Below are 113,493 nucleotides of genomic sequence, written 5' to 3'. Positions count from 1 at the left end.
TTCCTCGTCGGCAAACACCGATGGAGGCTTCGCCTAGTCCGGTCTATGGCGCCGCACTGCTAATGCGGTTTGGGTTCATCCCCATCCCGGGTTCAAATCCCGGAGCCTCCGCTCGACGAACAGCCCGTCTGGTCCCACCAGGCGGGCTGTTTCGCACCCACCGTCGTGACCTTTCCGTGATCGTGTGATGACCCCGGGTCACGACTCGGCCCACGATGTCCGATATAACGCTCATATCCGAAGACCTCGCGCGGCCTCGGGCACACCCGTCATTACAGCGAACACCGCCGCGACTTCCCCCCGACCGATCACACCCGCCATACCCCCCGTCCGCCGACATGCCCGAAAGGCCCAATTCAGCCGGCAGCGAACACAACCAAGCCACACCCGCGCGCCGCGCCACCCGTCCGCACGACCCAAGCCCCACCACTCGCCGACCCCCTCGCCCACCCTCACCCGCTCGGCTGCGGATCCCGCGCCAACCGAACCCCATTGCTCACGAAATGCCCTGTTCACACCACCACCGGACAATGGATTTCACCCCGAGCGGGGGACCATGTATTGTTGACCTCGGTCAAGCCGACCAAGCGCTCGTAGCTCAACGGATAGAGCATCTGACTACGGATCAGAAGGTTGCAGGTTCGAATCCTGCCGAGCGCACAGCAGATCAAAGGCCCTCTCCGGGAAATCGGAGAGGGCCTTTTTCGTGGCCGGTACAGCATCGAGACAACGGCCCCTGCCGGTGACGAACCGGACGACGGGGCTGTATCTGTCACCAGCAGGCGTAACCTGACGATGACTCACATCACAGGCAGGGTACCGCCCCCGCCGTACGTCACACCGCACCGCCCACGGGGGCGAACCCGCACGCACGGGCAGGGGACACAGTGGCTGACGACCACGCGCACGAGATCGGCCGGCGCATCCGCGACCGGAGAACCCGACAGGGCATGACCCGCGTTGCCGTTGCGGCGGCTTGCGGCAAAAGTGCCGAATGGCTCAAGTCGATCGAAATCGGGAAGCGCAGCACACCGTTGCCAATGCTGCTTCGTCTCGCCGAGGTACTGCACGTGGCGGATCTGACCGAGTTGGTCGGCCGACAGGTGCGCACCATGGATTACACCCGCCCCGGACACGAAACGCTCGACGAGGTGCGCCGCGCACTCATGGCGTACCCACTCGGCGCTGCCACCGAGGAGCCGCCGACGCTCGACCGGGTAAGAGCCCAACTCGACACGGCATGGCGGACTTGGCACACATCGACGCAGCAGCGGACCGAGATCGGCCGCGCCCTCCCGGGGCTCATGCACGAGGCCGAGCAAGCGGCCGAGACCTACGACGGAGACGAACGGCGGACCGCGCAGGCGCTGTTGTCCGAGGTCTACCACCTGGCGCAGGCGTACCTGGCATGGCAGGCCGAGCCGCGGTTGGTCTGGCTCGTCGCGGATCGATCGATGGCCGCGGCCCGCGCATCGGACGACCCACTCGCCCTTGCCGGTTCCGCCTTCTACCTCGCTCATCTCATCCGCGCGTGCGACCGGGGAGAGGATGCGCAGACCTTGGTGGTCCGTGCCCTCGAACTGTTGCGCCCACAACTCGACGATGCGGCGAATCGACTGTTGCCGATGTACGGGCACTTGTGGCTGTGTGCCGCACTGACCGCCGCACGAGAGCGCCAAGAGGGCGAAGCGCGCCGGTACTTCGACAAGGCCGCCGCGGTGGTGCCGCAGCTGCCGGACGGATACTCGCATCCATGGCACGGGTTCGGTCGCGCGATCGTAGACCTCTATGACGTCATGATCGACGTGGAACTCGGGCAGGCCGGTGAGGCGCAGCGCAAGGCCGACCGACTGGACCCGCTCTCGATCCCCAGCGTCGAACGGCGGGCCCGGCACTGGATCGAGCTGGCTCGGGGCGCCCATCACCGTGGCGACCAACTCGCGGCGGCAAGCCTGCTCGACCGGTCCTGGCGCACCAGTTCCGAGACACTCACCTACTCTCCCATCGGCCGGACGCTGGTCTCCGGCTTGGTCGACCACGGCGGGGCAACCGTGCGTGAGGACGCTCTTCGGCTGGCCACCCGAATCGGTCTGATCGCCGCGTAGCGAGGCGGGTACACGAAGCGACCGGGGGCAATCCGTCCCCGGTCGCCGCATTTCCGACGCGATGCTACACACACGGACATTGCTCGGGAAGGGGCTCGTTGTGAGCAAGCCATTCACGTCGTTCGGCCACATCGCGACATCGGCGCCCTCCGCGCCGGGGCCGGTGCTCATCACCGTGTCGCGGTCGCTTCCGGCCGTGGCGGAGGCGGCGGGGGCTGCGCGGCGGCTCGTGTGGGAGGTGGGGGACGGGATCGGGATCGAGGGTGAGCGGCGGGGCGATGTCGGGTTGATGGTCACCGAGTTGGTGAGCGAAGCGCTCTTCGCGGCCGAGGCGACGTCGTATGTTCTGGACGTCACGGGCGCCACGGCCGAGGGGCGGCCCGCGCTGGCCGTGGTGTTTCGTGAGGTCGGGGTCACCCACCTGCCCTGTCGGCGACTGGAGTCCGGGCGGGGCCTCGCCGTGGTCGCCTCGCTCGCCGACGGGTGGGCGCATCACGAGTGTGGGTGGTTCACGCCGCAGCGTGGGCCCACGTCGTGGTTCATCGTCGGCGACGTCTCCCCCGAGCGCGCCCGGCTGCTGGACGACCGTCGACTCCTCCACCTGCGCGGCCTGGAGAACACCCACCGCGTCACCCGCCACGACATCGGCGGCCCCCTGCGCCGCATCGACTGGGGCTGCGACTGGTGACGCGTCGGGCCCCACCCGCTGGGCCGACCGTCACGTGCCCGCTGCGACCTTTACCGTCAGGGACAGGATCGAGTCGAGGGACGGAGCGAAGGCCAAGGCGCGGATTTCGGCGACCAGAGCCCTGGCGTCGCGGTGCCGGCCGCCGAGGAGTTCACAGGTTTCCAGATCGAATTGGTAGTCCGTCACCTCGGCCGCCGGGTGCCGCTCGCAGACCCAACTGCCGCCGAGACCGCCCAGGCCGTCGAGTACCGCCTCCGGGCGCAGCCGTCGTGCCCGGCACAACTCGTCGATGCCGCCGGCCGGGCCGCTCGCGCCGGAGGCGGCCAGGCGGGCGGCGATCACCGCGTTGCCGGCCGCGACCCCTTCGGCCATCCCGACAGTGCCGCCCCGGCCGACCGGGCCCCCCGCGAACTCCCCCGCGATGCCCACCGCGTCCCGGATCCGGCGGCGGTCCAGCGTCATCAGCCGGGCCGCCGCCAACGCGGCGCCGAGCATCCCGATCGAGGGCGAGCCGTCCCGGTCGGCCAGCCGACACGCCATCTCGTGCCCGGCGACCACCGCCACCAACACCTCGTCGCCGCGCGCCTTGACCTCCTGGCCCACCGCGAGCGCCACCGGCAGCACCACGGCCATCGCACCGGCCGGGGTATCGGGCCCGGGTCCCGCCGCGCCGATCAGCATCCCGTTCGCGATCGCGGCGGCGGGCGCGGCGAGCCGGCCGGCGGCATGGCCGATCAGTTCCGCCTCGGGCGGGCCGCCGATGCCGACCGCGACGTGTACGGCCGGGTCGACGGCGCCCACCCGGGCCGCGCCGACCCCGCCCGCGATCGCCGTCAGGATCCGCCGACCCGTCGCCCGCCGTACCGTGACCGGTATATGACGCAACGTCAATTCTGTGGCCCAATCGGCGAATTCGCCCGATACCGCCATGGAATCCCTCCGCGTGCCTCGACTGCCCGACGACGTGGTGTGAAAGGACGGCGCAATGTCCCATTGTGACCGCCCCGGTGACGTCGCGTCAGCCCCCAATCACGTCGGGCACACGGCACTCCACAAACGCGCGGCACCCGGCACGCGGCGTAGGCGAACCCCGCCCGGGCCCCGACTCAGCGCACCACGCCCGCCGTCCGCGCCGCCGTCAGCCACTGCGGGAACTCGGAGAGGATGCGCTCGTACAACTCGACGTCGGAGATCCGGTCGATGTCGTCCACCTGGAAGAACCCGGCGTTGTCCACCAGCCGCCCCGGCATCGTGTCGATCCGTTCCAGAATCCCGTAGTCGGACCGGCCGAGACCGACGAACTGCCAGAAGATCGGCAGCCCGGCGGCGTCCGTCAACAACCGCTGGATCTGCTTGCTCCGGTTGACCCCGCCGTCCGAGAAGAACAGCACCAGCACCGGCGCGCCCGGCTCGCGCCGGTAGCGCGCGATGATGTCCTCGATCACCGCCGGCTCGTTGTTGCCGCCGTACACCCCGGCCAGCAGGTCCGGCGAACGTTGTGACCCGTCCGGCAGCGGCGGCGACTGCGGGCGGCGGCCACCGCCGTCGATGTAGACGTTGTCCGCGATCCAGCGCGGCAGTTCCGGGATCCGCACCGGGTCGAGCGGCGCGAACTCGTCGGCGAAGATCCACGCGTCCAACTCGCCGTCGTCGTCGAGCCGAGCCGCGATCGGTGCCATGCGCTCCACCAGGCGCCCCACCGCGCCCCCGGCGTACTGCGCGCGCATCGAGCCGGAGCGGTCGAGCACGATCGCCACCCGGGCCCGCACCCCGTGCAGGCCCTTCTTCTCCAGGCAGATCCGCACCGCCTCCTTGCGCAGCGAGATCCGCGCGCCCACCTCCGGCGGCAGCCCGACCAGTTGCGGGTCCTCCGACGGCGCCGGCAGCCGCATGGTCGGCTCGTCGCTGTACGGTGGCGGCGCCCATCCGGGCGTGACACCCAACGGCGGACCGCCCACGGGCACCACCGGCAGCGTCCCGACGGGCACCGCGGCCTCGACCGGTACCCCGGCGGCCTCCGCGGCCTCGTCCTCCTCGCCCACGTCCACGCCGTAGTCGCTCGCGAGCCCGGCCAGCCCGCTGTCGTACCCCTGCCCAATCGCGCGCAGCTTCCACGCGCCCTGCCGCCGGTACAACTCGCCAAGCACCATCACCGTCTCGGCCCCGCCCGCCCGCACCTCGAAGGTCGCCGCGACCGCGCCCGCGGCGTCCAGCGCCACCAGCGACATCCCGCCCACTCCGGCGAACGTGCCCTCATGCACCGAGGCGGCCAGCACCACCCGCTCCACATCGGCGGGCAGCGCGCCGGGATCGACCCGAACACTCTCGCCCTCGGCGTTCGAACCGATGTGGCGCACCGCGCCGTCCGCGCCGGTCGGCTGGTTGTAGAACACGAAGTCCGCGTCCGTACGCACCTTGCCGTGCGATCCGAGCAGCAGCGCCGAGGCGTCCACACTCGGCGCGTCCGCCGCACGGCGGATCACCAGGGTCAACGGACCCGCGGGAACCGGGATGTTCGCCCCGGCGATCAGAGTCGTCATGGTCGCCAGTGTGGCCCGAACGGGCGGCCTCCCGCAGAGGTGTGCGCATCGCCCGGACGGTGGACGTGATCGGCATCACGAGTGATCGACCGGCACATCGTGAATGATTTTCCCCATCGGGTGGGAACCAAGCGGTTATGGGCAACAACGGTCATCATCCGGGCGGCCATCGCGCGGACCCCGGCGAGTGGAGCGACGCCGAGCACGAGCGTGCCCGACTGCTGGTCGAGCGCGCGGCCTCGATCGCCCGCCGCCTGGAGTCGCTGTGCGCCGCCGAGGCGGCCGCGACGCAGCGCGGCCCGGGCCGCACCTGACGGTGCCGGCCGGGCCGACTGTCGGACCGCCGGGGCCCGTTCGAGGCGGGCCCGGGGCCTCGCGACGTTCCGTCCCCTCCACGGCACGCCGTAGTGCTGCCGGTGCCGTGGTGACCGAACCGGAAACACGTCCCTCTACGACGGCCGCGGGCGGCCGTCCTCCCACAACGACCGGAGGCGACCGCATCTCCCGGTGTACACACAGGAGATGCGGCCGCCCCCGACCGTCTTCGCGCTCTTCACTCGACCGCCGTGCACCGCGTCGCGACCGACACACGGCGTACGCCGAACCGCTCGGGACCCACGGCCCCGGGTGGTTCTAGCGCAGGACCAGCTTCTGGCCCGGGAGGATCAGGTCGGGGTTGGTGCCGACCACGCCCTGGTTCTTCGCGTACAGCGACTGCCAGCCACCGCTCACGTTGTTCGCCGCGGCGATCGCGCTGAGGGTGTCACCGCTCTTGACGACGTAGGTGCCCTCGGTCGCCGTGGTGTTGGTCTCGACCTTGGCGGTCGTCGGCTCCGACTTGGTGACCGGAGCGGACTTCTTCGGCGTCTCGCTCTGCGGCGCGACGGCCTTCTTCGGCGTGGTCTTCGAAGTCGTGCTCTTCGGAGTCGACGCCTTCGAGGAGCTGCCCGAGTCGGACGGGCTGCCGCCGCCGCGGGTCAGACCGGCCTTCTTCGAGCACACCGGCCAGGCGCCCGGGCCCTGGGACTTGAGCACGTTCTCGGCGACCCGGATCTGCTCGGCCTTCGAGGCGCCCTGCGGGCTGCCCGTACCGCCGTTGGCACGCCACGTGCTCTGCGTGAACTGCAGGCCGCCGTAGTAGCCGTTGCCGGTGTTGATGGACCAGTTGCCACCGCTCTCGCACTCGGCGACCTTGTCCCACGTGGACGTCGTGGCAGCGCCGGCCGAGGTCGCGGTCGCGAGCCCGACGAGCGGGGTGGCGGCGACGACGCCGACGATGGTCGCGGTGCGCAGGCGGCGCTGGGTACGGCCCATGCCGCGGTGCGTGTTGGTGCGACCGAAAGCGTTGCGGAGAGACATACATTCCTCTCGGAATTCCCCTGGGGCGGATGGACCGGCGCGATCCTTGCGGATCACCCCCGCCCGGAACCGAACGTTCACGCCGGAGACGTGATGTCCGATGCCGCAACCCCGCGGCCCTCCCAGACCGCGAGTTCCGCCATGCCGTGCCGGCGGGAACCCAGGAGGTGCGATTTGCACATCGCCAGGACCATAAACAGGTGATCCGGCCCTTATCAACCCGCTCTTGCATTTACGCAGGTCAGGATAGGTACCGGAAATGCCGAGAGCAGCGCTCGGGAGCCTGTTCCGGGCCGGATTCGCGTTTACCGCGCCGCAAACCTGGGAACCTTTTGCCCGTTTTGACCACCAGCTCTACACGCTGCGCGTTCACTTCGTGACACAGTGTCGCATTATCACCGGGTGCGATCGAACGATCACACGCCCGAGCGGCCTGGAACCGGCATTTCAACGGAGCCTTAAACACCTTTATGTCCGACTTACACGTGTGGAGTGAGCGGCATCACAAATCCGACCGTGGCAGTCGGTGGGCACAGCGGGTATAACCGGCCGCCAGTCGACCCGGACACCCTTTCCAACCTGGGCATATGTACGCTGCGAGAGCGTTCCGCCACCGGCCGGAAAAGTATGCCGAATGCGATCCAGGCCACATCGAAAGTTGTGACCCGCGCCACTTTCACCCGTACGAGGGGCTATTTGCGCCCCTTTCGAAGGACGCCGGCACGGAAGACATCCTTCCGGAAGCCGGCGCCACGGGAAAGGGCCGTTGTTATCACGATCCGGGCCGTCGGGAAAGCGGATTCCCTCGCGTCGAAAGTCGCGCCGGGCGCGCCCCTATATATAGAGGTGCGCCACTCGTGCTCCACCGTGCTCCGCCGTGCTCCACGGGGATCCGGCGCGCCCCGGCGCGGAAGGGTCACCACCGGCGCCGCGGCCGTCGCGATGCGGGCCGTCGGCGACGAAACCGGAGCCATGATCCCGAAGCCGATCGAGGGAGTCCCATGCGACCCCGGTGTCACGGCGCGATGAAATGATCGCCTGCCGAGGGCACTTCCGGGTTCCGGACCCGGACAGAGCGCCCCCGACCCGTCGCGGGCTCACCCACCCCCTCGAACCCCACCCCCGGCGCCCCGAGCGGCACCCCCACCGGCAGCCAACCGCCGAACGGCGCGCCCCTCCCCGAAACCGGCGGCGCCCCGAACACGTCCACCTTCAACGGCGCGGGCGGCTCCCCGGGAGGCGGAGCCGGAGGCGGCAGCGCCGGCACCGGCACCGGCACCAAGCCCACCACCCCCGCCGCGCCCCCGGCCCAATCCGCTCCCCAGGGCTGCGGCGGCGCGAACTGGGGCGCCATCACCAGCGTCGCCGACGGCCTGCAGATCGGCCTCGCCGCCGACGGCCCCACCGCCGGCAAGGAGGTGATCATGGGCGGCCACACCCGATACGGCTGGGTGCACTCGACCTCGATCTGGGACTCCTTCAACCCCTGCAGCCTGAGCGGCCCGGCCCTCGGCGAGCCGTACGGGAACGTCGACCGCGCCGAACTCGCCGTCGGCTTCGGCTACTCCACCAACTGGCGCCTGGTCCCCGCCCCCACCTCGGGCGCGGTCTACATCAAGGACTTCGGCGGCCGGACCTGCCTCACCAACAACGGCAACGGCAAGCCGCTGTCGGTGGTCACCTGCACCCCCGGCAGCCCTTCCCAACAGTGGCGAGTCCCCTGAGGTGTGTCTTCAAGGCGTCGTGCGCCGGGACGCGCACGCGAAACGCCGAACAGCGGCCACGACCAAGTGCGGGACGGGCGACGATCTCCCCCTCCCTTCCACTCTCTGCCAACCGTCCGGTGAAAACAAGGCTGCAATTTTTGCCATCAAACCCGGACACTCGTCACCGGGCGGAGCCCTGCTCCGCCTTCCGACGGGAGGACGCTCATGTCAGAAATTTGGGATCCGCATGGCAGCCTGCAGCGCACGCTGTGGATCGGCGGCGCACAGTGGTCCGGCAAGACCACGGTGGCACAAGCCATCGCCGAGGGGCATGGCCTGACGGTGTATCACTACGACTACCACGACGCCCGCGGCCACCAGGATCGCCGGATCGCGCGCCGAGTCGCCCTGGGCGAGCCCGTGGGAAATCCGACCCCCGACCACGTCTGGGTGGAACAGAGCCCGGAGAAGATGGCCTCCGAAACGCTGGCCGGCTTCCCGGTCCGCTTCGAGTGGGCGTTGGACGACCTACGCGCACTGTTCACCGGCCGACCGGCGATCGCCGAGGGATGGGGACTGCGACCGGAGCTCGTCGCGCCGCTGCTCGACTCACTCCGACGAATGGTCGTCCTCGTCCCCACCGAAGACTTCCGCCGCCACCAACTCCGCGCCCTTCCACGCGCGGGAACCCTCAGCGCCCCTGTCACCGACCAGGCCCGCGCCCAAGCCAACCGCGTAGCTCGCGACCGGCTGATCGCCGAGGACGCGGTACGGAACGCCCGCCGCCTCGGCATCCGCGTCATCGAAATCGATGGCACGCTCGACGCGACGGCGGTGGCGGCAGAGGTGGCCGACCACTTCGCCCCCTACCTCGGTGCGGCGACCGCGGCGCGCGCCCATGAGAAAACCGCCGGGCACACCTCGGGCACACCGTAGGTCCCGAGACACGCGCCGGCGGTCTCTCATCTCCGCATTACCGCGGTTCAGCGGAGGACGTGGGATTCGAACCCACGAACAGGGTCACCCCTGTTAGCAGTTTTCAAGACTGCCGCCATCGGCCACTAGGCGAGTCCTCCAGTGCCGCGACCCCGGTCGGGTGCGGGCGGCATCAGTCTCTCATGAGCGATGCGTGGGATCACTGGGGATTCCGGGCCGACACGTTCGCAGGGGCGGCGGGTCAGTTGTCGCCTACGCGTTGGCCCAGGGTGACCTCGGTGGTGGCCTCCTTGCCGTCGCGCTGGTAGGTGACCTTGACCTTGTCGCCCGGGCGGTGGCTCCAGATCTCGCTGAACAGGTCCTCGTAGGAGCCGATCGCGCGGTTGTTGAGCTTGGTGATCACGTCGCCGGCCTTCAGGCCCGCCTTGGCGGCGGGGCCGTTGGCGGTGACCGGGTCCTGGCCGTTGGGGCTCTGGGCGACGATCTGCGCGCCGGTGCCGGTGTAGCGCGAGTCGGGCAGGATGCCCATCTGCGCGTAGACCGGCTTGTTGCCCTGGATCAGGGTGTCGGCGACCCACCGGGCCTGGTTGACCGGGATGGCGAAGCCGAGGCCGATGCTGCCGGACTCCTGCTGCTGGCCGAACGGGGACTGGCCGCCGCCACCGGTGGAGCGGATCGCCGAGTTGATCCCGATCACCTCGCCGGCCGCGTTCAGCAGCGGGCCGCCGGAGTTGCCGGGGTTGATCGCCGCGTCGGTCTGGATCGCGTTCATGTAGGAGACCTTCTGCTGGTCCCCGGAGGCCACCGGGCGGTCCTTGGCGCTCACGATGCCCGTGGTCACCGTGTTGGACAGGGTGAACGGCGCGCCGATCGCGATCACCGGGTCGCCGACCGCGACCTTGTCGTTGTCGCCGAGCGGCAGCGGCTGCACGCTCGCCGGCATGTCGTCGACCTTGATCACGGCGAGGTCGTAGCCCTCGGCCCGGCCGACGATCTTGGCCGGCTTGGTGGTGCCGTCGGAGAAGGTCACCGACAGCTCGCCCCCGGCGGCGGCCAGCGACACCACGTGGTTGTTGGTGAGGATGTGGCCCTGCTTGTCGTAGACGAAGCCGGCCCCGGTGCCGGTCTCGGTGCCCTGCCCGGACACCTTGCCCTTGGTCTTGATCGTCACCGTGCTGGGGACCGCCTGCTTGGCGATGCCCGCCACGCTCGTGGGCGAGCGGTTCAGCGAAGCCGGGTCCACCGGCGACGAGGACGGGCTGACGCCGGCCGAGGACGGCTTGTCGTCGCGGTCCACGATCCACGCGCCCACGCCGCCGCCGACCCCGCCGGCGAGCAGCGCGGCCACCACGGCCGCGACCAGGATCCCCGAGGGACGGCGCTTCGGCTTGGGCGGCGCACCGAAGCCCGGGTAGCCCGGGTAGCCGGGATAGGCACCGCCCGTCCCGAACGGCGGAGCCCCCGCACCTCCCGCACCCGCCCCGGCCGCGAACGCCGCCGGCACCTCGGCGCCCGGCTCACCCGTCGGCGGCAACTGCGCGGTCGGCGGCCCCACCGGCGTCGGCGGCACCGCCTCACCCTGCGGCTGCCCCACGGTGGGCGCCTGCATCGGCTTGGCCGGCGCCTCGGCCCGGAACTCCGGCTCCGCCGACACGTCGGACCGCCCCTCCGGGTGAGCCGGCTGCGGTGTGGCGGGAGACGATCCGTGGGCCTCCCCCGGCACCGGTGAACCGACTTCGCCGGTCACGTCGCGATCGTCACTCACGGTCTTCCTCCCACACACTTCGGAATAGTTGTTGGTCACAGACTCCCCGACACGCTGTCTGAACACCGTAAGCGCCGGCGCCCCGGGCCGCCCACGCCCCTTATCCCGGGGTTATCCACGCAGGTCGGACCGCCCGTACCGGAACGGAAACGGCGCGGAAACCGGCGGAAATTCCATCGCCCGCGGCGCGGCGGAGAGCGATCCCGGGCCCCGGGGGAGCCGATCCGCGACCCGCGCCACCGCCCGACATCCCGGCGTCACCCCACGCTCACCTCGGGATGGCACGATTGTGGCGTGTCCACCACCGGAGCGCGCCCACTGCGCGCCAACGTGCAGGTCGTCGCCCACCGAGGCGCCTCCGACACCGTCCCCGAGCACACGCTCGCGGCCTATCTCCAGGCCATCGAGGACGGCGCCGACGCACTCGAATGCGACGTCCGACTGACCGCCGACGGCCACCTGGTCTGCGTCCACGACCGCAAGGTCGACCGCACCTCCAACGGCCGCGGCATCGTCTCGACGCTGGAGCTCGCGGAGTTGTCCGCGCTCGACTTCGGCTCCTGGAAGGAATCCGGCCGGGAATCGGGCGTCGACCGCGAGCACCCGGACGAGCCGGAGGCGCCCGACTGGGACCGCACCTCCGTCCTCACCCTGGAACGCCTGCTCGAACTCGTGGTCGACGCGCCGCGCACGGTGCGCCTGGCGATCGAGACCAAACACCCCACCCGGTACGCGGGCCTGGTCGAGCGCCGCCTGGTCGACCTGTTGGAGCGCTTCGGCCTGGCCGAGCCGGCCGACGAGGACCCGTCGCTGATCCGGGTGATGAGCTTTTCCCAGTTGTCCCTGCGCCGGATGCGGCTGATGGCGCCCTCGCTGCCCACCGTGTTCCTGATGGAGCACGTCCCGCTGCTCTTCCGCGACGGCACGCTGCCCCGCGAGGTGCGGATCGCCGGCCCCAGCATCGACATCGTCCGGGCCCACCCGCGCTACGTGGCCCGCCTGCACCGGGCCGGGCACCGGGTGCACGTGTGGACCGTGGACACCCCCGAGGACGTCGAGCTGTGCCTGCGACTCGGCGTGGATGCCATCATCACGAATCGGCCACGACAGGTCCTGGCCCAGGTGTCCGGTTAGACCCCATTGGGGGGCGCACGTCGGCAGCCTTTCGCGCCGTTATATCCGACTTGGCGGGATCGCATACCCCTATACGCCCCTGGGTGAGTCGGAGCGCGTGGCGCGCCGCCGTTTCCCGTCCGCCGGCATCGGGCATCTCAAGCCCGACGCGCGAGACATGTGCGCGAGGCAGGCGTGTGCACGAAGGAGGCCGGGGGTGGCAATGGTCGTGGCCCGTGGGGTGCCCGATTCCGCGGCGGTGTTGGTACCGCACGCTCCGGTCGGAGTGTCCGCGGCTCGGCACCGTCTCGCCACCGACCTCGACGACCGCGGCATCGCCCGGGGCGTCGTGGACGACGCGGTGCTGATCCTCTCCGAATTGTTGAGCAACGCGCTGCGGCACGCCCGCGCGCTGCCCTCCGGCAACGTCCGCGCCGCGTGGTGGGTGCGCCCCGACGGCCTCCTCGCCATCGAGGTCACCGACGGCGGCAGCTCGACCCGGCCGCGCCAGGCCAGTCCGTCCCTGAGCGCGCACGGCGGCCGAGGATTGTCGATCATCGGCACTCTCGCCGCCGACTGGGGCGTGCGCGGAGCCCCCGACGAGGTCACCGTGTGGGCGCTGGTCCCGATCGAGTCGAGCGCCGCCGACCGCCTGTGGGACGAATTCGACCTGGACGCGGTGGACCCCCTCGACTGACCCCCTCGACCGACCCGCCCGACCGACCCCCGCCCGACCGACTCGTCCGCCCCGGCCCCGCCCGTCCCGCCGGCCCCATGCCCCTCGGCCGCGCGTTCGAGCGTCACCCCATGCCCGCGGAACTCAGTACCCTCGGATCCGGTGAGTCGTCGACCACCATCCCCCCGACACCGAGGCGGAGAGACCGCAGCATGGGCAAGAAGGCCGCGCTGAAGGGCCACACCGGCAACAAGACCCAGACCGCAGCCGCCACGGGATCCGTCCCGGCCGTCGGCGGTCGCGAACCCTGCCCGTGCAATTCGGGCCGCCGGTACAAGGCGTGTCACGGGCGCGAGGCGGCCTCCGCCGCCGAGACGCTCGTCCTGCGTCCCTTCCAGGGACTGCCGAACGAGTGCGACTGGATCGCGCTGCGCGAGCTGGTCCCGGCCGCGACCGCACAGCTCAAGCTCACCGGCGAGCACGCCGAGCAGACCGTCACGCTCGCGACCGTGCTGCCGATGGCCTGGCCCGCGCTGCGTCGCGCCGACGGCACCATCCTGGTCGGGCTGCAGACGCACACCAGTTCGGGCGACGTCTCCCGGGACCTGGCGCACGCGCTGGAGCGCGCGCTCGCGCAGGAGGACGGTACGTCGGTGGCCCCCGGCCCGCTGCCCGAGTCGGGCGACCGCCTCCAGGACCTGCTCGACCTGTCCCACCCGCTGGAGATCACCGTCCACCAGGGCTTCGACTTCTGGGTGGACGACCCCACCGCGATGAACGCCGAGGTGAGCGCGTCGCTGGAGCGGGCGAACGCCGCGGCGATGCCGACCGTACGGCTGACCTCGGTCGACGCCGCGTACTGGTGCGGCACCACCGAGAAGAACCACCTGCGCTGGGTGATGCCGCACGCGGAGGAGGAACTGCTCGACGCGATCGCCCGGCTGCACGCGGCCGGCGAGTCGAGCCTGGGCGAGGGCACCCGCTTCGTCGGCTCGTTCCGCGCGCACGGGCTGCTCGTCCCGGTGTGGGACCTGCCGACCTCGATGTCCGCCGAGGACGTGGAGAAGCCGGCCCGCGAGTTCGGCGAGCGTCTGGCCGCGGCGATGGCCGACACCAGCCCGCTGACGCCGCGTCAGCGCAGCGCCCGCAACGGTCTGCTGAACCGCCAGATCACCCTGAACTGAACCGAGGCAAAATCCGTACGCGAGCACCCGGATCGACCCCGATCCGGGTGCTCGGGCACATCCGCGCCCGCCACGCCGAACACGGCGCGGTCCGCCCGGACGTCGGCCTAGCCGGATTCCGCGACTCGGGGCACCAGCGACGGCGTGCCCACGACCGTGCCCCTCCCCCCGGCCTCCTCGCCCTTCGCCCCGATGGCCTCCGCCTTCGTCCCGGACGACGACCCGCCGTCCTCCGACCGTGCCTCCACGGCCGCCGCCGGCAGCTCGACCACGACCGTCAGGCCCGCCCCCGGCGCGGTCTCGATCCGCACCTCGCCCCGGTTGGCGGCCACGCCCGCCCACACGATGGCCATGCCGAGACCACTGCCCGTGGCCGCCCCGGCGCCGCCCGCCGTACCGTTCGCGCCGTGCTCCCGCGCGGCCCGGAAGAAGCGGTCGAAGATGCGCTCGGCGTCCTGCGGCCGCATCCCCGGCCCCTCGTCGCGCACCCGCAACACGACCCGCCGCTCCCCGTCGTCGCCCTCGCCCTCGGACACCGACACGTGCACGGCCGCGGACACCGGCGTATGCGTCCGCACGTTGGCCAGCAGATTGCCGACGATCTGGCGCAGCGTCGTCTCGTCGGCCGACGCCACGCACGCCTCGGGTGTGTCCACGTGCACCGGCCGGTCCGGCTGCTGCGCGCTCAGGTCGGCGACCGCGTCGCGCACCACGCCCACCAGGTCGATCGGCCGCGACAACAACCGCGGACGCTGGTCCAGCCGGGCCAGCGCCAGCAGTTCGTCCACCAGCCGGGCCATGCGCTCGGCCTCGGCCGCCATCCGGCCCAGGGCCCGGGTGCGCTCCTCCTCCGACGCCAGCATGCCCTTCTCGTACAGCTGCAGGTAGCCGCGAATCGCCGCCAGCGGCGTACGCAGCTCGTGTGACGCGTCGGCCACGAACCGCTTGAGGTGCGACGCCGCGTGCTCGCGGATTTCGAACGCCGACTCGACCTGCTGCAACATCGCGTTCAACGCGGTCCGCAACTGCTCGACCTCGCTGAACGAACGTTTGCGCGTACCCACCCGCGCGGACAGGTCGGGCCGGTCCGGACCACCCTCGGCGATACCGGACGCGGTTTCGACCATGTCCTCCAGGGGTCGCAACCGCCACCGGGCACCGAAGTACATGAACGCGCCCAGCAGCACCAACAGGGCGCTTCCGGCCAACAGTTCGAAGTGGACCACCTTGTCCACCACACCGTCGACGTCCTCGGTCGTGCGGGCCAGCAAGATGTAGTGGCCGTCGCCGAGGCGGGCCGAGACGACCCGGTAGTGCTCACCCGCGAGCGAGATGGCACGCGGTTTGTCGTGCCACGCCGGGGCGCCCGGATCCCGGACCACCGCCGCCAGGGCCCGCTGCATGGCGTCGGGCATGCGGTCGCCGACCGGCAGGGCCACGCCCCGCTCGTCCACCAGCGCGAACGTCTTGCCGTCGAGACCGGCCGACATCAGCACCTCACGCAGACTCGCGGTCGAGGCGAGTACGGACAATTGCGCGGTGTTCAGGCCGGTGCGCTCGATGCCGGTCCGGCCCGCGGTCAGGTCCTCGTCGACCCGGGACTCCAGGTAGTGCCGAATGCCCATCATGCTGAACCAGATCAGCAGCGCCAGTCCGATCGCGAGCACCGCGATGCTGCTCAGCGCCAGGTGCGCCCGCATGGCGACGATGTGCGGACGCTGCCGGGCCCGGCGCAGGAACCCCCGCCCCCGCGAACCCGGCGGCACCATCTCGTTGCAGCTCTCCTTCCCGCGCCCGCCGCTCATGCCCCGCGGTCCGCCGTCCGGCGCAGCCCGTACCCCACGCCGCGCCGCGTGGTGATCAGCGGCGGCCCGTCCGGCACGAGCGGGTCGAGCTTGCGGCGCAGGTAGGAGATGTACGTCTCCACCACCGTCGACTCCACCACGTGCTCGTACCGCCACACCTCGCGCAGCAGTTGCTCCTTCGGCACGATCCGGTCGCCGTGCCGGATCAGGTGGCGGAGCAGCGCGAACTCGGTCGGGGTCAGCTCCACGCCGCGACCGCCCCGGCGCGCGGTGTACGTCGCCTCGTCCAACTCCAGGTCGCCGTGCCGCAGTACGGGCGGCGGCGGGGGCGGCGGCGTGCTCTCGTCCGGCGTCGGCCGGGTGCGCCGCAGCACCGCACGCGTGCGGGCGACCAGCTCGTCGACGTTGAACGGCTTGGTGATGTAGTCGTCGCCGCCGAGGGTGAGCCCCTTGACCACGTCGGCGGGCGAGTCCCGGGCGGTGAGGAACACGACCGCGATCTCCGGTCGTTCGGCGCGCAGCACGCGGCACACCTGGCGTCCGTCGCCGTCGGGGAGCGAGATGTCGAGGAGCACGACGTCGGGCCGCGCCGTCCGGGCCGCGGCCAGCGCCGCGTGTACACCGTCGGCCGTGACCACGTCGAACCCGTGGAACCGCAGGGTGATCGCCAGGACGTCGGCGATGCTCGGCTCGTCCTCGACGACCAGGACCGTGGCGCCCGCGCGCGGCTGACTGCTGCTCATGTGCCCAGTATCCGGGGGAAGTTTGCGGAACCCCATGGGACAGCTTGAGAGCTTCCTGTGAGTCGACCGTGCGCCCGCCGGGCGGCCCATCGCGCCGAACCAGTCTGGGCCCAGGACGCACGACCGGGCCGCGAGGCCCGCACGAGGAAGGAATCGACCATGGCCGCCTGGGCGCGATGGTGTCTCAAACATCGGTGGACGGTGCTGCTGCTGTGGACGGCCGCGCTGTTCGGCACGGTCGCGGCGAGCGCGGCCGCGGGCAGCGCGTACTCCAACGTGTTCAAGATCCCCGGGACCGAGTCCTCGACCGCGTACGAGCGCCTGCAAAAGGCCTTCCCCGACGCCTCCGGCGATGTGGACAACGTGGTGTGGCAGACCGAGCGGGGCAGCGTGCACGACGCCGCGGTCCGCGATCGCATGACCGCGCTGCTCGCCGACATCGCGCGGATGCCCGACGTCGGCCGGGTGGTCGGACCGTACGACGCGGAGGGCGCCGGCCAGGTCAGCAAGGACGGGCGGATCGCGTTCGCCCAGGTCACCTTCGTCAAGCAGCAGTTCGAGCTGGAGACCGGAAATCTCAAGGACCTGATCGACCGCGCCGAGGCGGCTCGGGCGCCCGGGCTGCGCGTCGAACTCGGCGGACCCGCGATCGAGGCCGCTCAGGAACCGCCGGCCGGACTCGCCGAGACGGTGGGCGTGGTCGCGGCGGGCGTCATCCTCTTTCTCGCCTTCGGATCCCTGTTCGCGATGCTGCTCCCGCTGATCAGCGGGGTGTTCGCGGTCGGTACCGGGATCGCGTCGGTGATCCTGCTCAGCCACGTCACCGACATCCCCGAGACCGCGACGCTGCTCGGCAGCCTGATCGGGCTCGGCGTGGGCATCGACTACGCCCTGTTCATCGTGACGCGGCACCGCAACGGCCTCAAGGCGGGGCTCACACCCGAGGAGGCGGCGGTGCGCGCGCTGGACACCTCCGGCCGGGCCGTGGTGTTCGCCGGCGGCACGGTGTGCGTCGCGCTGCTCGCGCTGTTCACCGTCGACATCACCCTGTTCGACGGCATCGCGATCAGCACCACGCTCGTCGTGGTGCTCACCGTGTTCGCCTCCTCCACCCTGCTGCCCGCGCTGCTCGGCCTGCTCGGCCCGCGTGTGCTCAGCCGCCGCGAACGCCGGCGGTTGGCCGACCTGTCCGCGGCCGGCGCCGCCCTGCCGAGTGAGGAGGTCGGGCGCACCACCGCGCGCTGGGCCCGGCTGGTGCAACGTCGCCCCCGCACCCTGGGTCTGGTCGCGCTGGTGGTCATGGGGCTGCTGGCGATCCCGGCCCTGTCGCTCCGGCTCGGTGCCAACGACCAGGGCAATCAGCCCACTTCCCAGACCGTGCGGCAGGCCTACGACATGCTCGCCGAGGGCTTCGGTCCGGGCTTCAACGGCCCGCTGCTGATGGTCGCCGAGCTGCACGGTCCGCAGGACCGGCAGGCGCTGGACACGCTGATCGCCGACGTCCGCCGCACCCCCGGCGTGGTGCGTGTGGTCGAGGCTCCGGTGCCCGCCGACGCCGGTGGCCTCGCCGCCGAGACCCGGGCCATCCAGGTCGTGCCGTCGACGTCGCCGCAGGCCGAGGCCACCGACAAGCTGATCGACACCCTGCGCGAGCGCACCGTGCCCACCGCCGCCGAGGGCAGCACGCTGAAGGTGCACATCGGCGGCGAGACGGCGTTGCAGAAGGACTTCGCCGCCGTGGTCGGCGACCGTATGCCGGGGTTCATCGCCCTGATCGTGGGGCTGGGCGCGCTGCTGATGCTGATCGCCTTCCGCAGCGTGCTGGTACCGCTGACCGGCGCGCTGATGAACCTGATCGCCGCGTGCGCGTCGTTCGGCCTGCTGGTCGCGATCTTCCAGTGGGGCTGGGGGATGGACCTGCTCGGGCTGGGCAAGGAGGGGCCGATCATCTCCTTCCTGCCGGTCATCATGCTGCCGCTGCTGTTCGGGTTGTCGATGGACTACCAGGTCTTCCTGGTCAGCCGTATGCACGAGGAGTGGCTGCACACCGGCGACAACGCCCGGGCGGTACGCGTGGGTCAGGCCGGCACCGGGCGGGTGATCAACTCGGCCGCGCTCATCATGATCTTCGTGTTCTCCTCGTTCGTGCTCAGCGGCGACCGCGGCGCGATGATGGCCGGGCTCGGCCTGGCGGGCGCGGTCGCGCTGGACGCGTTCATCCTGCGCATGCTGCTCGTCCCCGCCCTGATGCACCTCCTCGGCCGCGCCAACTGGTGGTTGCCCGGGTGGCTCGACCGGGTGTTGCCGCACGTGGCGGTGGACCCGCCCGAGCGGCCCGTCGGCGACCCGCCGGGCACCAAGGAGGACCCGCGCGAGGAGATGGTTCCGGCCGGTCGGTAGCGGACCGGATCCGGCCGGCGCGATCGCGGTCGGCACCGGTACGAAAATCGCCCGCACGCCCGGCAATCGGGCGTGCGGGCTCGGTCACGACCGGCCGACGAGGGCCCCGGATTGGAGATCCGCCGGCTTGTTGTTACCTTTGAAGCAGCTCGGTCGCTGATGCATCCCCCGTCTTCAGCGGCCGGGCCCTTCGATTTTCCGGGCCTTTTCCGCTTTCGCACGGCGCGCTTTCCGCATCGACCGACCGGAATTTCCTCCACCGTTCCACGGTGAATTCTCCGCATTCGTCGATCGCTGCCCCGGATGTATTCGGCGTGCCGCCGGACCGGCGTGTCGCGGTGCCGCGGGCTCAGCGCTGAGCGGTCGCCGACCCCGAACGAAGCAGCTTGTTCAGGCCGTCCTTGGAGGCCAACTCGGCCACCGCGGACCAGCCGTCGAGGCTCTTGGCGGTGCGCACGCGCGGGCTGTCGCAGCGGCCCTCGGTGTCCTTGGCCTCGACCGTGCAGGTCACCCGCAGCGTGGTGCCGCCGGGCTGGAGCACGCTCATCACCAGCAACAGCGGGTCGGGCGTGGGGTTTCGGTAGTAGACCCGGCCCCAGGCCTCCGAGCCGTCGCGCTCGACACAGGTCTGCGCGCGGACGCCCTTGGGACCGTCGATCGCCTTGCCGCACACGCTCTCCGTGCCGGCGGCCGGCGAAGTGGCCGCCGGGGTAGCGGACTTGGCACCGGGCTTGCCGCCGAGCAGTTCGAGCAGTCCGGCCGCGCCGGAACGGTCGCCCTCGGCGACACCGTTGCCGAAGTCGGCGGCCTTGTTCGCGCTCGGGCGGGTGCCCGGTCCCGAGTCGGCGGTGTGGCGGCCCTTGTCCGGGCCCACCGAGTCCGCGGAGGCGGCGGCGAGCGGGACGACGAGGCACAGGCCCACGACCGCGCCCAGGGCCACGGTGCGGACGTGACCGGTGCGTGGGCGCTGCATGGTGTCTCCTAGCGCGCGAAGCCCCCTTCCACATCCGGCCCGACGAGCGGGACTTCGGTGCGGAACGGGGCCGGAATGATCGGCGCGCCGAGCCTATCGCGCCGCCACGACGTGCAGCGATCACCACATGTTGCGGTTACGCCACAACGATCACTCCACCGCGTGACGGCGCGCCCTTTTCGCACCCGGGTTCGGGCTCCGCGGATCGGGCTGTACGGATCGGGCTGTACGGATCGGACCGGACGGATCAGGCTCTGGGCTCGGCGTGTTGGCAGGTGTCCACCAGCGTGCGGACCAGGTCCGCCACGGCGGGCAACCACGGCCCGCCCGCCGTCGGATCACCCGACGGCGCCGGTGGTCGGGCCCAGCGCAACTGGCCGCCCTGCACCCGCGACGGCGGCAACGCGAGATAGCCGCCGTCGCCGTGGAAGCGCAGGGTCGAGGGCACCATGCCGTACCGATCGAGCCCGTATCGGTCCAGCAGGTCGCCCAGTTCGCCCAACTCGTAGGGCTCGACCAGGAACGCGTAGCGGCCCGGCGCGGCGACGACCGGCCCGGTACGCACACCGAGCCGGGCGAGTTGGTCGAGCGAGCGGGCACCGGCTTCCGACGGCACACTCAACGCCGCCACCCGCCCACCCGTCGCCAGGATCACCGACGCGTCCGGTGACTGCTGCCACCACCAACGCGCCATACGTTCGTCACAGGTGGCCGCGAGCAGGGGAGGTTCACCCGGATGGGCGCCCGGCACGCGGCAATCGGTCGCACCACATCGACACACGCCCGACCAGCGGTCGTATCCGACGCCGGGAACCACGGGCCAGCGCCATCTCGCACACGTCAGTACGGCCGACATCAGTGCGGTGCGTTCCCTCCGTCGTCTTCCGAGGATCTCGCGCAGCATGCGCTCGTTCCTTTCCGTGAACGTGGAAGCACTATGCGTGATACTCAGGTACTCCGCAGCCGACCATGACGAGGCCGCGTGGCGGCACATGGCGCGAGGTGGCGCAGGGGTGGCGAATTACGGCGCCCGGTACGGGTGTTGCTCTCGCGAATCGGTCCCGAGGCGGGAGATGGGGGCTCCCGAGCGGACCGTTGTGCCATCCGTTGCTGCGGTTTGCGCTGCGGTTGGGTCGGTTGGTCTCAGCCTGCGCCGGCACCGCGTCCGAATCGACACCGCGCCTGTTCCAGCACTCCTCACCGAGGACGACGAACGGCCGGCCCTCGGAGGTTCCGCAGATGTCACGAGACCGCGATCACAGGATCTCCTGGAGCATACCCGCGATGTGGCTCCCTTCCGTTGTACCCCCATCCCCTCGGACCTTCACGCCGCCGCGCCGCGGCGTTGGGCAGTACGGGTGGAACCCGCGCCATCCGGATCAATGGCGAGCGACTCGTAGGATCACGCCATGGCGGAGCACACGACCGGCACACCGACCGGCGACACGGCCGTGGTGATCCCGGCATACGACGAGGCACGGCGAATCACGGCCACGGTCGACGCGGCACGCTCGATCACGGGCGTGGATCTCGTGGTGGTGGTGGACGACGGGTCCGCGGACGACACGGCCGGGCTCGCCCGGGCGGCCGGCGCGGTGATCGCCCGGCACGGCCGCAATCGCGGCAAGGCCGGAGCGATGGAGACCGGCGCCGCCGTGGTCGCCGCGATCGACCTGCGCGAGGGCCGGGAGCACCCGCGTCACCTGCTGTTCCTGGACGCGGACCTGGAGGGTACGGCCGCCGCCGCGGCGGCGCTGGTCGAGCCGGTGCGGGCCGGGCGGGCGGCGATGACCATCGCGGTGTTGCCGCCGCAGGCGCGGGCCGGCGGCGGGCACGGGTTCGTGGTGCGCGCCGCCCGCGACGGGATCGCCCGGGCCAGCGGGTTCGCCGCGACCCAGCCGCTGTCCGGGCAGCGCTGCCTGACCCGCGAGGCGTTCGAGGCGGCGCTGCCGCTCGCCGACGGGTTCGGCGTGGAGACGGGGCTGACCATCGACCTGGTCCGCAAGGGGTTCGCGGTCGAGGAGGTCGAGGTCGAGCTGCACCACCGGGTCACCGGCACCGACTTCGCCGCGCAGCGCCATCGCGCCCGGCAGTACGCGCACGTGGCCCGCGCACTGGCCGCGCGGGGCGCTGCCGGAGCGCTGCCCGGGGCGATCCGCGGGCGTGGCTGAACCGGTGACCGCACCGCGCACCCAGGCACGTCGGCCGTCGATGTTTCACGTGGAACACCCGTTTGGGTGTATCGCGCTCGGCCTGTGCGCGCTCGCGGTCGGCCTGCTCGTGCTGACCGGGCTGCTCGGACCCTCCGCCGCCCAGCCGCCGCTGCCGGGCGGGCCGTCGTGGTTGCCGCCGTACCGGTTCACCGCCCGTCCCGCCGCCGGTACGGTCACCGGGCTGCTGCTCGCGTCGGCCCTGCTCGGTGCGCTCGGTCTGGGCCTGGCGCTGCGCGAACTCCGGCGCGGCTGGGCGCCGGATCCGGGTCGGCTCACCCTCGGCGGAGCGGTGGCCGCGCTCGCGGTGGTGTGCGTGCCGCCGATGGGGTCGGCCGACCACCTGGTCTACGCCGCGTACGGCCGACTCGCGGCCACGGGCGGCGACCCGTATCGGGACACCGCCGCGACGCTGGTGCGCGACGGGGATCCGGTCGGCCGCGCGGTCGAGGCGCCGTGGACGCACGTGCCGTCGGTGTACGGGCCGGTGGCCACGGCCGAGCAGTGGATCGCCGCCCGGCTCGGCGGCTCCTCGGTGCACACGATCGTGCTGGTGCTGACCCTGCTCGGCGCGGCGGCGTTCGTACTGACCGGGCTGCTGCTCCAGCGGGCGGCCGGCCCCGATCGGGCGGCCCGGGCGCGGGTGGCGATCCTGTGGTCGGTCAATCCGCTGCTGTTGTTCGTCGCGGTCAACGCCGGCCATCTGGACGCGTTCGCGCTGGTGTTCGCGGTGGGCGCGCTGCTCGCGGTGCGCCGCTCGCCCGTGCTCGCGGGGGCCCTGGTCGGCCTCGCCTGCGCGGCGAAGGTGTCGCTCGGGTTGTACGTCCTCGCCCTCGCGTGGGGCCTGCGCGGGCGTCCGCGCGCGCTCGCCGCGCTGCTCGGCTCGGCACTCGCGGTGGGGGTGGCGACCTATCTGCCGGTCGGGCTCGGCGCGTTCGACCAGCTGCGGGAGAACACGAAGCTGGTCTCGCTCGCGGTCCCGCTGCGGCTGGTGCTGAAGCCGATGGAGTCCGCCTTCGGGCACGACCCGGCGCGCTCGCTGATCGGGCCGCTCGGCTGGGTGCTGGGCGCGCTGGTGGTGTGGCTGCTGGCCCGCACCGCCGCCCGGGCCCGGCCCGCGGCGATGGACGGCGTCCTGCGCGACAGCGCCGCCGCGGCCGCGTTGTTGTCCCTGGCCTGGCTGCTGACCACCCCGTACAGCCTGCCCTGGTACGACGTGGCCGCGTGGGCGCCGCTGGTGCTGCTGGCCCCGTCCGCGCTGGACGGCCTGCTCCTGGCCCGCACCACGCTCCTGGTGTGCGCCTACGTCCCGGGCCGGGTGGTCCCGCTGCCGGACGTGGTCGACACCCTCCAGCGCACCGTGCGCGGCACCGTCGGCCCGTGGGCGGGCGCGGCGATCCTGGTCGCGGTGGTGCTGGTCAGTCGACGCGCGGGCGGGCCTCCACTGCCGCGATCACCGCGATCGCCAGCGGTGCCGCGATCGTGAGCGCGACCGCCGGGATCTGGATGCCGGAGTCGTTCACCGCGTAGCCGACCACCGCGGTCACCCAGCACGCGATCAGCGTCGAGCGCAGCCACGGCACCGCCGCGAAGGCCCGCGCCAGGGCCGGTGCGCGCCACTTGAGCGGATCGCGCACGGCGAGCACGAGCAGGACGAACACCACCGGGATCAGCAGCGTGAACGGCGTGGTGAACGAGTGCAGGTTGCCCATCACCTTGCGGTGGAGCGTGTCGCCGGCGGCGCCGTCGAGGACCTCCTGGACGAAGCGGCCCAGGTGCGAGCGGCTCGCCGCCGGGCGCAGCCAGTCCAGCACCGCGATGACACCGATCACCACGACCGCGCCGACCGCGACCAGGCCGACCCTGCCCCAGGAGATCCGGGTACCGGTGAGCAGCAGGCCGAGCACCGCCAGACCGGGGATCAGCGCGAGCACACCGCCGAAGTCGCTGCCGAACGCGGGCCATCCGTCGGCCAGGACCGCCACCGCCCCGACCACCGAGAGCACCACGACCGCCGCCCGCCGCCGGCCGGCCGCGAGCAGGTGTGCCGTGGGCCACGCGACGGCCAGCACGACGGCCATCGCGAAGATCGTCCAGGCGACGTTGCCGAAGCCGTAGAAGCGGCCCGCGACCAGCGGGGACAGCCCGAACAGGGTGTTCATCTGGAGGGGTGAGCCGAGCATCACATCGCCCGCCAGGATCACCGCGGTGGCCGCGGCGACCGCGCCGGCCGGGCCGTACGGATGCCGGCGCCACGGACCGAGCAGCGCGCCGGCGGTCAGCGCGGCGGCGAACGCCACGGTGAGCCCGAGCAGCGCCCACGCCGGGTCGCCGCTCTTCTCCCACGGCACCAGCCCGACCAGGAAGGACCCGCCGGGGATGGCGCCGAAGAACACCCCGATCCCGGTCGCGGCGCGTATCACCGCGGCGCGCGCCCGGATGCGTCCCCGGCGGCCGAACCGCACGGCGAGCCACAGCGCCACGGCCGCGCAGACGAGCGGCAGCAGGGTGATCCAGGTGAAGAAGTACCAGACCTCGCGCACCGTGCGCGACGCCTGCGCGCCCACGTCGAACAGCCCCAGCTCGTCGATCGCGCGTTGCCCGGAGGGTCCGGAGACGTGCGTGTACACCGCGCCGACCAGCTCGCTCGGGGCGTCGATGCCCAGCGGCGCGAGCAGGCTCGGGGCCAGGTCGGTGAGCTGGACCATGCCGTCGTCGCGGGTCGAGGTCGCGGTCAGGTAGCCGGAGTCGAAGGCATGGCCCGCCGAGGTGCCGGGGCCCGACACGAGCAGTGCGCGCAGGTGCGGGGTGCCGGTGCCGTCGGCGAGGCCGGCCACCACGAGTTGGGTGCGCGGCGGCAGCAGGGCGGCGATCCGGCCCACCTGCGCGTCCACCGCGCGCAGCCGGTCGGCGCGCGCGATCCCGGGGCCGGTCAGGCCGCCGAGGTCGACCAGGGTCAGCGCGGAGCGCTCGATCAGGGCGGTGTCCACCGCGGCCGGGTCGGGCCGGTAGTCGGCACGGACCCGACCGGTCGGGTCCGCGCTCGCGTAGGCCGCGCCGGGGCCGACCGCGGTGACCGCCCCGCCGTGCTCGGCGACCGAGGCGGCCAGTTGCCCGAACCGGGGGTTGTAGCCGAACGAGTCGTTGCGCTTGACGATCGCGCGCATGTTCGGCACGGTCGCCGACCCGTCCGGGGCGAGCGTCGGCGGCAGCGGCTCGGCACACGGCTCGGCGCTCTTCGCACTGGTCCGGTTGTCCGTCGAGCGTGCCCCCGCGCCGGTGGTGAGCCACCCGTCGACGGGACACGCGCGCGGATGCACGGTCCGTACCGACATCGCGGCCGAGGTCGAACGACCGGCCAGCGCGGCCAGCGCCGGGGTGCCCCGGCCGTCGATGTCGGCCCAGCTCAGCCCCGGGATCCCGAGCAGGACGACATGGTCGGCGCCGGCCGCGCGGGCCGGCGCGGCACCGGCCCGCGCGGGCAGCGCCACGAGCGCGATCAGCGCCGTGAGCAGGGCCAGGCCCCGGACGAGGCCTGGCAGCAACCGGAGGGGACGAGCGATCACGGGTGCCTGCTCCTCGACGTACGCGGCCTACACGGGGACGAATGGTCGCCCCAGGCTATGCGTCGCCGTACGCCGCCACGCTCAGGGCAGCAGACCGGCCGTGTACGCCGCCGCGGTCGCCGCGCCCATCACCACCTTGACCGGGCGGCCGAGCGTGGCCGCCGCGGCGGCCACATCCTCGTATTCCGGCTGGGCGTTGACCACCCGGCCCTCGAACATCGCGGTCTTGACCCGCACCGGCAGGCCCTCCACCCGGACCGTGCCGAACTCGCGGTCCAGGGCCCGCTTCGCCACCGGCACGATCCGCGCGCCTATCGTCGAGGTCTCCACGAACACGGTGTGCAGCGCCGCGTCCACCCGATCCGCCGGGACCAGGACACACAGGGTGTGCGCGGGCCGGCCCTTCTTCATCAGGATCGGCACCAGCCACGCGTCGCCGGCGCCGATCGCGAGCAGTTTGCTCAGCACCGCCGGCCACAGGCGCGGGTCGAGATCGTCCACGTTCGTCTCGATCAGCACGTCCCCGCCGGCCGGCCGCTCCCGCTCGACCGCGTAGCGCTCGCCGAGCACGACCCGCAGGATGTTCGGCACCTCCTCGACCCGCCGACTGCCCGCGCCGGTCCCGTCGGCGGTGATCCGCAGCGCCGGCAGCGGCCCCCAGGACCGGCAGACCGAGGTGAGCAGGGCCGCCCCGGTGGGCGTGCACATCTCGTACGGCGCCGGGCCCGCGTAGACCGGGGCCGCGGCCATCCGCATCAACTCCAGGACCGCCGGCACCGGGACCGGGAGCACCCCGTGCGCCGCGCGCACGCTGCCACTGCCGAGCGCGACCGGCGAGCCGACCGCCTCCTCGATCCCGAGCGCGTGCAGCGCCGTGCACGTACCGACCACGTCGGCGATCGCGTCGAGCGCGCCGACCTCGTGGAAGTGCACCTCCTCCGGCAGGCACCGGTGCGCCCGGGCCTCGGCGCGCGCGAGCCGGTCGAACACGTCGTGCGCGCGCTCGTGCACGGGCTCCGGCAGATCGGCACGGTCGAGCAGCACCCGTACGTCGTGCCAGGTGCGGTGCACGTGGGTGTGCACGGTCTTGACCCGGGCGCGGGTGGCCGCGATCCCGTGTCGATCGGTGCGCTCGGCGGTGATCAGGATCGGTTCGACGCCTACCGCGTCGACGGCTTGCTGGACGGCCTCCAGCGGGGCGCCGGCGTCGATCAGGGCCCCGAGCAGCATGTCGCCGCTCGCACCGGCCTGGCACTGAAACCATGCGATGGCCAAGCGGATACCTCCCGTCGCGGCCACTTTCGCAGCCATCGGGGGGTCCTGCCGGAAAAACGGTGAAGCGACCGAAAGCGACCGGTTTCTTGTCTTTGACGGTGTATTTTGCCGCGCGGTTGGCGGTGCGCCCGGAATTCGCATTCCCTCGAATATTCGGATACCGACTACGGCGTCGCGCCGCCTCGTTTCGGGCCGGCGGCGCGCGCGACCCGGGCGGCGAACACGCCCGCGCCGAATCCGTTGTCGATATTGCACACCGCGACCCCGGGCGCACACGAGTTGAGCATCGCGAGCAGCGCGGCCAGTCCGCCGAAGGAGGCGCCGTAGCCCACGCTGGTGGGCACCGCGAGCACCGGTACCGAGACCAGACCCGCCACCACGCTCGGCAGCGCGCCCTCCATGCCCGCGACCACCACCAGGCAGTCCGCGGCGTCGAGTTCGGCGTGCACCGCGAGCAGCCGGTGGATGCCGGCCACGCCCACGTCCTCGATCCGCTCCACCTCGGCGCCGAACAGCCGCGCGGTGAACGCCGCCTCGCCGGCGACCGCCGCGTCGGAGGTGCCCGCCGAGACCACCCGGACCAGGCCGCGCGTGGCGGGCGGCTCGCCCACCGCGACACACGTGCCGCTGTCGTCGGTGTACGCCTCGCCGGGAAACGCCGCGTACACCGCGTCGACCACGGCGGCCGACGCGCGCGTCGCGAACGCCGGACGCCGACTTCCCGCACGCAGCCGGTGGAACAGCGCGACGGTCTGCTCCGGGGTCTTCCCGGCCGCGAAGACCACCTCGGGGTCTCCGGTGCGCAGTTCCCGGTGGGTGTCCACCCGGGCGAAGCCGAGATCCGCGAAACCCGCCGTCGGCGCCCGTACGAGGTCGTCGAGCGCCTCGTCCACGCCCGCCTCTCCGGCGGCCACGCGGTCGAGCAGTTCCCTCACCTCGGCCCGGTTCACTGCCCCGATCGTAGCCTTGGCCCCGAACAACCCTGCCACGCCCACCCGTTGCGGCCGCTCCGGCGGCCGGTCAGGACACCGGGACCAGCGCGTCCTTGCGCCAACGCAGCGTCTTCTCGAAGCGCAACACCGCACCGCGCCGGGGATGATTGCTCAGTTGCACGTGATCGGTCATCGCCCGGATCAGCATCAGGCCACGGCCGTTCTCCGCACCCGGACCCGCCATCGCCGGCAGGCCGCGCAGGCGCTCCACGGGGAACCCCGGGCCGCCGTCGATGATCTCGACCCGACAGCGGTCACCGGTGATACCGGCCCGGATCTGGTATTCCGCGTACGCCCCGCCCCGGGCGTGCTCCACGACATTCGCGCAGGCCTCGGACAGGGCGAGACCGATCTCCATCGCGATCTCGCGATCCACTCCCGCCGTCTCCATCGCGCCGACAAGAAGTCTGCGCGCCATCGGCACGCTCGCCGTATCCCGTGGCAGGTGGACAGTCCACCTCATGTCCATGAGCGGCCTTTCGACATCTCCGGAACTGCGGCCGAATCCGGCCCATCGCGTCGACGGGCAGGGCACACCTGGTTTTATTGCCGCCGGTCGGTCCCGGTATGCGCACCTCACGCGATCGGTCGTCAATACGCTGTAAAGACGATTCGTTCGGCGCATCGCGCGGACCTCGCGGGCCGTCGGGCCCGGGCTCGGCCGCCCGCCGGGGCGGACGGAAAGTTTTCGGCCCCGGGGTCGAAGGCGCGTCGCGCGATGAGACGATGGGGCGTCATGCAGGCCGTGTCCGTACCTTTCCGCGCCGTGCGCGCCGCCGTGTTCTCGGCGGTCTGCGCCGCGCTCGCGGCATGCGGTCACGCGTGGATGTCGACCACGCCGCTGCCGCTGTGGGCGCCGGTCGCCGGCTTCGGCGTGGTGTTCGTGTCGGCCTTCGCCGGCGCGGGCCGACAACGCTCGTTCGGCTCGATCACCGCGCTGCTCGCGGTCGGCCAACTCGCGCTGCACACCCTGTTCACCTATGCGGCCGCCGCCCGGGCCGCCGGGACCGCCGGCGCGGGCGGCTCGACGTCGAGCGATCTGCTCGACCGGCTCCTGTGCGGGCCCCGGGACTCGGCCGGGCACGTCCTGCTGCCGGCCGGCTGGACGCCCGAGGCGATCGTGCGCAGCACCCGGGTGGATCCGACACTGCTCACGAGCGAACCGGCCGGCGGACACCACCACATGTCCGGCTCCGGGCCGATGTTGCTCGATGGTGGCACCGGCATGTTGTGCGCGCACCTGGTCGCGGCGCTGCTCACCGGCTGGTGGTTGCGGCGCGGCGAGGCCGCGCTGTTCGCCCTGCTCACGCTGGCGTCGGCGCCGCTGCGGGTGGTGCTCGCGGTGCTGTTCGGCCCGGTCGTCCCGGTCGCCGCGACCCCGGGCCGGGCCCGGCGCGGCGGCGCGGCGGCGGACCCGGCCACGGATCAGGTTCTGCTCCGGCACGCGGTGACCCGGCGCGGGCCGCCGGTGGAGTACGCGCTCGCCTGCTGATCCCGCCCACCGGGTGCCGGATCGGCGGTGGCGCGCGTCCGCCTTCCCGTCGTCCCCACCGGTACCGCGGGGTGCCCTCGTGCGCCCGCGGCCGGATCATCCATGGAGCAGACATCCCATGACCATGTCCACCACGCGTCGCCGCCTGTCCGTGATCGCGGCCTCGGCCGGCGCCGGCGTACTGCTGTTCGCCGGCTCCGCCGCCGCGCACGTGAGCGTGCAGCCGGGCACCGCCGACCAGGGCTCGTACGCCAAGGTCGCCTTCCGGGTCCCCAACGAGCGCGACGACGCGGGGACCACCAAGCTCGAGGTCACCCTGCCCACCGACAAGCCACTCACCTCGGTGCAGACCCGGGCGATGCCGGGCTGGAAGGCCGAGGTCGAGAAGACGAAGCTGACCACCCCGATCGACAACCACGGCAAGCCGCTCACCGAGGTGGTCTCCAAGATCACCTGGACCGCGGACGCCGGCACCCGGGTCAACCCGGGCACGTTCGAGGACTTCGAGGTGTCCATGGGCAAGCTGCCCACCGACACCGACAAGCTGGTGTTCAAGGCGGTGCAGACCTACGACAGCGGTGAGGTCGTGCGCTGGATCGACCTGGCGGGCGCCGACGGCAAGGAGCCGCAGTACCCGGCGCCGGTGCTCAAGCTCGCCGCCAAGACCGGCGCCGCCGCGCCCGCCTCGGCCCCGGCGACCAAGCCCGCCGACGGCAAGGCGAGCGTCGCCGCGGTCGCCGAGGACGACGGTGACGACTCCACCGCGCGCACCCTGGGCGTGGTCGGCATCGTGGTCGGCGTGCTCGGCCTGGGCGCCGGTGTGTTCGCCGTCCTGCGCGCGTCGCGGCGCCCCGGCTCGGCCTGATCCTCGCGGTCCCGCCGCGGACCGCGGTCGCCACCGCGGTCCGCGGCGGAGAAATCCCGGCCCGGGTCGCCCGCACGGATGTGCTCCGTGCCCGCGACCCGGGCCACCGGGCCCGCGCCGACGCCGGACGCGTCCGGCACGAGCCCCCGGCAGCAACGACCTGGAGAACGATGAGCAACGCAAGCAAGTCCCTCGGCCGGGGTCGCCGCACCGGTCTTCGCCTCGCCGCCCTGGCCGCGACCGGGCTGCTGCTCGCCACGGGCTGCAACGACTCCGGCAAGAGCGACAGCGCCGCCCCGGTGAAGGTGCGCGAGAGCAAGTCCAAGTACAAGGGCATCGCGGTCGACCCGCCGTGGACCAAGCCCGAACTCACGCTGACCGACACCTCGGGACAGCCGTACGACTTCCGGGCCAAGACGGCCGGGCGCACCACCCTGCTCTACTTCGGATACACGCACTGCCCGGACGCGTGCCCCACCGTGATGGGCGACATCGTGCGCGCGCTCGGCAAGTTGCCCCCGCAGGACCGGGCCACGGTCGACGTGGTGTTCGTGACCACCGACCCGGAGCGGGACACCCAGGCGGCCCTGCGCGAATGGCTCGACTCGCTGGACAAGTCGTTCGTCGGGCTGACCGGCCCGTTCGACAAGATCCAGGCCGCGGCCCGCCAGGTCGGGGTCTCCATCGAACCGGCGACCACCGGCCCCGACGGCAAGGTCGTCAGCACCCACGGCACCCAGGTGATCGCGTTCGGCCCGGACAACCAGGGCCCGGTCATGTACAGCGCGAGCAGCGGGCTGACCCCGGACGGCACGCCGAACGGCAACTCGTCCGACGACTTCGCGCACGACCTGCCCCTGCTGATCCACCCCGAGGACACCAAGAAGTGAAGCTCTTCCCCCTCCCCCGCAAGGCCGTCCCGCTCGCGGTCGGCGGTGTGCTGGCGCTCGGGATCGGCGGCGTGCTGGTGGCCTGCGCCGACTCCGGCTCCTCCTCGTCGAGCAAGACGGACGACCGCAAGACCGCCGCGGGCGCCGCCCAGGGCGCGCCCCGGCTGCGCATCGTCGACCCGTACATCCCGCAACCCTCCTCGGCGGACGTCGCCGCGGGCTACCTGATCGTGCAGAACGACGGCGACACGGCCGATCGCCTGCTCTCGGTGGCCAGCCCGCTCTCCGGCGAGGTGATGCTGCACCAAACCAGCGGGAACTCGATGCGGCACGTGCCGGGCCTGGACGTGCCCGCGCACGGCAAGGGCGTCCTGGCCCGCGGCGGCAACCACATCATGTTCATGAATCCGAACACCTCCGTGAAGAAGGGCGACACCGTGCCGCTCACGCTCACGTTCCAACACACCGGACCGGTCACCGTTCAGGTGCCGGTGCTCGGGGTGACCGAACGGCCCGGCGACGCGCCGGCCCCGGGTGCGTCCGCGCCGGGCGCGTCCGAGGCCGGCCCGCCCGCTTCGGCGACGGGTACGCCCGCGGAAGACCACACGGGTCATGCGGGCCACTGACCCGGCCGGGCGGCCCGTCCCGGCGTCGGCCCCGCCCCCGGAGCGTGGCGGGGGCGGCCGGCGGGTGCTCGCGTGGGTGCTCGCGCTGCCCGTGCTGCTCGCCGCGCTCGTGCTCGGCGGCGCCGGGGCCGCGTCGGCGCACGCCGTCCTGGAGTCGTCCAACCCGGCGTCCGGGTCGACCCTGAGCGCCGCGCCCGCCTCGGTCACGCTGAGGTTCAGCGAGGGCGTGGAGATCGGGCTCGGCGGGGTCAAGGTGTTCGACCCGAGCGGCACCCGGGTGGACAACAACCAGACCAAGCACGGCCCCGACGGCGACACCACCGTGGTCGCCCCGCTCCGGGGCGGCCTGCCGACCGGCACCTTCACCGTCGCCTGGCGCGCGGTCTCGGCCGACTCGCACCCGATCTCCGGCGCGTTCACGTTCAATATCGGTCAGGCCTCGGGCGGGGTGAACGTCGGCGATCTGACCGACGACGGCTCCACCGCGACCGACGTGCTGGAGCGGGCCGCCACCGGGGTCGCGTACCTGTCCTTCGCGGTGCTCGGCGGCGCGGTGTTGTTCCTGCTGATCGCCCGGCCCGCCGCGATGGGTCGGTTCCGGGTCTGGCTGCTCGTGTCCGGCGCGTGGGGTGGGCTGCTGCTGTCCTCGCTCGCGGTGCTGATGCTGCACGGCCCCAACGCCTCCGGCCTTGGACTGTCGTCGGCGTTCGACGCGGATGTGTTGCGCGCCACCCTGGACACCAAGCTGGGCAAGGCGATCGCGGCGCGGGTGTTGCTCCTGGGCGCCGCCGGCGCGTTGCTCGGCTGGTTGATCGCCTCGCTCGCGGACGCCTCCTGGCGCACCCGGCGGATCGTCGTCGGCGGCTGGGCGGTGTTGTGCACCGCGATCGCGATCACCTGGCCGATCGCCGACCACGCGTCGGTGGGCCGTCAGGTGGAACCGGCGATGGCCGCGGCCGTCGTGCACCTGCTGGCGATGTCCACCTGGCTGGGTGGGTTGGCGATGGTGGTCACGCTGGTGGTGCGACCGGGCGATCCGGCGCCGGGCACCGGGCTCGACGTGCCCTCGGTACGGGTCTTCTCCCGGACCGCGTTCGTATCGGTGTGCGCGCTCGTGGCCACCGGGTTGTACGCGGCCTGGCGGCAGGTGGGTTCGTTCGCCGCGCTGTTCGACACCACGTTCGGCCTGCTCCTGGTGTTCAAGGTCGACCTGGTGCTGCTGATGCTGGCCGGTGCCTGGGTCTCCCGGCGCTGGCTGATGCGGCACATCGAGGCGACGGCCGGCCGATCCCCGATCGGCAAGGGCGCGGCGGGCGGCCCGAAGTGGGCGGTGTTGCGCAAGGCGGTGGTGATCGAGGCCGCGCTGGCCATCGCCGTGCTCGGGGTCACCACGGTGCTCACGGACACCGAACCGGGCCGCACCGCGCACGAGCGCAAGCAGGTGGAGGCGGCGGGGCCGGTCAGCCGCAGTGTCCCGTTCGACGCCGGCGGTGCGGCGGGCAAGGGCAAGCTCGACATCACCGTCGACCCGGCCCGGGTCGGTCCCAACGAGTTGCACATCTACCTCGCCGACCCGATCGGACGGATCCGCGAGGTCGAGGAGTTGACCGTGTCGATGGCGCTGCCGGGCAAGGGCGTCGACGGCGCCGACGTCCAGGTGCGCCGGGGCGGTCCCGGGCACTGGCTGGGCGATCTGTCCATGCCGATGGCCGGTCGCTGGGAGTTGTCGTTCGCGATCCGTACCTCCGATGTCGACCGGATCACCGTGACGGTGCCCGTGGAGGTCAGGTGAGGCACGTACGCCGGATCCTGCTGCTGTGCGTCGGGGTGTTGCTCTGCCTGGCGCCGGCCGGCAGCGCGGTGGCGCAGGAGTTGTCCGGCCAGGGGCCGAGCAACTTCCACACCGTGATGACCTCGCCGAGCGATCTCGCGCCGGGCCTGACGGTGCGGGTGATCGAGAACGGCGCGCGCATGCAGGTGCGCAACACCGGTCCGCGGGACGTGATCGTGCTCGGCTACATGAGCGAGCCGTTCCTGCGGATCGGCCCCGACGGGGTGTTCGAGAACCGCCAGTCCCCGGCCGTGCCGCTCAGCAGCGAGCGGTGGGGCTCGGTCGACGAGAAGTCGAACCTGCAACCGACCGGCGCGCCGCAGTGGCATCGGATCTCCACCGAGCCGGTCGCGCGCTGGTACGACCAGCGGGTGCACTGGATCGTGCAGCAGCGGTTGCCACCGCGGGTGATGGCCGATCCGGACCGGGCGCAGAAGGTGCAGTCCTGGACCGTGCCGATGCGGATCGGCGACCGCGAGGTGGCCGCGACCGGCGAGTTGCGCTGGGTGCCGGGGCCGAGTCCGTGGCCGGGCATCGTCGGCTCGGTCGGACTCGCGGCGCTGGTGTTCGCGGCGGCGTGGCTGCCGCCGGTCCGGCGCCGGGCCCTGCTCGGCTACGGCCTGCTCGCGGGGGTGGTGGCGGCGGCGAGCGTGCTGCACCTGGCCCTGGTCGCGGGCGCTCGGGCGGGCGGGGCGGGGCCGTGGGCGACCGCCTTCCTCGACGGCAACCTGCTGCAACTGTTGTCGAGCGCGGTGGCGTTCGTGGGCGCGGTGCTGCTGGTGCGGCGCCGGATGGGCGGGGCGTGGTTGGCCGCGCCGGCGCTCGGTGTGCTGGCGTTGCGGGTGGCCGGCTACGACCTGCCGGTGTTGTGGCGCTCGTCGTCGCCGTTCGTGGGCGGCATCGGGCTCGATCGCACGCTGACCGTGCTGGTCCTGGGCGCCGGGCTCGGCACGGCGCTGGCCCTGGTCGTGGTGGTGCGGCGCGGATCGCACCCGGCGGCGCCGGCGGGCGCGGGGGCGCCGGTCGACTCCGTCGAGTCGGCCGAATCGGCCGTGGCGACGACGAACGTGTCCGACGCGCCGGTCGGTGCGCGCGGCGCGGTGGAAGACGTGGTGGAACCTGTGAGGGACGACGTGATGAGCAGCCCCCGAAATCGAACGAGCGATTCCTCCGAGCGAGCGAGCACCGGCGCGGACGTCTCGCGGCGTCGCTTCGTCGGTGTCGCGAGCGCGGCCGGCGCGGGCGGCCTGGTGGTCGGCGCGACCGGCGGCGCGGTGGCGTTCGCGGGCGAGTCCGGCGACGACGGCGGCCCGGCGATGACCCGGCTCGGTGCCACCGTGGTGCCGTTTCACGGGAAACATCAGGCCGGCATCACCACCCCGGCCCAGGCCAAGGCGGTCTTCCTGGCCTGGGACCTGGAGCCGGGCGCGGACCGGGCCGCGGTCGCCGCGCTGATGCGGCGCTGGTCGGACACCGCCGTGCGGATCACCGCCGGCCAGTCGGCGCCGGGCGACGACCAGGTCGCGGCGGACGCCGGAGCCTGCTCGTTGACCGTCACCTTCGGGTTCGGCGCGGGCCTGTTCGACAAGCTGGGCCTCGCCGCCCGACGACCCGCGGCGCTCAAGCCGCTGCCGCCGTTCCCCGACGACGCGTTGGATCCGGCCCGCGGCGACGGCGACCTGTTCGTCCAGGTGTGCGCGGACGACGGCTTGGTCGCCTTCGGCGCGGTGCGCGCGTTGCAGAAGCAGGCCAAGGGTGTGGCCCGGGTCCGCTGGCAGATGAACGGCTTCGCCCGCTCGCCCGGCGCCACGGCCAAGCCGATGACGCACCGGAACCTGATGGGGCAGATCGACGGCAGCAACAACCCCAAGCAGTCCGACCCGAAGTTCGACGAGAAGGTCTTCGTCGGCGCCGCCGGGACCGAGCAGAGCTGGCTGGTCGACGGCTCCTACGTGGTCTTCCGCCGGATCCGGATGTTGCTGGACGCCTGGGACGGCATCGACAAGGCCCATCAGGAGCGGGTGATCGGCCGGAGCAAGGACACCGGTGCGCCGCTGACCGGCGGCGGCGAGCACAGCGCGGCGGACTTCGGCAAGCGTGGTCCCGACGGCGAGTTGGTGATCACCGCCAACGCCCACATGCGCGTGGCGGCGCCGGAGTTCAACCGGGGAGCGACGATGCTCCGCCGCGGCTACTCCTACCACGACGGCTTCGGCACCGACGGCGCACCGGACGCGGGGCTGCTGTTCGTCGCGTGGCAGCACGACCCGGACGACGGCTTCGTACCGATCCAGCGCAAACTGGCCCGCGGCGACGCGCTGTCCCCGTTCCTGCGGCACGAGGCGAGTGCGATCTTCGTCGTCCCGCCGGGGTGCGCCCCGGGCGGATACGTCGGTCAATCCCTGTTGGAGGGCTGATGCCCAGGCGTGCGGAACCGATGGCGAGGCGGCGTCGCCGGTGGGTCGGGGCGCTCGCCCTGCCGTTCCTGCTCGCCGGCTGCGGGAGTTGGGGCGCGGAGGGCGGACCGGGCTCCTACATGAGCGAGGCCGAGGCGACCGCCGCCGCGTCCGAGGGTGTCGCGGCGCTGGGCGCCGACGGTGTGCAGCGGATCGTCTTGCGGGTGGACGACAAGCTGCGCTTCTCGCCGTCGGTGATCCGGGCCCGGACCGGGCCGCTGGTGATCACCCTCGCGGACACCGGGATCACCCCGCATCAGATGATCCTGCCCGGCGGTGCGCCGGTCGCGCCGTCGGAGGGCGGCACGTCGCAGGACATCAAGCTGAGCTTCGGCAAGGCGGGTTCGTACACCTTCAACTGCATGTATCACGTGGGCAGCGGCATGGCGGGCACGATCGAGATCACCGAGTAGCCGCATCGCGCCCACGGATGGGCCGTTTCGCGACGCCGCGGCCGGGTGGTCCGACCGCGGCGCTGCGCGGGCGCGGGTCGACGTCAGGGGATCAGCACGATCTTGCCGGTGGTGCGGCCCGCCTCGGCCGTCTCGTGCGCCTTGACCACCTCGTCCAGCGGGAAGGTCTCGGCGACGATCGTGCGCAGCTCGCCCGCCTCCGCGAGCTCCGCCAGCAGGGCCAGCCGGGTGGGGTTCGGGTCCAGGTCGACCGTGATGCCCCGGACGCCGGCCGCCTCGGCCTTGGCCGCGGTGGCGTCGGCCGCGGGTGGGTTGGTGATGTTGAGCAGGATGCCGCCGGGCCGCAGCGTGGCCAGCGAGCGGTCCTCGTACTCGCCGCCGATCAGGTCCAGGACCACGTCCACGTCGCGTACGGCGGTGCCGAAGTCGACGGTGGTGTAGTCCACGACCTCGTCCGCGCCCAGCTCGCTCAGCAGGGCGTGCTTGGCCGCGCTCGCGGTGCCGATCACGTACGCGCCGCGCGACTTGGCGATCTGTACCGCCAGGTGCCCGACGCCGCCCGCCGCCGCGTGGATCAGCACCCGCCGACCGGGACCCACCTGCGCGACCTCGACCAGGGCCTGCCAGGCGATCGAGCCGGACAGCGGCAGAGCCGCGGCGTGCTCGTGGTCGAGGGTGCTCGGCTTCCGCGCGAACGAGCGCTCCGAGGCCACCACGAACTCCGCGTAGCCGCCGGCGAGATGCGGGAAGTCGGGGATGCCGTACACCTCGTCGCCCACCGCCAGGCGCGAGACGCCCGCGCCGACCGCGGCGACCACGCCCGATACGTCCCAGCCGAGCGTGAACGGCGGCACCAGCCACATTCCGCCGGCCCGGATCTTGGTATCGATGGGGTTGACCCCCGCGGCGCGCACTTCGACCAGTACCTCGCCGGATCCGGGCGCGGGTATCCCGGTCTCGATCACACGCAGGACCTCGGGTCCGCCGAGCGTGTCCTGGTGTGCCTTGCGCATCTTCGCCGTCGTGTCGATCGTGTTCGTCGTCATGCGGCAAGCATCGACGTGGCGGTCACCATTGTGAAGAAGGCACCTTCCTGGTACCTGGGTACCTTATGCATACCCCTCCCGACCTGCGCCCCTTCGGTGGTGCCGACGTCTACCTCAGCGACTGCGCCTCGCGCGCCGTACTCGACCTGATCGCGAACAAGTGGGTCGCACTGGTGGTCGGAGCCCTCCACCCGCAAACCCTGCGCTACGCGGAGCTGCGCCGGAGGCTCGGCGGGATCACCAAGAAGATGCTCACCCAGACCCTGCGGGACCTGGAACGGCACGGCCTGGTCCGCCGCACGGTCTATGCCACGGTGCCGCCGCAGGTCGAATACTCGCTCACCGAACTCGGGACCAGTGTGAGCGGCCTGATGGCGGAGATCCGCAACTGGTCCGAGAGCCACATCGACGAGATCGCGGCGGCGAAGCTGGCCTACGCGGAGGCGGAGGCACACCGGGTCGAGGCGCTCTGAGCCGACATACGCCGAGGATCCCCCCGCCGCGACCGATGGCGGGGGGATCCTCGGCTCGGGGCCGGTCGCTAGCGCTTGGGCGTCCTGGCCCGGCGTACGTTCACCTCGGACTCGACCGGCTTCGCGAGCACACCGCCGACCAGGCGCGACAACGCGGACAGGAACATCGCGCGTTCGTCCTCGGGCAGCGTGCCCAGCACCTCGTCGTGCACGCCGTCGACGATCCCGCGCCCGGCCCGGATCAGGTCGCGGCCGGCGTCGGTCACCACGATGATCCGCGCCCGGCGGTCGCTCGGCGCGGGCCGTCGCTCGGCGAGCCCGGCCCGCTCCAATTCGTCCATCGTGACCACCATCGTGGTCTTGTCCAGGTCGGACAGCTCGGCCACCTGTGCCTGGGTCAGGTCGCGGTCCACCGCGTGGACGAGCACGCAGTAGTTGCGCGGCGAGACGTCGATGGCCGCGAGGGCCGCCGCCAGCCGGGTGTTCAACACATGCCCGGCGTGCACGACCATGCCGGTCACATCCAGGACGGTGGGGGCAAGGGGCTCGGTGGTCATGCGATCAGCGTAACAAGATAGGTAAGCCGACAGATTGTTTCGTAATAGATCTCTCGTCTCAGCGTCCCAGCGCCTGGAACCGCCGTACCGCGAGGGGGAGGAAGATCGCGGTGATCACCAGCGGCCAGAGCATCGCCATCGGCAGCGCGTGCGTCTCGATCCAACCGCCGCCGTGCGGGGCCGGTTCGCCGAACAGGTCCCGGATCGTGTTCGCCGTGGACGAGACCGGATTCCACATCGCCACCGTGCCCAGCCACTGCGGCATCATCGACGGCGGGGTGAAGACGCTGGAGACGATGCCGAACGGCAGGGCGATCGCGAACAGGCTGCCCGCCGCCTCCGCGTTCGGCACCAGCAGTCCCAGGTACACCCCGACCCAGGTCAGCGCGAAGCGCAGGAGCAGGAGCAGCGCGAACGCGGCCAGGATCCGCGGCACGCCGCCGTGCGGTCGCCACCCGACCACGAGCGCGATCGACGCCAGGACCGCGAGGTCGAGACTCGCCCCGAGCACGTCGGCCACACCGCGCCCGCTGACCACCGCCGAGGGGGCCATCGGCATCGAGCGATAGCGGTCCATCACCCCGAGCTGTCGGGTGAAGGCGACGATCGTCGCGGTGTTCATGAACCCCTGCGCCATGGTCATCGCGAACATCCCCGGCAGCGCGTAGTCCTTGTAGTCGACGCTCCCGCCCACGTTCATGGCGCTGCCGAAGACGTACACGAACAGCAGCACGGACACGATCGGAAAGCCCAACTGCCAGGCGAGCATGCTCGGTTGGCGGGCCGTGTGGACGATTTCGTTGCGGACCACGGTCAGGCAGTCCGCGATCGCCCAGTAGAGCCGACGCTCGGGGGCCTCGGCGGGTGCGGTCGCGGCGCTCACCGGCGCGCCACCTCCTTCCCGGACGGCGCGGACGGATCGGATGGGTCGGATGGGTCGGATGGGTCGCCCGGACCCGAGGGATCGGGCCGCGCGGGCGTGGTCGGATCCGGGTCGTCCTCGTGTGCCCGGTGCCCGGTCAGGCGCAGGAAGACCTCGTCCAGGGTCGGTCGGCGTACACCGATGTCCTCGATCGTGATGCCCTCCTCCCGACATACCCGCGCGACATGCGTCAGCGCCGCGACCCGGTCCCCCACCGGGGCGGTCACCCGCCGCTCCTCGGCGTCGACCAGCGGCTCGCCGCCGGCCTCGGTGACCAGGGCCAGCACCCGCAGCGCGGGTTGCAGGTGCTCGGCCTCGCGGACCACGATCTCGATGCGGTCGCCGCCCAGTTCGCGCTTGAGCCGCTCCGGGGTGTCGTCGGCGATCTTGCGTCCCCGGTCCAACACCGCGATGCGGTCCGCGAGTTTGTCCGCCTCGTCCAGGTACTGCGTGGTCAGCAGCACGGCGGTACCGCCCGCGAGCAGCGAACGCACCGCCTCCCAGACCTCGTTGCGGGCGCGCGGGTCCAGCCCGGTGGTCGGTTCGTCGAGGAAGAGCACGGTCGGCGCGAGGATCATGCTCGCGGCCAGGTCGAGCCGTCGGCGCATGCCGCCGCTGTACTGCTTGACGCCCCGATCGGCGGCCTCGACCAAGTCGAACCGTTCGAGCAGTTCGTCCGCGCGGCGGGCGGCGCGGCGCTTGTCCAGGTGGAACAGGCGGCCGAACAGGATCAGGTTGCGCCGCCCGGTCACCGCCTCGTCCAACGCCGCGTTCTGGCCGACCAGGCCGATGTGCCGGCGCACTCGCCTGGGGTCCGCGATCACGTCGTGCCCGGCGACCAGCGCGCGACCGCCGTCCGGGCGCAGCAGGGTGGACAGGATCCGGACCGCCGTGGTCTTGCCGGCGCCGTTGGGGCCGAGCAGCCCCTGAACCGTGCCCGGGGCCACGGTGAGATCGAAATCGTCGAGGGCGCGCTTGGCGCCGTACCGCTTCGTCAGGCCCTCGGCGAGGACCGCGTGACTCGTCGTTTCCATCAGCCTCCTTCAACCGAGTACACCGTACCCGACTCGCGTACACAGTACCCAGTTTTAAAACGGCCGATGTGCCGCGAGCCCGTACGCCGATCCGGGCCGGTGCGGGCGGGGGGCTCCTACGATGGGAGGCACCATGACGAGCACCGACCACACCGGCAGCGGCGACCTGGCCCGCAGTCTCGAACTGATGTGGGGCCTGGACCGGAAGCCGACCCGAGGCCCCAAGCCGGCGCTGACCCTGGACCGGATCGTCGCGGCGGGCATCGCCGTCGCCGACGCCGAGGGGCTGGACGCGTTGTCCATGCGGCGGGTGGCCGCCGAGGTCGGGGCGGGCACGATGTCGCTCTACCGCTATGTGCCCGGCAAGGCCGAACTGCTCGACCTGATGGTCGACAAGGTCAACAGCCCCGGCGAAACCGAGTTCCCGCCCGGACTCGGCTGGCGCGGCGCGCTGGAGCAGGTCGCGCGCGGGATCTGGCAGATGTACAACCGGCATCCGTGGCTGCTCAACGTCGACCAGGCACGGCCGGTGCTCGGCCCGAACTCGCTCCGGGCCCTGGAACTCACCCTCGCCGCGATCGGCGACGCGGCGCTGAGCGACCGGGAGAAGATGACCGTCCTGACGATCATCGACGGCGGCTACGTCAGCGGCATGGCCCGCACCCACTTCAACGCCAAACACGCGGCGCAGCGCACCGGGGTGAGCGACGAACAATTCTGGGCGGCCCAGGCCCCGATCCTGAACGCGGCCATGACGAGCGGGAACTACCCGGAGTTGGCCGCGCTGTCCCAGGACAGCTTCACCGCGGACGGCGAGGGGGAGTTCGAGTTCGGCCTGCGCCTGCTTCTGGACGGCCTGGAGGCATTCCTCGAGCGCCGGACCTGACCCGGGAGGGTGGCCACTGCCAGGAACGGTTGTGGGCCGGGCCCGCCGGCGTCATCATCGGTGCTCGGCCACGGGGGTCGGGGACGGCGGGGATCATGGACGAGACACCGGCGCGGCGGCGAACCGCGCTCCGAGTGGCGCTCGGGTGCGGAATCGGGGCGATCGCGCTGACGCTCGCACCGGTCGGGGTGGGCGGATCGGCGGCGTCGGCGGCCGACGGGCCCTCGGTGAGCGGGCCGACCGGGGAGGTGCGACCGGGGGACACGGTGACGATCCGGGGTTCGGGGCTGACCGGCTGCCCCACGAACACGGTGGATGTGTACCTCGCGTCGGTGAACGGCGGCAGTTCCGGCGAGTACGACGACCTGCTCGCCGCGGGACTGCCGGTGGACGCGGCGCACGGGAACTCGATCGCCTTCCGGCACGCCGTACCCGCCCCGGTCTACAGCTCGAACGGAGCGACGGGGCAGAACGTCCCGGCGGTGAACCGGATCGTGGTGCGCTGCCCGGGCCGGGAGGACAACCTCGCGCAGACGCCGATCGAGATCAACGCGTTCCGCAAGGAGGAGACCGCGAGCCCGCCGGCCGACCTGCGCACCCGGCGCATCCTCGTGGAGCCCGCAACGGCGTTGCCGGGCACCGAGGTCACGCTGTGGACGAACCTGCGCTGTGGACGGGCGAACGCGGACGACGACGCCGAGGTGAGGTGGGACGGGCACTTCCTCGCCAAGCTCAGCATCTTCGACCCCGCCGGCACCTCGTATCGCTTCATCGTGCCCGAGGGTCCGGCGCGCGGACCGCGGCCGATCACCGTGAGCTGCTTCGCCCAGGGCGCCGGGATGCCGGACAACGGGGTCACGCTGCGGACCGAATTCCAGGTTCCCGAACCGAAGTTGACCGTGACGCCCGCGCAGGCGACGGCGGGTCGGCCGCTGCGGGTCGAGGGCAGCGGGTTCGTCGGGTGTGCCCGGCCGGTCGACGGCGGGGCCGGGGCGCTGACCGTGCGGCACGGCCGGAACGAGTTCGGGCGGGTGCCGGTGGCGGCCGACGGGCGGTTCGCGGGCGAGGTCACCGTGCCGAGCGGACCGGCGGACGGCGAGGGCGCGTTGACGGTCGCCTGTGTGGGTGGGGCCGGCTACGACGGCGACGTGTCGGTGCGGCTCGCGGTGATGGCCGCGACGAAGGACGCGGAGCCGGCGGGGGATCGTTCGGAGGCGGCGGTGAACCTGCCGAGTCCGGCCGATCTGTTCGACGAGCCCCGGCCGGTGCTCGTGGCGGGCGCGACCGCGCTGGCGGCGCTGCCGGTGCTGGGCTTCTCGGCGGAGTTGTTCAACCGCACGTGGGCGGAGAACCGGCTGCGGATCCGACGCCGACTGCGGCCGGGGGCGGCCCGACCACGATCGCAGCCCCGGGTGCCCGAGTTGCAGGTGCTGGCCTTCGTCGTGCTCTCGGCGGCCACGTGTGTGGCGGTGGAGCCCGGCACGGGCTGGAACGCCGGGACCGGTGCGCTGGCCCTGGCGCTGGTGGCGGCGGTGCCACTCGGGGTGTTGGTGTACGAGGGCCCGGCCGAGGCGTATCGGCGCCGGGTCTCGCGCATCCGGGCCCTGCCGCATCTGGTGCCGGGGGCGCTGGTCGTCGCCGTGCTCCTCGCGGCGGCGTCGCGACTGCTCGACCTGGCCCCGGGCTATGTGTACGGCCTGTTCCTGGCCTTCACCTCGGCGGGACTGCGCCGACTGTCGCCGGCCGACGAGGGCCGCGCGATCGCCCTCGGCTCGTGGTCGCTGGCCGGCCTCGCGGTGGTCTCGTGGGTGTGGCGCATCCCGGTCACCCACGTCCTGAACGACTCCGACGGCGCGCCCTTCGGGTGGGTCCTCGCGGAGGACCTGCTCACCCAGTGCTTCGTGGCCTCGGTGGTCGGCCTGGTCTTCGGCCTGCTCCCGATGCGCTTCATGGACGGCCACGCGCTGTGGCGGTGGAACCGCTGGGCCTGGGCGGCGATCTACGTGGCGGCCCTGTTCCTGTTCACGCTGACCCTGCTCGACCCCACGGGCGTCGCGGGCGGGACCACCCGGACCATGTGGCTGCGCTCGATGTACCTCTTCGCCGGGGCGGCCGTGCTGTCCGTGCTCTTCTGGGCGACCTTCCGCCTGCGGCCGGCTCGGCCGCCGGTGACGCCCTGACCCGTCACGGACGCACTCCCCACAGGAGTCGGACGGCCGTGTAGTTCCCGACGACGATCGCGGCCTGGTTGTCCAGGGCGGTCGGCCGGCGGGTGGACCAGTATTCGCTGTGCCCCTCGGCGCCGTCGGTCGTGAAGCGGTTGGCGCCGAACCCCGCGTCGTCCGGGGTGATCCCCCGGGGGCTGCCGTCCACGGTGGGGGCGTGCGCTCCGAAGCCGAGGGCGACGACCATGTCGTCGTGCGCGGCGCCCACCCAGACGTGCCGCGGATCGAGGTCGAGATCCGCGGCACGGGTCGCGTGCATCCCGGGACTGCCGACGACGATCACATCCTTCGCGAACAGTCCTTCGTCGCGCCGTGCGGCCTGCCCGAGCACGACCGAGCCGTAGCTGTGGCCGATCACCGTCAGATGCCGGTTCGTCTCGATCCCCTGGGCCACCCCGACGCCGCGCAGGAACGTCGCGAGGGCCGGCGCGGCGGTGTCGGCGTACGACGTGGTCGTCGCGTGGACCAGGGTGTCCGGCGCGTCGTAGCCGACCCACGTGATCGCCGAGACCTCGCCGGGGTCGGTCAGCCGACCGGCCGCCTGCCACAGGCTCCGCATCCGGGCGACGTCCGAGCCGATGTGCGCCAGGCGCGCGCCGGTGCCGGGGACGTACACGGCGGTGTGCGCGGCCCGGTCGGGGTTGCCGATGGCCACGATCGCCCGGCCGTCGCCCCGGGCGTCGAAGCCCATCAGGAACAGGTCGGCGGCGGAGCCGAGGACGGCCTCCAAAGACCCGATCGCGGCCAGGCGGCCCTTGAGTTCGGTGACCCGAAATCGCCGCCGGGCGTCGTCGACCCGGCCCGCCGCGTCCCGCTCGGCCCGGGCCGTCGCGAGTTCGGCGGTCACGGCGGCCTTCGCCTCGGCCAGCGCGACCCGGTTGGCCCGGTCCCGCACCTCCGTCGGCAGCCCGTCCGTCGCACCGAGCAGCGCCGGGTAGGCGGCCTGGTACCGGGCCCGGTCCGTCGCGCTCAGCCCCGCCCACCAGCGGGCCGCGGCGGCCGGATCGCCCTTCGGGATCGCACCGGGGCGCAACCCCGCCAACGCCGTCACGGCCACCCGGTCGGCGGCGGTGTCCGCCCAGTCGGCCGCCGGGGTCGGATACAACCGGGCCAGCGCCCGCGCACAACGGTCGTCGATCTCGGCCGCCCGCCGAACCGGCTCGGCCAGGCGCCGCTCGACCGTCGCCGCATCGGCCCCCCGGCCCGAGTCGGCCGGCCGGACCCGCCCGTCCTCGGACACGGTGAACCCGGCGCTCGCCGCCTCCGCCACGCCGACCCGCACCTCACGCTGGGCGGCCCGCAGCTGCTCGGCGGCCGTGTCCAGGACGGTCAGCACACACCGGGCCTCCTGCGCCGCCACCGCGACCTGCTCGCCCCGCACGGCCACCGCCCGCGCCGCCGCGTCGGCATCCGCGCCGGTCCAGTGCGAGGCGCGCAACGGGCCGGCCACACCGGTCGTCGCCCGCCCGGCCAACGCGTCCAACCCGGCGGCCAGTTCGGCCCACTCGGCCACCACCCGATCCAGCCCGCCCAGGGCCGCGTCCCGCAGGCCGGACACCGTCACCATCGGCGCCCGCCCTCGGCGAACACCCCGGCCGCCGCCCGATCGGCCCGATCATGCGCGTCGGCGTCGGCCACGAGAAGGTCGCCCATCCCGGCATACCCGTCGGCAAGCGCCCGCACATGCGCCACCCACGCGGCCGTCACCGCCTCGACCGCCGCCACGATCGCCAACCCCGGACACCCGGCGACCACCCCATCGGGCCCACCGGCAGCCCGCCGCAACCCCTCCGCCACGTCACGGGCCACCCCGGCCCCCTGCCGCAGAGCCCCGGTGTCCACCCGAATCCGCCCTGAGGCACCCCCGCCACCCTCGCTGCCACCAGCCAAGACCCCTCCCCGTGGTCGCCTGGTCACGCACCGAGATCAAACGATAGCCACAGGAAGCCCTCATCGGACCACCGGATCCCTCGAATCCCCGGAGAGCGAACAAGCCCGCCAACCAACGCGTGACCGAACCTCGCCCTGCTCGTTCATACGTATGGGCGAACGCAATCAGCCGTTCGGGGGACACGGGTGAATCGACCGAGCAAGGACGAAGGCAACCGTGCGAGCACAGCGCGGCGACCGCACAAAGTTCTCGAAACTGCAGGTCAGACGAATACCCTGTCAAATCCGTACGGAATTTATCAGGACAAACAGCACATCACCAGAGGCGAGGGAGCCAGCATGAGCCACGAGAACATCATCGAGGTTTTCGCCTACGGACCGGAGAGCCAGGTACGCGTCGCCGTGATCGACGGTGACCCATGGTTCTGCGCCATCGACGTGTGTGCGGCGCTGAACCACACCAACTCACGGATGGCGGTGGCAAACCTCGACCAAGACGAAAAAACCAGCCTCCGTGTTGAGAAAACCGCAGCTCAGAGGGGTTCCGTAAGCAATCCTTACGGAACCTCCGATCCCGGCGGCAACCCGAACATGACCTTCGTCAGCGAGTCCGGCCTCTACACGCTGATCCTGCGCAGCAACAAGCCCGAAGCCAAGCCCTTCCGCCGCTGGGTGACCCACGACGTCCTCCCCACCATCCGCCGCACCGGCCGCTACACGCCCGCCACCAGCGAAAACATGGACGCCCTCCTCTCCCGCGCCATCGGCTCGATCGCCGATCTCGCCGAGCGCACCGGAGATCTCACCAAGGCCGTCGAGATCAACACCATGGCCGTGGCCCGCCTCACCGCCGGCTTCGAGTCGTGCGCCCCGTTGTCCACAGACACTCGTAACACGACCCCTCCCACCTCGGAAACCCACAGCGATCCCCAGGTTGTCCACAACGATTTCCACAGGGTTATCCACAGGCCCGTGGATTTCCCCACACCCGGCGATCGACGTCGCCTCACCCCCGAGGCCGTGGCCGCCTGCCGGCGTCGGGCCCGGGACGGGGTGTCGGTCTATCGGCTCGCCCGCGAGTACGGAGTGAGCGACTCGACCATGCGCTCGGCGGTGCGCGGGCAGACCTACCGCTACGTGCCCGAGCCGCCCCCGTCCCCCTGACCCGAGGCCGCCCGCACCAGCCGCCCCCGCGCCGCCAACTCGATCGTCACGGCCACCGCGACCGCCTGGACCTGAAGCAGCGCGACCAACACGAACAGCTGCACCGCCCCCGCCTGCAACGGCGTCGCACCCCCGAGCAACATCCCCACGAAGGCCCCCGGCAGGGTCACCAACCCCACCGTCCTGGTCTGGTCCAGGGCCGGGATCAGCGCCCCCGAAGCGGCCGGTCGACAGATCTCCATCGCCGCGTCCCGATCGGTGAAACCCAAGGTCAGAGCGGCTTCCACCTCGCCATGACGCTGTGTCAACTCCTCCAGCGCCCGGCGCCCCGCCAGCACCGTCGCGGTCATCGCGCCGCCGATCAGGATCCCCGCGATCGGGATCAGCACGATGCCCTTCGCCGGCACCAGTCCGCTCGCCCACAGCAGCACCAGGGTCGGCCCCGTCGCCGCCACGATCGGCACCGCCGGCCAGAACAACCGGCGTGTCGCGCTCACCCGCCCGGCCGCGGTCAGCGCCGCGACGGTGTACATCATCACCACGAACAGCGCCGCGAACCCGAGCCGGTCCACCACGTGTGTGATGACGAACGACACCGCCAGCAACTGCACCGTCGCCCGCACCCCGGACAGCACCACCGCCCGCCCGTGGCCGAGCCGGGCCAGTGCGGCCACCGCCGTCGCGACGGCCAGGAGCACCACGGCGACGACCCCCAGGGCCGGTGTCACCGGCAACAACGTCGAGGCGTTTTCCACAGGCCCAGCCTCACCCCCTCGGCGGTACCGCGCAGTGCGAGCGTCCCCATCGCGTCCCCGCGTCCACACCACGGAACGCACGACAGGCACACCGGCTGGCTCAGTACAGTGACGACATGTCCGACGCCCCCACCCCCGCAGCCGCGCCCCGCTGGACCTACCTCGGCCCCTCGGGCACCTTTACCGAGGCCGCCCTGCGCATGCTGCCCGGTGCGGAGCACGCCGAGGCCACGCCGATGGAGTCGGTGCCGGTCGCCCTGGACGCGGTCCGCAGGGGCGACGCCGACGGCGCCGTGGTCGCGCTGGAGAACTCGGTCGAGGGCGCGGTGTCCATCACGCTGGACGAGTTGGCCACCGGCGCGCCGCTGGTGATCACCGCCGAGATCCTGCTGCCGATCGCCTTCGCGCTGCTGGTCCGTCCCGGCACGGCGCTGGACGACATCAAGACCATCTCCAGCCACTCGCACGCCCAGCCGCAGGTGCGCAACTGGCTCGCGGCCAACCTGCCCGACGCGCACTGGTTCTCGTCCGCGTCCAACGCCGACGCCGCGCGCCTGGTCCAGGACGGCCGCTACGACGCGGCGCTGGCCGGCGAGTTCGCGGCCGGCCCGTACGGTCTGGTGCCGCTGGTCACCGACATCCACGACGTCGAGGGCGCGGTCACCCGGTTCGTCCTGGTCGAGCGCCCGGACCGGCCCACCGTGCCCACCGGCGCGGACCGCACCACGGTGGTCGCCTACATCGTCGACGACCACCCCGGCGCGCTCCTGGAGATCCTCCAGGAGTTCGCGGTCCGCGGCGTCAACCTGACCCGGATCGAATCGCGCCCCACCGGGGACGGTCTCGGCCACTACTTCTTCTCGATGGACGCCGAGGGCCACGTCGCCGACGCCCGGGTGGGCGAGGCCCTGATGGGGCTGCGCCGGGTGTGCGCGGCCGTGCGCTTCCTCGGCTCCTACCCGCGCGCCGACCGGGTCCGTCCGCAACTGCGCCGCGGCACCTCCGACGCCGAGTTCGCGAACGCCGCCGAATGGCTCGCACGCGCTCGCGGCGGCGGCGAGATCTGACCCGACCACCCACCGGGGCCGGCTCAGGGGACGCGCACCGTCAGCGCCCCGGGCCGGACCCGGACCGCCAGTCGGGTGCCGGGCCCGATCGGGTCGCCGTCCACCTCGCGCGGCTCGGGGCGATCGGTCTCGATCAGCACCGTACGACCGGTGAAGTGCTCGATCGGGCGCAGCCGTTGCTGCTTGACCGGCACCACGGCCGGTTCCTGGTCGCGCCGCCGGCCTATCACCCGGACCGTGGCGTGCGCCCAGCCGGTCATCCCGTACGGCGCGAACACCACGACGTCGAGCAGCCCGTCGTCCGGCGCGGCCCCGGGCAGCAGTTGCATGCCGGCCTGGAGCGCGCCGACGTTGCCCACCAGCACCATCCGGGCCCGCCGGCGGATCGGCTCGCCGTCGTCCACGGTCAGCGTCACCCGCATCCGCCGGTCGCGCAGGTGCCGGGCACCGGAGACCACATAGGCGGGCCAGCCGACCTTCTTCTTGAGCGCGTCCGGCGCGTCCGCGACCATCGCCGCGTCCAGGCCGATGCCGGCCATCGCGGTGAAGCAGCGGGATTCGGCCTCGCCCGCCCCGGCGTCCGCGTCCCCGCCCGCGTTCGCCTCCACCATGCCCAGGTCGATCCGCCGATCGCGCCCGTGCATGGCCACGTGCAGCGCGTCGGCGATGTCGATCGGCAGCCCGAGGTTGCGGGCGAGCAGGTTCCCGGTGCCGGCCGGGATCACCGCGAGCGGGGTGTCGGTACCGGCCAGCGCGCCCGCGCACTCGCGGATGGTGCCGTCGCCGCCCGCCGCGATCACCAGATCCACGCCCTCGGCCAGCGCCTTCGCGGTCACCCCGGCCCCCGGATCGAGCACCGTGGTCTCCAGCCACAGCGGCTCGGCCCACCCCGTGTCGTGCATGATCCGGTCGATCCGGGTGCGTGATTCGGCCACGTCCAGCTTGATCGGATTGACCACCACGGCCGCTCGCGGCCGCCCGCCGCCGGCCCCCGTCGGCGCCTCGCGACGGGCGCGACGTCCCCGATAACCCCAGATCGACTTCGGCGACAGCAGCGCGCGGTTCATCACGACCAGCACGACGCCCGCGTAGAGCAGCGAGGTCAGCACGTCGCTCGGGTGGTGCATGCCCCGGTACATCCGGCTCCCGGCCACCGCCAGCGGAATCGCGCCGAGCAGCACCCAGACCGACACCACCGCCGCGCGCGGGCGCAACCGGGCCGCCAGCAGCACGGCCAGCCCGCCGTAGAGCGCGAACGCGGCGCCGGTGTGCCCGGACGGGAAGCTCGACGTCGCGGCGGCGTGCTCCAGGCGCGGGACGCCCGGGCGATCGCGCGAGACGAAGAGTTGTACGAGCCAGAACACCAGCGCCTGCCCGGCCACCGCCCCGGCCAGGAAAAGCGGGCCGCGCCAGGAGCGGCCGACGATCCGGATCAGGACCATCGCGACCAGCGTGGTGGCGATGATCACACCGGTGTCGGCCAGCGTGGAGAACACGTGGGTGACGTCGTTCCAGGTCCCCGAGCGGTGCTCGGCGAGGGTGCGCTCCAGGTCGTCCTCGGCGGTGAACGGCCACACGCCGTCGAGCGTCCTGGTGACGAGCAGACCGAGACCCACCATGACGAACGTCAATATGGCGAGGGGCAGGACGATACGGCGCAGGAACCGTCCTGCTTCGGTCAGCATGACCGACATTCTTACCCGGCGACGGATCGTTCAGTTCCGCCCGTGCGGGGAGTCACGGTCGGTTCCGGGGCGAATGTGCGCAATCTCCGGGTCCGGATCGTCGCCGTCGAGCTCCGGCTCCAGGCCCTCGTCGGTGGCGTCCACCGGGCGCAGTCCGGCGTCGCGGCGCCACCACTCGAACACCGCGGAGGTCACCGCGAGCACGATCAGGCCGAGCACCGCGCCGCCCACCACGTCCGTCACGTAGTGCACGCCGAGCGCGACCCGGGTGAAGGCGACGCCCACCGCCGAGCCGATCGCGAGCACCCACGCGAACGGCCGGCAGACCCGGGGGATCAGCGGCAGCAGCGCCAGCAGCAGCACGCCGGGGCCCACCACGCCCGTCAGCGCGTGCCCGGACGGGAAGGACCAGCCGGCGGAGTGGTGCACCGGATGCGGCAGGTCCGGCCGGGCCCGGGTGAAGACGAACTTGAGCAGCGCGCCGAGCAGCCCCGCGACGAGCATGCTCGTCGCGGCCCACACCACCAGCCGCCGCGCGCCGCGCCACCACAACCACCCGCACATGATCGCGACCAGCACCCGGTACACGTTGGGATCCCAGACCCAGTCGGTCAGGAACAGCAGCGTGTGCTGCCAGGCGGGGTGTGCGCGGACCCAGTCGTTGAGGTCGGTCGCGACGTCCCGGTCGAGGTCGAGCAGCGGCGACCACTTGGTCTCCACCAACGCCGCGAGCACCCCGAACGGCAACGCGCCGACGAGCAGGGCGAGCGCGGCCAGGGTCATTCTGAGCCCGAAGCGCCGGTCGGGGTCGAGGCGCCTGCCGACCCAGTCTGGGGAGGAGGTCATTGTTCATTCATAACCCGAATCCGGTCCCGCACGTTCACTTCCTCGGCACAAGTCGTACACGGGACGCCCGGAATCGTCCGGGACCCCGCGGTCGCGAAATCCGTTGGCGGGGCCCCGGTAGGCTTTGCCCGTGATCGACCTGCGACTGCTCCGTGAGGATCCCGACCGTGTCCGCGCTTCGCAGCGTGCCCGCGGCGAGGACGAGACCATCGTCGACGCGCTGCTCGCCGCGGACGAGCTCCGCCGCTCGTCCGGCTCCCGGTTCGACGCGCTGCGCAACGAGCAGAAGTCGATGGGCAAGCAGGTCTCCAAGGCCAAGGGCGACGAGAGGCAGGAGCTGCTGACCCGGGCCCAGACGCTGGCCGCGGAGGTCAAGGCGGCCGACGCCGAGCAGGCCGAGGCCAAGGCGGAGACCGACCGGCTGCTCAAGTCGCTGGCCAACCTCATCGACCCCGACGCACCGGTCGGCGGCGAGGAGGACTTCGTCACGATCGAGGAGATCGGCGCCCGGCGCGACTTCGCGGTCGAGGGCTTCGAGCCGCGCGACCACGTCGAACTCGGGCGCATGCTCAAGGCGATCGACGTCGAGCGGGCCGCGAAGGTGTCCGGCTCGCGCTTCTACTACCTCACCGGCGTCGGCGCGCTGCTCGAACTGGCGCTGGTCAACATGGCCGTCGCACAGGCGACCGAGGCCGGTTTCACGCCGATGCTGACGCCCGCGCTGGTGCGTCCGGCGGCGATGGAGGGCACCGGGTTCCTCGGCCAGGCCGCGGAGAACGTGTTCCACCTGGAGGCCGACGACTACTACCTCGTGGGCACCGCCGAGGTACCGCTCGCGGCGTACCACATGGACGAGATCATCCCGGCCGCCGAACTGCCGCTGCGCTACGCCGGTTTCTCGCCGTGCTTCCGCCGCGAGGCCGGGACGTACGGCAAGGACACGCGCGGCATCATCCGGGTGCACCAGTTCGACAAGGTGGAGATGTTCTCCTTCGTCGCGCCGGAGGAGGCCGAGGCGGAGCACCGCCGCCTGCTCGCGTGGGAGAAGGAGTTCCTGAACCGGCTCGAACTCCCCTACCGGGTGATCGACGTCGCGTCGGGCGACCTCGGCGCCTCCGCCGCGCGCAAGTTCGACATCGAGGCGTGGATCCCGACCCAGGGCAAGTACCGCGAGGTCACGTCCACCTCGAACTGCACCGAGTTCCAGGCCCGCCGGCTCCAGGTGCGGATGCGCGACGAGCAGGGCACCCGTCCGCTCGCCACGCTCAACGGCACGTTGTGCGCGGTGCCCCGCACCATCGTGGCGATCCTGGAGAACCACCAGCGCGAGGACGGCTCGGTGGTCGTCCCCGAGGCGCTGCGGCCCTTCCTCGGCGGTCGTGAGGTCCTCGAACCGGTGCAGGCGTGACCTTCACCCTGATCGCGACCGACCTGGACGGCACGCTCCTGCGCGAGGACCACACGGTCTCCGCGCGCAATCGCGCGGCGCTCGTCCGGGTCGCCGAGGCCGGTGCGCGGCACGTGATAGTGACGGGCCGCGCGGTGGGGTGGACCCGTCCGGTGTTCGACGCGCTCGGCTACCGGGGGCTCGCCGTCTGCGGGCAGGGCGCGCAGGTCTACCACGCGGGCGAGGACCGGCTGTTGACCTCGGTCACCCTGGACCGGCAACTGGCCCGGCTCGCCGTGGAACGACTCACCGCCGAACTGGGCGCGGTACGGTTCGCGGTCAGCCGCGACGGTCTGGCCGGTCGGGTGGTGATCGAGGACGGCTACCGCTACGAATCCCTGCTGCCGGTGCACACCGTGGCGAACCGGGAGGAGTTGTGGTCCGAGCCGATCCTCAAGCTCTACCTGTACCACCCGGACTACGACGACGACCGGCTGACCGCGTGCGCCCGGAAGATCTGCGCCGGCCTGGTCGACGTCACGCACGCCGGCACCGGCATCGTCGAGGCGTTGCCGGTGGGCCTGAGCAAGGCGGTCGGCCTGTCCCTGGCGGCACGCCGGCTGGGGGCCAGGGCCGCGGACACCATCGCGTTCGGCGACATGCCCAACGACGTCACCATGTTCCGCTGGGCGGCCCACGGGGTGGCCATGGCCAACGCCCACGCCGAACTACTGGCCATCGCGGACGAGGTAACCCTGTCCAACATGGAAGACGGCGTAGCGGTAGTCCTGGAACGCCTGTTCCCCACCCTGTGACCCAAGCCGGAGCCCGACACCCGAGCCCTGCACCCAGGCCCGAGCCGGAGCCCAGCCCCTGACCACGACGCATGGGCCCGCACTTCAGGCCCGGAGCCCGGCCGCTGAGCCCTGACCCAAGGCCGGAGCCCGACGCCCGGGCCCGAGGTCCGAGCCCGGGCCGGAGGCCGGAGGCATCTCATCCGGCCGCGAGGCCCCGGCAGGCGTCCCCGATGCCCGAATCCCGCAGCCTTCCCACCTCACGCGACGGGCCGGGCGGGTGGGCACCAAAACCCCTCACCCCACCCGCACATGCCCGGGCCGCGAAGCCCCCACCCCACACCCCACCGCGCAAGCACACAGCACCAGCATCACCACGATCGGCACCGTCCACCCCCCGGTGACCTGCCGCAGCGCCCCGGCCGCCAACGGCCCGAACGCGGCCACCACGTAGCCGACCGCCTGCGCCATCCCGGACAGCTGCGCCGCCGTATGCGGATCGGGCGACCGCAACACGATCAGGGTCAGCGCCAGCGACACCGCGCCCCCCTGGCCCAGCCCCAACAACACCGCCCACAGCCACGCCCCGCCCGTGGGCGCGAGCATCAGCCCCACGTACCCGGCCGCGACCAGACCGACCGAGCCGATCACCAGCGCACTCTGGTTGCGCATACGGCCGGCGATGATCGACCCCGCGAGCGAGGACGGGATCTGCACGAAGGTGTTGAACGCGAAGATCGCCGCCGCGGTGCCCTTGCTCATCCCGTGGTCGGTGAGGATCGTCGGCATCCAGGCCAGCAGCACATAGAACAGCAGCGACTGCAGACCCATGAAGCCCGTCACCAGCCAGGCCAGCGGCGACTTCCACAGCCCCGCCACACGCGGCATCGCGACCGCCGCGGCCCCGCGCCGGCGCCGCACGTGCGGCAGCCAGACCGCCACCGCCGCGACGGCGAGCAGCGCCCAGCAGCCCATGGCCGGCTGCCAGCCGTGTCCGATCGTGTTCTCCAGCGGCACCGTCGCGCCCGCCGAGACCGCCGCGCCGAGCACCATGGCCGCGCTGTAGACCCCGATCATCACCGCCGCCCGATCCGGGAACTCGCGCTTGACCACACCCGGCATCAGCACGTTCAGCACCGCGATCCCGCCGCCCACGAGCGCACCGCCCGCGAACAGCGCGCCCAACTCGGGCACCATCCGCAGCAGGATTCCGGCGCCCACCACGACGAGCGCGCCGAGCAGCACGAGTTCGGTGCCGAACCGCCGCGCGGCGACCGGCGCGAGCGGCGAGATCAGGCCCAGGAACAGCACGGGTATCGCGGTGATCAGGCTGCCCGTGGTCGCGGACAGGTGGAACACGTCGCGCAGTTCGCCCACCAGCGGCGACACACTGGACAGTCCGGCTCGCATGTTCAGCGCGATCAACACGATGCCCGCGAGCAACAGCGCGCCGCCGCCGGCCTTCGCGGTGGTCTTGGCGTTCGGGGACATCCGCAGGTCGGTCGTGCTCATGCGTCGTGCTCCATCGGATGGTGCTCGGTCGGGTGGTCGTGCGGGGCACGGTCGTGCAGCAGGGTGTCCAGGGCCACCACGGCGGGCTCGAGGATGTCCCGTACGGCCCGCTCGGCCGCGTCCGGATCGCCCGCCTCGATCGCGTCGGCCAGGGCCACGTGCAGCGCGTGCGACGCGTCCGGCAGGGTGCCGTCGCCGACCACCGTGCGGATGGCGCGCCACAACGAGTCGCTGAACCAGCGGTACGTGGCCACCATCGCCGAGTTGTGCGACGCGAGCGCGATCGCGGTGTGGAAGGCCACGTCCTGCTCGACCAGGTCGTCCAACTCGCCCTCGGCGACGTCGCCGCGGTCGAAGTCGTGCGGCTCCGGGGTGTCCGCGCTGCCGTCGGCCGCGCCGCGCCTGGCCAGGGCGCGGCGCATGCGTTCCAGGTCGGCGAGGTCGCGCCGCTGGGCGGCGAGCCGGGCGGCCTCCACGTCCAGCGCCCGGCGCATCTCGAAGATGTCCCGCAGGTCCGCGTGCTCGATCCGGCGCACGAGGTCGCCGGGGTCGGTGAGGGAGCGTACGTAGGTCCCGTCGCCCTGGCGGGACTCCAGCATCCCCGCGTGCACCAGCACCCGGATCGCCTCGCGCACCGTGTTCCGGCCCACCCGGAGCCGCTCGGCGATCACGCTCTCGCTGGGGATGCGCGACCCGACCGGCCAGGTTCCGGCGGTGAGTTGGGCGCGGAGCTGGTCGATCGCGTCGTCGACGAGCGAACGTCTGCCGGCGGCCTGGAGCGACATGGACCCTCCTGGATTCGTGGGGTTGCCCAGTCATCCTACAAGTAGCTGCACACCACATGCGAAATCGAGGTGGGGGCCGATCCCGGCCCCCACCTCGGTCCGCCCCCACCCTCAGACCCGGTCGCGGTCCCGGCGGGGCGCCAGGAACACCGCCGCGAGCAGGGCGCCGAGCAGGACCAGTGCCGAGTCGACCAGGATCGCGACGGCGACCCCGGACAACACCGCGTCGGGCCCGGTGTCGCCGAGCGAACTCATCCGGGCGGTGGCGATCGCGCTCATGATCGGGATGCCCATCGTGATGCCGACCTGCTGGGTCATCGTGGCCAGGCCGGTGGCCAGGCCCTGCTCGGCGTCCGGCAGGCCGGAGGTCGCGGTGATCATGAAGCCGACGATCATCAGCATGTTGCCCACCCCGCCGACGAAGGTGGCCGCGAGCAGCAGCCAGATCCAGCCGCCGGAGCTGCCGAGCGCGACCAGCGACAGGGTGGCCAGCGCCTGGACCACGCCGCCCGCGACGATCGTGGTGCGGGTGCCGAAGCGGCCCACCACCCGGCCGCCGAGGGTGCCGCCGAGCACGGTGCCGATGCCCAGGACACCGAAGGCGAGCCCGGTGGCCAGCGGCGAGTAGCCCAGGACCTCCTGCAGGTAGAGCGTGAGCAGGAAGACCAGCGAGGTCTCGGTGACGAAGGCGATCAGGCCGGTGATGTTCCCCCACAGCACGGTGCGGCGCTTCATGATGCGGACCGGGACCAGTGGCGAGGCGGAGCGCTGCTCGATGAACCAGAACGCGACCAGGAGCACCGCGCCGGCGACCAGCGCGCCGAGCGTGGTGGGCTCCCCCCAGCCCTCGGCGCCCGCCTGGGTGAGGCCGAACACCAGGGCCAGCAGACCGCCGGTGACCGCGATCGCGCCGGGCACGTCGAGCCGGGCCCGCCCGCTCGGCCGCGAGTCGGTGATCGCGGACGGCGCGAGGATCAGCACCAGCGCGGCGACGGGCACGTTGACGAAGAAGGCCCAGCGCCAGGACAGCAGATCGGTGAGCAGCCCGCCGAGCACCGCGCCCGCGGTGAAGCCGGCCGACATCAGCGCACCGTTGAGACCCAGCGCCCGATCCCGCTGTGGCCCCTCCTTGAACGCGGTGGTCAGCAGCGACAGACCGGCGGGGGTCACCGCCGCGGTGGCCAGCCCCTGGAGCACCCGGGCGATCAGCAACATCTCGGGGGACGTGGCGAAGCCACCCAGGGCGGAGGAGGCGCCGAGCAGGGCCATGCCGCCCAGGAACAGGCGCTTGCGGCCGAACAGGTCGGCCACCCGACCGAACAGCAGGGTGAAGCCGGCGGCGGTCAGCGCGAACGCGGTGGCCACCCACTGGAGGTTGTTCAGCGAGAAGCCCAGGCCCTCGCCGACCACCGGCAGCGCGACGTTCAGGATCGAGAAGTCCACCGCGATCATGAACTGGGCACCGAGCAGCAGGGTCAGCACCAGCTTTTGCCGCCCGGTCATCCGGGCGCCGGTCGAGCCGGCCGCGTCGGTCCGCCCGACCGGGGCGACGGATGGGGCCTCGACGGGCCTGGTGCGGTGATCGAGCGTGGACATGTGCGCCTCCCGAGCGGATCCAGAGTATTAACGGGTCTGCTTTCCCGTTACGATGCTCAGAAGGTAGCACGATGGATCGACTTAATGGAACAGGAGTCCCGTTATGACGTCGGAAGGCACCGTCCGCCCCGGTGGACGCACCGCCCGGGTACGCGAGGCGGTCCTGCGCGCGGCCGGGGACCTGCTCGCCGAGCGGGGCTTCGCCGGGCTGGACCTGGCCGAGGTGGCACAGCGCGCCGAGGTCGGCAAGACCACCGTGTACCGGCGCTGGGGCGGCGCCACCGGCCTGGTCGCGGACCTGCTGGTGGAGATGGCGGACAGCTCGGTGCCACGCACCGAGACCGGCTCACTGCTGGGCGACCTGCGGAGCAACGCCCACCTGGTCCGCCGCACGCTGGTGGACGAACGCCAGGGCGCGCTGTTCAAGGCGGTGATCGCGGCGGCGACCTGCGACGCCCGGACCGCGTCGGCGCTGCACGCCTTCTACGCCACGCGGGTGGACGAATGGGCACCTTGCGTGACGGCCGCGATCGAGCGGGGCGAGGCGCCGGTGGGCACCGATCCGCGCGAGGTGATCAGGGCGGTGTCGGCGCCGCTGTACTACCGACTCCTGGCCAGTGGCGACCCGCTCGACGAGGCGAGCGCGGACCGCGCGGCGGCGGCGGCCGAGGCGGCCACCCGGGCGGGGGTGTTCGTGCGGTAGCGGCGGGCCGGCCCGCAGGGTCGCCCCGACCGGGCACGTATGGTCGACGGATGCGTTTGAGCACTGTGATCCTCCCGATCCACCGTTGGACCGAAGGCCGAAAGATCTGGCGGCAGGCCGAAGACCTGGGCTTCCACGCCGCGTACACCTACGACCACCTGTCCTGGCGCAGCTTCCGGGACCACACCTGGTTCGGCGCGGTCCCCACTCTCACCGCCGCCGCGGCGGTCACCGAGCGGCTGCGCCTGGGCACGATGGTCACCTCGCCCAACTTCCGCCACCCGGTGACCCTCGCCAAGGACCTGGCCGCCATCGACGACATCTCCGGCGGCCGGTTGATCGCGGGCGTCGGCGCGGGCGGCAACGGGTTCGACGCCACCGCCCTGGGCGGGCAGCCGTGGACCCCGAGGGAGCGCGCGGATCGGCTCGCCGAGTTCGTCCCCCTGCTCGACCGGCTGCTGTCCGAGCCGGCCGTGACCTCCCGAGGCACCTACTACACCGCCGAGGACGTGCGGATGATCCCGGGCGGCCGGCAGCGGCCCCGGGTGCCCATCTACCTCGCGGCCACCGGCCCGCGCGGGATGCGCCTGGCCGCCCGGCACGGCCAGGGGTGGATCACCTACGGGGACACCCGCGACCCCAAGGGGGTGCCGGCCGAGGTCTGCCCGAAGGTGATCGCCGAGCAACTGGCCCGGCTGTCCGACATCTGCGCGAGCGAGGACCGCGAGCCGGAGGAGCTGGAGCGGGTCCTCCTCCAGGGTTCGACCCTGGAGCGCCCCCTCGACTCGATGGACGCGTTCGTCGACTACGCGGGGCGCTACCGGGAGCTGGGCATCACCGAGCTGGCGATCCACTGGCCGGTCCCCGACTCGGTCTTCGCCGCCGACCAGGCCCTGTTCGAGCGCATCGCGCAGGAGGGGCTGCGGCAACTCGATTGATCGGGCGCTTCGCTCCGGGTCGCCCGACCCGCGTTCCGCGGCTCCGCCGCTCTCCGCGCCGCGCGCGTCGATCCCGGGGGCAGTCCGAGTCGTGGGCGCCGACGCGCCGCGGGGGCGTCCCGCGTCGGGCGGGGTGGGGACCGCCGCGAGGGGAGAATCGTTTTCGAGCGAGGATGTACCCGTGACCATCACGAATCGCCCACGCCTAGTGGCCACCGACCTCGACGGCACCATCGTGCGTGACGACGGGTCCATCTCCGCGCGCACACTCGCCGCCCTGGAGCTGGTCGAGTCCTCGGGCGCGGAGGTGGTCTTCGTCACCGGCCGCCCGCCGCGCTGGATGAAGCGCGTCGCGGATGTCACCGGCCACCGCGGACTGGCCATCTGCGGCAACGGCGCGGTGGTCTACGACCTGCGCAGCGAGCGAGTGGTGGGCACCCACACGATGGACGTCACCGCCGCGCGCAAGGTCAGCCGGCTGTTGCGCGAGGCGGTGCCCGACGTCAGCTTCGCGGTGGAGACCGAGACCGGCTTCATGCACGAGCCGAGCTATCCCGCGCTCGAACGCGACGTGTCGATCGTGCACGCGGTGGGCCCGGTCGAGGAGCTGCTGACCGGCCCGGTGCTCAAGCTGCTCGCCCGACATCACAGCCTCGACCCCGACGTGTTCCTCGCGCTGGCCCGCGACCGGGCGGGAGCGTACGCGGAGTTCACCCACTCTTCCTCGATCGCTCTCGTCGAGATCAGTGCCCTCGGCATCAGCAAGGCCAGTACGCTGGCCTGGTTCTGCGCGCAGCGCGGTATCCGGACCGAGGACGTGGTGGCGTTCGGCGACATGCCCAACGACCTGCCGCTGCTCGCCTGGGCCGGACAGGCGTACGCGGTCGCCAACGCACATCCCGACGTGCTGGCGGCGGTGACCCGGCATACCGGAAGCAATCAGGACGATGGCGTGGCCGAGGTATTGGAAAAGTTGTTCGGCTGAGAGGGCGGCATGGCGGCCGGTTTCGGTGTACGGACCAACCGGCTCCACGAACGCGTGACGCCGAAGACACGCTTACGCGTGAAGGTTGCACAGAGTAGTTACCTGATTGCTTTCCGTGACATAGATTGACGCCGTGTACTCCCCCTCCCGGCCAGGGTCCCCACTGGCTGTGACGATCGACCGCTATCGGGTCGGCCAGGCCCTCTCGTTCCGGCCCATCGCCGAGGGCCTGCTCAACCGAGGCTACGAGGTCGTCACCACCAGGGGACGCTGGTTTCTCAAGCACTATCTGGACCAACGACCCGACACGATCCGGTTCCAGCACCGGACCACGCAGCGGCTCGCCGCCTGCGGCATACCCGCGATCGCACCGGTGACCGACCGGCGCGGGCGCACCGTGCTGTCCTCGCGCGGCCGCTGGTTCGCCCTGTATCCCTGGGTGGACGGCATCCATCGGCGCGGCACCGACCTCGACGCCCGGGGGTGTGCGCGGGTGGGCGCGCTGCTCGGCGGCGTACATGTCACGCTGCCGCGCCTGCTGCCTCCCATCCAGCAGCCGCTCCTCGTCCCCACCGCCGACCCGCACGAATCCCTGGCCACCATCGAGCGCCTGCTCACCGGGATCCGGGCCCGACCCGAGAGCGACTCCTTCGACCGGCTCGCCGAACTGCGCCTGATCGAGCGGCGCGCGCTGCTGCTGCGACACGCGCACCGGCGACCGCGCGACCACGACGCACCGCATACGGGCTACGTGCACGGCGACTTCCACCCGCTCAACGTGCTCTACCAGGGCAACGACCCGGTGGCGATCATCGACTGGGACCGGCTCGCCGCGCTGCCCCACACCGAGGAACTGGTCCGGGCCGCGCTGATCTTCTTCACCGACCGCATCTCGGGCACGCTCGACCTCGACCGGGTGCGCGGCTTCGTCGGCGGATACCGGGCGACCCTGGATCCGGGGCCGACCCAACTCGCCGCCGCCGTACACCGGTTGTGGTGGGAGCGGCTGAACGACTTCTGGATGCTCACCCGGCACTACCTCGAACACGACCCGCGCTGTGCCCCGTTGTTTCCCGCCTCCGCCGCGCTGATCGTGTGGTGGACGATGGCCTACGACGAGGTGCTGGAAGCCTTCCTGGGCTGAGCGGGCGAGCGGCACCCCTCCCGGGAAACAAGAACCCGCGCGCGTCACCGATGGTGACCCGCGCGGGTTCCGCGTCCTGGGACGTCAGTTGGTGGTACCGCTGCTCGCCGGCGGCGTGCCGCCGCCGGCCGAACTTCCCGAGGTGTTGTCGCCGGGCTTCGTGGTGGCCGACGACGTCGCCTTGCCGGTCTCCGACGGCTTGGTGGGCGGCGGCGAACTCGGCGCGTGGGACTGCCCCGACGAGGCCCCGCCCGGATCGCGCCACGTGTTCGTCGGCGTCGGGGTGGACCGCCAGGTCTGCTGCGGGCTGCTCGGCGGTGTGCTCGCGGTCGACTTGTTGTTGGTGTCCGTGGTGGCGCCGACCGAGGCCGCCGGTTGCGCGCCTTCGCCGCCGGTGGTCTGGCCGCCCTGCTTCTCGTCCGTCTTCGACGGACTGTCGCCGCCGCCCGGAAGGCCCTTGACCAGGAACACCGCGCCGATCGCGATCAGGACGACCGCGAGCGCGGCCACCAGGTAGATCGGCAGCTTGCGCTTGGGCCGCTCCGACGCGGGTGCCACGATCGGCAGTTGCCCGGTACCGCCGTCGTTGGCGCCCGCTTGTTGCGCGCCGCCCGGCGGCCGGCCCGCCAACGGCGGCATCGCCGCGGTGGCCTCGGCCGATCCGGTCTGCGGCGACACCGCCGTCGCCCCGGGGGCCACCTGGCTCCACGAGCCGAACTCGGGCCGCTGACCCTGCTGGTTCGGCACCCGCGGCGGAACCGCCACCGACACCTGCTGACCGGCCAGCGCGCGGCGGATGTCCATCCGCATCTCGTCGGCCGTCTGGTAACGGTCGTCCGGGTTCTTGGCCAGCGCCTTCAACGCGATCGCGTCCAGGTGCGGCGGCACCCGCGGATCCATCATCGACGGCGGGCGCGGATCGTCCTGCACGTGCTGGTAGACCACGGACAGCGGGGTGTCCCCGTTGAACGGCGGACGCAGCGCCAGCAGTTCGTAGAGCAGGCAACCGCTGGAGTACAGGTCGCTGCGCGCGTCGACGGTCCGGCCCAGGGCCTGTTCCGGCGACAGGTACTGCGGCGTGCCCATCACCATGCCGGTCTGGGTCATCGTGGTCGCCGCGCTGTGCATCGCGCGGGCGATCCCGAAGTCCATCACCTTGACCGCGCCCGAGTTGGTGATGATCACGTTCGCGGGCTTGATGTCGCGGTGGATGATGCCGTGGCGGTGGCTGTACTCCAGCGCCTCCAGGATCCCCTCGGTGACCCGCAGCGCCTGTTCCAGCGGTATCGGGTTGCCTTCGCCGAGCAGTTCCCGGACGGTGCGACCCTCGACGCACTCCATCACGATGAACGGCACCAGCTCGTTGCCGACCCGGTCCTCGCCGGTGTCGTAGACGGACACGATCGCGGGGTGGTTCAGCGACGCGGCGTTTTGCGCCTCGCGGCCGAACCGCGAGCGGGCGACCGGGTCCTGGGCCAAGTCCGGACGCAGTGTCTTGACCGCGACCGTACGGCCGAGCCGCACGTCGTGGGCCATCAGCACCTCGGCCATGCCGCCTCGACCGAGTTGGCGACCGAGTTCGTAGCGGCCGGATCCGACCGTCTTCACCTGTGTGCCGGACGCCTCGCGGTCGTCCGGTCCCTGCGGCGCGGTCATCGCTCCTCGCCCTGCGCGTCGGGGCGACCCGCTCGGGGCCGCCGAACTGTGGCGATGCGGTCCGCCGCGAGCAGGGGGGAGCGGAAAACACCACGGGAGCGGGGGAGCACGACGGTTCCAACGATCGGCCGGCCACAAAGGCACGCCGTCTCGGGCGTCGGGGTTGTGACCGGGGACTCGGCGATCATCCTCGACAGTCCCCTCACGTGGCGCCGGGGCTTGGGCCCGCGCCCATGTGCTGATGAAATGTGGTGCATCCTCGCGTCAAGTCCCGAAACGATACCGGGATCGGCGGTACTCCGGTGCGGAGAGGCCATGGTAACGGGATTCCGGATTCCCGGCCGAGGGCTTCCGCGGGCCGGACGACCCGCTCGGCGCGGCGCCGGGTTCAGCGCAGCATCAGGATGGACGCGAGCACGGCCAGTACGCCGAGCACCGTCGCCGCGAACGCGGCACCGGCGCCGGCCCGGCGACCGTGCCCGCCGGGCGCGCTGTGCGCGCCCGCCGAACGCGCTCGCGGCCCGAATCCGGACAACACCCGCGCCCACGGCGGACCACCGATCGGCGGGCGGCCCGGGCGGTGCCCCATCGGCACGGGCGTCGGTGTCGGCCCCGGCCCGGCCGGCGGTGGCCCGCCCGCGCCGTACAGGACCGAGTCCCAGACGTTCTCCGGCAGGATCCGCCGCACCGACTCGCGCATCCGCCCGGCGGTGTCGAAGCGCAGGTGCGGGTCCTTGCGCAGCGCTTGCAGCACCAGGTCGTCGACCGCTCCCGGCAGGTCCGGGCGGTACGCCGACGGCGGGGTCGGATCCTCGCGCATGTGCCGGTACGCGATGTGCACCGCGGTACCGCCGTCGAACGGCGGCACGCCGACCAGCAGCTCGTGCAGCAGACAGCCCACCGAGTACAGGTCGCTGCGGGTGGAGGCGGGATGCCCGAACGCCTGCTCGGGCGAGAAGTATTGCGGGGTGCCCATGATCCGACCGGGGTCGGTCAGCGCGCCGTCGGTGACGAACAGGGCGCGGGCGATGCCGAAGTCCATCACCTTGACCGCGCCGTCCGGGGTGATCATCACGTTGACCGGCTTGATGTCGCGATGCACCAGGCCGCGATCGTGGCTGTACTCCAGCGCGTCGAGCACCTTGGCGGTGATCGCGAGCGCACGCGGCCAGGGCACCGGGCCGTGCGCCTCCAGCAGGTCGCGCAGGGTGATCCCGCGCACCAGCTCCATCACGATCCACGGCACCAGGACCCCGTCCTCGCCGGGATCGGCGCCGGTGTCGAACACGCGGACGATGGTGGGATGGTCCAGCGCGGCCGCGTGCTCGGCCTCGCGGGCGAAGCGCGAACGCGCGACGGTGTCCTCGGCCAGGTCGCTGCGCAGCCGTTTGACCGCGACGAGCCGGTCGAGCATCAGGTCGTGCGCCTCGTGCACCACGGCCATTCCGCCGCCGCCGATCCGCCGTCCGGTGCGATACCGCCCGCCACCGAAGACGCGCCCGCTCGCCCGAGCCGGGTCCCCCGAAACGGTCACCGTCAGGCCGCCCTCCACGCTTCACGACTCGGGCACGACGGCCCCGCGAGTCGACCTACCGAACAGCGCTCCCGTCGTACCGCCGACAGCCTGTCAGAGACCCGACGCGAGCGCACCGGGGCGGCACCGGGCAGGTGCCGCCCCGGTGCGCCCCGCGACGGTGGGTGTCCGCACTCGTCGTCCGAACGATCCCGAGGGCTCCGGACGATGCCGAAGGCTAGAGATACGGGCCCGACTGGGTGTGCGGCGGCTCGCCCTGCCCCCCGGGTCCCACGCCGGGCGGCAGCGCCCGACGCATCGTCTCCAGCTGCGCGCGCGCCGCCATCTGCTGGGCGAACAGCGCGGTCTGGATGCCGTGGAACAGCCCTTCGAGCCATCCCACCAATTGTGCCTGCGCGATCCGCAGCTCGGACTCGCTGGGCACCGAGTCGTGGGTGAACGGAAGCGACAGGCGCTCCAGCTCCTCGACCAGTTCCGGGGCGAGCCCCTTCTCCAGTTCCTTGATCGAGCTGGCGTGGATCTCCTTCAGGCGCACCCGGCTCGCCTCGTCGAGGGGAGCCGCGCGCACCTCCTCGAGGAGCTGCTTGATCATGCTTCCGATGCGCATGACCTTCGCGGGCTGTTCCACCATGTCGGTCACCGCGAGTTCACCGCCCTCTTCACCGAGGCCGCCGCCGAGCGCCATGCCATCCGGCCCGACGATCACCACCTGCGGGTTCTCACCATTCGCTTCGCTGTTCGGCGTATCCATGCATCTCATCCTAGGAGCGCCGGAGGGTTATGCCGTCCTCCCGCGCAGCACCGCACGCGATCGTGTCAAAAGCGCCGCGAGCAGGCCCGCGAGCAGCGGCAGCACGACGAGCGCGAGCGCGAGCCGCGACCACGGGACCACCACCGTGGGAGCGTGCAGCCTGTCCTGGATGGCGGGGGGCAGCGTGTCCCACAGGGCCGCGCGCTGGCCCCGACGCACGACCACTCCCGCGAGCACCCCCACGACCAGGCCGAGCGCGGTACCCAGGAAGGCGATCACCCCGCTCTGGAACGCGGACAACCGGCGCCGCACACCCGGTGGCGCGCCCACCGCACCGAGCGTGGCCAGGTCCTGCCGCGCGTCGGCGAGGGCGAGGCCGGTGGCGACCCCCGACGCGCCGATGGTGATCACCAGCGCGAACACCGCGAGCAGCAGCAGGCGCACGTCGTCCTTGCCCTGGAATCCGCGTTCGATGAACAGGAAGGTGCGGTCGGAGATCCGGGCCAGGCTCTCCTCCAGGCGCTGCTTTTGCGCGTCCGAGGGCGAACGCCCGGCGTCGTAGACCGCACCGACCGGTTCGGGGGTCGCGCCGAGCGTGGCCGCCGCCGCCGGCGAGGCGAAGATGCCGCTGCTCAACCCGAACGGCGCCCGTACCATCACCGCGGGCAGTCGCACCACGGGCCGCGCCGGGTCCGGCTTCTCCATGGTCGACATCCCGCCCGGGCCGGCACCGTTGCGGTAGGTGAGCACCTCGGCCGTGTTGTCCGGGCCGATGTAGCCGTCCTCGAACAGCACGATGCCGCCCCGGGCCAACACCTCGGCCGCACGCGGGTCGTCCGCGCCGGTGAGTTCGCGCAGCGTGTCGGCGTCGCCGACCACCGATCGGAAGAAGCCGTTGCCCGGCGAGGAGAACACGCATCTGGGATCGGCGTGCCACCGCGCCGGGTCGCCGCCGTCCGCGATCGGACACCGGAACTCGGGCAGCTTCCGCACCTGGTAGCCGGCGCACTCGGACCGGTCCGGGGTACACGGCCCGGTCAGCGAGCCGAGCGCACCGCCCTTCGCGCCGGGCAGGGTCCGCTCCACCACGCGGCGCACCTCCTCGATCTGCCCGGCGGTCACCGGCGCATCGACCGGCCCGCCGGGAAAGGGGTCGCGGTCGTGCACGCCGACCAGGACGTGGTTCGTCAGGGCGTTGGGGCGGTACGCGTTGCGCTCGTCGGCGGTCTGGCTCGACCACACCACCGCGACCGCCACCGAACCCGCCACCGCCGCCATCACCGCGGCCATCGCGGGCGCGCTGCGCGGTCGGCTGCGGGCCGCGTCGCGCAGCGCCAGCCGGGGGCTCAGCGGCAGGAACCGGCCGAGCCGCGCGGTCAGCCCGATCAGCGCCGGACAACACGCGACCAGGCCGAGTTCGGCCACCACGACGCCGACGACGATGATCCTCTCGTCCGCCCGGTCCGCGCCGTACAGCGCGATCGCGGCGCCGAGCGCGACACCGGTCGTCCCGGCGATCGGCATCAGGCGCGAGCCGCGCCGGACCCCGCGGCGGCCGGTCAACGACGCGGCGACGTCCTCGCGGGCCGCGAGCCACGCCGGGATCAGCGCGGCGAGCACACCGATCGCGACCCCGACCGCGGCGATGCCGAGCAGTTCGAGCACGCGCACGTCGTAGTGACCGAGGAGTTGCCCGGTGCGCTCGGCGAACCACGGCCGCGTCAGGGCCGCGACCACCAGGCCCAGCGTGGTGCCGAGCAGCGCGCCGACCGCGCCGAGCACCACCCCACCGCCGAGGACCACCCCGCCGATGTGCCGACGGCCGCCGCCCGCCACACCGATCAGTCCGAGTTCGCGCCGCCTGCGGCGGGCGCCCACGGCGAAGGCGGGGCCCGCCAGCAGGATCATCTCCAACAGCCCGAGCCCCAGGCCGATGCCGCCGAGCCGCAGCGCGTGCGAGTCGGCCCACTGTCGCGGGGTCCACAACGACAGCTGCGACCGGGCCGGCGGATGCCGCAACACCTCGGCGGATCTGACCAGGAGTCCGTGCCGATTCGCTTCCACGACCCGGCTCCACGGCATGCCGCCGGGGACCCGGATCAGCGTGGCGGTCTCCGGCTCGACGGGCGCGTACGCCGGGGAGCCCGACGACAGTGCGTCGATCAGGGCACCCGGCAGGGCGAACACCGTGATCGCCCGCAGGTCCTGCGGCAGGTCGACGGTGCCCACGATCCGGTAGGTGCGTCCGGTGCCCAACTCGGTCAGTCGTCCACCGACCCGGTAGCCGGCCGAGCGGCCCAGTCGTCGGGTGACGACCACCTCGTCCCGGGCGGCCGGGGCTCGCCCCTCGCGCTGGAGGACCATGCCCTTCGCGAGCGGCCTGGTGTAGTCGAACTCGTGCACCGGCACGCCGCTTCGACCGTGCGCGGTGGACACCATCGCGTAGGCGCTGCGGTCGGTCAGGGTCTCGGTGATCCCCGGTATCACCGAGACCGGGTCCGCCGCCGCGGGTGTACCGGTCGACGCCGCACCCCCCGATGGTGCGCCGGAGGGCGGGGACGGGGAGGGCGGCGACCCCGTCTCGTGGGGGACGGTCTGCCAGTCGTCGCCTTCGGGGTCCTGGCGAATCGCGGTGGGAAGGCGGCCGGGGATCCGCGAGCCGTGGTCCTGCGCGGGATCGCGCACCCGCGCGTCCGCCTGTCCGAGCGTGCGCGAGATCAGTTCGTCGGTGTCGAGTTGCGCGCTGCGCCAGGTCACGTCGGCCGCGCTCATCCCCAGCACGGGGACGGCGATCATCGCCACGATCAGGGCGCTGCGCCCCTTGGCCCGCAACGCGTCCCGCCGGGCGATCCGCAGGCAGGCCCGCCACGAGCCGACGCTCATCGCGCACCGCCCCGGGAGAGCAACGAATCGGCGGAGGCCGCGGATCCGGTGTCGTCCACCAGGCGGCCGTCGCGCAGGAACACGATCCGGTCCGCCCAGGCCGCGTGCCGGGCCTCGTGGGTCACCAGGACCACCGCCGCGCCCGCGTCGCTTCGCGCGCGCAACACCCGCAACACCGCCTCGCCGGTGGTGGAGTCGAGCGCGCCGGTCGGCTCGTCGGCCAGCAGCAGCCGGCGCTCGCCCACCAACGCCCGGGCGATCGCCACGCGTTGTTGCTGCCCGCCGGACATGTCGTCGGGGAAGCGGTCGCCGAAGTGTTCGAGGCCGACCTCGGTCAGTGCCGCCTGCGCGGCCTGCCGGGCCCGGCGGATCGAGGCGCCGTCGAGTTCGAGCGGCAGCGCGACGTTCTCCACCGCGGTCAGCGCCGGGACCAGGTTGAGGTCTTGGAAGACGTAGCCGATGCGGCGCCGGCGCAGCGCGGCCATCCGGCGCCGATTGAGCGCGCCGAGCGGTTGCCCCTCGACCAGGACCTCACCGCCGGTGGGCGTGTCCAGTCCGCCGGCGAGCATCAGCAGGGTCGACTTGCCCGACCCGCTGGGGCCCATCACGGCCAGCATCTCGCCCGGTACCACGCTCAGGTTCACCTCGGCCAGGGCCTCCACCCGGACCTCGCCCCGGCCGTGGATCCGGCCCACCGACCGCAGTTCGAGCACCGGTGTCGGCCCGGCGTCCGCATCCGTGCGCTCGGCGTCGTTCATCGGCGCGCTCCGCGCTTGCGCGGCGGTACGGGCCGCTCGGCCGCCGGGGCCGGCGCGCGCTCGGCGGCCCGGCGGGCCAGGCGCGTTTCGCAGTGGTCGAGCCAGCGCACCTCGGCCTCCGCGTGGAAGATCAGCGATTCCAGGACGAGTTGCCACGCCATGTCGTCCTCGGCCGCGCGCGTCTTGAGCCGGGTGTAGTCCTGGAGCGCGCGCAGCGTGTGGGCGCGTTGGGCCTGGACCACCGTGCCGATGTCGATCCCGGGCACGGTGACCGCCATCGCGAGCTTGATCGCGAGTTCGTCCCGGGGCGGGTTGGTGCGCGAGACCGGCGCGTCGAACCAGGCGCGCAACTCGGCGCGGCCCGGTTCGGTGATCCGGTAGAAGACGTGCCCTTCGTCGTCCTCGCCGTCGGGCGCGACCAGGCCGTCACGATCCAGCCGGCCGAGGGTGGTGTAGACCTGACCGACGTTCAGCGGCCAGGTGGATCCGGTCCGGGACTCGAATTCGCTCCGGAGCTGATAGCCGTACCGGGGGCCCTGATCGAGCAGTGCGAGCAGGCCGTGTTTGATGGACATACCGAGTATGTGTATACCCGGTATGCTCATCACGCAAGACCGACACCCGTGGGAGCGGGAGCGGGCGGGAACGACCGCCGGGCAGGGGAGGGACCTACGACGAAAACCCGATCACCGGGCGGCGCGGGGTCAGTTGCCGGAGAACGGGCCCCGGCAGCGGAAGTCGAATGTGTAGCGCTGGGTCTGGGCGTTGGCCACCGGCTGCAGGATCAGCAGTTGCACCACGCCGCTGACCTCACCGAGCAGTTGCGGCGGGATCGGCCAGGGCACGGACAGGCTCTGCTGGCGCGGCCCCGAGCCGGTGAAGCGCATGATGTCCGGTGGGAACACCCGCACCTTGTCGTAGATCCACTGATAGACCACGTCGCCCGGGCCGACCCCGTCCACGAGCACGGTTCCGATCAGCTGTATCTGTTCGAGCCCGTTGCACCACACGTAGGAGCCGTTCGCCCGGTCCGCGACGATCCGCAGGTCGGTCACCCGAAAACGCTGGCCCAGCGGGGGCGGGCTGCCCGGATCGCCGCCGCCGGTGGTGGGGGTGGCGCCCGATCCGCCGGTGGTGGGTACGCCGACCGGGGGCGATGTGGCGCCGATCCCGGGCCGGTTGCCGGAGCCGCTGTCCTGCGCGCCCGGCGGGGCCACCGTCTCGGTCACCGTCACCGTGGGCGCCGGGACCCGCTGACCACCGGCGCTCGGCTGCCCGGCGGGAGCGGGCGAGGTGCCATCGGTCGGCGCCGGGGTGGCCTCGATGCTCTGGTCCTGGGCGGGCAGTTGCGGCGGGATGTCGGCCGGACTGGGCGCGGCCCCGTCGTGCCGGGCCCGGATCCCGGGGCCGGCGCCCCAGACGTTGGTGAGCACGAGCAGCGTGATGAGGGCCAACGCGATGATCGTCGGTCCGAGCGGAATCCGCCGGTGAAACCCGCGGATCGACCACATCACGCCTCCTCCCCCCACCATCGGACGGACGTTGCCGGAAGGTAACCCCGTTTCCCGATCCGCATCCTCGACGAGCCTGCACCCTTCATCCGCGATGCGCCAGACACACAGTCTGCCCGGCGGGACCGACGCCCGTCCCGCCGCTCAGCGTCGTCGCGACGCGGGGGAACACCGGACGAGCAGTCCACCGGCGCAGACGATACCGGCTCCTCCGAGGGCGATCAGAGTCAAATTCACAACGGATGGGCCGGTTCTGGGCAGGGTGGGCGGCGCATCGAAGGCCGGAGGGGTGGCGGGAGCGGAGGCGTCGGTAGAGGTGTTCGGCTCGGTCTCCATCAGATACCGCGCGACGACTCGCCCGCCGGAGCGCACGGCGTACACCCCGGGTCGATCGTCCCCGGTGATCTCCGCCCCCCAGGATCGGAGCGCCTCCAGACCCTCGGTTCCCCCGGTGAGCAGGAGTTCCCGCTCGACGTCGAGGACCGCCTGCCCCGACTCGTCGGTCACCGGTCGGGCGCCGTGTCGGGCCAGCCGGTCGAGCAGCCGGTCCCACTCCTGTTGGGTGGGCGCGTCGGTGATCGGCGCGGGTTCGGCCGGCGTGGTGGGCACCACCGGTTGCCGCGGCGGCACCGGCGGATCGGGCCGCAACCCGGGCGCGGCGGGCGCCCGACCGCGCGGGCCCGCGGTCGATCCCGCGTGGTCGACGGCCCGTTCCGCCGGCGGCGACGATCCGTCGACCGGGGCGGGTGCGGGTAGGGGCGCCGCGCTCGCGAGCATGGCGAAGCCGGGGAGGACGTGGACCGCCGCGAACACACACCCGGCAGCCAGTCGACGCGCGAAGCCGCCGGGGGTAGGCATGTCGTCAGATTAGGGAAAATCGACAAAAGACCCATCCAGCGACATACGCCGCACCAATCCGGTCATCCGATTTTCATTCGTCCGGCGGCAGGTGCGCCCACCCCCGGCACGCTCCCGTCAGCGCACCCGCAGTACGACCTTGCCGATGTGTCCGCTCTCCTCCAGCACACGGTGCGCGTCGGCCGCCTCGGCCACCGGCATCACCCGGTCCACGATCGGCACGACCCGGCCGGCCGCCACCAGCGGCCACACGTGCTCGCGCACCGCCGCCACGATCGCCGACTTCTCCGCGATCGGCCGGGCCCGCAACGAGGTCGCGGCCACCGCGGCACGCTTCATCAGCAGCTTGTTGAGGTCCAACTCACCCCGGGTGCCGCCCTGGAGCCCGATCACCACGAGTCGCCCGTTCACCGCGAGCGCGTCCACGTTGCGGTCGAGGTACTTCGCGCCCATGTTGTCCAGGATCACGTCGACCCCGGCGCCGCCGGTTGCCTCCGCGACCCGGGCCACGAAGTCCTCGCCGCGGTAGTCGATGGTCACGTCGGCACCCAACTCGCGGCAGCGCTCCAGCTTGGCGGCCGATCCGGCGGTGGTCAGGATGCGCGCGCCGGCCACCTTGGCCAGTTGGATCGCCATCGTGCCGATGCCGCTCGATCCGCCGTGCACCAGGAAGTTCTCGCCCTTGCGCAGGTGGGCCACCATGAACACGTTCGACCAGACCGTACAGACCACCTCGGGCAGCGCCGCCGCCGAGATCAGGTCCACCCCCTCGGGCACCGGGAGCAGTTGGCCGGTGGGCACCCGCACCCGCTCGGCGTAGCCGCCGCCCGCGAGCAGCGCGCACACCTCGTCGCCGACGGCCCAGCCGGACACACCCGCGCCGACCTCGACGATCCGGCCCGACGCCTCCAGACCGGGGTATTCGGAGGCGCCCGGCGGCGGCCGGTAGAACCCCTGTCGCTGCATCAGGTCGGCCCGGTTGACCGCCGTGGCGGCCACCTCCACCAAAACCTCGCCGGGTTCGGGTTTCTCGTCCGGGACCTCGCCCCAGGTCAGTACCTCGGGTCCGCCCGGCTCGGCAATCGTGATGGCGTACATGTCTCCAGCCTATGAGTCACCCGGCCTGGGACGGGGCTTATGGGTCTTGATCACCACGAGTCGGTCACCCGCGCCGAGCACCGCCGCCTCCGGATCGTCGTGCCGCAGCGTGCGGTGTCCGCGCACCACCGCCACCACCAGATCCCCGCACTCGCCCGGCGACCTGCCCTTCTCGTGCTTTTCGAGCGGCCGTTCGACCAGGTCCATGCCCTCGCCGTAGTGCATCAGGTCCTCCATCACCTCGCCCACGTTCGGGCTGAGCATGGAGACCCCGAGCAGCCGGCCCGCGGCGCTGGCGGTGGTGACCACCGAATCGGCGCCGCTCTGTCGGATCAGCGGCGCGTTCTCGTCCTCGCGCACGGCGACCACGATCCACGCGCGCCGGTTCAACTGCCGTGCGGTCAGTGTGACCAGGGCCGCGGTGTCGTCCCGGTTGACCGACACGATGATGTTCCGCGCCCGCTCGACCTCGGCCCGGCGCAGCACCTCCGCCCGGGTCGCGTCGCCGGAGACCACCACGAGCCTGTCGTCGTCGCTCGCCTCGGCGACCGCCTCGGGGTCGGAGTCGACCACGACGATGTTCTCGCGCGAGACGCCCTGCGCCATCAGGGTGTGCACCGCGCTGTATCCCGTCGTGCCGTAGCCGACCAGGATGGTGTGGTCGCGCAACGTGGACCTCCAACGGTTGAGCCGCAACTGCTCCCGGGTGCGCTCGGTGAGCACCTCCAGGGTGGTGCCGACCAGGATGATCAGGAAGACCACCCGCAGCGGGGTGATCAGCACCACGTTCACCAGGCGGGCGCCGTCGCTCGCGGGGGTGATGTCGCCGTAGCCGGTGGTGGAGAGGGTGACCGTCGCGTAGTACACCGCGTCGAGGAACGAGACGTGCTCGTCCACCGTGTCGCGATAGCCGTCGCTGTCGGCGTAGACGATCAGGATCGTCAACGCCAGCACCAGCAGCGCCATCCCGAATCGGCGCAACACCTGCGCCAACGGCCCGGGTCGGTCCTTGGGGATGTGTACGCTCGCCCCCGCCTGACCGGCCAGGCCCGCCGGCCCCTCGTGTCGCTTGCGCAGCTTCGGCAGCGGCCGGGTCAGCGCGCCGCGGGGCCCGCGCCGATCGGCCGGGCGGTCGTCGGGAACACGCACCGTCCTCACCGGGGCGCCGCCAGCACCTCGACCGGATCGCCCGCGCGCACCCCGCCCGGCGGCACCACCGCGATCCGGTCGGCGACCGCGAGCCCGCGCAACATCGCCGGTCCGGCGAAGGCCAGCGGCCGATCCCCGCGCATCGGCACCAGGCGGGTGTCGTGCGGGTGGCCGGCGATGTCGGCGCCGGACCGGATCCGGCGCGGGCGCGGTTCGGGCCGCCCGGACAAGCGGCGCAGCAGCGGCACCGCGAGGGTGAGCATGCCGGCGACCGCGGCCAGCGGATTGCCCGGCAGGCCGACCAGATACCGCCCGGCGCCGGGGCGTTCGCCGGGCAGGTGGGCGAGCAACATCGGATGCCCGGGGCGGACCGCGACGCCGTCCACGAGGATGTCCGCGGCCAACTCGGCGAGCAGCCCGTGCACGTGGTCACGCGGCCCGTCGGCGGTACCGCCGGTGGTGATCACCACGTCGGCCCGCGACCCGCTCACGTGGGCGCGCAGCGTGTCCGGGTTGTCCCCGACCCGGCGCACCCGCAGCAGATCGGCGCCCAGGGTGCGCAACCACGGCGTGATCAGCGGGCCCAGCGCGTCCCGGATCCGGCCCTCACGAGGCAGTCCGGAGTCCAGCAACTCGTCACCGAGCACCAGCAGTTCCACCCGCGGCCGGTCCACCACGACCAGTTCGTCGTAGCCGGAAGCGGCGGCCAGGCCGGTCACCCCGGGGGTGACCGTGGTGCCCGCCGGCAGCAGTTCGTCGCCGCGTCGGCACTCCTGCCCGCACGCGCGGATGTCGGTGCCCTGCTGGATGTGCGCGTCGGCGAAGAGCGTGCGGCCCTCGACCCGGCTCTGCTCGCTGCGCAGCACGGCGGTGGCCCCGTGCGGCACCCGCGCGCCGGTGGCGATCTCCACCGCGTCCCCGTCGCGCATCACCCCGATCTCCCCGCCCGGGTCGCCCGCGAGCAACCGGCCGCGCACCCGCCACGGCCCGGGACCGGCGACCGCCCAGCCGTCCATCGCGGAGGTGTCGAAGGAGGGCAGGTCGGTGAGCGCGACGATGGGCCGGGCCAGCACGTGATCGCGCGCGTGGTGCAGGGTGCGCGAGACCGCGGGCAGCGGTCGCCCGGCCGCGCGCGCGGTTGCCCGGGCCTCCGGCCAGCCGAGCGCCGACGGCACCGGCGCGTGCGGTTCGGGGCGCGGCACGGTCCGGCTCTCCCGAGGGACCATCAGGCGTCCGGTTCGGCGTCGGGGCCCCGACGCTCGGCGAGTTCGCGCGCCTGCCGCAACGCCTCGGCCACCGCGTCGGCGCCGCCGCCGCGCATGGCCGCGGCGTATCCGACCAGGAAGGAGGTGAGCGGCGCGGCGGGTCGTTGCACGTTGTGCGCCGCCACCCGGGTCATGTCGAGCAGCGCCGCGATGTCCACGTCCAACTCGATGCCCAGTTCCTGCTTGACCGCTTCGGTCCACTCGTCCAGGCCAGTCATCTCTCTCCTCTTCGGGGCTGTGTCCATCCTCCCCGACCGTGCTCTCGCGTCGCGCACATCCGCCCAGGTGTCGCAGTCGAAGGCGGCGTCGGGACCGGCCTGGATCCGGCGCGTCGCCAGCGGGCCGACCACCCGGCGCAGCGCCGCCCCGGCGGGCTCGCTCAGCCCGGCCAGCGCGGCGCGCAGCGCGGCGGTGCGGTAGGCGGCGAGCAGGTACTGGTCGCGCCCGTCGGCGTCGACCGCGACCACACCGGCCGGCGCGTCCGGCCCCCGGTCGGGGCCGAGCGCGGCCAGCAGGCGGTCGAGCAACGCGGCGGACAGGAACGGCAGATCGGCCGCGAGCAGGACCACCGCGTCGGCCCGCACGACCGGCAGCGCCGCGGCGAGCGCGGCCACCGGGCCGCCGCCGGGCGGGTCCTCGCGCACCCACACCACCTCGCGGCGGGTCGGCCGGCGCGGGCCCACCACGATGGTGCGCTCGGCGCCGGTCGCCGCGGCGAGCACCCGGTCGAGCAGCGGGACACCGGCCACGAGCAGGCCCGGCTTGTCCGCGCCGGCCAGCCGCCGGGCCGCGCCGCCGGCGAGCACGATGGCGTCGTGGCCGCTCATGCCGGCGCGTTCGCGGAGGTGCAGGACCAGCGGAAGAGGGCCATCCCGACGCTGGTGGCCAGATTGTAGCTGGAGACCTTGGGCCGCATCGGGATGGCCACGCGTCGATCCGCCCGCCCGCGCAAGGCCGCGGAGACGCCGTGTCGTTCGGTGCCGAAGGCGAGGACCGCGTCGTCGGGGATGTCGGTGGCCCGCAGGTCGTCGCCCTCGGGGTCGAGCACGAACAGCGGCCCGTCGGGCAGCTCGTCGAGGCCGACCCGGGCGACCTCGGTGGCGAAGTGCAGCCCAGCGCTGCCCCGGATCACGTGCGGATGCCACGGGTCGAGGTCGCCGGTGGTCAGCACGGCGGCGGCGCCGAACCCGGCGGCCAGCCGGATCACGGCCCCGACGTTGCCCAGGTTGCGCGGGTTCTCCAGGAGCACGACGGGCGCGGCGCGCCCGCCCGGGGGCGCCGGTTCGGGACGCCGGGCGAACGCGAGCACCCCGGTGGGGCTGCCGCGTGGGACCAGTTCGCGCAACAGCGCTTCCGGTACCTCGATCGCCGTCTCGTCCAGGTGTTCGCCCACGTCGGCCGCGAGTTCGTCGGCGAGCGCGCGGACCGCGGCCCGGTCGGCGGTCACCACCAGGGAGACCTCCGCGCCGAACCGCAGTGCGTGCTTGACCGCGTGGAAGCCGTCGAGCAGCACCGTCCCGGGCGCCGCGGCCGACCGGCGCACCCGGGCATCGACGTCGTGGGGGTCCATGGCAGCAGCCTAGAACGCGACCCGCCCCCGCCCCGACCGGCGTGGCGCGGATCGGGACGGGGGCGGGTGCCTGGATCAGGCCCGACTCGCGGTCGGCGACAACCCCGCGGGCCCGTCGGACGCGGGCGGCACGGCCGGCGGCCGGGGATCGGCCGGCGCCTTCGCCGGCGCGGCGGGCCCGCGCCGCAGCCGGGCCGTGAGCCGCCCGAGCACCCGCGAGCGGGTCCAGATCAGGAACGCGGTGGGCAGGAACAGCGCGTCGCCCACCGACATCGACGCGGAGAACGCGGGCAGGCCGAGCAGGACGGCGATGCCGAAGTGCATGCCGAGCAGGATCACGATCGCGACGTACTTGACCCGCTTGGCGAACAGCATGAAGACGAAGCCGACCTGGATGAACACCGTGAGGTAGGCCAGCACGACGCCCATCTCGGTGTTCGCGGCGAGCGTGTGGCTGACCCCGGGCCAGGGCGCGAAGTACTCCAGGTTCAGCACGTAGTGCATCGCCGTGCCGTCCTGCCAGTACGAGCCCTGCACCTTGTAGAGGCCGGCCGCGCCGTAGATGAAGCACACCTCGGCGGCGATCACGAACAACGCGCAGTTGTGCACCGCGGTGACCACGCCGGCCCGGACCTGCTCCACCTCGCGCGGCAGGCGCCACAGCGCGCCGAAGACCACGAGGATCCCGGGGAGCCAGATCCATTGGCACACGAACGCGAAGGAGAACTTGGGGTGCATGGCCCACGATGCGCCCCGGCAGGTGGTGCCGAGCACGACCATGGCGATCAGCCCGACGAGCACCCCGACCTCGTGCCCGGGACCGGTGCCGGGGCGCACCCCGGTGCGCCGGGCCCGACGGGCGTCCAGCGACCACACCCGACCGCAGGCGGTGAAGGCGAGGTAGATCGACATCAGCAACAACACGGTGTCGCCGCCGTCGGTCATCAGGATGGAGCGGCTGTTGAACGACACCACCATGACGGCGAACAGGATGCTCGTCGCCCGGGTGTGCCAGCCGAGCACGAACAGCGCGCTGACCACGATCGCGGCCAGGTAGACGCCCTCGAACCACCAGCGCGAGTCGCTTTCGAGCAGCAGGCTCACGCCCTGGATGCCGTTCAGCAACTCCCGGGCCATGTCCGGCGACCAGGCCGACTGATCGCCCCAGATCTCCCGCCGGTTCAGGTATTCGCGCAGCAGGCTGACCAGGAACACCAGGCCGTAGCCGATCCGCAGCAGTGCCGCCTGGTGCACCGCGAAGGTACGTGTACCGACCGCGTCCAGGGCGCCGACCAGCGCGCGGCCGACGGCGTCCTCCACGCGGCGCCACGGGCTCGCCGCGCCGGGCGGCCGCACCTCACCGGAAGTCATCGGGCTTCGTCTCCCACCAGCCGAGCGTGCGGTACGAGGTCGTCGGCTTGGGGCTCGCGTCGGGCTTGCCGATCGCCGTGGTCGCGACCCTGATCCGGACGGACTCCAGCGAGCGGTTCAGGCCCGCGTCCTGGAAGCGGTGCACCACGATCCGGCGCAGGTAGCGCTGGGTCAGCGGGCCGCGGCTGCCGATCGCCGACTCGTCCTTGGCGTCGTGGCTGTCGGAGTAGCTGGACCAGGCGCGCCGGATCATGTTCTGGTCGGCCTTGCTCGGATACGGGTTGCCCCGGATGTGGTTCAGGTCGTCCAGGGTCAGGTCGGACCAGTCCGACTCGACGACCCGGCCGTCCGGACCGCGCACCCGCGACTGTGCCTGCACGCGGAAGTTCTCCGACATCGGATTGGGCGCGAACAGCGCCCAGTTCTGCTCGAAGTAGGGGTAGACCCAGGTGCCGGTCTCCTTCTGGTACTCCTGGCTCAGCGCGTTGCTCGGCGCCACGTGCAGGAACACGAAGAAGACGTGGACGAGGGTCACCAGGATCGCCAGGACGGCGAACGCCGCCGTGACCGAGCGCACCGCGGTCGACCGGCGCTCGTCGGCGGGCACCGCCGTATCGGTCGGCACGTCGACGGGGGAACGCTCCCCCGCCTGTTCCGGGATGCGGACGGCGGGCGATGGTGTGCCGGGTGCCGGACCCGAATCAGTCGTCGGTCCGCCGGTCGCGGTACCCACCGCCGCCGCCCCGGACTCGACTACCGGCTTCGACCGATCCACCGGTTGCCCGGGCACCGCGTCGTCAGGCGACTGCATGCCTCTCCCGTGGTCGATGGGTCCGATCCGGACCCGTGCGCCCGGCACGCTACCGGGTCCGGTCGGCGGGGCGTACCGAAACCACCGCCGACCACCCGTTCCCGACGGCTTCCGCGAGCGCGGTTCACAGGTCCAGCACGTGCTCCCGCCCGTGCGCGCGGTAGCGCCCGATCAGTTCCTGCCGCCCGGTGTCGTCGAGCGGGCGATACGCCCCCTCGCGCTCGGGACGCCACCACACCTCGTCCGCCGTGCGAAATCCCTCGCGGCGCAATCCGACCTTGTGCACCTTGTTGGTCGCGGTGGTCGGCACGGTGTCCACCACCCGCACGAACGTCGGCGCCATCTTGGTGCCCAGGTCCGGCTGTTCGGCGATGAACGCGGCGAACTCCCCGGGATCGAAGGCCGCCCCCTCGCGCACCTGCACGGCCGCCATCACCAGGTCCCCGGTCACCGGGTCCGGCACCCCGTACACGACCACCACCTCGAACGGCGCGTGGCGGGCGAGGATGCCCTCGATCGTGGCCACCGCCAGGTTCTCCCCGTCCACCCGGAGCTTGTCGTCCGCGCGCGCGGCGAAGTACAGGTACCCGGCCGCGTCCCGGTAGAAGTGGTCGCCCGTCCAGTAGCGGCCGTCCCGGGACCGGGCCGCCGACGCCTGCTCGTTGCGCCAGTAGCCCTCGAACCCGCTGCGCCCGGTGTTGACCAGCTCGCCGATCGCGGCGTCCCCGTTGACCAGCCGACCCGCCGCGTCGAACTCGGCCCGCGCGCACTCCTCGCCGGTCGCCGGATCGAGCACCGCGGCGTGCTCCGGGCACGGACCGACCGCGCCCGGGGGCGTCCCGGGCCGCCGGTTGACGCTCATCCCGCCCTCCGAGGAGCCGTATCCCTCGGTCAGCGCGCATCCGAAGCGCGCCTCGAAGCGCGCCATGTCCACCGCGCCCGCCTCGGTGCCGAACCCGGCGCGCAGCGGGTTGTCCCGGTCGTCGGGCCGCTCCGGAGTGGCCAGCAGATACGAGATCGCGCGCCCGACGTAGGTGAAGTAGGACGCGCCGTAGCGGCGGATGTCGGGCAGGAACGCCGACGCGGAGAACCGGCGGCGCAGCGCGACCGCGCCGCCCGCGCGCAGCGCCGGCGCCCAGTTCGCCATCAGCGCGTTGCCGTGGAACATCGGCATGCACACGTAGTTGACGTCGTCCGGGCCGAAGCCGAACTGCGCGGTCAGCGCGGTGCCCGCGCCGGCCAACCGGCCCTGCGAGCAGATGACCCCCTTGGGCGCGCCGGTGGATCCGGAGGTGAACACGATCAGCAGCCGATCCGACGGCTCGACGGTCAGGGTGGGCAGCGCGGCGTCCGCGTACGGCCGCAGCAGGTCGGCGTAGCCGGGGTCGTCGACCACCAGGACGCGCTGCGCCGCGATGCCCAGGTCCAATCCGTCCAGCAGCGGCAGGTGCGCCCGCTCGGTGACCAGGACGGCGCATTCGGCGTGGGTGATGTCGCGCGCCAACTCCGCGCCGCGGCGCGTCGAGTTCACTCCCACGAGAGTGGCGCCCGCCACCGCCGCGGCGGACAACCAGAGCGGGAATTCGGGCACGTTGTCGAGCAGGACCCCCACGTGCGGCTCGACCCCGCGCGGCAGCAGATCGGCGAGCAGTGCGGCCCGGGCGGCGGCGTCGCGGGCGATCCGGTCGTGCGTCCAGGTCAGGTCCTCGAAGTGCAGTCCGGTCCGCTCGTCGCCCCATTGGCGATGTACGAGCTCCGCGATCGTCACCATGCCGCACTCCCTCACCGCGATCCGGCCGCGCCGGGTCTGATAGACCGTTAGATCTGATGCACCGTCACATTCTTGGCCCGCATTCTTGGCAAGATCAAGAACCGCGTCACGAAGGATGGGCATTCTCGGCAGGTTCCAGCGAAGTGTCACGAAGGGACGGGCATGAACTCGAACACCAGGCCGCTGCCGCCGGCCTCGGCCACCGCCCTCGCCGAACTGATGGCCGGCACCCTGCCCGGACCGGAGAGCGTGACCCCGGAGGCGCTCGACCTCGCGGACCGGGTGCGGGATCTGGTCGAGGCGGTGGTGTGGACCGACGTGGACGCGGCGGTACGCGCGGACGCGGCCGGGCGGATCGCCGAGTTGACCGCGCTGCTCGGCGCGGCCCGCCGCCCGCAGGCGGTCTCGCTGATCCGGTATCCGGACGGCAGGCTGGAACATCTGACCCAGATGGGCTCGGGACGGCTCAACCCGCAGGCACCCCGACTGGTGTTCGCCGAGGTCACCCCCAGGCCCGACCCGACGGCGGAGCCCGCGTCGGTGGAGATCCACGCCCGATGCACGCTGACCGCGGCACACGGCGGCCCGCCCGCCCGCGCGCACGGCGGCATCGTGGCGGTGGTCCTGGACCAGCTGCTCGGGGTGGCCGCGTCCGCGGCCGGGGCGCCGGGGCTGACCGCCGGCCTCGACATCCGCTACCGCCGGGCGACGCCCTACGACGTACCGCTGGAGCTGACCGGGCGCTGGACCGGCCGCGAAGGACGCAAGAGCTTCGCGACCGGTGAGATCCGCGCCGACGGGGAGGTGACCGCCGAGGCGACCGCGGTGTTCATCGCGGAACGGCGGTCCTGAGCCGAACGACGATCCCGAGCGGAGGGGGCGGCGCGGCGGGCCTCAGACCACCGCCGGAGCCGCCTCGGTCTCGCTCACCATCGGCCGCCCCGCGGCCTCCCAGGCGAGCATCCCGCCGTCCACGTTGACCGCGTCCCAGCCCTGTTGGCCCAGATAGTGGGTGACCTGCGCGGACCGGCCGCCGACCCGGCACATCACGTACACCCGGGTGTCGTGCGGCACCTCGTCGATCCGGTCGAGCAGCGTGTTCATCGGGATGTGCCGGGCGCCGGCCACGTGACCGGCGTCCCACTCGTACGCCTCCCGTACGTCCAGTACGAAGGCGTCGTCGGGAACCGCGGCGGCGGCCACGGCCGGCGGGGGCGACAGGTGCATCGGATCTCCGGGAGGTCGGGCGTCCGGAACCCGTCCGGCCGCGCTCATCGCACATTGTCGGTCATCGGCCCGCGCACAGGTGCACCGAACAGGCGAACCGCCCGCTCGTCACCCCCGACACACGCGCGGGCGGGGGCGGCCCGGGCACCGGCCGCGGCGGCCGATCACGGCACCAGTGTGCCGAGCACCTTCTCCTTCTCCGCGATGTCGTGCAGGAGCTGGTCGGCCAGATGTTCGAGCAGGCCGTCCGGATCGTCGGGGGCGAGCTGGAGCAGCTGCCCCATCGCACCCGCCATCAGCTCCTCGCGCAGCCCGGCCAGCTCGGTGCGGCGATGGGTGAGCCAGGCCAGCCGGCTGCGCAACCACTGCCCCCGGCCCTCGGTGCCCGGACCGCTCGCGCCCTCCGGGGACGTGGCCCATTCCGTACCCAACGCCAGCAACTCGCTCACGTCGCCGCGCGCGTACGCGGCGTTCACCCGGGCGATGAAGGCACCCCGGCGCTGCTTCTCCTCCGGGTCCTGGACCAGGTCCGGGTGCGCCCGGCGGGCCAGCTCGCGAAAGAGCTTGCGCGCCTCGGCGCCGGGGCTGACCCGGTGCACCTCCGGCACCGGCATCGATTCCTCGGCCGAACCGCCCTCCGCGCCGGGCGCGCCGTCGAGGGCACCCAAAAGCGAGTCCAAGTCCGGCATGTCCGTGACCACACCACGCAATTCGACCGCACGCCGGATGTCCGCGGGATCGCCGGTGTGCGCCGCGATCGCCTCCGCGATCAAGGCGTCCAACTCGTCCAGCCGCTCGTAGAGCGGACCGAGCCGGCGGTGGTGCACGATCGCCAGGTTGTCCAGCTCGACCTGAAGGGTCGTCACATCCACTTCGTCGTCGAGCAACGCGGTCTCCTCGGCGGCGACCTGTCGCTCCAACTCGGCGATTTCGGGGTCCGACCAGGGGGTCGGCGCGCTGACCTCGTCCATCACGTCCCTTGTGTGCTGTTCTGTTCCCGCGCGACACCGGCCGGCGGGCACCTCTGCCGGACTTTGAAGATCAAATCACTCGCAACACCCCCCAGCAGCCTATGTGGTAGGGCAGCATGGTCAGGCCGTCCCTGGCCAGTCGATCCAACAAAGCAGTTGGCTAGAGGGGATAAGATCCAGCCATGCCGCCCGACACCGCACGCACCCGAGCCAAACTTCTCGACGCCGCACGCGCGGAGTTCGCCGAGCACGGCATCGCCGGCGCCCGCGTCGACCGCATCGCCCTGCGCGCCGGGGTGAACAAGGAGCGCATCTACGCGTACTTCGGGAACAAGGAGCAGCTCTTCCAGCACGTGCTGACGGAGTCGCTCCAGGAGCTCAACACGGTCGTCACGATGCCCAACGACGACCCGGCCGAGTACATCGCCCAGGTGTACGACTTCTACTGCGCCCGCCCGGAATTGCTCCGGCTGCTGGTGTGGGAGGCGTTGTACTACGGGCACGACCCGGTCCCGGACGAGGAGCGGCGAGTCACGAGCTACGCCGCGAAACTTCAGGAGTTCGCCGATCACCTCGGCGTGAAGCCCTCGCCCGACGTCGCCCAGCTGCTCTACTCGCTCATCGGCGTCGCCGCCTGGCAACAGACGATGCCGCAGATGTCGCGGGTACTGCTCGGGGCCGACTCGGAGTCCGAGGAGGCCCGGGCGAACCGGCGCAAGCACCTCATCGAGTTCACGCGAGCGTCCATCGCGTCGATGAAGCAGTCATAGTGCGCACGGCCGGATGAAGGGTCCACCCTTCATCCGGCATGCCCACGAACGTGCCGTCCTTCCGGCGCGCTCTCCTCGAAGGAAGGCACGGCCGGGGTCCGCCCTCCCCCGGGCACCCCGCACGCGCGGCGGCCGGCACACCCCATGCCCCCGCCGCCCGCACACCCCGTCCCCCGCCGCCCCGCCCGGAAGCGGCGACCGCGCCGGAACACCCCGCCGGCCGGTCCACGACACGAAGCCCTCGTGCGCGGCAACGCGCACGAGGGAATCGACCCGGGTCGTCCGCACCCCGGGGCTCCACCCCGGAATCGACCGGAGTCGTCCCGGTCAGACCCCGGTCTCGGCCGGCAGCCGTCCCGACCGCACCGCGGCGAGCAGTTGTTCGTGGTCGGCCTCCGTACGATCCGCGTACCGCACCGCGAACCGCGCGAACGCGTCCTCCAGCCGGTCGTTCTTGCCGCAGTAACCGGCCGACACCTGCGGGTCCACCGAGTGGCTGTGCGCCCGGGCCAGCAGCGCGCCGGTCATCCGCGCGTAGTCGTCTATCTCGTGCGCGGCCAGCAGCGTCGCGTCGATGCTGCCCTTCATATTGCGGAACCGCCGCACCATGAAGTCGCGCCCGTCTATCGAGGTCCAGCCGAGCAGCGCGTCGGTGCCGGCCTGCATCCACTTCTGCCCGACCACCACCCGACGCCCCTCGTGCTCGACCCGGGTGGGCGGCAGATACGGCGCCAGCGCCGACGGGCGGGCCTCCTTCACCTGCAACACCAGCGGCTCGTCGCCGTTGCCCAGGAGCAGCACCACATAGGCCCGGGTACCGACGCTGCCGGTGCCGACCACCCGAAACGCCACGTCCTCCACCGCGAACCGGGCCAACAGCGGCCGCCGCTCGGTGGAGAGGGTGTCCACGTAGCTCTCCAGGCCGCCCGCCACCGCGCGGGCGAGGTCGTCGTCCACCGCGGTGAGCACCGGCGGATCGGGCACGAAGTGCCAGGTGCCGTCGGAGCGCCGCGCGGTCGACTTGGCCGCGAACCGCGCGCTGGTGTTGCGCCGCGCTTTCGCGGTGACCTGCGCCAGCAGCCCGGACAACTCGTCCGCGTCCGCGTGCGCCACCAGCGAGTCGTCGGCGATCGCGTTCCAGGCCTGGAGCACGGGCATCCCGGCGAGCAGCGCCATCGTCTTGCGATACGACGCGGCGGCGTCGTAGGCGGCCGTGTGACACGCGTCCTCGTCGAGCCCGCCGACCCGACCCGCCACCACGAGCGAGGCCACCAGCCGCTTGAGGTCCCACTCCCACGGTCCCTGCACGGTCTCGTCGAAGTCGTTGAGGTCCATCACGAGCCGACCCTCGGCCGTACCGAACACCCCGAAGTTCGCCGCGTGCGCGTCACCGCATATCTGTGCGGTCAGCCCCGTCACCGGCTCCGCCGCCAGATCCGCCGCCATCAACCCGGCCGCCCCGCGCAGGAACGCGAACGGCGAGGCCGCCATCCGCCCGATCCGCAACGGCACCAGGTGTTCGAGCCGCCCGACGTTGGAGCGCTCGACGCTCTCCACCACGTCCGGCCGATCCACCGCCGGCTCGAACGCCGCGTGCGCGGACCGCGACACCCGCTCGCGCAGGCCCTTGCCCAGCGCCTTGGACGCGACATCCGACCTGTCCCGAAAACCCGGAACGATGAATTCCCGCCCCACCGAAGTCCCCGACATGTACCGATCCTCCCCGGACGCAGCCCACGGCCGGCCATGCACGACACACGGCCCGACATACGAAAAGGCCCCAGGTCGATGACCTGGGGCCTTTGCTCGGTGCGCGAGGGGGGAGTTGAACCCCCACGCCCTTTCGGGCACTGGAACCTGAATCCAGCGCGTCTGCCTATTCCGCCACCCGCGCGAGCAATCAAAGATTAGCACGGGCCCGAGGCCCATTACGAATCCTTACCCGCGACCCCCATGGCTCACACCATGAGCACCCGTATGGCCACTCAGAGCAACCAACGGTTCATCTTTCCGTACCGGGATCCCCACGACCCCCGCCTCTCCGGCATGCTTGCCCTGCACCGTACGGTGAACGGGCTTCGACCCGGGCCACGCACACGGTCGCGGCACAACTACTGCAAGCGAGCCACCGAGGGGTCGACAGGGTGTAGGAATCCCTGTGAAAGCCAACACTCCTTACAGTGGCCACGGTAGGGAACCGCGCCCGTTTCCCACGCGTGGATACGATCAGTGAGCAGACTGTAGGACCGGACCGGCCGATCGCGTACGGAAGGAGGTGCCCGTGGGTCCCCTGAAGAAGTTCGAGCAACGGCTCGAGGGCCTGGTCAACGGCGCCTTCGCCAAGGCGTTCAAGTCCGATGTCCAGCCCGTCGAGATCGCCAGCGCCCTCAAGCGCGAGTGCGACAACAACGCGACGATCTGGAACCGAGACCGCACCATGGTCCCGAACGACTTCGTCGTCGAGCTCGGACAACACGACTATGAGCGCCTGAGCCCGTACGTGCAGCAACTCGGCGGTGAGCTGGCGACCGTGGTGCGCGACTACGCGCAACAGCAGCGCTACTCGTTCATCGGCCCCGTCGAGGTCCACTTCGAACATGCCGACGATCTGGACACGGGTCTGTACCGGGTGCGCAGTCAGGCACTCGCGGGCAGCCAGTCCCATCTGGACCAGCAGCAGCCCCCACAGGCATCGCCCTTCCCGGGCGGGGGGCCGCAACCCGAGCAGCCGCCACAGGGTTATGGATACGGTCGACCCGGCGGGCCACCCCCGCCCGGGGTGCCCGCACCACCGCCCTTCGGCCCGCCCGGGACCCCGGGAACGCCGCCCCGGCCACAGCCGGGGGAGCAGGCCGGCTACGGTCAGACTCCGCCGCCGGCACCACGGCTGCGTACCTGGCTGGAGGTCAACGGGGTGCGTCACGAGCTCACCGCCCCGGTCGTGAAGTTGGGCCGCAGCACCGATGTGGAAGTTCGCGTCGACGATCCGAGCGTTTCGCGGCACCACGCCGAGATCCGCGTAGGCGCCCCGGCGTCGATCACGGACCTCGGTTCGACCAACGGGATCGTCGTCGACGGCCAGCACTGCCAACGTGCCGGCCTGCGGGACGGATCGCGCATCGTGCTCGGCAGCACCACTGTCGTGTTCCGCCAAGCCGAGGGGTGACAACGGGCGCATGTCTGAGCTGACCCTCACCGTTATGCGGTTGGGTTTCCTCGCTGTGCTGTGGTTGTTCGTGATCGTCGCCGTACAGGTGATCCGTAGCGACCTCTTCGGCACACGCGTGACCCAACGACCCACGCGGCGCAGAACCGCCGCGCTGGCCGCAGCCGGAGGAGGTGCCACTCCGCCTCCGCAGGCGCAGCCGGCCCCGCCTCCGCAGCGGCAGCAGGCCCGGCCCCGCCGCGGCCAGCGCAACAACAACCCGAGCAAACTGGTGATCACCGAAGGCTCGCTGACCGGCACGACGATAAATCTGACGGATCAGCAGATCACCATCGGCCGGGCGCACGACTCGACCATCGTGCTCGACGACGACTACGCGTCGAGTCGGCACGCCCGCATCTACCCTGCGCCCGACGGCAGCTGGGTGGTCGAAGACCTCGGGTCGACGAACGGTACCTACCTGGACCGTACGCGCCTGACCGGTCCGACCCCCGTGCCGCTCGGTGCGCCGATCCGCATCGGCAAGACCGTTATCGAGCTGCGCAGGTAGCCTGAATGAGCCTCTCTCTCCGCTTCGCCGCCGGATCCCACAAGGGCATGATCCGAGAAGGCAACGAGGACTCCGGGTATGCCGGTCCTCGCCTGCTCGCGGTCGCCGACGGCATGGGCGGGCAGGCAGCGGGCGAAGTCGCCAGCTCCGAAGTCCTGTCCACCATCGTCGAACTCGACGAGGACGTGCCCGGGGCCGACCTGCTCGACGCGCTGCGTTCGGCGGTCGATCGCGCCAACGACCGACTGCGTGTGATGGTCGACGACGATCCCCAGCTCGAGGGCATGGGGACCACGTTGACCGCGCTGTTGTGGACCGGGAGCCGACTCGGCCTCGCCCACATCGGCGACTCCCGTGCCTACCTCCTGCGCGACGGCGCCCTGGAGCAGATCACCCAGGACCACACCTGGGTGCAGCGCCTGGTCGACGAGGGTCGGATCACCGAGGAGGAGGCCGACCACCATCCGCAGCGCTCGCTGCTGATGCGCGCGCTGGACGGGCGCGGCCACGTCGAGCCGGACCTGTCGGTGCGCGAGGCCCGGCCGGGCGATCGCTACCTGATCTGCAGCGACGGCCTGTCGGGGGTGGTCAGCCGGGAAACGATGGAGACCACCCTCCTCACCTACGGCAATCCGAACGACGCGGTCCAGGAGCTGATCCAGCTCGCGCTGCGCGGGGGCGGCCCGGACAACATCACCTGCATCGTCGCGGACGTGGTCGACCCCTCCGACCAGCCCTCCGACAGCCCGATCGTGGTGGGGGCGGTCGCGGCCGTGGTGGACGACACCACGACGCTGCCGACCACCCCGGCCTCCCGGGCCCGGGAGCTGACCGCCGGCGAGTACGAGACCGAGGCCCTGGTCTCCGAACCGGGCAGCCGGCGCAAGCCCAAGCCCAAGTCCACCCTGCGCAAGACGCTGCCCATCTGGGGCGGCGTCGCGGTGCTGGTGGCGGCGCTCGGCGGCGCCTACTACTGGACCCAGACGCAATACTTCGTGGCCGACAAAGGAGACCACGTAGCGATCTACCGGGGGATCGACTCGAAGATCCTGGGCATCAACCTCGCGAGCACGTACCAGAGTTACGACGAGGTGAAGCTGTCCCTGATCGGTCAGCCCAATCGGGACGCGGTCAACAGCACGCTCGACGCGACGAGCCTGAGCGACGCACGGCACACCATCGACCGGCTCAAGCGCCAGGCCGACGTGTGCCGCAGGTCGTACTCGGCGCAGGACATGAAGAAGACCGAGGCTCCCGGCAACCCGGGCGCCCAGCCGGCGGGCAGCGTGGACACGTTCCCCCAGCAGGTCCAGGGCCTCCCGGTGGCGCTGCAGACCAACCTGCCGGCCGCCAAGCACACCTCGACCACGGCCTCGCGCAGCAACCGGAGTTCGACCGCGCCGCCCACCGAGTCGGGCGGTCGAAGCAAGGGCAGCACGACCACGAGCCCGACTGCCCCGGCGAGTTCGGCACCACCGAGTACGACACCACCGGCGGCGACACCGGAGGCACCCGGGGCGGGGCTGAGCGCCGAAGAGGCCGAGCTGGCCAAGCAGTGTTATCCGCGACCGGCCGGAACCGCCGGAACGAACTGAGGGGAGCGCCGTGAGCAACACGACGATCACCCCCCAAGCCGCACCGAATCGCCGCAACACCGAGTTGATGATGCTCGGATTCGCGGTCCTGGTGCCGATGCTGGCCTACGCCAACGTGGGACTGGCGGGGGACGGGTCACTGCCCATGGGCAGCCTGATCAAGTACGGCTTCGGCCTCGGCGTCTTCGCGGGAATCGCGCACCTGCTGGTCCGCAAGTTCGCGCCGTACGCCGACCCGCTGCTGCTGCCGTTGGCCACGTTCCTCAACGGCATGGGCCTGATGTTCATCAATCGGCTCGACCTGGACATCGTCAAGGGCATCGGTCTGGGCGGCAGGCACGGCACCGCGGCGGCCGGTTCGCAGCTGATGTACTCGGCGATCGGCATCGGGCTGTTCGTGGGCATCGTGGTGCTTTTGAAGGACCACCGGCTGCTCCAGCGCTACACGTACACGTTCATGGCGCTCGCGCTGGTCCTGCTCGTGTCGCCGATCCCGTTCCCGGGCGACATGTACGGCGCGAAGATCTGGATCCGGCTCGGCCCGTTCAACTTCCAGCCCGGCGAGTTCACCAAGATCGTGCTGACGGTCTTCTTCGCGGGCTACCTGATGGCCAAGCGCGACGCGCTCGCGCTGGCCAGCCGCAAGGTGATGGGGCTGTACTTCCCGCGCGGTCGGGACATGGGCCCGATCGTGGTGGTCTGGCTGTTGAGCATCCTGATCCTGGTGTTCGAGCGCGACCTCGGCACCTCGCTGCTGTTCTTCGGCCTGTTCGTGGTCATGCTCTACGTGGCCACCGAGCGCACGAGTTGGCTGCTGTTCGGCCTGTTCATGGCCGTCGGCGGCGCGGTCGTGGTCGGCACGCTCGAACCGCACGTGCACGACCGCGTGGCGGCCTGGCTGGATCCGCTGGCCGCCTACAACGGCAGCGGATCGGTGCAGTCCGAGCAGCTGGCCCAGGCCCTGTTCGGCTACGGCACCGGCGGCCTGCTCGGCACCGGCCTCAACCAGGGCCACCCGACCGAGATCGGCTTCGCCGCGCGCAGCGACTTCATCCTGACCACGGTCGGCGAGGAGTTGGGCCTGGCCGGGATGATGGCCATCTTCATGGTGTACGCGCTGCTGATCGAGCGTGGTCTGCGTACCTCGCTCGCCGCGCGCGACCCGTTCGGCAAGCTGCTCGCGGCCGGCCTGTCGGTCACCATCGCGCTCCAGGTCTTCGTGGTCGCGGGCGGCGTCACCGGCCTGATCCCGCTCACCGGTATGACGATGCCCTTCCTGGCCCAGGGCGGCTCGTCCGTGATCACCAACTGGGCGCTGGTGGCGATCCTGATCCGGATCAGCGACACCGCCCGCCGCCCCGCGCCGCCCGCCGGAACCTTCGACCCGGGCGCGGGAGTGGCCCCCCGGCGTGGCTCGCACGCCTCGGGCCGCGACGGCACACCGGCCGGCGGCACCACCCCGCCGCCGAACGCGACGCCCGCCGACGGTTCGTCCGCTCCCGATCCCGAGGCGCTGACCGTGGCGGGCGGGGTGCCCAGCGCCCCCGGCGGCCCCGGTACCCCGCCTCCGGGCGGCTCCGGAACACCACCGAGACCATTCGTGCCCCCGCCGCACCCCGGCGGCGGAGCCCCGTTCGGCCCACCGGGCCAGGGCGGCTCCGGCGGGCCGAACCCGTGACCGCCGCAACGCACGTCCAGGGGAGGGAAACACCGTGAACAAGCCGTTGAGGCGGGTCTCCGTCTTCTGCCTGATCCTGGTCGCGGCACTGATGCTGCGGGCCAACTGGGTCCAGGTCGTCAAGGCCGACGACTACGCGAACAACAGCTACAACAAGCGGGCGATCTACGAGAAGTACTCGCACCCGCGCGGCGACTTCCTCGTCGAGGGCAAGCCGATCACCAGCTCGGTCAAGACCGACGACAAGCAGTACGAGTTCCTGCGCAAGTACGAGTTCGGCCCGATGTACGCGCCGGTCACCGGCTTCATCTCGCCGTTCGTCGGCAAGAACCTGCTGGAGAGCATCGACGACGACATCCTCAGCGGCAAGGACAGCCGGCTGTTCGTGCGCAAGGTGCTGGACACGGTGACCAACAAGGGCACCCGGGGCGGCAACGTCGCGCTGACGATCAACGCCAAGGCGCAGGAGGCCGCGTACAACGGCCTCAAGGACAAGACCGGCGCGGCGGTCGCGATCGACCCGGACACCGGCAAGGTGCTGGCCATGGTCAGCACGCCGTCCTACGACCCGAACGTGCTGGCCCAGAACGACCGCAACGCGGTCGCGAAGGCGTACGACGGGCTCACCCTGGACACGAACAAGAAGCGCAAGACTCCGGACACGAACTTCGATCCGAAGATGCCGATGGACAACCGGGCGCTGCGCTACACCTACGCCCCCGGCTCGACCTTCAAGCTGATCACCGCCGCGGCAGCGCTGTCCACGGGCCAGTTCAAGCCCGACACCGTGCCGAGCGTCCCGCTGAGCGGCGGCAAGCTCTTCTACCCGAACTCCAACCAATTCCTGCCCGACTCGCACCCCGCGGAATGCACGAACGCTTCGCTCCAGAAGGCCCTGGAGCTGTCCTGCAACACGGTGTTCGCCAGCGTCGGTCAGCAGATCACCCAGGAGAAGGTGAAGGCGCAGGCCGACGCCTTCGGCTTCAACAACTTCGGTAAGGGCAGCCAAAACCCGCTGGACATCCCGAGCCGGGCGGCGATGAGCGTGTTCCCCTCCGGATTGGACCAGGGCCAGCTGATGCGCTCGTCGATCGGCCAGGACAGCGTGGCCGCGACGCCCCTGCAGATGGCCATGGTCGTCGCGGGCATCGCGAACAACGGCAAGGTGATGAAGCCCTACGTCGTCGACGAGTTGCGGGCGCAGAACCTCTCGGTGCTCGAGAAGACCCAGCCGCAGGTGGCCGGTGAGGCCATCACCCCCGAGGTCGCACAGATGCTCCAGGACATGATGAAGGGCGTGGTGGACAACGGCACCGGCAAGAGCGCCCAGATTCCCGGGGTCACCGTCGGCGGCAAGACCGGCACCGCACAGCACGGCGAGAACAACAACAAGAACCCCTACGCCTGGTTCGTCTCCTACGCCAAGGGTGCCGACGGCAAGAAGGTCGCCGTAGCGGTCGTGGTGGAGGACAGCGACGCCGAGCGCAACGAGATCAGCGGCAGCGGCCTCGCCGGGCCCATCGCCAAGGCAATCATGGAAGCCGTGGTCAAGAAGTGAGCCATGGCACACGATCACCCCGATAGTCACTCCGAGCACTACTGCAATCAGATATCGACGTGCCCTCGTGGCTCGGGTGTGACGGCCCGCCGGGCCGCCGCACCGGTACCGTGTCGGAGAACGCGCCGGACCGTTGGGGCAATCGCCGCGGTACCGGCCGGCCGAAGACCGAAGGCCGTGGACCGGTAAGGGAAGGGCTGGAAGTTATGGAAGAGCCGCGTCGCCTCGGCGACCGGTACGAGATCGGCGCGGTCCTCGGCCGTGGTGGCATGGCCGAGGTGTACATGGGCCGTGACATTCGTCTGGGACGCAGTGTGGCGGTCAAGACACTGCGCGCCGATCTCGCCCGTGACCCAACGTTCCAGGCCCGGTTCCGCCGCGAGGCGCAGTCGGCCGCCTCGTTGAACCACCCGGCGATCGTCGCGGTCTACGACACCGGCGAGGACTACATCGACGGGATCTCGATCCCGTACATCGTGATGGAGTACGTGGACGGCTCGACGCTGCGCGAGTTGTTGCACTCGGGCCGCCGGCTGCTGCCGGAACGGGCCCTGGAGATGACCGCCGGCGTGCTCCAGGCGCTGGAGTACAGCCACCGCAACGGCATCATCCACCGCGACATCAAGCCCGCCAACGTCATGCTGACGCGGCAGGGCACGGTCAAGGTGATGGACTTCGGCATCGCGCGGTCCATGGCCGACAACGGCATGACCATGACGCAGACCGCGGCCGTGATCGGCACCGCGCAGTACCTGTCGCCGGAACAGGCCCGCGGCGAGACCGTGGACGCCCGGACCGACCTCTACTCCACCGGCTGCCTGCTCTACGAGCTGCTGACCGAACGTCCGCCGTTCATCGGCGACTCCCCGGTCGCGGTGGCCTATCAGCACGTCCGCGAGGACCCGCTGCCGCCGAGCACGTTCGACCCCGAGGTCTCGCCGACCATCGACTCGATCGTGCTCAAGTCGCTGGCGAAGAACCCGGACAACCGGTACCAGAGCGCCGACGAGATGCGCGCCGACATCGAGCGGGCGCTGCACGGCCTGCCGGTGGGGGCGCCGAGCGTGATGGCCGCGCCGATGGGGGCCGACCCGGCGACGCAATACCTGCCGCCGACGGCGGGCGGGGCGACCCAGGTCATCCCGGCGCACGGCCAGGGTCCGGCCACGGGGCAGTACGAGCTCGACGACAACGACCGCCGCCGGGACGAGCCGAGGAAGTCCCGGGGCGGCGCCTGGATCCTGCTGGCGCTGGCCTGCGTAGCGGTCCTGGTCGCCGCCTTCTTCATCGGCAAGACCCTGATGGGCGACGGCGAGGACAAGTCGGCGGGGGTGCCCACCCTTACCGGCAAGACCCTGGAGGAAGCCACCAAGGCGGTGGACAACGCCGGGTTCAAGATCAACATGAACGACGACCCGTCGCAGTGCCCCAAGGACGCCACCGGGACCAAGGGGACCATCTGCAAGCAGACCCCGCCGGCCGGAGGGAGCGCCAAGAAGGGCGACACCATCCAGGTCTGGGCCTTCGGCGGCCCGAAGAAGACCACCGTCCCGCCGGGCCTCAAGGGCGCCACCGAAGAGGACGCGACCAAGAGGCTCAAGGACGCCAACCTGGTGGCCGACCCCGTGCGCAGCCAGACGCTGACCAACTGCACCCGGGACACCGTCTGCTCGACCAGCCCCGACGCGGGTGCCGAGCTGAACGAGGGCGACAAGGTCACCCTGAACATCTTCTCCGGCAAGACCCAGGTGCAGGTGCCGCAGGTGATCGGCCTCAGCTACGACGACGCCAAGGCCAAGCTGGAGAACCTCGGGTTCAAGGTCACCAAGTCCTCCGACCAGTACACGACGGAGAAGCCGGCCGGCCAGGTGTTCAAGCAGAGCGAGACCGCGGGCTCGAAGATCAATGAGGGCGGCACCATCAACCTCACCGTCTCCAAGGGCCCGACCCCGGCCACCACGGCACCTCCGGCCACGGGCACCCCGGGCGGCAGCACGGGCACCAGCAGCCCGCCCCCGTCCGGCAACAACCAGGGCGGCAACGGCGCGCTCATAGGCGGCGGCGACCTCAGAGGCGGCCACGGCAACTGGCCGAACTGACCCGCAGGCACCACCACACCGAGGCCCCGAGAGCCAAACCTCCCGGGGCCTCGGCCTTTTCCGGCCGGCGCGCGGGGGGCGAGCAGGGCCTGGGGCGTGTCTTCAATCTCCCGTCGGGCTCCGCGGCGTCCGGTGCCGTGCATCGGCGGGGGCGAGGTCGGGGGTGGTTGCCCGGGTGGCGAGTGTGGCCAGGTGGGACAGGGCGGTTGCGGACGGGGTGTTCGGGCGGGCGCGGAAGACGTGGATTTCCAGGGCGGTGTCGCCGGTCGGGGTGGGAACTCGGAGGGTTTCGTAGTCCAGGTGCATCGAGCCGACCGCCGGGTGGTGCACGCTCTTGTGGCCGGCGCCGCAGACCAGCACCTTGCCGGTGGCCCAGATCCGCCGGAAATCGGCGCTGTGGGTGGAGAGTTCGGTGATCAGCGTGGCCAGTTCCGCATCGTCGGGATAGCGCCCGGCCGAGACCCGCAGCTGGCCCACCGCGTCCTCGGCCCGCTCCTCCCACTCGGGGAACACGAGGCGGGAGGCGGGGTCGAGGAAGAGGAACCTGGCGTTGTTGCGGTCGCGGCGGCTCGGATCGGCAAGGCCGCCGACGAGTTCGGCGCCCAGGTCGTTCCAGGCCACCGTGTCCAGGCGGTGGTTCGTGGCGAAGGCCGGGAGCCGGGTCAGCGAGTCCAGGATCTGCTGGATCAGCGGGCTGACCCGGGCCGTCGGCGCGGGGACGTGGCGCGTACCGGCCAGCGTGATCAGGTGCCGGTGCTCGGCGGCGTCGAGGCCGAGCGCCCGGGCGAGTGCGTCCAGCACCTCGGGGGAGGGCTGGGTGGCCCGACCCTGTTCGAGGCGTACGTAGTAGTCGACGCTGATCCCGGCGAGCTGGGCCAACTCCTCGCGGCGCAGGCCGCGGACCCGGCGTCGCCGGCCGCCGACGAGTCCGACGTGCTCCGGTGCGACGCGGCCTCGGCGGGCCCGCAGGAATCCGCCCAGCGCGCGCCGGGCGTCGCCGATGCCCTCGACCTCGTCGTCGGTGTGCGCGGCGGGCGCGCCCGCCGTCCCGGTGCGCCGCTCGGTGGCGGTCGTACGCTCGCCCTGCTCCACCCCGTTCATGCGGTCAAGTATGCGCGGGCACCGGGCGGATCGGGCCTGTGTGGTTCTCGCAGTACCAGGAACGGGGTTCCGCCGGTTGAACCGGGTCCTGGCTACCCGTTCGCGCCCGGAGGAGCGTTGGCTCCATGAACCCCACCACGCCGCAGTCCGGCCGGCCCACGCCGTCGCCCCGCAAGGTCCTCGTCGTCGTCGCCCATCCCGAGCCGCGCTCGCTCAACGGCGCGCTCACCGAGTTCGCGGTCGAACGGCTGCGGGCGGCGGGACACCACGTTCGGGTGTCCGACCTGTACGCGATGAAGTGGAAGGCGGCGGTGGATGGCGACGACTTCCCGGAGCACGTCGCGGACCACCGCCTTCGGGTGATGGCCGACTCGCAGCGGGCCACGCTGGCCGAGCGGCTGGCCCCGGATATCGCCGCCGAGCAGGAGAAGGTGCTCTGGGCGGACGCGATCGTCCTGCAGTTTCCGATGTGGTGGTTCTCCGCGCCGGCGATTCTGAAGGGCTGGATCGACCGGGTGTTCACCGCCGGATTCGCCTACGGTCCAAAGGTCCCGCCCCCGTACAGTGAGGGCGCGTTGGCCGGGCGGCGGGCATTGTTGTCGGTGACGGCCGGCGCCCGGGAGACCGCGTTCTCCGACCGGGGCATTCACGGGCGGCCGGCGGAACTGCTCTTCCCGCTCCAGCACGGGTTGTTCTGGTTCACCGGGTTGGCCCCGCTCGAGCCGTTCGTGGTGTACGGCTCGAACGACGTATCGCCGGAGCGGTTCGAGGCGGCGAAGGAGGAGTACGCCCGGCGGCTCGACGGGCTCTTCACCGACGAGCCGGTGGCCTTCCGCGCGCTCGACGGCGGCGACTACGACCGTGAGATGCGGCTGCTGCCGGGCGTCGAGGAGCCCGGGACGAGCGGGATCGACATGCATGTGCGGTAGGGCGCCTGAGCCGGGGCCGGTCGTGCCCGACTCCCCGGTACGCGGGGGCGGTTCGGGGCCGCGAAACGGGCGGCGACCTGCGCGGACCGGCACCGCCGGGGCCGACGACCGGCGCTCGGACCACGACTTTCGGCATTGGTCGGTGCCTCGGTCCACCTGTTATTGTCGAGCCCGACCCGACCGCGGCGCCCACGGCACGCGGACAGGTGCACGAACGTCACTCGCAGGACGGAGAGGCCACGCTGATGAAGAAGCTGATCCTGGTGGCTTTGGCTGCTGTAGCCGGCCTGTTGGTCTACCGGCAGATTCAGGCGGATCGGGCCGAGCAGGATCTGTGGACCGAGGCGACGGACGCGGTTCCGGCGGGCACCGGCACTCGCTGAACAGATCGTGCGGGAGACCCCGCAAAGGCTTGAACCCATCCGGGCAAGTGTGACGTTTCACGTGAAACGTCACACTTGCCCGGATGAGGTGTTGTGAAATCGCGGCCCGGTTGCCGCTAATCTGGTTCGGTACCAAGGGGCCTTAGCTCAGCTGGTAGAGCGCTGCCTTTGCAAGGCAGATGTCAGGGGTTCGACTCCCCTAGGCTCCACAGGATCCGTACAGGATCCACGACTGGCGATACGACGAAGGGCCCGGCGCGATGCCGGGCCCTTCGTCGTGTGTTCGGGCGGGTCAGTCGGCGTCCCGCTTCGGAGCGGCCGAGCGGAACTCGTCCTCGGTCAGCTTGACCTCGTCGTCGAGGGACGCGGGGGTCTGCGGGGTGGTGGCGGAGCCCTGCAGCGCCTCGTCGGGCTCGTCGGTCAGCCACTCCGGCCGGGCGTTGCGGCGGCGCCACCACAGGAAGGCCGCGAAGCCGCCACCCGCGACGACCGTGATCATCAGGAACCTGCGGCGGCGGGCCCGGCGCCGCTTGGTGCGGCCGACCCGGGCGACGTCCTCGGCGCTGATCTCGCCCTTGAGGACGGACAGCGCGGCACCGGCCCGCAGGAGGGCCTCGTCACGGACGGGTTCGGCGGCGCCCCGGGCCTGGTCGACCGCCTGGTATACGCGCGGAACCACGTCGTGGCGGACCCGGTGGCGGGCCGTCTCCACGGCGTGCTCGACGTGCGGTGCGGCCGTTTCCTTGGCGTTCACCAGTGCGGGTACGACCTTCTCGCGGGTGGTCTCGACCGCTCGCTCACGTGCCGCGCCCGCGTAGTGGATCGCCGCCTCCTTGGCGTGCGCGGCGTGTGGGGCAAGCCGCTCCCTGGTCCTGCCGGTCGCCTCGCGGACCGGATCCATGCGGGTCACGACATCCTCCTCCTCGCCGGGTTCATCCGCTATCTGTTCCCGACGATCCCGGGTTCATGCGCCGCGTATCGGCGTGCGATCCGTACGGTGGAACGGTGTCCGCGGTGGTCTCGTGGCAGGAGCCGCCCGCGGCATGCGAGGATTTCGAGGATTCAAGAAGACCGTCCGTGTAACCGTAGGGAAGGCACATCAGTGGCCGAGGAACTTTTCGCCACCATCAAGACCAACCACGGGGACATCCGCATCCGGTTGTTCCCGAACCACGCACCGAAGACGGTCGCGAACTTCGTGGAGCTGTCGCAGGGGCAGCGCGAGTGGGTCCACCCGGCCAAGGGGCAGAAGACCACCGCACGCCTGTACGACGGCACCGTGTTCCACCGCGTCATCTCCGGCTTCATGATCCAGGGCGGTGACCCGCTGGGCACCGGCACCGGCGGTCCGGGCTACCGCTTCGCCGACGAGTTCCACCCGGACCTGGCGTTCTCCAAGCCGTACCTGCTGGCGATGGCCAACGCCGGACCGGGCACCAACGGCTCGCAGTTCTTCATCACCGTGGGTGCCACGCCGCACCTGAACAACAAGCACACCATCTTCGGTGAGGTCGCCGACGCGGAGAGCCGCAAGGTCGTCGACGCGATCGCCGGTACCCAGACCGACATGCGCGACCGTCCGGCCTCCGACGTCGTGATCAACTCGGTCGAGGTCGAGACCCTCTCGTCCTGAACCCCGAGCGCACGGGCCGGGGCCTTCGGGTCCCGGCCCGCGGCGCGTGCCTGAAGGTGAGCATGAGCCCCGACGAGCAGCAGCCGAGTGCGACCGGACCGGCCGGTCCACCCGTGTGTTATCGGCATCCCGATCGGGAGTCGAACATTCGCTGTACGCGCTGCGAGCGGCCCGTCTGCGGCGATTGCATGGTGAGCGCGTCCGTCGGCTTCCAGTGCCCGGACTGTGTCCGGCAGGGCAGCCGCCAGGTACGCGAGGCGCGCACCGTGGCGGGCGGTCGGGTCGCGCCCACGACCGCGCCCGCGATCGTGACCAAGACCCTGATCGGGCTCAACCTCGCCGTCTTCGTGCTGGTCCAGGTGGTCGGCAACACGTTCGTGGACCGGTGGATACTGGTCGGCCGCTTCTTCATGGGCGGCGAGTGGCAGGGTGTCGCCGAGGGCCAGTGGTACCGCCTGCTCACCGCGACGTTCCTGCATCAGCAGTTCTGGCACATCGGGTTGAACATGCTCGGCCTGTGGATGCTCGGGCCGCCGCTCGAGGCGGCGCTGGGCCGGACCCGGTTCGTCGCCCTCTACCTGGTCGCCGGTCTGGGCGGCAGCGCGTTGTCGTATCTGATCGCCGAACCGAACCAGGGCTCGCTGGGCGCCTCGGGCGCGTTGTTCGGGCTGTTCGGCGCGATGATCGTGCTCGGTCGGCGGATGAACTACGACCTGAAGCCGCTGATCATCCTGCTGGCGCTGAACCTGATGATCACGTTCCTCAACATGAGCACGATCGACTGGCGCGCCCACCTCGGGGGACTGGTCGCGGGCACGCTCGCGGCGATCGGTGTGGTCTACGCGCCGGCGCGGCAGCGGACCCTGGTCCAGGTGGGCAGCCTGCTCGCGGTGCTGGCGGTGGTCGTGGCGATCGTGCTGATCCGGACCGCGCAGATCGTCTGAGGCACGAGGGCGCGAGGGCGCGAGGGCGCGAGACGGCAGGCAACAGGTACACGACCCGGGCCCGACGCCCGAGCATGGTGACGCTATGAGTCATACCAATGACCCGGAGTGATGAATCCGGGATGCGAGCCGTTACCCACATCCCGGCCGGTCGTTGGACCGTAACGGGTTATCCACAGGATCTGCCCAGTTATCCCCACTGTGGATAACTCTGTGGAGTCTCCCCGGGAAAACTCGCTGAGCTGCGCGTATGCGCTACTTCCACTGAGTGGACACGCCGAAGCCGGCGGCGATGAAGCCGAAGCCGACGACGATGTTCCAGTTCTTCAGGGACTCGATCGGGAAGCGCATGTCGGTCACGTAGAAGACCACGATCCACAGCAGGCCGATCGCGAAGAGGGCCAGCATGAACGGCGCCACCCAGCGGCGCGAGTCCAGCTTTATGGTCGTCTTCTTGACGGGCGGCGGGGTGAAGTCGTCCTTCTTACGGATCCGGGACTTCGGCACGAGAGTCTCTCCTGTCGATGTAGCCGGACGAGTGGGTGCGCAGCACACGCGACACGATCCGGTGATGTGTCGGTTAGCGTAGTCGCTGTCAGGTCCGGAAGGAGGGTACGGCGACGTGCGTATCTTCGCCATGCGGCCGTCCGGGATGTCCTGGCGTGCGATCGTACCCCGATTGTCCGCACTTGTGGTGTTCGCCCTGGCCGGTCTGCTCTTCTGGATCAGCGCCGACACCTCCCACGGCACCAATCTGCGCAGCGACGCGCAGATGCTCAAACTCTCCGACGTGATCCGGGACCAGGGTCGGCGCAACGAGAGCGCCCAGCAGGACCTGTCCAAGCTGCAGCGGGACGTGGACGGGCTGGTCCAGGAGCAGGCCAACGACCCCCAGGCGCGCGGTCGCATCGACGCCGTCGCGGACCCGGCCGGGGTCACCCCGGTCTCCGGCGAGGGCCTGACGGTCACCCTGACCGACGCCCCGCCCGACGCCAAGTCCCGCGTACCCGGCGTGCGCGAGCCCACCGCCGACGACCTCGTGGTGCACCAGCAGGACATCCAGGGCGTGGTGAACGCGCTGTGGAACGGCGGCGCGCGGGCGATCCAGATCATGGACCAGCGGATCGTGGCCACGTCCGCGGTGCGCTGCGTCGGCAACACGCTGATCCTGCACGGCCGGGTGTACTCGCCCCCGTACGTGATCTCGGCGGTCGGCGACATCGGCGCCCTGCGGCGCGCCCTGGATCAGAGCAAGAGCGTGTCCAACTACACGGACTACGTCGAGGCGTTCGGCCTCGGGTGGAAGGTCGAGGACCGCAAGCGCATCGATGCGCCGGGGTATACGGGCCCGCTGGGCCTGGAGTATGCGAAAGTCTCCGGGACGTGATCGGCAGCGGTGAATCGAGGGGAGTCTGACGACGGTGTTGCGGACCACGATGCGAGGCCTCGGGGAGGTCTTCATCACACTGGGCGTCGTCATCCTTTTGTTCGTCGTCTATCAGCTCTACTGGACCGGCGTGCTGGCCGATCGTGCGCGGGCCGAGGAGATGCACAAGCTCGACGAGGCGCGCAAGCGGATCGGGGCGAGCGTGCCCAAGGACGTGCCGGTCGCGCAGGCACCCGCGGCGCAGGCCCCGTACGAGGACGGTGAGCCGTTCGGGACCATGTACATCCCCCGTTTCGGTGACGGCTGGTACAAGACCATCCGGCCCGGGGTCACGCCCAAGGAGCTGCAAAAGGGCCTGGGTTGGTACAAGGGCAGCGCGCAGGCGGGTCAGGACGGCAACTTCGCCATCGCCGGGCACCGCAAGACGTACGGCGACCCGTTCCTGAACGTGCCCAAGCTGCAGGTGGGCGACAAGGTCGTGATCGAGGGCATCACCGAGTGGTTCGTCTACTCGATCGACAAGCCGGTCAGCCTTCCCGGGGACAAGGCGGTCCTGAAGACCATTCCCGAGGATGTGCACGTGCTCGACCCGGTGCCGGCGAAGGCCTATACGGCGCCCGGGAAATACATCACCCTGACCACCTGCGAACCCGAGTTCGGCAGCACGCACCGGTTGATCGTCTGGGGCCACCTGGAGTCGCGGACCCCGCTGTCCTCCGGTCGACCGGCGGCGTTGCAGGGATGAGCGGGGCGCGGATGAGCGAGTCGGGCCGCGCGGGCGGCGAGCGAGAGAGGGCCTGGGCCTGATGTACGGCTGGATCTGGCGCACCCTGCCGGGGAACGTGTGGGTGAAGCTCCTGCTCTCCCTGGTCCTGGTGCTGGCCATCGTGTACGCGCTGTTCACATGGGTCTTCCCGTGGGCCGAACCCCTGCTGCCGTTCAGCGATGTGACGGTCGACCAGGACAACGTGACGAACACCACCGGGCCCGGCGGCGTACCGCTTCCGGCGGGTGCGACCTCGGCGGGGTCGTCCGGGTCACCTTCTTCACTGCCGGGAGGACTGCCGGGATGAGCACGCGCATTCTCGTCGTGGACAACTACGACAGCTTCGTCTTCAACCTCGTGCAGTACCTCTACCAGCTCGGCGCGACCTGCGAAGTGCGGCGCAACGACGCGGTGACGGTCGAGGAGGCCGAGGAATTCGACGGCGTACTGCTGTCCCCGGGACCCGGCACGCCCGAGGGCGCCGGGATCTGCATGGAGATGGTGCGCCGCGAGGGCGGCCGGGTGCCGGTCTTCGGGGTGTGCCTGGGGATGCAGTCCATCGCGGCGGCGCACGGCGCTACCGTTGGCCGGGCGCCCGAGCTTCTCCACGGCAAGACCAGCCCTGTGGTGCATGAGGGGGCGGGCGTCTTCGCCGGCCTGCCGTCGCCGTTCACCGCGACGCGCTATCACTCGCTCGCGGTGGATCCGGACACGATTCCGGCCGAACTGGAGGTGACCGCATGGACCGGGACCGGCGTGATCATGGGCCTGCGGCACCGCGACCGACCGGTCGAAGGCGTGCAGTTCCACCCGGAGTCGGTGCTGACGGAGTACGGCCACCGGATGCTGGCGAACTGGCTGGTGAGCTGCGGGGATCCGACGGCGCCGGACCGGTCGGCGGGTCTGGCACCCGTCGTCGGGCGCACGCCGCTCCCGGCCTGACCGAGGGGTCGATACCCGACAGCGGGTACGGGGCGGGAAGCGTCCCGTACGGGTCGGGTGCGGGCGGCTCGGATGGGCCGGGCGGTTCCCACGCCTCGGGCGGGGGCGGGCGGCACGGAGCGGGTGGCGGCGGGCGGCACGGAGCGGGTGGGCCGGCCCCGTACGCGCCCGAGGACTATGCGCGGGACCTGGTCGACCCCGGCTTCACGGCACCGCCCACAGCGGCCCTTCCGGCCGTTTCGGATCCCGTTCCGGGCGGGCGCGCGGCCCGTCGGCGGGCCGCACAGCGGCAGCGGGCCGAGTCCGTCGAGCAGACGGCGGTCTACATGCCGCCGGCGGCGATGGTGGAGGCGCCTCGGGCGCTGCCGGGAGCCCGGGCCGCGGCGGGTGCGCCGGACATGCCGGGCGCCGCGGACGCGTCCGACGCGATGGACGCGTGGTTTCGGGCCGACGCGGGGGTGGCGGGCGCCGATCCGGTGCTCGACCCGGCGTACGCGCCCGCTCCGGAGGCCGTTCCGCGGCCGACGCCGGGCGGCGCGGTCGTACCCGGCGGACGGGCGGAGCGGCGCAAGGCGCAGCGCAGGAAGGCCGGCCGGGGCGGCTCCCGTCCGCCCGCGCGCCCGGAGCCGGCCGAGGGCGCCGGACGGGCCGCCCGGCGGCGGGCGGCGAAACCGTCGACCGGCGCGCGGATACTGACCGCCGGCGCCCGCCTCGTGGGCGAACTCGCGATGACGGTGGGCGTACTCCTGGTCCTGTACGTGGTGTACCTGACCTGGTGGACGAACATCGTGGCGGCGGAGAAGGCCCGGAACGAGGCGCACGACATACAGCAGAGCTGGAACAACACGCCCGGCCAGGTGGTCGACCCGCGCAACCCCGGCCAGTACGTCGCCCCGAACAAGGGCTTCGCGCTGCTGTACATCCCCCGGATCGGAATGGAGAAGCAGGCGATAGCGGAGGGCACCGACCGTGGCAAGGTGCTCAACAACGGCCTGGTGGGCCACTACAACGACCCGAAGACGGCGATGCCGTGGGATGCCCAGGGCAACTTCGCGGTGGCCGCGCACCGCAACGGGCACGGCGAGCCGTTCCGCTACATCAACAAGCTCAAGCCCGGCGACAAGGTGGTCGTGGAGACCGCGACCACGTACTTCACGTACACCGTCGACGCGGACCTGCCGCAGACCTCGCCGTCGCACATCCAGGTGATCGATCCGATCCCCGACAAGGGGCCGTACACCAAGCCCGGCCGCTACATCACGCTGACCACGTGCACGCCGGACGGCGCCTCGACGTATCGCCTGATCGTCTGGGGCCACCTGGAGGAGGAGCGGCCGCGTTCCCAGGGCAAACCGGACGCGCTGCTGGACGGGGCGAAGTGACGGCGCATCACATTCCGGTCTCCGGGTCCTGACCGAACTTCTTGTCTGTGCCAAGCTGTCGACCCATGGGCGCTGTACGCAAAACCATTCGCGTCGGGGCGGAACTCCTCCTGACCCTGGGCCTGGTCGGCCTGCTGCTGTGTGTGCACCAGCTCTACTGGACCAACTTCGAGGCCCGGGCCGAGGCCCGCAGCGAGGTGGACCAGCTGCGCAGGGACTGGGCCAGACAGGGCACCGAGGGCGTCAAGGGCACCGAGGGCACCGAACCGCCCGCCGCGCAGCCGCCCACCGACGTCCTGAGCGGCCCCACCGACGTGAGCGTGGACGGCGGCAAGGACGGCCAGAAGGTGGCGGGTTCGCACACCATCCGCGGCGAGACGCTGGCCATCCTGTGGATCCCCAGGCTCGGTTCGAACTGGTACCAGCCGATCATCGAGGGGTCCAGCCTGGCCTCGCTCTCGAAGGGTGTCGGCCACTACACGTACCCGCCCTACGTCGGCCCCGGCGGCGCCGGCAACTTCGGCCTCGCCGGCCACCGCAACGGACACGGCGAGCCGTTCCGCCACCTGAACAACCTGCGGGCGGGCGACAAGGTCGTGGTCGAGACCAAGACCCAGTGGTTCACGTACACGATAGTCAAGGGCCCGTTCATCACCAAGCCCTCCAACGGCTCGGTCCTCACCGCCCGCCCCCCGGACCTGGGCGGACCGGCCGGCCGCAGCCTGATCACCCTGACCACGTGCGATCCGGAGTTCACCTCCAAGAACCGCATGATCTACTGGGGCGAACTCACCACGACGGACCCGAAACAGGGCGACACGAAGCCGGCGGCCCTCCGCCGCTGAGCGCGGGCCCGTCGGTTCGGCATCGCTACCCAACGACGTCGGCACTTGATAGCTTCGCTCTCCTCTTGATCTCAGCAACGGAGGGTGCAGATGACCCTTGCCGTACGGGGCCACCTCTTGTTGATCGAGAGCGCACGAGGTCGTGCGTCCCGTCGACAACTGCGCGGCACCGGCGCCAATCTGGGCGCGATGACCGAGATACCTCCGGCGTGCTTCGCTCCCCGGGCCTCGGGTGTCGACGTGGTCCAGATCGATGACGCGGTCAACCCTCACGCGGTGTTGAGCCGCGTCAAGGCGGCGGCGCGCGTCCCCGGGCCCGTGGTCGTGTACGTCTCGGGTCTGCTGATGTTCGATCGCACCGGCGCCGCGCATCTCGGGCTGCGGGACTCCACGCCGCGCAGCGTGCGCTATGACGGGCTGCCGTGGGAGTGGCTGGTGAACACGCTTCGTTCGCGGCCTCGCAACCAAACACTGGTCATCGTGGACTTCGCCACCGACGCGCAGAGCTGGGCCCGCCTCCACGACACCGCCCCTGCGTCGCTGACGAACAGCCTCCCGGTGTGGGGCGTGATCAACCCGCCGGCCAAGTCGGCGGACGGCACCAGCCCCTTCACCCGCGCGCTGTGCGCCGTGCTACCGCAGGGCATACCTCGGGTGCCTGCCGAGGTGCATCCGTCCGACATCCACCGCGCGGTGGTCGAGCGGGCCGGCCTGGCCGTCGACACCGTGGAACTCGTGCCCGATGTACCGGGGTTGCGGCTGGGGAACGTCCACCCCGGGGCGCCGCCGGCCGCGCTCGCCCCCTCCGAGGTCACGACTGCCGACACGCCCGCACGGATACTCCTGCAACCGTCCGACCCGGCGGCGTACACGGGAGATCTCACCCGGATTCGCACGGCGAGTGAAGCGGGTGACCACACGGTCGCCGTCCTCGTGGCTCAGGAGCTGGACCACCGCTTGGCCACCACGCTGGGGTTCGATCACCCCGATTCATGGGCCGCTCGGGAGGTCCACGCCTGGGCGTCGGCGATGGCCGGCCGCTACCTGCACGCCTGCGAGCTGTACCGGGACGTCGCCCGGCGACGCATGCGGGGCCTGCCCCACGACCATGCGACCGTCGTCGGCCCCACCGACTGCGCCCATGCCGCGTGGCTGCGCATCCCCGACGGGGACGACGCGCGCCGAGTGGGCCCGTCGATCGTCGCCCTTCGGGAACTCGTACCCGGCCCCGGCGGGGCGCTCTCGGCCGCGCGGCGCCACCTGGTCCGACTCCGGGACGACGATCCCGAGGTGCAGATGCGCCGCGGGCCCGAAGCCTGGTCCGCCTACCTCGGCCGTCGGACCCGACAGTCCGCCGGCCCTGCCGGCATGCCGGCGGCAGGGCCTTCGAACCCTGCGGTCTGAAGCCTCGCCGGGCTCCCGGTGCTCGTTGTCACTCGTACGAGTGTGTCCGGTTCCGCCCGGAGCCGGGGTGTAGCAGGCTTGCCATCGCCACCCACGAAGCGATGAAGAAGAGCCCCGGAGGCCGGCATGGCGAACATCCCGAACGATCGCCTGTACAGCAAGGACCACGAGTGGGCCCGGGTCGAGGGCGACCTGGTGCGGGTCGGTCTGACGGATCACGCGCAAAAGCAACTCGGCGACGTCGTCTACGTCGAGCTACCCGGCGTGGGCGACCGCTTCGAGGCCGGTGAGCCCTTCGGCAACGTGGAGTCGGTGAAGGCCGTGAGCGAGGTCTACGTGCCCGTGACCGGCGAGGTCGCCGAGGTGAACGAGACCCTGAGCGAAAGCCCGGAACAGGTCAACGACGACCCCTACGGCGACGGCTGGACCATCCGACTGCGCACGGAGGGATCGGCCCGGACCGACGGCCTGCTCACGGCGGACGAGTACGCCGACTACATCAAGGAAGAAGCGTCTGACTGACCCGCGCCCCTATTTCACCCCTGTACCGCCGGTCAATCGCAGCGAGGGTAGGGCCACGGGCCGTTCAGATAGTTGAACATGGCGTTCCAGCTGTAGTGCTCGTTCGCCACATCGGATCGACATGCCAGGTAGTCGTAGATGAAGCCGACCGGGCTGTAGAAGGCGGAGCTGTTGACGAAGATCTTGCTGTGGAAGACCAGGAGCCATGTCTTCGTGTTGCCGTGTTGGTACCAGCACACGGCTTTCGGTCCGCTGCCGTCCTTGATGCCGGCGGCGGGGAGATTCTCGAGAGCCGGCCATACGTCGGTCATATCCACGGGGCGGGGCCAGTCGGCTTTGAAGTCCCCGCTGCCCGCGTCGAGCATGGCGACCCGGGTCCCCGCGGTGAACAGGTAGTAGTCGTCGACGGCCGTGACGCAGGAGACGCCGCCGGCCCATTGGTCCTGCTCGTCCCGGCCGAATTCTCCGTTGGCGATCCGGGCGAACCCCCTCCAGGCGTCCGTCGTTTTCTGCGGCGACCAGGTCACGGTGTTTCCGTAGCCGTTCGTCCTCGCGCAGTACTCGCCGTTGAACAGCCACCACATCCCGGTGCGCTTGACGTAGACGCACGTGTCCAGCCCACTGTTGAACTCCGCGTGGCCTCTGAGGCCGGTCCATCCGTAGGTGTCCCGGAAATCCCGGGGGTCGATGTGCATGGAGCTGCCGTCGTAGTCCGTGGAGAAGTAGATCGACGACACCGAGGACTTGTTCGGGTTCGAGTTGGTGGCGGTGAAACACCACCGGCCGTTGTAGAGGTTGATGGAGTTCACGGTCCACCACCGCAGGCCGTTCACGACGGGCGGGGGGTGCCATCCTCCCGGGGGAACGAAGCCCTCGTCCGGTTCGGGCACCAAGACGGAGAAGGGAATGACCCCCACCAGCTTGACCCGCCCGTCCGGCACCGTCTCCGAGACGGCCTCGATCGCCGTCACCTCGGCCTGGATGTAGGCACTGATCACGTCGAAGAACGGCGCGACCTCCTCCAGCGCCTCCATGGACACTTCAAGGTAGGCGTCGAAGAGCTTCTCCATGGTGCTGATCCACTCGACGGCCTCCCGGCTCAGGTGGATCGTGACCTGGAAGCCACTGAACTCGGTGTAGATGTCTCCGCTCGTGTCGAGTTTCGCGGCGTGGGTCCCCTCGGCCCCCGAGCGGGGTGCGAGTATTCCGTCGACGGGCTGATCGAAAGGCGGCATGGCGTCTCCTCCCGGGACCGCCACATGTGCGGTCGGTGAGTGGTTCGCGGTGGCCAGGTGCCAGTATCGGAACGTGTCCCGGGCGTCACAAGAACGCCGCGAAAGGTTGGCCGACACAAGGTCGAGCATTCAGGCCACACCACCTCGCGCCCCCGCCCCAGGCCGATTCGCCCCGGCCGAGCGCGGGCCAAACGGTCTTCGAACACGCGGAGGAAGTCGAACGCGTCGCGCGTGCGCGGACCGGAACCCGAGGCGCCGAACCGTCGTTGTACCAAGTCGTCCGGAGAGGCGAGCGGTCTGATCCGCCCACCCCTGTTTCGCCCCCGGAACGGATCAAGGGCCCTCCCCCAAGACATGGGGAAGGGCCCTTGATCGGCACTTGCGAGAGTGGGCCTAACAGGACTTGAACCTGTGGCCTCTTCCTTATCAGGGATGCTCGGGCGTCTCTCTGACCTGGGCAAACGCTCAGACCCCAGGATTCACAAGGCCGGTTGCCTCGACCTACGACGCGTTCCGGCACGTTGCGCCCGGTTCCTCGCCCCTAAATCGCCCCACATGTAGAAGGGAGAAAATCGGCGCCGGCGACGGTCGGCTGGGGCAGCGACGGGAAAGCCGACGCGTGCTCGGGACACGCGTACAGGGTCCAACCGCTTGAACCTCGGCCGGACTCGATCACCTGGACCGGGACCAGCTCGGCCACGCTCTCACAGCGACAACAGTGGCGGTAGGTCGGCTGGGGGGTCATGCGTGCACCACTCTCGGTGTGGAGGTGTCGGACGGCGATCCGACCCCCGCACTCGCGGCTGCGTCCTGCCTGATCCGTTCGTTGCGACGGGCCCAACGCGCGTCGTCCTCGGCTTGGTCCTGCGCCCGCCGCTCCCACAGTCGGCTCACATATGAGCGAACCAGGAAGTACTCGGGTTCCCGCTCCGGTTCGAGGGCCTGGACGTGCGACTCGGCCGGGCCACGCACGTCGACGGCATCGCGCTCCGGCGGGGTGAAGTCGTACCACGTCACGGCGATCCCCTCACGGGTGTACCTGGGTCTGCCGGGTCTGGCAGGACGGGGCCGGTTCGGGCGGTCGATGCGGCGGGCGCGGTGCCTACCGGTCGTCCTCGTCCGGGTAGGGCGTCCGAGCACCCATGCGAATAGGCGGGCAATAAGCTCTGTCATGGCTTGGTCAGCTCCTGCTCAGGGAACGCTGATCGGCTATGCCCGGGGACCGTTAGGCGACGATCCCCGGGCGCTTCAGGATCACCTCTGGTCGACCCCGGACGGGCCTGCCAGAGGCAGCGGGGCGGATGAAGCGGGCACAGGGTGCCCAAGGCGCCCCCACACCGCTGGTTAGGCGATCAACTCGGCCCAAATCGCTTGGTCCTGCACCGACGTTGTGGCGCTGCGCATTCCGCGGGCCAGTGCGTCAACGCGCTCAGGTAGCGCCGTGCGCCATGCGGGTATTCGGGCGAGCCATGCCAAGGCGTCTGCGGGGGTGTGGTTCGCTCGGCGAAGTTCCCGGTAGAACAGGGCCAGTTCCGCCCACATGGGGCCCACTGCGGCGCGGCCCCAACCGATGACGCACACCCGCGGATTGACGGGCTCCGAGTAGACCATGAGGTTCGTCGGGTGCAGGTTCGTGTGGAGAAGGTGGGCTCCGTGGAGACTGCGGCGATCACGTTGGCTGGGTCTCGTCGCCCATCGATCGAAGAGATACGGCAGGCGCGGCCCGGGGTGACTCCGTTTAACGGTGAACAGAGCACGTGCCACGCGTGGCAGGTCCGGTGATCCGGGTGCCAGGTCCGCGAACCGCGCACGTTTTTGATACGCGGTGAGAGTGGCGACCCATCCGCCGGTGTCGTACGCGGCGATCAGCTCGGGTGCCAGACCGGGGACGCATGGTGTGATTGCGGCTTCTCGGCGTACGTACTCGGCTGCCGCGTGAGAGTCGGGTGACGCCTTCATGACCACGGGCCGATGGGCACGGGTCCACAGGACTGCCGCGAACGGCACGCTGCGCGTCCAGGGCAGCGGGGTTGCTCTGTTCACGGTTCCGATGTCGGACTCGACAGAGTCACGTAAGACGAAAGGCACCTTCGACCAATGTTGGTTCATTCCTGACCTTCGTGCTTGTTCACGTTCGCGGTGCCGAATGATCTTCGGGTGAGTGCGTCAGCCCAGTCGGTACTGCGCCCACCGGCGCGCGGTGTCGGCGAGCGCTCGTGAGTGGGGGCGGGACCGGGAGGAGCGGGCGATGTACTCCCACATGCCGGCGAGCTTGACGGCGAACGCGGTGATCACCGGCTCCGGGGCCTTGGCGAACGCGGGGACGTGCATCGCCCACGCTTCGGCCGCCTCGGGGGTGTGACCCTCATGGATGAGCCGGACGACGACATAGGCGGTATCGATCCAGGCGGCGCCGCGGGCCGACCATGCCCAGTCGATCACCCGCACGCGCCCGTCCTCGGCAAGCATGTTGGCCTGGTGCAGATCGGAGTGCACGAGGGTGTCGCCATCGAGCCGAGCACCCCGTTCGAGCGTGGCGAGCACGCCCAAGTGCTCCCGCGCCCACGGATCGAGATCGGCCGGTGAGGTGACGTGGACGGCGGACCATCCCGGTGCTCCGCCCCACCGGTCGGCGATCGAATGTCGGGCGGCGGCCGGACACGGCGTCAACGTCTCGGCCATCGTCACCACCAGGTCGCCGATCACGTCCAGGTCGCCGGACGTCGGCGACAGCGACGGATGATGTCCGGGCACGAACTCGAACCCAAGCATCAGCCACCCGTCCTGCGTCACCTCCCACAGCAGCTGCGGGGCGAGGGTCGCGGGCAGGAACGGGGCCACTGCGGCTTCGTTGCGGTGCGTCCACGCATACGTGCGGTCGGCCCGAACGCCCTTGCAGAACACCGGCCCGCCAGCGGTGTCGAGCATCGCCGAGAACTCCGACGACTTCCCGAAATCGGGGGCACGGGTCGATCGCACAGGGCCGGTATGCAGTTGGATCTTCTCCCAGACAGATAAAGGCAGTTCGGTCCAGGCACGGCGACGGGGCATCGTCGGCACTCTCTCGATTCGAGGTGGAAGGAACGAAGGAGCGAGCGCCCCCGACCGGGTACCGGCGCGGGGGCGCTCCTTACGTGTTGGTGATCACGGACTGTCGGTGCATCCCGCGTGGCACTGGGAGCACGCGGCCTCGCAGTCACCGGCAGCAACCGCCCACAGCTCGGCATCGACCGGGAAGCCGGCCGCCTTGATCACCTCGACCGTGCGCACGACATCGGCCCGACCCTCCACCGCGGTGCGCGGCCCGACGTCCGGCACGTGGTGCACGAATCCGCCGATCCGCCGGCAGTACTCGGCGTAGTCGACCGTGTGGAGCACCCACGCGTGCCATCCGACGTCCACCAGCGCCGAAGGAGTCATGCGCACGCCCGGGTTGGCCGCACCGACCGCCAGGAACACGGCGGTATCCGTCACGATCCGATCCGCCAGTCCCGCGCCGATCCCGGGACGATCCGCACGGATCCGACCGACCAACTTTGCGCGCACGGCATCGGGGACTCGAACCCCCATAACCGCGTTCGGTGTCACTGTGCTGGTCATGCTCGTTCCACCTTTCGCTCAGTGTGCTTCGGTACCTTGCGAACCCCGCCCGACGTCGTTCCCCGAGCATCCGAACGAGGTCGATGGTGGGCTCAGCCGGGCGGATCGACCCTGTAGACCTGGGAGCCGCGCACCATGTGCGGCAACCCGCCGGCGAGCACGATGAGCACCCGATCGTTGTCGAGCCCGTTGCAGTCCTCCGCACGCTCGACGCATCCGGCCGGAAAGTCGAGTCCGGTACCCGGCAGCGGGGCCACCCAATCGCCAACCACGATCCGCTGGGACACACGCCGGGGTTCATCGCGACGCGGCAATGTGCGCGAGACAACGACCGGGACTACTTCCCCAGCCGCGTTCACGATGAAATCCGGTTCGACCACGGGTCACGAACCTCTTCTTCTACACACGTGAGTGGTGCCCGGCCTGCCATGCCGAAGGGGTGGACCAACATGGCAAGCCGGGGTCTTGGAGCCCGGGGCAAGGTCCGGCAACGCATGTCCCGATCAGCTCGGTTCAGTGATCGGCGTGCAGATAGCGGCAGTGCGGCGAACACGAGCACGGCGGCTCGGAACTCCCTCTCACCGCATAGCTCGTGAACGTCTCGGGAGAACGCTCCTCGCTTGGAGTTCCGTCGGCTGCAAGCCGATATGTACGGAGTGAAATCCGGTGGGCCGTGGGCAGTGCCATCGGCTCCGTCTTGTGAACGGATGTCATCGCCCCAGCCAACTGCGTGAAGTCGGGCTTCTCCACGGCATCGTCGCGGCACTCTTGATGCACACCGGATGCACAAGGCCGCCGCCTGATAGACCCGGACTGTGACGGGGAAAGGAGCCCTGGTGAACCTTGCCGATCGGCGGAAGCTCCTGGGCTACAGTCAGGAGTCATTCGCACATGCGCTCGGTGTCGACCGGACAACGGTCGGACGCTGGGAACGGGGCGAAACCACTCCACAACCCCAACTTCGCTCCAAGACAGCGGCGTTGCTCCAACTCGATCTAGCCGAACTCGACGTCTTGGTGTCTTCGCAAAAGACCACCTCCGAAGGCTTCATGGGGGCGCCGCAGGGCGACAACCCCGGTTCGGAGAGCATTGACGACATGATTCGACGCGATTTCCTGCGCGCGATTGCCGTGGCAAGTGCACTGGCGTCACTCACGGTTGATGACGCCAACGCGCTGACGGAGGGAGTACAGCGGGGTCACTCGTCCGATCATCTCCAGATGAACGAGCACCTGTGGCAGGTGTACCTGCGTGCTCGAACCAAGGGATCTGTCCACCCGATCGTTCGCGATCAGCTGTCAACGCTGACCGGAGCGCTCGACCGCGGCTCGGGGACAGAACTCCGACGCCTGTGCAGCGCTGCCGCAGATCTGTTTCAACTCGCCGGTGAGCTGGCCTTCGACGGGGGGCGCTACTCGGACGCTGCGGCCTCCTACGCCTTGGCGGCAACAGCCGGCAAGGACGCCGAATCGTTCGATCTTTGGGCATGCGCGCTGGTTCGGCACGCATATGTCGAGTTGTTTCAACAACGTCCTCGGCAGGCAACCCGCACCCTGCTGGGGGCCGAGCAAGTCGCACGCCGTGGGGACAGTTCCCTTTCGACACGCCATTGGGTCGCTTGTGTCCAGGCCGAGGCATATGCGGGTCTCGGTGAGTTGACGGCCTGCGAACGAGCACTCGACAGAGCAGAGAAGGTCGCTGAACTGAATGGCCCTGGCCACAACGGCGGTTGGCTTCGGTTCGACGGTTCTCGTCTTGCCGAGGAACGCGGTGCCCGGTACGTACAGCTGGGCCGACTCGACCTGGCCGAACGTGTGCTGGTGGGCGCCCTTGACCAAGGTGCCCTTGCGCCGGGGCAATCGTTCCGGCGACGCGCGGCCGTGCTCACCGACCTTGCGGTCATCGGCGCCAAGCGCAAGGACCCGGATCAGGTGGTGACCTATGGGCGAGAAGCGGTGCAGCTCGCTCGTGAGTCCTCGTCCGGATACGTCGCGCGTAGGCTCCAAGGGCTTCTGATCGAATTCGGACAGCCGGCTCACGATGATCGTTTCGCAGATCTGAGAGCCGAGATCATCGCACTGAACACGGCGTGAGGAGAGGGTGGACATGTCGGATCACGACGGGGCAAGGCTGTTCCGCGAAACGTGGATCGCCAGCGTGCACAAGCACTTCCCGGGCGAACCCAAGCCTGGCTACGTCACGCCCTGGGACGACACCCCCGAGTGGGAGCGCGAGGCCGCGGGCGCCGTGTACGAACAGGTTCGACAGTTCCTGGAGCTGAGCGGCGGCCATGCGGCACGGTTGACTCGCGAGCAGAAGGGGCGCTTCGTCGCCACCTGTTGGACGGCGCAGATGTTCAAGCACTTCGAGGACCCCAAGCCGGGCTACGTCGCCGACTGGGCGGACCTGCCGGACTGGCAGCGGGAAACAGATGCCGACATCTTCGAGGCGATCGAGGGATCCTTGACCTGATTCGGGTTGGTCCGATATCCCCCAGCAGGAGGCTTCATCGTGCTCCTGGTGCTCATTGTGGGTCGCGGCTCTTGCCGGTGGCGCGGCTCCCGCTGGGGCGAAGCCAGAGGCGGGAGGCGCGCCACCGGTGAGAACCGCGCTGTCATGCCGGATCGTGAGTGCCGACCGAAGCGCACCGCAGCCTTTGCGCTGAGCTGCGGGCGAGTGTTTACCTTCGCGTCGATCGGCGGGGCCGGAGCATGGCCAGGGGGCCGTACGCTGCCCGGCGGAGGGGGGCCGCAGGCATCCCCACCCGGTTTTGGTCCCCCTCGGCCCCCTGGCCTTGCTCCGGGCAGGGGGCCCCGC

103 protein-coding genes and 5 tRNA genes are annotated in these 113,493 nt (G+C 71.5%); 54 read left to right on the top strand and 54 right to left on the bottom strand.

What is annotated here, in order from left to right; translation table 11 throughout:
• The first annotated feature begins 22 nt into the window (after window positions 1-22).
• The 4 genes from ACFRCG_RS16840 (at window position 23) to ACFRCG_RS16825 (ending at window position 2,793) form a co-directional block, all read left to right on the top strand.
• Window positions 23-111 (top strand) — tRNA-Ser (locus ACFRCG_RS16840).
• Between the two features lie 476 nt (window positions 112-587).
• Window positions 588-660 (top strand) — tRNA-Arg (locus ACFRCG_RS16835).
• A gap of 227 nt (window positions 661-887) precedes the next feature.
• Entirely contained in the window at window positions 888-2,105 is a 1,218-nt protein-coding gene (locus ACFRCG_RS16830; protein ID WP_380032167.1) for a helix-turn-helix domain-containing protein, read from the top strand.
• 100 nt (window positions 2,106-2,205) lie between these two features.
• Window positions 2,206-2,793 carry a hypothetical protein gene (locus ACFRCG_RS16825; RefSeq protein WP_380032165.1) on the top strand — a complete coding sequence of 196 codons (588 nt, stop codon included), beginning with the start codon at window positions 2,206-2,208 and terminating at the stop codon, window positions 2,791-2,793.
• A 30-nt stretch (window positions 2,794-2,823) separates the two neighbouring features.
• Here ACFRCG_RS16825 and ACFRCG_RS16820 read toward each other — a convergent pair whose 3' ends face one another.
• Both ACFRCG_RS16820 and ACFRCG_RS16815 read right to left on the bottom strand, forming a co-directional pair.
• The gene (locus tag ACFRCG_RS16820; RefSeq protein WP_380032164.1) at window positions 2,824-3,723 is read right to left on the bottom strand and encodes an MmgE/PrpD family protein; all 900 of its coding nucleotides are present in this window, start codon (window positions 3,721-3,723) and stop codon (window positions 2,824-2,826) included.
• A gap of 176 nt (window positions 3,724-3,899) precedes the next feature.
• The gene (locus tag ACFRCG_RS16815) at window positions 3,900-5,333 is read right to left on the bottom strand and encodes a VWA domain-containing protein (protein WP_380032162.1); all 1,434 of its coding nucleotides are present in this window, start codon (window positions 5,331-5,333) and stop codon (window positions 3,900-3,902) included.
• 137 nt (window positions 5,334-5,470) lie between these two features.
• Here ACFRCG_RS16815 and ACFRCG_RS16810 point away from each other — a divergent pair, with 137 nt between their 5' ends.
• Window positions 5,471-5,647, top strand: a complete 177-nt coding sequence (locus tag ACFRCG_RS16810; protein WP_161500725.1) for a hypothetical protein — start codon at window positions 5,471-5,473, stop codon at window positions 5,645-5,647.
• A 319-nt stretch (window positions 5,648-5,966) separates the two neighbouring features.
• Here the strand turns inward: ACFRCG_RS16810 and ACFRCG_RS16805 are convergent, their stop codons facing one another.
• Window positions 5,967-6,692: a transglycosylase family protein gene (locus ACFRCG_RS16805; RefSeq protein WP_380032160.1), complete on the bottom strand. Its 726-nt coding sequence runs from the start codon at window positions 6,690-6,692 to the stop codon at window positions 5,967-5,969.
• A gap of 1,424 nt (window positions 6,693-8,116) precedes the next feature.
• Here ACFRCG_RS16805 and ACFRCG_RS16800 point away from each other — a divergent pair.
• Entirely contained in the window at window positions 8,117-8,416 is a 300-nt protein-coding gene (locus ACFRCG_RS16800) for a hypothetical protein (RefSeq protein WP_380032158.1), read from the top strand.
• Between the two features lie 207 nt (window positions 8,417-8,623).
• Entirely contained in the window at window positions 8,624-9,334 is a 711-nt protein-coding gene (locus ACFRCG_RS16795; RefSeq protein WP_380032156.1) for a hypothetical protein, read from the top strand.
• A 51-nt stretch (window positions 9,335-9,385) separates the two neighbouring features.
• Here the strand turns inward: ACFRCG_RS16795 and ACFRCG_RS16790 are convergent.
• Window positions 9,386-9,474: transfer RNA gene (locus ACFRCG_RS16790), tRNA-Ser, on the bottom strand.
• Between the two features lie 101 nt (window positions 9,475-9,575).
• Window positions 9,576-11,099 (bottom strand): S1C family serine protease, encoded by a 1,524-nt coding sequence (locus tag ACFRCG_RS16785; RefSeq protein WP_380032154.1) that lies wholly within the window; start codon window positions 11,097-11,099, stop codon window positions 9,576-9,578.
• A gap of 294 nt (window positions 11,100-11,393) precedes the next feature.
• On the opposite strand from ACFRCG_RS16785, the gene ACFRCG_RS16780 reads away from it, so the two are divergent.
• The 3 genes from ACFRCG_RS16780 to ACFRCG_RS16770 all read left to right on the top strand — a co-directional run bounded on the left by ACFRCG_RS16780 (window position 11,394) and on the right by ACFRCG_RS16770 (window position 14,072).
• Complete coding sequence (locus ACFRCG_RS16780; RefSeq protein WP_380032152.1) at window positions 11,394-12,233, top strand: glycerophosphodiester phosphodiesterase; 840 nt, start codon at window positions 11,394-11,396, stop codon at window positions 12,231-12,233.
• 202 nt (window positions 12,234-12,435) lie between these two features.
• Window positions 12,436-12,909 carry an ATP-binding protein gene (locus ACFRCG_RS16775; protein WP_380032246.1) on the top strand — a complete coding sequence of 158 codons (474 nt, stop codon included), beginning with the start codon at window positions 12,436-12,438 and terminating at the stop codon, window positions 12,907-12,909.
• Between the two features lie 191 nt (window positions 12,910-13,100).
• On the top strand, window positions 13,101-14,072 hold the full coding sequence (locus tag ACFRCG_RS16770; RefSeq protein ID WP_380003225.1) for a DUF5926 family protein: 972 nt from the start codon (window positions 13,101-13,103) through the stop codon (window positions 14,070-14,072).
• Between the two features lie 107 nt (window positions 14,073-14,179).
• Here ACFRCG_RS16770 and ACFRCG_RS16765 read toward each other — a convergent pair whose 3' ends face one another.
• The gene (locus ACFRCG_RS16765) at window positions 14,180-15,877 is read right to left on the bottom strand and encodes a sensor histidine kinase (protein ID WP_380032151.1); all 1,698 of its coding nucleotides are present in this window, start codon (window positions 15,875-15,877) and stop codon (window positions 14,180-14,182) included.
• On the bottom strand, window positions 15,874-16,620 hold the full coding sequence (locus tag ACFRCG_RS16760) for a response regulator transcription factor (RefSeq protein ID WP_380032149.1): 747 nt from the start codon (window positions 16,618-16,620) through the stop codon (window positions 15,874-15,876). Before ACFRCG_RS16760 ends, ACFRCG_RS16765 begins: the two co-directional genes overlap by 4 nt.
• 159 nt (window positions 16,621-16,779) lie before the next feature.
• Between ACFRCG_RS16760 and ACFRCG_RS16755 the strand changes: the two genes are divergently transcribed.
• On the top strand, window positions 16,780-19,020 hold the full coding sequence (locus ACFRCG_RS16755) for an MMPL family transporter (protein WP_380032147.1): 2,241 nt from the start codon (window positions 16,780-16,782) through the stop codon (window positions 19,018-19,020).
• A gap of 349 nt (window positions 19,021-19,369) precedes the next feature.
• Here the strand turns inward: ACFRCG_RS16755 and ACFRCG_RS16750 are convergent, their stop codons facing one another.
• Window positions 19,370-19,993: a hypothetical protein gene (locus ACFRCG_RS16750; protein WP_380032145.1), complete on the bottom strand. Its 624-nt coding sequence runs from the start codon at window positions 19,991-19,993 to the stop codon at window positions 19,370-19,372.
• 247 nt (window positions 19,994-20,240) lie between these two features.
• Window positions 20,241-20,849: a bifunctional DNA primase/polymerase gene (locus ACFRCG_RS16745; protein ID WP_380032244.1), complete on the bottom strand. Its 609-nt coding sequence runs from the start codon at window positions 20,847-20,849 to the stop codon at window positions 20,241-20,243.
• Window positions 20,850-21,402: 553 nt separating this feature from the next.
• On the opposite strand from ACFRCG_RS16745, the gene ACFRCG_RS16740 reads away from it, so the two are divergent.
• Together ACFRCG_RS16740 and ACFRCG_RS16735 are read left to right on the top strand one after the other, a co-directional pair.
• On the top strand, window positions 21,403-22,164 hold the full coding sequence (locus tag ACFRCG_RS16740) for a glycosyltransferase family 2 protein (protein WP_380032143.1): 762 nt from the start codon (window positions 21,403-21,405) through the stop codon (window positions 22,162-22,164).
• Between the two features lie 49 nt (window positions 22,165-22,213).
• Window positions 22,214-23,689 carry a hypothetical protein gene (locus ACFRCG_RS16735; protein WP_380032141.1) on the top strand — a complete coding sequence of 492 codons (1,476 nt, stop codon included), beginning with the start codon at window positions 22,214-22,216 and terminating at the stop codon, window positions 23,687-23,689.
• On the opposite strand, the gene ACFRCG_RS16730 is transcribed toward ACFRCG_RS16735, so the two are convergent.
• From ACFRCG_RS16730 to ACFRCG_RS16715, 4 genes are all read right to left on the bottom strand, one after another.
• The gene (locus ACFRCG_RS16730; RefSeq protein ID WP_380032140.1) at window positions 23,622-25,769 is read right to left on the bottom strand and encodes a hypothetical protein; all 2,148 of its coding nucleotides are present in this window, start codon (window positions 25,767-25,769) and stop codon (window positions 23,622-23,624) included. The two genes, ACFRCG_RS16735 and ACFRCG_RS16730, sit on opposite strands and share 68 nt — an antisense overlap.
• 81 nt (window positions 25,770-25,850) lie before the next feature.
• Entirely contained in the window at window positions 25,851-27,044 is a 1,194-nt protein-coding gene (gene larC, locus ACFRCG_RS16725) for a nickel pincer cofactor biosynthesis protein LarC (RefSeq protein WP_380032139.1), read from the bottom strand.
• Window positions 27,045-27,208: 164 nt separating this feature from the next.
• The gene (larB, locus tag ACFRCG_RS16720; protein WP_380032137.1) at window positions 27,209-27,994 is read right to left on the bottom strand and encodes a nickel pincer cofactor biosynthesis protein LarB; all 786 of its coding nucleotides are present in this window, start codon (window positions 27,992-27,994) and stop codon (window positions 27,209-27,211) included.
• Between the two features lie 70 nt (window positions 27,995-28,064).
• Window positions 28,065-28,505 carry an ATP-binding protein gene (locus ACFRCG_RS16715; RefSeq protein ID WP_380032135.1) on the bottom strand — a complete coding sequence of 147 codons (441 nt, stop codon included), beginning with the start codon at window positions 28,503-28,505 and terminating at the stop codon, window positions 28,065-28,067.
• Window positions 28,506-28,754: 249 nt separating this feature from the next.
• On the opposite strand from ACFRCG_RS16715, the gene ACFRCG_RS16710 reads away from it, so the two are divergent.
• The 7 genes from ACFRCG_RS16710 (at window position 28,755) to ACFRCG_RS16680 (ending at window position 36,609) form a co-directional block, all read left to right on the top strand.
• Entirely contained in the window at window positions 28,755-29,528 is a 774-nt protein-coding gene (locus ACFRCG_RS16710; RefSeq protein ID WP_380032133.1) for a hypothetical protein, read from the top strand.
• Window positions 29,529-29,646: 118 nt separating this feature from the next.
• On the top strand, window positions 29,647-30,393 hold the full coding sequence (locus ACFRCG_RS16705; protein WP_380032131.1) for a YcnI family protein: 747 nt from the start codon (window positions 29,647-29,649) through the stop codon (window positions 30,391-30,393).
• A gap of 170 nt (window positions 30,394-30,563) precedes the next feature.
• Window positions 30,564-31,283: an SCO family protein gene (locus ACFRCG_RS16700; RefSeq protein ID WP_380032129.1), complete on the top strand. Its 720-nt coding sequence runs from the start codon at window positions 30,564-30,566 to the stop codon at window positions 31,281-31,283.
• Window positions 31,280-31,909, top strand: a complete 630-nt coding sequence (locus ACFRCG_RS16695; protein ID WP_380032127.1) for a copper chaperone PCu(A)C — start codon at window positions 31,280-31,282, stop codon at window positions 31,907-31,909. Before ACFRCG_RS16700 ends, ACFRCG_RS16695 begins: the two co-directional genes overlap by 4 nt.
• Complete coding sequence (locus tag ACFRCG_RS16690) at window positions 31,896-33,701, top strand: copper resistance protein CopC (protein WP_380032125.1); 1,806 nt, start codon at window positions 31,896-31,898, stop codon at window positions 33,699-33,701. Before ACFRCG_RS16695 ends, ACFRCG_RS16690 begins: the two co-directional genes overlap by 14 nt.
• Before the next feature lie 1,175 nt (window positions 33,702-34,876).
• The gene (efeB, locus tag ACFRCG_RS16685) at window positions 34,877-36,157 is read left to right on the top strand and encodes an iron uptake transporter deferrochelatase/peroxidase subunit (RefSeq protein WP_380032242.1); all 1,281 of its coding nucleotides are present in this window, start codon (window positions 34,877-34,879) and stop codon (window positions 36,155-36,157) included.
• Window positions 36,157-36,609 (top strand): hypothetical protein, encoded by a 453-nt coding sequence (locus ACFRCG_RS16680; protein WP_380032123.1) that lies wholly within the window; start codon window positions 36,157-36,159, stop codon window positions 36,607-36,609. The genes efeB and ACFRCG_RS16680 overlap by 1 nt, the downstream gene beginning before the upstream one ends.
• 83 nt (window positions 36,610-36,692) lie before the next feature.
• Here ACFRCG_RS16680 and ACFRCG_RS16675 read toward each other — a convergent pair whose 3' ends face one another.
• The gene (locus ACFRCG_RS16675) at window positions 36,693-37,655 is read right to left on the bottom strand and encodes an NADP-dependent oxidoreductase (RefSeq protein WP_380032122.1); all 963 of its coding nucleotides are present in this window, start codon (window positions 37,653-37,655) and stop codon (window positions 36,693-36,695) included.
• A 65-nt stretch (window positions 37,656-37,720) separates the two neighbouring features.
• On the opposite strand from ACFRCG_RS16675, the gene ACFRCG_RS16670 reads away from it, so the two are divergent.
• On the top strand, window positions 37,721-38,128 hold the full coding sequence (locus tag ACFRCG_RS16670) for a winged helix-turn-helix transcriptional regulator (protein WP_380003244.1): 408 nt from the start codon (window positions 37,721-37,723) through the stop codon (window positions 38,126-38,128).
• A gap of 68 nt (window positions 38,129-38,196) precedes the next feature.
• Here the strand turns inward: ACFRCG_RS16670 and ACFRCG_RS16665 are convergent, their stop codons facing one another.
• From ACFRCG_RS16665 to ACFRCG_RS16655, 3 genes are read right to left on the bottom strand one after another with little or no spacing between them, the layout of a single operon-like run.
• Window positions 38,197-38,685: a MarR family winged helix-turn-helix transcriptional regulator gene (locus ACFRCG_RS16665; protein ID WP_380032121.1), complete on the bottom strand. Its 489-nt coding sequence runs from the start codon at window positions 38,683-38,685 to the stop codon at window positions 38,197-38,199.
• Window positions 38,686-38,743: 58 nt separating this feature from the next.
• Window positions 38,744-39,568 carry an ABC transporter permease gene (locus ACFRCG_RS16660; protein WP_380032119.1) on the bottom strand — a complete coding sequence of 275 codons (825 nt, stop codon included), beginning with the start codon at window positions 39,566-39,568 and terminating at the stop codon, window positions 38,744-38,746.
• A complete protein-coding gene (locus ACFRCG_RS16655; RefSeq protein ID WP_380032117.1) occupies window positions 39,565-40,641 on the bottom strand; it encodes an ATP-binding cassette domain-containing protein in 1,077 nt (358 codons plus the stop codon). The genes ACFRCG_RS16660 and ACFRCG_RS16655 overlap by 4 nt, the downstream gene beginning before the upstream one ends.
• Window positions 40,642-40,774: 133 nt before the next feature.
• Between ACFRCG_RS16655 and ACFRCG_RS16650 the strand changes: the two genes are divergently transcribed.
• Window positions 40,775-41,527, top strand: a complete 753-nt coding sequence (locus tag ACFRCG_RS16650; RefSeq protein ID WP_380032114.1) for a TetR/AcrR family transcriptional regulator — start codon at window positions 40,775-40,777, stop codon at window positions 41,525-41,527.
• Window positions 41,528-41,622: 95 nt separating this feature from the next.
• Window positions 41,623-43,707 (top strand): FGLLP motif-containing membrane protein, encoded by a 2,085-nt coding sequence (locus ACFRCG_RS16645; RefSeq protein WP_380032112.1) that lies wholly within the window; start codon window positions 41,623-41,625, stop codon window positions 43,705-43,707.
• A 4-nt stretch (window positions 43,708-43,711) separates the two neighbouring features.
• On the opposite strand, the gene ACFRCG_RS16640 is transcribed toward ACFRCG_RS16645, so the two are convergent.
• Window positions 43,712-45,319: an alpha/beta hydrolase gene (locus tag ACFRCG_RS16640; protein ID WP_380032109.1), complete on the bottom strand. Its 1,608-nt coding sequence runs from the start codon at window positions 45,317-45,319 to the stop codon at window positions 43,712-43,714.
• Window positions 45,313-45,594, bottom strand: a complete 282-nt coding sequence (locus ACFRCG_RS16635; RefSeq protein ID WP_380032107.1) for a hypothetical protein — start codon at window positions 45,592-45,594, stop codon at window positions 45,313-45,315. The genes ACFRCG_RS16640 and ACFRCG_RS16635 overlap by 7 nt, the downstream gene beginning before the upstream one ends.
• 387 nt (window positions 45,595-45,981) lie before the next feature.
• Here ACFRCG_RS16635 and ACFRCG_RS16630 point away from each other — a divergent pair, with 387 nt between their 5' ends.
• A complete protein-coding gene (locus tag ACFRCG_RS16630; RefSeq protein WP_380032104.1) occupies window positions 45,982-46,806 on the top strand; it encodes a Bro-N domain-containing protein in 825 nt (274 codons plus the stop codon).
• Here the strand turns inward: ACFRCG_RS16630 and ACFRCG_RS16625 are convergent.
• Window positions 46,776-47,561, bottom strand: a complete 786-nt coding sequence (locus ACFRCG_RS16625; protein ID WP_380032101.1) for an ABC transporter permease — start codon at window positions 47,559-47,561, stop codon at window positions 46,776-46,778. The two genes, ACFRCG_RS16630 and ACFRCG_RS16625, sit on opposite strands and share 31 nt — an antisense overlap.
• A gap of 116 nt (window positions 47,562-47,677) precedes the next feature.
• On the opposite strand from ACFRCG_RS16625, the gene pheA reads away from it, so the two are divergent.
• On the top strand, window positions 47,678-48,628 hold the full coding sequence (gene pheA / locus ACFRCG_RS16620; RefSeq protein ID WP_380003254.1) for a prephenate dehydratase: 951 nt from the start codon (window positions 47,678-47,680) through the stop codon (window positions 48,626-48,628).
• A gap of 23 nt (window positions 48,629-48,651) precedes the next feature.
• Here the strand turns inward: pheA and ACFRCG_RS16615 are convergent, their stop codons facing one another.
• Together ACFRCG_RS16615 and ACFRCG_RS16610 are read right to left on the bottom strand one after the other, a co-directional pair.
• A complete protein-coding gene (locus tag ACFRCG_RS16615) occupies window positions 48,652-50,313 on the bottom strand; it encodes a diacylglycerol kinase family protein (protein ID WP_380032098.1) in 1,662 nt (553 codons plus the stop codon).
• Window positions 50,314-50,343: 30 nt separating this feature from the next.
• Complete coding sequence (locus tag ACFRCG_RS16610; protein ID WP_380032095.1) at window positions 50,344-51,159, bottom strand: phosphatase PAP2 family protein; 816 nt, start codon at window positions 51,157-51,159, stop codon at window positions 50,344-50,346.
• Window positions 51,160-51,289: 130 nt separating this feature from the next.
• Here ACFRCG_RS16610 and serS point away from each other — a divergent pair, with 130 nt between their 5' ends.
• Together serS and ACFRCG_RS16600 are read left to right on the top strand one after the other, a co-directional pair.
• Window positions 51,290-52,567 (top strand): serine--tRNA ligase, encoded by a 1,278-nt coding sequence (gene serS, locus ACFRCG_RS16605; protein WP_126640201.1) that lies wholly within the window; start codon window positions 51,290-51,292, stop codon window positions 52,565-52,567.
• A complete protein-coding gene (locus ACFRCG_RS16600; protein WP_380032092.1) occupies window positions 52,564-53,361 on the top strand; it encodes an HAD family hydrolase in 798 nt (265 codons plus the stop codon). The genes serS and ACFRCG_RS16600 overlap by 4 nt, the downstream gene beginning before the upstream one ends.
• Window positions 53,362-53,637: 276 nt before the next feature.
• On the opposite strand, the gene ACFRCG_RS16595 is transcribed toward ACFRCG_RS16600, so the two are convergent.
• From ACFRCG_RS16595 to ACFRCG_RS16585, 3 genes are all read right to left on the bottom strand, one after another.
• Entirely contained in the window at window positions 53,638-54,852 is a 1,215-nt protein-coding gene (locus ACFRCG_RS16595; protein WP_380032089.1) for a CynX/NimT family MFS transporter, read from the bottom strand.
• Window positions 54,849-55,637 carry a FadR/GntR family transcriptional regulator gene (locus ACFRCG_RS16590; RefSeq protein ID WP_380032086.1) on the bottom strand — a complete coding sequence of 263 codons (789 nt, stop codon included), beginning with the start codon at window positions 55,635-55,637 and terminating at the stop codon, window positions 54,849-54,851. Before ACFRCG_RS16590 ends, ACFRCG_RS16595 begins: the two co-directional genes overlap by 4 nt.
• Window positions 55,638-55,748: 111 nt before the next feature.
• A complete protein-coding gene (locus ACFRCG_RS16585; RefSeq protein ID WP_380032240.1) occupies window positions 55,749-57,140 on the bottom strand; it encodes an MFS transporter in 1,392 nt (463 codons plus the stop codon).
• A gap of 196 nt (window positions 57,141-57,336) precedes the next feature.
• On the opposite strand from ACFRCG_RS16585, the gene ACFRCG_RS16580 reads away from it, so the two are divergent.
• The 4 genes from ACFRCG_RS16580 to ACFRCG_RS16565 all read left to right on the top strand — a co-directional run bounded on the left by ACFRCG_RS16580 (window position 57,337) and on the right by ACFRCG_RS16565 (window position 61,003).
• The gene (locus ACFRCG_RS16580) at window positions 57,337-57,936 is read left to right on the top strand and encodes a TetR/AcrR family transcriptional regulator (protein WP_380032083.1); all 600 of its coding nucleotides are present in this window, start codon (window positions 57,337-57,339) and stop codon (window positions 57,934-57,936) included.
• Window positions 57,937-57,986: 50 nt separating this feature from the next.
• Entirely contained in the window at window positions 57,987-58,874 is an 888-nt protein-coding gene (locus ACFRCG_RS16575; RefSeq protein WP_380032081.1) for an LLM class flavin-dependent oxidoreductase, read from the top strand.
• A gap of 181 nt (window positions 58,875-59,055) precedes the next feature.
• Window positions 59,056-59,859: an HAD family hydrolase gene (locus ACFRCG_RS16570; protein ID WP_380003263.1), complete on the top strand. Its 804-nt coding sequence runs from the start codon at window positions 59,056-59,058 to the stop codon at window positions 59,857-59,859.
• A gap of 169 nt (window positions 59,860-60,028) precedes the next feature.
• The gene (locus tag ACFRCG_RS16565; protein WP_380032078.1) at window positions 60,029-61,003 is read left to right on the top strand and encodes a phosphotransferase; all 975 of its coding nucleotides are present in this window, start codon (window positions 60,029-60,031) and stop codon (window positions 61,001-61,003) included.
• 84 nt (window positions 61,004-61,087) lie between these two features.
• Here the strand turns inward: ACFRCG_RS16565 and ACFRCG_RS16560 are convergent, their stop codons facing one another.
• From ACFRCG_RS16560 to ACFRCG_RS16485, 16 genes are all read right to left on the bottom strand, one after another.
• A complete protein-coding gene (locus ACFRCG_RS16560; RefSeq protein WP_380032076.1) occupies window positions 61,088-62,659 on the bottom strand; it encodes a protein kinase in 1,572 nt (523 codons plus the stop codon).
• Window positions 62,660-63,047: 388 nt separating this feature from the next.
• The gene (locus tag ACFRCG_RS16555; RefSeq protein WP_380032074.1) at window positions 63,048-64,193 is read right to left on the bottom strand and encodes a protein kinase; all 1,146 of its coding nucleotides are present in this window, start codon (window positions 64,191-64,193) and stop codon (window positions 63,048-63,050) included.
• 217 nt (window positions 64,194-64,410) lie between these two features.
• A complete protein-coding gene (locus tag ACFRCG_RS16550) occupies window positions 64,411-64,944 on the bottom strand; it encodes a bacterial proteasome activator family protein (protein WP_078976350.1) in 534 nt (177 codons plus the stop codon).
• A gap of 27 nt (window positions 64,945-64,971) precedes the next feature.
• Window positions 64,972-67,827 carry an FtsX-like permease family protein gene (locus tag ACFRCG_RS16545; RefSeq protein ID WP_380032072.1) on the bottom strand — a complete coding sequence of 952 codons (2,856 nt, stop codon included), beginning with the start codon at window positions 67,825-67,827 and terminating at the stop codon, window positions 64,972-64,974.
• A complete protein-coding gene (locus ACFRCG_RS16540) occupies window positions 67,824-68,585 on the bottom strand; it encodes an ABC transporter ATP-binding protein (protein WP_380032070.1) in 762 nt (253 codons plus the stop codon). The genes ACFRCG_RS16545 and ACFRCG_RS16540 overlap by 4 nt, the downstream gene beginning before the upstream one ends.
• Entirely contained in the window at window positions 68,582-69,160 is a 579-nt protein-coding gene (locus tag ACFRCG_RS16535) for a PadR family transcriptional regulator (protein WP_380032067.1), read from the bottom strand. Before ACFRCG_RS16535 ends, ACFRCG_RS16540 begins: the two co-directional genes overlap by 4 nt.
• A 129-nt stretch (window positions 69,161-69,289) precedes the next feature.
• Window positions 69,290-70,039: a hypothetical protein gene (locus ACFRCG_RS16530; RefSeq protein ID WP_380032065.1), complete on the bottom strand. Its 750-nt coding sequence runs from the start codon at window positions 70,037-70,039 to the stop codon at window positions 69,290-69,292.
• A gap of 201 nt (window positions 70,040-70,240) precedes the next feature.
• Window positions 70,241-70,954: a hypothetical protein gene (locus ACFRCG_RS16525; RefSeq protein ID WP_380032063.1), complete on the bottom strand. Its 714-nt coding sequence runs from the start codon at window positions 70,952-70,954 to the stop codon at window positions 70,241-70,243.
• Window positions 70,955-71,071: 117 nt separating this feature from the next.
• Window positions 71,072-72,052: an NAD(P)H-quinone oxidoreductase gene (locus ACFRCG_RS16520; protein ID WP_380003274.1), complete on the bottom strand. Its 981-nt coding sequence runs from the start codon at window positions 72,050-72,052 to the stop codon at window positions 71,072-71,074.
• A gap of 9 nt (window positions 72,053-72,061) precedes the next feature.
• Complete coding sequence (locus ACFRCG_RS16515; protein WP_380032062.1) at window positions 72,062-73,210, bottom strand: potassium channel family protein; 1,149 nt, start codon at window positions 73,208-73,210, stop codon at window positions 72,062-72,064.
• Window positions 73,207-74,427 (bottom strand): molybdopterin molybdotransferase MoeA, encoded by a 1,221-nt coding sequence (locus ACFRCG_RS16510; protein ID WP_380032060.1) that lies wholly within the window; start codon window positions 74,425-74,427, stop codon window positions 73,207-73,209. Before ACFRCG_RS16510 ends, ACFRCG_RS16515 begins: the two co-directional genes overlap by 4 nt.
• Window positions 74,427-75,293: an NTP transferase domain-containing protein gene (locus tag ACFRCG_RS16505; protein ID WP_380032059.1), complete on the bottom strand. Its 867-nt coding sequence runs from the start codon at window positions 75,291-75,293 to the stop codon at window positions 74,427-74,429. The genes ACFRCG_RS16510 and ACFRCG_RS16505 overlap by 1 nt, the downstream gene beginning before the upstream one ends.
• Window positions 75,290-76,036, bottom strand: coding sequence for a TrmH family RNA methyltransferase (locus ACFRCG_RS16500; protein WP_380032057.1), 747 nt, complete (start codon window positions 76,034-76,036; stop codon window positions 75,290-75,292). The genes ACFRCG_RS16505 and ACFRCG_RS16500 overlap by 4 nt, the downstream gene beginning before the upstream one ends.
• A 75-nt stretch (window positions 76,037-76,111) precedes the next feature.
• Window positions 76,112-77,407 (bottom strand): HTTM domain-containing protein, encoded by a 1,296-nt coding sequence (locus tag ACFRCG_RS16495; RefSeq protein WP_380032055.1) that lies wholly within the window; start codon window positions 77,405-77,407, stop codon window positions 76,112-76,114.
• Window positions 77,394-78,218: a DUF5819 family protein gene (locus ACFRCG_RS16490; RefSeq protein ID WP_380032053.1), complete on the bottom strand. Its 825-nt coding sequence runs from the start codon at window positions 78,216-78,218 to the stop codon at window positions 77,394-77,396. The genes ACFRCG_RS16495 and ACFRCG_RS16490 overlap by 14 nt, the downstream gene beginning before the upstream one ends.
• A 124-nt stretch (window positions 78,219-78,342) precedes the next feature.
• Entirely contained in the window at window positions 78,343-79,989 is a 1,647-nt protein-coding gene (locus ACFRCG_RS16485) for an AMP-binding protein (RefSeq protein ID WP_380032051.1), read from the bottom strand.
• A 162-nt stretch (window positions 79,990-80,151) separates the two neighbouring features.
• Between ACFRCG_RS16485 and ACFRCG_RS16480 the strand changes: the two genes are divergently transcribed.
• Window positions 80,152-80,841, top strand: coding sequence for a PaaI family thioesterase (locus tag ACFRCG_RS16480; protein WP_380032049.1), 690 nt, complete (start codon window positions 80,152-80,154; stop codon window positions 80,839-80,841).
• Between the two features lie 42 nt (window positions 80,842-80,883).
• Here ACFRCG_RS16480 and ACFRCG_RS16475 read toward each other — a convergent pair whose 3' ends face one another.
• Together ACFRCG_RS16475 and ACFRCG_RS16470 are read right to left on the bottom strand one after the other, a co-directional pair.
• Window positions 80,884-81,216, bottom strand: a complete 333-nt coding sequence (locus ACFRCG_RS16475; protein ID WP_380003283.1) for a rhodanese-like domain-containing protein — start codon at window positions 81,214-81,216, stop codon at window positions 80,884-80,886.
• A gap of 164 nt (window positions 81,217-81,380) precedes the next feature.
• A complete protein-coding gene (locus ACFRCG_RS16470) occupies window positions 81,381-82,187 on the bottom strand; it encodes a hypothetical protein (RefSeq protein ID WP_380032047.1) in 807 nt (268 codons plus the stop codon).
• A gap of 182 nt (window positions 82,188-82,369) precedes the next feature.
• On the opposite strand from ACFRCG_RS16470, the gene ACFRCG_RS16465 reads away from it, so the two are divergent.
• Window positions 82,370-82,957 (top strand): TetR/AcrR family transcriptional regulator, encoded by a 588-nt coding sequence (locus ACFRCG_RS16465; protein WP_078976338.1) that lies wholly within the window; start codon window positions 82,370-82,372, stop codon window positions 82,955-82,957.
• 327 nt (window positions 82,958-83,284) lie between these two features.
• Here ACFRCG_RS16465 and ACFRCG_RS16460 read toward each other — a convergent pair whose 3' ends face one another.
• The gene (locus ACFRCG_RS16460; protein WP_380032045.1) at window positions 83,285-84,667 is read right to left on the bottom strand and encodes a DUF2252 domain-containing protein; all 1,383 of its coding nucleotides are present in this window, start codon (window positions 84,665-84,667) and stop codon (window positions 83,285-83,287) included.
• 100 nt (window positions 84,668-84,767) lie between these two features.
• Window positions 84,768-84,851: transfer RNA gene (locus ACFRCG_RS16455), tRNA-Leu, on the bottom strand.
• Between the two features lie 387 nt (window positions 84,852-85,238).
• Here ACFRCG_RS16455 and ACFRCG_RS16450 point away from each other — a divergent pair.
• From ACFRCG_RS16450 to pknB, 6 genes are all read left to right on the top strand, one after another.
• Window positions 85,239-86,123: a DUF3662 and FHA domain-containing protein gene (locus tag ACFRCG_RS16450; protein ID WP_126640227.1), complete on the top strand. Its 885-nt coding sequence runs from the start codon at window positions 85,239-85,241 to the stop codon at window positions 86,121-86,123.
• A 10-nt stretch (window positions 86,124-86,133) separates the two neighbouring features.
• Window positions 86,134-86,673, top strand: coding sequence for an FHA domain-containing protein (locus ACFRCG_RS16445; RefSeq protein ID WP_380032043.1), 540 nt, complete (start codon window positions 86,134-86,136; stop codon window positions 86,671-86,673).
• Between the two features lie 5 nt (window positions 86,674-86,678).
• Window positions 86,679-88,268: a protein phosphatase 2C domain-containing protein gene (locus tag ACFRCG_RS16440; protein WP_380032041.1), complete on the top strand. Its 1,590-nt coding sequence runs from the start codon at window positions 86,679-86,681 to the stop codon at window positions 88,266-88,268.
• A gap of 10 nt (window positions 88,269-88,278) precedes the next feature.
• Entirely contained in the window at window positions 88,279-89,946 is a 1,668-nt protein-coding gene (locus ACFRCG_RS16435) for an FtsW/RodA/SpoVE family cell cycle protein (RefSeq protein ID WP_380032039.1), read from the top strand.
• A gap of 34 nt (window positions 89,947-89,980) precedes the next feature.
• Window positions 89,981-91,504, top strand: coding sequence for a peptidoglycan D,D-transpeptidase FtsI family protein (locus tag ACFRCG_RS16430; protein WP_380032037.1), 1,524 nt, complete (start codon window positions 89,981-89,983; stop codon window positions 91,502-91,504).
• A 206-nt stretch (window positions 91,505-91,710) separates the two neighbouring features.
• On the top strand, window positions 91,711-93,603 hold the full coding sequence (pknB, locus tag ACFRCG_RS16425; protein WP_380032035.1) for a Stk1 family PASTA domain-containing Ser/Thr kinase: 1,893 nt from the start codon (window positions 91,711-91,713) through the stop codon (window positions 93,601-93,603).
• A gap of 102 nt (window positions 93,604-93,705) precedes the next feature.
• Here the strand turns inward: pknB and ACFRCG_RS16420 are convergent, their stop codons facing one another.
• Entirely contained in the window at window positions 93,706-94,704 is a 999-nt protein-coding gene (locus tag ACFRCG_RS16420; RefSeq protein WP_380032033.1) for a helix-turn-helix domain-containing protein, read from the bottom strand.
• Between the two features lie 125 nt (window positions 94,705-94,829).
• On the opposite strand from ACFRCG_RS16420, the gene ACFRCG_RS16415 reads away from it, so the two are divergent.
• The 3 genes from ACFRCG_RS16415 (at window position 94,830) to ACFRCG_RS16405 (ending at window position 96,225) form a co-directional block, all read left to right on the top strand.
• Window positions 94,830-95,633 (top strand): NAD(P)H-dependent oxidoreductase, encoded by an 804-nt coding sequence (locus ACFRCG_RS16415; protein ID WP_380032030.1) that lies wholly within the window; start codon window positions 94,830-94,832, stop codon window positions 95,631-95,633.
• 245 nt (window positions 95,634-95,878) lie between these two features.
• Window positions 95,879-96,016, top strand: a complete 138-nt coding sequence (locus ACFRCG_RS16410; protein ID WP_170222265.1) for a DLW-39 family protein — start codon at window positions 95,879-95,881, stop codon at window positions 96,014-96,016.
• A gap of 136 nt (window positions 96,017-96,152) precedes the next feature.
• Window positions 96,153-96,225, top strand: a tRNA-Ala gene (locus ACFRCG_RS16405).
• Between the two features lie 83 nt (window positions 96,226-96,308).
• Here ACFRCG_RS16405 and ACFRCG_RS16400 read toward each other — a convergent pair.
• Window positions 96,309-96,917 carry a DUF5324 family protein gene (locus tag ACFRCG_RS16400; RefSeq protein ID WP_380032238.1) on the bottom strand — a complete coding sequence of 203 codons (609 nt, stop codon included), beginning with the start codon at window positions 96,915-96,917 and terminating at the stop codon, window positions 96,309-96,311.
• A 201-nt stretch (window positions 96,918-97,118) separates the two neighbouring features.
• Here ACFRCG_RS16400 and ACFRCG_RS16395 point away from each other — a divergent pair, with 201 nt between their 5' ends.
• Both ACFRCG_RS16395 and ACFRCG_RS16390 read left to right on the top strand, forming a co-directional pair.
• Entirely contained in the window at window positions 97,119-97,649 is a 531-nt protein-coding gene (locus ACFRCG_RS16395; protein ID WP_380032029.1) for a peptidylprolyl isomerase, read from the top strand.
• Between the two features lie 62 nt (window positions 97,650-97,711).
• Entirely contained in the window at window positions 97,712-98,593 is an 882-nt protein-coding gene (locus ACFRCG_RS16390) for a rhomboid family intramembrane serine protease (protein ID WP_380032027.1), read from the top strand.
• 255 nt (window positions 98,594-98,848) lie between these two features.
• Here the strand turns inward: ACFRCG_RS16390 and crgA are convergent, their stop codons facing one another.
• Entirely contained in the window at window positions 98,849-99,100 is a 252-nt protein-coding gene (gene crgA, locus ACFRCG_RS16385; protein WP_078976324.1) for a cell division protein CrgA, read from the bottom strand.
• Window positions 99,101-99,230: 130 nt separating this feature from the next.
• On the opposite strand from crgA, the gene ACFRCG_RS16380 reads away from it, so the two are divergent.
• The 8 genes from ACFRCG_RS16380 (at window position 99,231) to gcvH (ending at window position 105,841) form a co-directional block, all read left to right on the top strand.
• Entirely contained in the window at window positions 99,231-99,980 is a 750-nt protein-coding gene (locus ACFRCG_RS16380; protein WP_126640326.1) for a DUF881 domain-containing protein, read from the top strand.
• 49 nt (window positions 99,981-100,029) lie between these two features.
• On the top strand, window positions 100,030-100,725 hold the full coding sequence (locus ACFRCG_RS16375; RefSeq protein ID WP_380032025.1) for a class E sortase: 696 nt from the start codon (window positions 100,030-100,032) through the stop codon (window positions 100,723-100,725).
• A gap of 61 nt (window positions 100,726-100,786) precedes the next feature.
• Complete coding sequence (locus ACFRCG_RS16370) at window positions 100,787-101,053, top strand: hypothetical protein (RefSeq protein ID WP_380003541.1); 267 nt, start codon at window positions 100,787-100,789, stop codon at window positions 101,051-101,053.
• Window positions 101,050-101,688, top strand: coding sequence for an aminodeoxychorismate/anthranilate synthase component II (locus ACFRCG_RS16365; RefSeq protein ID WP_380032023.1), 639 nt, complete (start codon window positions 101,050-101,052; stop codon window positions 101,686-101,688). Before ACFRCG_RS16370 ends, ACFRCG_RS16365 begins: the two co-directional genes overlap by 4 nt.
• 326 nt (window positions 101,689-102,014) lie before the next feature.
• Window positions 102,015-103,070, top strand: a complete 1,056-nt coding sequence (locus tag ACFRCG_RS16360; protein ID WP_380032021.1) for a class E sortase — start codon at window positions 102,015-102,017, stop codon at window positions 103,068-103,070.
• 65 nt (window positions 103,071-103,135) lie between these two features.
• Window positions 103,136-103,915 (top strand): class E sortase, encoded by a 780-nt coding sequence (locus tag ACFRCG_RS16355; RefSeq protein ID WP_380032019.1) that lies wholly within the window; start codon window positions 103,136-103,138, stop codon window positions 103,913-103,915.
• 90 nt (window positions 103,916-104,005) lie between these two features.
• Entirely contained in the window at window positions 104,006-105,319 is a 1,314-nt protein-coding gene (locus ACFRCG_RS16350; protein WP_380032017.1) for a hypothetical protein, read from the top strand.
• A 126-nt stretch (window positions 105,320-105,445) separates the two neighbouring features.
• Window positions 105,446-105,841, top strand: a complete 396-nt coding sequence (gene gcvH / locus ACFRCG_RS16345) for a glycine cleavage system protein GcvH (RefSeq protein ID WP_380032015.1) — start codon at window positions 105,446-105,448, stop codon at window positions 105,839-105,841.
• Between the two features lie 32 nt (window positions 105,842-105,873).
• Here gcvH and ACFRCG_RS16340 read toward each other — a convergent pair whose 3' ends face one another.
• The 6 genes from ACFRCG_RS16340 to ACFRCG_RS16315 all read right to left on the bottom strand — a co-directional run bounded on the left by ACFRCG_RS16340 (window position 105,874) and on the right by ACFRCG_RS16315 (window position 111,056).
• Entirely contained in the window at window positions 105,874-107,076 is a 1,203-nt protein-coding gene (locus ACFRCG_RS16340; protein WP_380032012.1) for a hypothetical protein, read from the bottom strand.
• 741 nt (window positions 107,077-107,817) lie between these two features.
• The gene (locus ACFRCG_RS16335) at window positions 107,818-108,093 is read right to left on the bottom strand and encodes a hypothetical protein (protein ID WP_380032010.1); all 276 of its coding nucleotides are present in this window, start codon (window positions 108,091-108,093) and stop codon (window positions 107,818-107,820) included.
• 327 nt (window positions 108,094-108,420) lie between these two features.
• Entirely contained in the window at window positions 108,421-109,035 is a 615-nt protein-coding gene (locus tag ACFRCG_RS16330) for a phosphotransferase (RefSeq protein ID WP_380032236.1), read from the bottom strand.
• Between the two features lie 207 nt (window positions 109,036-109,242).
• Window positions 109,243-110,136: a phosphotransferase family protein gene (locus tag ACFRCG_RS16325; protein ID WP_380032008.1), complete on the bottom strand. Its 894-nt coding sequence runs from the start codon at window positions 110,134-110,136 to the stop codon at window positions 109,243-109,245.
• 84 nt (window positions 110,137-110,220) lie between these two features.
• Window positions 110,221-110,550 (bottom strand): glycine-rich domain-containing protein, encoded by a 330-nt coding sequence (locus tag ACFRCG_RS16320; RefSeq protein WP_380032006.1) that lies wholly within the window; start codon window positions 110,548-110,550, stop codon window positions 110,221-110,223.
• Window positions 110,551-110,768: 218 nt separating this feature from the next.
• On the bottom strand, window positions 110,769-111,056 hold the full coding sequence (locus ACFRCG_RS16315) for a hypothetical protein (protein WP_380032004.1): 288 nt from the start codon (window positions 111,054-111,056) through the stop codon (window positions 110,769-110,771).
• 456 nt (window positions 111,057-111,512) lie between these two features.
• Here ACFRCG_RS16315 and ACFRCG_RS16310 point away from each other — a divergent pair, with 456 nt between their 5' ends.
• Together ACFRCG_RS16310 and ACFRCG_RS16305 are read left to right on the top strand one after the other, a co-directional pair.
• Window positions 111,513-112,769, top strand: a complete 1,257-nt coding sequence (locus tag ACFRCG_RS16310; protein ID WP_380032002.1) for a helix-turn-helix transcriptional regulator — start codon at window positions 111,513-111,515, stop codon at window positions 112,767-112,769.
• A gap of 13 nt (window positions 112,770-112,782) precedes the next feature.
• Entirely contained in the window at window positions 112,783-113,148 is a 366-nt protein-coding gene (locus tag ACFRCG_RS16305) for a hypothetical protein (protein WP_380032001.1), read from the top strand.
• Window positions 113,149-113,493: the final 345 nt, after the last annotated feature.

Origin of the sequence: Embleya sp. NPDC056575 (assembly GCF_042793325.1) — a bacterium.
Classification (GTDB): domain Bacteria; phylum Actinomycetota; class Actinomycetes; order Streptomycetales; family Streptomycetaceae; genus Embleya.
The sequence above is the reverse complement of the archived record's forward strand: the minus strand, read 5'-3'. Positions and strand labels throughout refer to the sequence as shown.

Bases quoted from the DNA above. Each gene is read 5' to 3' on its own strand.
- ACFRCG_RS16820 (WP_380032164.1), bottom strand. From the start codon at position 3,723: ATGGCGGTATCGGGCGAATTCGCCGATTGGGCCACAGAATTGACGTTG.
- ACFRCG_RS16815 (WP_380032162.1), bottom strand. From the start codon at position 5,333: ATGACGACTCTGATCGCCGGGGCGAACATCCCGGTTCCCGCGGGTCCG.
- ACFRCG_RS16810 (WP_161500725.1), top strand. From the start codon at position 5,471: ATGGGCAACAACGGTCATCATCCGGGCGGCCATCGCGCGGACCCCGGC.
- ACFRCG_RS16805 (WP_380032160.1), bottom strand. From the start codon at position 6,692: ATGTCTCTCCGCAACGCTTTCGGTCGCACCAACACGCACCGCGGCATG.
- ACFRCG_RS16800 (WP_380032158.1), top strand. From the start codon at position 8,117: ATGGGCGGCCACACCCGATACGGCTGGGTGCACTCGACCTCGATCTGG.
- ACFRCG_RS16795 (WP_380032156.1), top strand. From the start codon at position 8,624: ATGTCAGAAATTTGGGATCCGCATGGCAGCCTGCAGCGCACGCTGTGG.
- ACFRCG_RS16775 (WP_380032246.1), top strand. From the start codon at position 12,436: ATGGTCGTGGCCCGTGGGGTGCCCGATTCCGCGGCGGTGTTGGTACCG.
- ACFRCG_RS16770 (WP_380003225.1), top strand. From the start codon at position 13,101: ATGGGCAAGAAGGCCGCGCTGAAGGGCCACACCGGCAACAAGACCCAG.
- ACFRCG_RS16765 (WP_380032151.1), bottom strand. From the start codon at position 15,877: ATGAGCGGCGGGCGCGGGAAGGAGAGCTGCAACGAGATGGTGCCGCCG.
- ACFRCG_RS16760 (WP_380032149.1), bottom strand. From the start codon at position 16,620: ATGAGCAGCAGTCAGCCGCGCGCGGGCGCCACGGTCCTGGTCGTCGAG.
- ACFRCG_RS16755 (WP_380032147.1), top strand. From the start codon at position 16,780: ATGGCCGCCTGGGCGCGATGGTGTCTCAAACATCGGTGGACGGTGCTG.
- ACFRCG_RS16750 (WP_380032145.1), bottom strand. From the start codon at position 19,993: ATGCAGCGCCCACGCACCGGTCACGTCCGCACCGTGGCCCTGGGCGCG.
- ACFRCG_RS16745 (WP_380032244.1), bottom strand. From the start codon at position 20,849: ATGTCGGCCGTACTGACGTGTGCGAGATGGCGCTGGCCCGTGGTTCCC.
- ACFRCG_RS16740 (WP_380032143.1), top strand. From the start codon at position 21,403: ATGGCGGAGCACACGACCGGCACACCGACCGGCGACACGGCCGTGGTG.
- ACFRCG_RS16715 (WP_380032135.1), bottom strand. From the start codon at position 28,505: ATGGACATGAGGTGGACTGTCCACCTGCCACGGGATACGGCGAGCGTG.
- ACFRCG_RS16710 (WP_380032133.1), top strand. From the start codon at position 28,755: ATGAGACGATGGGGCGTCATGCAGGCCGTGTCCGTACCTTTCCGCGCC.
- ACFRCG_RS16705 (WP_380032131.1), top strand. From the start codon at position 29,647: ATGACCATGTCCACCACGCGTCGCCGCCTGTCCGTGATCGCGGCCTCG.
- ACFRCG_RS16700 (WP_380032129.1), top strand. From the start codon at position 30,564: ATGAGCAACGCAAGCAAGTCCCTCGGCCGGGGTCGCCGCACCGGTCTT.
- ACFRCG_RS16690 (WP_380032125.1), top strand. From the start codon at position 31,896: ATGCGGGCCACTGACCCGGCCGGGCGGCCCGTCCCGGCGTCGGCCCCG.
- efeB (WP_380032242.1), top strand. From the start codon at position 34,877: ATGAGCAGCCCCCGAAATCGAACGAGCGATTCCTCCGAGCGAGCGAGC.
- ACFRCG_RS16680 (WP_380032123.1), top strand. From the start codon at position 36,157: ATGCCCAGGCGTGCGGAACCGATGGCGAGGCGGCGTCGCCGGTGGGTC.
- ACFRCG_RS16675 (WP_380032122.1), bottom strand. From the start codon at position 37,655: ATGACGACGAACACGATCGACACGACGGCGAAGATGCGCAAGGCACAC.
- ACFRCG_RS16670 (WP_380003244.1), top strand. From the start codon at position 37,721: ATGCATACCCCTCCCGACCTGCGCCCCTTCGGTGGTGCCGACGTCTAC.
- ACFRCG_RS16665 (WP_380032121.1), bottom strand. From the start codon at position 38,685: ATGACCACCGAGCCCCTTGCCCCCACCGTCCTGGATGTGACCGGCATG.
- ACFRCG_RS16655 (WP_380032117.1), bottom strand. From the start codon at position 40,641: ATGGAAACGACGAGTCACGCGGTCCTCGCCGAGGGCCTGACGAAGCGG.
- ACFRCG_RS16650 (WP_380032114.1), top strand. From the start codon at position 40,775: ATGACGAGCACCGACCACACCGGCAGCGGCGACCTGGCCCGCAGTCTC.
- ACFRCG_RS16645 (WP_380032112.1), top strand. From the start codon at position 41,623: ATGGACGAGACACCGGCGCGGCGGCGAACCGCGCTCCGAGTGGCGCTC.
- ACFRCG_RS16640 (WP_380032109.1), bottom strand. From the start codon at position 45,319: ATGGTGACGGTGTCCGGCCTGCGGGACGCGGCCCTGGGCGGGCTGGAT.
- ACFRCG_RS16630 (WP_380032104.1), top strand. From the start codon at position 45,982: ATGAGCCACGAGAACATCATCGAGGTTTTCGCCTACGGACCGGAGAGC.
- pheA (WP_380003254.1), top strand. From the start codon at position 47,678: ATGTCCGACGCCCCCACCCCCGCAGCCGCGCCCCGCTGGACCTACCTC.
- ACFRCG_RS16615 (WP_380032098.1), bottom strand. From the start codon at position 50,313: ATGCTGACCGAAGCAGGACGGTTCCTGCGCCGTATCGTCCTGCCCCTC.
- ACFRCG_RS16610 (WP_380032095.1), bottom strand. From the start codon at position 51,159: ATGACCTCCTCCCCAGACTGGGTCGGCAGGCGCCTCGACCCCGACCGG.
- ACFRCG_RS16595 (WP_380032089.1), bottom strand. From the start codon at position 54,852: ATGAGCACGACCGACCTGCGGATGTCCCCGAACGCCAAGACCACCGCG.
- ACFRCG_RS16590 (WP_380032086.1), bottom strand. From the start codon at position 55,637: ATGTCGCTCCAGGCCGCCGGCAGACGTTCGCTCGTCGACGACGCGATC.
- ACFRCG_RS16585 (WP_380032240.1), bottom strand. From the start codon at position 57,140: ATGACCGGGCGGCAAAAGCTGGTGCTGACCCTGCTGCTCGGTGCCCAG.
- ACFRCG_RS16580 (WP_380032083.1), top strand. From the start codon at position 57,337: ATGACGTCGGAAGGCACCGTCCGCCCCGGTGGACGCACCGCCCGGGTA.
- ACFRCG_RS16575 (WP_380032081.1), top strand. From the start codon at position 57,987: ATGCGTTTGAGCACTGTGATCCTCCCGATCCACCGTTGGACCGAAGGC.
- ACFRCG_RS16560 (WP_380032076.1), bottom strand. From the start codon at position 62,659: ATGACCGCGCCGCAGGGACCGGACGACCGCGAGGCGTCCGGCACACAG.
- ACFRCG_RS16550 (WP_078976350.1), bottom strand. From the start codon at position 64,944: ATGGATACGCCGAACAGCGAAGCGAATGGTGAGAACCCGCAGGTGGTG.
- ACFRCG_RS16545 (WP_380032072.1), bottom strand. From the start codon at position 67,827: ATGAGCGTCGGCTCGTGGCGGGCCTGCCTGCGGATCGCCCGGCGGGAC.
- ACFRCG_RS16540 (WP_380032070.1), bottom strand. From the start codon at position 68,585: ATGAACGACGCCGAGCGCACGGATGCGGACGCCGGGCCGACACCGGTG.
- ACFRCG_RS16535 (WP_380032067.1), bottom strand. From the start codon at position 69,160: ATGTCCATCAAACACGGCCTGCTCGCACTGCTCGATCAGGGCCCCCGG.
- ACFRCG_RS16525 (WP_380032063.1), bottom strand. From the start codon at position 70,954: ATGCCTACCCCCGGCGGCTTCGCGCGTCGACTGGCTGCCGGGTGTGTG.
- ACFRCG_RS16520 (WP_380003274.1), bottom strand. From the start codon at position 72,052: ATGTACGCCATCACGATTGCCGAGCCGGGCGGACCCGAGGTACTGACC.
- ACFRCG_RS16510 (WP_380032060.1), bottom strand. From the start codon at position 74,427: ATGGTCCCTCGGGAGAGCCGGACCGTGCCGCGCCCCGAACCGCACGCG.
- ACFRCG_RS16505 (WP_380032059.1), bottom strand. From the start codon at position 75,293: ATGAGCGGCCACGACGCCATCGTGCTCGCCGGCGGCGCGGCCCGGCGG.
- ACFRCG_RS16500 (WP_380032057.1), bottom strand. From the start codon at position 76,036: ATGGACCCCCACGACGTCGATGCCCGGGTGCGCCGGTCGGCCGCGGCG.
- ACFRCG_RS16495 (WP_380032055.1), bottom strand. From the start codon at position 77,407: ATGACTTCCGGTGAGGTGCGGCCGCCCGGCGCGGCGAGCCCGTGGCGC.
- ACFRCG_RS16490 (WP_380032053.1), bottom strand. From the start codon at position 78,218: ATGCAGTCGCCTGACGACGCGGTGCCCGGGCAACCGGTGGATCGGTCG.
- ACFRCG_RS16485 (WP_380032051.1), bottom strand. From the start codon at position 79,989: ATGGTGACGATCGCGGAGCTCGTACATCGCCAATGGGGCGACGAGCGG.
- ACFRCG_RS16480 (WP_380032049.1), top strand. From the start codon at position 80,152: ATGAACTCGAACACCAGGCCGCTGCCGCCGGCCTCGGCCACCGCCCTC.
- ACFRCG_RS16475 (WP_380003283.1), bottom strand. From the start codon at position 81,216: ATGCACCTGTCGCCCCCGCCGGCCGTGGCCGCCGCCGCGGTTCCCGAC.
- ACFRCG_RS16470 (WP_380032047.1), bottom strand. From the start codon at position 82,187: ATGGACGAGGTCAGCGCGCCGACCCCCTGGTCGGACCCCGAAATCGCC.
- ACFRCG_RS16465 (WP_078976338.1), top strand. From the start codon at position 82,370: ATGCCGCCCGACACCGCACGCACCCGAGCCAAACTTCTCGACGCCGCA.
- ACFRCG_RS16460 (WP_380032045.1), bottom strand. From the start codon at position 84,667: ATGTCGGGGACTTCGGTGGGGCGGGAATTCATCGTTCCGGGTTTTCGG.
- ACFRCG_RS16445 (WP_380032043.1), top strand. From the start codon at position 86,134: ATGTCTGAGCTGACCCTCACCGTTATGCGGTTGGGTTTCCTCGCTGTG.
- ACFRCG_RS16440 (WP_380032041.1), top strand. From the start codon at position 86,679: ATGAGCCTCTCTCTCCGCTTCGCCGCCGGATCCCACAAGGGCATGATC.
- pknB (WP_380032035.1), top strand. From the start codon at position 91,711: ATGGAAGAGCCGCGTCGCCTCGGCGACCGGTACGAGATCGGCGCGGTC.
- ACFRCG_RS16420 (WP_380032033.1), bottom strand. From the start codon at position 94,704: ATGAACGGGGTGGAGCAGGGCGAGCGTACGACCGCCACCGAGCGGCGC.
- ACFRCG_RS16415 (WP_380032030.1), top strand. From the start codon at position 94,830: ATGAACCCCACCACGCCGCAGTCCGGCCGGCCCACGCCGTCGCCCCGC.
- ACFRCG_RS16410 (WP_170222265.1), top strand. From the start codon at position 95,879: ATGAAGAAGCTGATCCTGGTGGCTTTGGCTGCTGTAGCCGGCCTGTTG.
- ACFRCG_RS16400 (WP_380032238.1), bottom strand. From the start codon at position 96,917: ATGGATCCGGTCCGCGAGGCGACCGGCAGGACCAGGGAGCGGCTTGCC.
- ACFRCG_RS16390 (WP_380032027.1), top strand. From the start codon at position 97,712: ATGAGCCCCGACGAGCAGCAGCCGAGTGCGACCGGACCGGCCGGTCCA.
- ACFRCG_RS16380 (WP_126640326.1), top strand. From the start codon at position 99,231: ATGCGGCCGTCCGGGATGTCCTGGCGTGCGATCGTACCCCGATTGTCC.
- ACFRCG_RS16375 (WP_380032025.1), top strand. From the start codon at position 100,030: ATGCGAGGCCTCGGGGAGGTCTTCATCACACTGGGCGTCGTCATCCTT.
- ACFRCG_RS16370 (WP_380003541.1), top strand. From the start codon at position 100,787: ATGTACGGCTGGATCTGGCGCACCCTGCCGGGGAACGTGTGGGTGAAG.
- ACFRCG_RS16365 (WP_380032023.1), top strand. From the start codon at position 101,050: ATGAGCACGCGCATTCTCGTCGTGGACAACTACGACAGCTTCGTCTTC.
- ACFRCG_RS16360 (WP_380032021.1), top strand. From the start codon at position 102,015: ATGCCGCCGGCGGCGATGGTGGAGGCGCCTCGGGCGCTGCCGGGAGCC.
- ACFRCG_RS16355 (WP_380032019.1), top strand. From the start codon at position 103,136: ATGGGCGCTGTACGCAAAACCATTCGCGTCGGGGCGGAACTCCTCCTG.
- ACFRCG_RS16350 (WP_380032017.1), top strand. From the start codon at position 104,006: ATGACCCTTGCCGTACGGGGCCACCTCTTGTTGATCGAGAGCGCACGA.
- gcvH (WP_380032015.1), top strand. From the start codon at position 105,446: ATGGCGAACATCCCGAACGATCGCCTGTACAGCAAGGACCACGAGTGG.
- ACFRCG_RS16340 (WP_380032012.1), bottom strand. From the start codon at position 107,076: ATGCCGCCTTTCGATCAGCCCGTCGACGGAATACTCGCACCCCGCTCG.
- ACFRCG_RS16330 (WP_380032236.1), bottom strand. From the start codon at position 109,035: ATGAAGGCGTCACCCGACTCTCACGCGGCAGCCGAGTACGTACGCCGA.
- ACFRCG_RS16305 (WP_380032001.1), top strand. From the start codon at position 112,783: ATGTCGGATCACGACGGGGCAAGGCTGTTCCGCGAAACGTGGATCGCC.